Below are 112,654 nucleotides of genomic sequence, written 5' to 3'. Positions count from 1 at the left end.
CTCCTTGCGCAGCCAGCTGGCCTCGCTCTCGCCCTCGGGCACGGGGAAGCGCGGCGTCAGGTCCCGGTGGGCGAACACCTCGCCGTAGTCGCCGACCCGCTCGGCGATCAGCAGCGTGTTGTCGCAGGCGCCCGGCACCTCGGCGTCCCACAGCGCGCGCATCTCGCCGGCGGACTTGACGTAGTAGCCGCTGCCGCTGAACCGGAACCGGTCGGCGTCGGCCAGCCGCTTGCCGGTGCCCACGCACAGCAGCGCGTCGTGCGCCGGGGCCTGGTTCTCGGCGACGTAGTGCGAGTCGTTGGTGGCCAGGGGCGGCAGGCCGAGCTCCTTGCCGAGCTTGAGCAGCTCCTCGCGGACCCGGCGCTCGATGGCCAGGCCGTGGTCCATCAGCTCCAGGAAATAGTTGTCCCTGCCGAAGATGTCGCGGTAGCGGGCCGCGGCCTCGATCGCCTCGGCGTCCTGGCCGAGCCGCAGCCTGGTCTGCACCTCGCCGGACGGGCAGCCGGTGGTGGCGACGATGCCCTGGCCGTGCTCGGCGAGCAGTTCATCATCCATACGCGGATATTTCTGGACATGGCCTTCAAGCCAGGCCCGCGACTGCAGCCGGAACAGATTCCGCAGCCCCTGCGCATCGGCCGCCCACATCGTCATGTGCGTGTACAGGCCGCGCCCGGACACGTCGCCGCCCTCGCCGGTCTCGTCGTCGGAGCGGCGCAGCGCCAGATTGTCGCTGTAGTACACCGGCTGCCGGTGGTGCCGCGAGAGCGGGGCGACGTAGCTCTCGATGCCGATGATCGGTTTGATCCCCGCCTTGCCCGCCGCCTGGTAGAACTCGTACGCCCCGTGTACGTTGCCGTGGTCGCTCATCGCCACCGCGGGCATCCCCTGCCGGGAGACCTCATCCATCAACAGCCCCACCTTGGCCGCGCCGTCGAGCATGCTGTACTCCGTATGCACGTGGAGATGCACGAAAGATTCCACCGAGACCACGCCTCCTGGTTGTAGGCTCACCCGCGAACCCGAGCATTCGATCCGAGAGCAGGCCCGGTTGTCCAACAATCGACACACCGAAGAATCACAACCAACAGTGGTCGATGAGGCGGCAGCCGACCTGGACCTCGCCGCCGTCCGCGCCTTCGTGGCCATCACCGAGGACCGCTACTTCAGCGAGGCCGCCGCCAGGCTGGGCATCAGCCAGCAGGCCGTCTCCAAGCGGATCGCCAAGCTCGAGTCCGACCTCGGCGTACGGCTGTTCTCCCGCACCCGCACGGGGGCCGACCTCACCGAGGACGGCAAGGCGTTCCTGCAGCACGCCCGCGCCCTCGTCGGCATCGCCGACCAGGCGCGCGAGGTGCTGCGCGGCCGGCGCCGCTCGCTCCGGGTCGACGTCATGGACACCCGGATGCACTCCAGCGACCTGATCCGGAAGTTCCACGAGAGCGCCGAGGGCGTGGACATCGAGGTCGTCACCTCGAACGGGCTCCGATCGGCCCGCGGCGCGCTCGCCCGCGGGTCCGTCGACGCCGCCTTCGCCCGCGTCAGCGGGACGCTGGAGGATGACCTCCGGCACGTGCCGGCCTACCTCGACCCCGTGCATCTGCTGGTCGGCCGCGACCATCCGCTGGCCGGCCTGCGGGAGGTGGAGGCCGAACGCCTCTCCGGGTGGACCGTCTGGATGCCCGGCAACGTCCCGGGCAGCGAATGGGCCGAGTTCTACGGCATCCTGAGCGCCGCGTTCGACATCCCGCTCGACACCGCGGGGCCGGACTTCGGCTGGGAGTACTTCACGGAGCAGATCGCCTGCGGTGAACGCATCGGGTTCGTAGGGGGGCGGCTCCGCATGCCCTGGAACCCGCGCACCGTCCAGATCCCGGTCATCGCTCCCGCCCCGGTGTACCCGTGCTCACTGATCTTCCACCGGCACAGCCATCACCCGGTGCTGGCCCGGCTCGTCCGCTACGTCACGGACCACTACCAGCCGTTCGACCCGCGCCGCCAGTGGCTGCCGGACCCCGACCGCGCCGCCTTCACCATGGCCCCGTAGCGGGCAGCCGGACCGGCCCGGCTTCGGGCTCTCGTCATGGGTCACGGTCGGCCGGTGGCCGCAGGGGTTCCGAGATCCAGGTGGTCGAGTTGGGCTCGGGAGGTTACGCCGAGTTTGGGGTAGGCCTTGTAGAGATGCTGCGCCACCGTTTTGGGGCTGAGGAAGAGCTGCCCGGCGATGTCGCGGTTGCTGAGGCCGGCCGCTGCCAGCCGTACGACCTGGAGTTCCTGGGGCGTGAGCCGGTGCAGGCTCGCGGCGTCGGTCCGGTATCCCGGCCGGGCCTCGCCGGCGGCGTCCAGTTCGGCCCGCGCCCGGTCGGCCCACGGTCGCGCGCCGAGGTCCTCGAAGATCCGCAGGGCGGTCCTGAGCTGGATCCCCGCCCTGGCCCGGCTGCGTCGCCTGCGCAGCCACTCGCCGTAGGCCAGGCACGTCCGGGCATGCTGGTACGGCTGCGCGCATCGTTCGTGGAGTTCGATAGCGGCCTCGAAGTACTCCCCCGCGTCACCGCCCGAGGTCGTCATGGCTCGGCAGCGGAGCGCCATGGCCGAGACCCAAGGTCTCCGTGCCGTCCTGGTCCACTCCATGAGCGTCCGTAGCGACCGCTCGGCGACCTCGGTCCGGTTGGCGCGTACCCCCGCCTCGATCAGGTCGGCGGCGCACCACGCGGCGACGATGGGGTGCCGCGTGGCCTCCAGATGGCCGACAGCCTGCGCCGCGCGCCCCATGCCCAGCTCGAGCAGGCCGAGCGCCCATGTGCCGAGAGCCCCGGCAGGTAACACTCCGTGCTCGTCTCCATAGCGGATACCGGCCTCGGCGAGCATGCGGCACCGCTCGTGGTCACCGCTGATCGCGGCCAGCCAGGCCAGCAGGCCACCGAGATGGGCGAGGCGGTGGAGCTGGCCGATGTCGCGGCCGATGTCGTAGCCCTCGGTGGCGTTGGTGAGCGCGTTTAGATGCCGTCCGCCGAGCAGTTGCGCCTCGGCGATGATCTCGAGCGCATGTGGCAGGATCCCGACCATGCCGTGCGTCCTCGCGTGCTCCGCGACGGGCTCGGCCAGCTCGAGCGCGATCGTGTCCTGTGCCGTGATGAGGGCGAGTGAGGCCGCGAGGAGACGTTCGGCGGGCCGATGAGCCGGCTAGTGGTGCGCCGCCGCGATCAGCTCGTGAATGGGGGTTCCGACGCCTCCTCTGCCCGCCAGCAGGTCGGCCATCGCCCGCATTGCCCTGACCAGCGGCGTCAGGCCTGAGCCCGGTGGCACGTCGATGTGACTCAGCCGCTCCGCGGCATCGTGCGCCCGGCCGGCGTCACCGCTGAAGGAGAAGGTGCGGATGGAGTGGGCGAGCATCAGCGCGGCGCGCTCGGGATCGGTGCGCTCGATGGATTCGGCGCTCTTCACCAGGACCTCTCCCGCGTCCGACGGGAAGCCCAGCTCGAACTCCACGGCGGCGCGCACCCTCGCCAGACCGGCCAGCCGGGCGGGGTCGTGAGTGAGGGGCTCGGCGCGACGCGCGAGGTCACGCGCCTGCCCGAGCTGACCTGACTGGACCGCCGCCTCGGCCGCATAGGAGAACCGCAGGCCGCGCTGGCGGCGATCGGCGGTCAGGTGGGCGGCCCGCTCGTAGGCGGCGGCCGCGGTGGCGTACCCGGTCCGGCCGCCTGCACGGTGGGCAACCCCTTCGAGGGCGGCCCCAATGGCGTCATCGGACCGGGTGGCGGCCAGGGCCAGGTGCCAGACCCTGCGGTCGGCGCTCTCGCCGTAGGTGAGCAGGACGTCGGCGAGCGCGCGGTGCGCCGCGCAGCGGCGGGTGAAGGGCGCGCCCTGGTAGACGGCCGACCTGACCAGTGGGTGCCGGAACGCCAGCAGGCCACCGTCGATCCGTATCAGGCCGGCGGTCTCGGCCGATTCAAGGGCCTGCTCGGCTTCGGCCTGCCCGTCGGCCAGCTCCGCGGCTCGAAGGACCAGCTCCAGGTCACCCGTGTCGTCGGCGGCCGCGAGGAGCAACAGGCGTTGCACCGCCTCCGGCAACGCGTCGACCTGGCGGTGAAACGTCTCGTGCAATTTCCGGGTGACTGGCAGAGGGGCCTGCGGGGCGCCTGAACCCTGCCGGGCGCTCAACCCTTGCGAACCTCCCAGGCCGCGGGCGCCGAAACCCTGCGGATCGGCGACCCCGGCCGTCTTCGCGAACTCGATCAGCGCGAGCGGGTTGCCGAGCGCCTCACTCATGATCCGTTCGCGCAACTGCGGAGTGAGCCCGGGCGCCCGTTCACGCAGCAGCGCTTCGGCGGCGGCCGGGTCCAGCCCCGTCAGGGGGAGCTCGTCAAGCCCCGCGAGCGCGGGCCAGTCGTCCCTGGCGGCGAACAGCAGCACCACGCCCCGGACCGTCAGCCTGCGGGAGGCGAAGATCAGCGCGTCCGCGGAGGACCTGTCCAGCCATTGTGCGTCGTCGATCAGGCAGAGCACGGGACCGCTGCCGGCCAGCAGCGTCAGGACCGCGAGGCCGACGAGGAACCGGTCCCCGGTGGCGGGGCCGAGCCCCATCGCGCCGCGAAGGGCGGCCGCCTGAGTGCGCGGCAGCTCCTTCAGCCTGTGCATGACGGGCTGAAGGAGCTGGTGCAGTCCGGCGAAAGGGAGTTCGGCCTCGGATTCCACGCCGTTGGCCCACAGCAGGCGTACGTCTTGCGCGGTGTCGCGCGCGTGCTCAAGCAGCGCGGTCTTGCCGATGCCCGGCCCGCCCCTGATGATCAGCGCGCCGCTCCCGCCATCCGCCATGCCGGCCAGCAGCCCGTCGACGACCTGCCGTTCCCGCACCCTGCCCGTCAAGGACGACCCGCGCACAGTTGATCATTGTGCCGCCTTCTTCGCGCCCTGGCCAGAGTCAGGGCAGCACGCGGGGGAAGATACCGGGGAAGGCGTCGAGGGCGTCCCACACGTCGGTGAAGTACTCCCTGCAGTCGCCCGAGCCGTCCAGATTGCTGCCGCCCGAGTGGATGCCCTTCACCTGAACGCGGCCGTTCGACATGACGTAGTACGTCGGGCCTCCCGAGTCGCCGTGGCCCGTGCACGTGCCGGTCTTGGAGCCGGCCACGACATTGCGGACGGTCTCACCGCCGCTGTAGTTGATGTTGACGCCGTAGTTGTAGACCTTCCACCCGCAAAGCTCGCCCCTCTTGTAGCCGCTGTTGCAGTACGTGTCGCCCACCCCGGTGCGGCGCGGTGCGAGCTGGCCGATGATCGAGGTGTAGGGGTTGCTGACGGATCCGCGGTAAATGTAGTAGCCGCTGGTCCCGTTGGGGATCTCGATCAGCGCGAGGTCGCCTCTGAACTCACTCTGGCCGGGTAACAGCGTGGATCCCCGCCCGTCGTACCAGTTCTCCCTGGTGTTCTCGCTGACCCAGCCCATGTAGTCGGTGTCGTTCCCGTTGAAGAAGAAGCCGCCCTTGGGAGCGCAGTGGCCTGCGGTCAGCATCCCCGACTTGTCGCCCGGCAGCCACACGGGGATGCCGGAGGAGCATCCGACCACATTCCCGTCGGGGGACTGGCGGATCGTCATCTCCGCGGCTCCACCCCAGTTGTCGGGTCCGTCGTCGGAGCGGCTGGACTTCGTGGGGTTGAAGGCGGGATCGACCTCGACGGCGAACGCGTCGGCTCCGTACCTTGCCGTCAGCGCTTGGAGCATCGCGTCGGTGGTCTTGTTCACCGTGACGATCACCCGGTTGTGCTCGGCGTCGATGCGGGTCATCCGGATGGCCTCCGCATCGGGGACATCCGCCGCCGGCTCCCCGATCGCGCCATCCTTGATCTTCTCCAGTACGGCCTTGCTCCGGGTGACCGGCCGCTGGACAACGTCCTTCCCTTGACCGGCGGCCAGGCGGTTGCCGGTGCCGGTCACCGTTCCGAGGACCACCTGGCCCGTCTCCGGGTCCACCCACGGCTCGCCGAAGTCGTCGGGGTGCTGCTCGGCCAGCTTCCGTGCCCTGTCCAGAGCCAGTGCCGTGGGCTCGGGCAACGTCTTGACATCGGTCGACTGCGGCGACAGCAGCACGGGCCCGCGCGGGGGCGCCGCCGAGGCGAGCGCCGCTGCGGGCATGGTGGTCACCACGGTGAGAGCTAATGCTGTGGCCAGACCTATGGTTCTTCTGCGCACGCGTTCCTCCACGTTCCCGAGAGCCCGAATGGCGACCAATCTAGGGACGTGGCAGGCAAATCGAATCAGGAGCGTAGCCTCAAAAACCGTGCACGCCGGCCCGCTGGAATAGGTAACCGGCCGCGAGGTGGATCTTCGTGAGAGCACCCGCTGGGGCGGCTCCCGCCAGGCCTCAGCACGCGTCGCAGCTCGGCCGGTGTCGGTCCCCGGCCTTGCGGGTAGTGCAACTCAAGTGCCGGAGAGAAGAAACCGGCAGCAGCGGGGGCAAGGGCGGCTGCCGGGTGAGGCGGACGTCGATGGCGCCATGGCGGACGGCGACATCGTAAGCCGCGTCGTCGCGCGATCAGGCGGGTGCCGAGGTCATTACCCCTTCGGTTTGAAGTAGTGCGCGACCATGAAAGCGGTGACCTTCTTGCCGATCTTCGCGCCTTCGACGTCGGCCGTTCGGGTATGGATCCCGCCCCAGATGCGGGCTTCGACGACCTCGGCCAGAGCCTGCGAGAAACTGCGGAAATACCTGGTGGTACCCGAGGCGGCGCTGTAACCGCTGAAGGGGATGTCGTCGCGACCGAAGAAATACGCCAGCGCCGACATGCTCGCCGCTGTGAAGCAGGTATGTCCGGACGTGTAGTCGGGGTGCGGTGGTGTAACGAGCAATGGCGTCCAGTCGGGATCGGCCGCCGTTCTTGGATTGCCGTCGGTGCCGGCCAGGCGGATCGCGGTGACCGGCCGCCAGAGGTTCCACGCTGCCTTCTCGTTGTAGCAGGCGATCGTGGCGTCGGCTTCGGCCAGGTCGACCATCGCGAACATCCGCGCCGTCTGCAGCGTGTTCAGTTGCCGCTTCGTCGCCAGCTGGCGCTTGATCTCCCATTCGGCCAGATGCCGGTCGTGCCACCAGATCGCGGCTTGTGTCTGGTCGGACGTCCTGACCGTGCTGGTCGCCGAGCCGATGGACTTGACCTCGTTGAAGTCCCGGGCGTACCGGTGGCTGGTGAGCGATGGCGGGCCGGACGTGCGGAACATGGAGGCGCTGCGGATGAGGAACGGTTTGAGGTCACCGACCCAGGCCCCGTCGGAGGCGAAGGTGGGTGGCGCCGGCCGCCACTGACCGGGCTGGGTGCCCACGGTCCAGGTCTGGTCTCCGAACGCTCCGTCGTTCTGCCGTGCGGCGTTCATCGCAGCGGCCGCCTCAGTGCCCACGGTGATTCCGCGTTGCTTGGCGGTACCGTCGGGAATCACGGCCAGCGCCTCGTCGTACTGCGTCTTCAGCCTCGCTCGCTGTTCTGGGAACAGAGCGTTCAGCACAAGGAAGCCCGCGGTCGCGACGGCAGCGTCCGTCGACTCGGTCCCATCGGCAGGCGGCGCGATCAGGTATGGCTGATAGGGAGTGCCGGCGATCGCGTTCGCGGCGTCGTAAACGGCTCCGTGCACCATCGCGAAGCTGCGCGCCTGGACCTGTGGCTGCTGGCCGGCAATGTCCCATATCGCCGTCTGGGCGTTCTTGTCCCAGATGATGACGGCATTGGGAGGCGTGTTCGACGTCGACGCGTTCGCGAACGACGGGCCGAGTCCGATCGGAGACCCGCCAGCGATGACTCCGGCGACGGACAAGTGAACGGCCTTGTGCCGGAGGACGCCTGCCCATTCGGCGTAACGTAATTTGACCATGATGGGAAATTACTCCGACTGCCGCTGGTCTAGTGGCCCGTCACGCAACCTTGGCCGGGTAACTGGTCCAGCTACGGATGGTTGAGCTGGCGGCGAAGCAGGTTTTCGGTTGCGCGCGTTGCGCCAGCGGACGTAGCCGCCGAGTGGTGTATCAACAAAGCTGGAGGGTTACCGGGCGGTGGCCCTTCGCACCGACAAACGCCAGAGCGTCTACCATGACACACCACCGACGTGGCCTCGATCAGGATCTGGCTCCGCGACCCGATTATCAAGGCGGCACACCCTAGTGTGACGTGGTATGAATCTTGGTCAGTGGGGGGCATGGACGCGGCTGGTCCTGGTCCTGGTCGTGGTGGCGGGGGCTGTCGTCGCCTCTCCCGTCCGATCGACCCCATCCACCGCGACGGGGCACCTCGAAGAGGCCTTACAGCCGGACCCGTCGCTCACCGCCATGGCGCCGCATCCTGGCTGGCGGGTCATACCCCCCGGCGAGCTGGCCTGTCACGCCGGGCCGGGGGGTGGCCGCAGTTTCATCCACCTCCACGGCGTGGCCGCGACCGGCCCCGATGATGCCTGGGCCGTTGGGACGTGCCAGGCCGCCGACTATGACTGTTACTGGGCCGGTGCGGATTGCCGCGACCACCTGGGCATCGTCCGGCGCTGGGACGGGCGGCGTTGGAGCCAGATACGCATGCCGGTTACCGACGGCTTCGACTCGGTCGTCGCGTTCGCCAAGGACGATATCTGGGTGGGAAGCTTCGAGGGTCCCTTTCACTGGAACGGACGGCGTTGGTCGAAAAAGAGCCAAGGGCTGAAGGGGCGGTGGGGGAAGAATCTCGGCCTGTCGGGCGTGCACCCGGGCAACCTGTGGGGATTCGACAGGCACTCGCGGCTGTATCGGTGGGCAGGTCGACGCTGGCAGAAGGTGAGCCTGCCCGCAGGATGGCATATCACGGCGCACAGTTCGGAGATCACCGCCGGTTCGGGCGACGACGTGTGGGTGCGGGGTATGAGCACCGAGGTCGACGAGGATGCGGGTGCGGGGCGCTTTCGTGACGCGCATTACGACGGTCGGCGCTGGCGCTTCCTGCCCGATCCTCCCAGGGGCTACGAAGTGGACAAGATCGCCGTGGTCGGCCCGGACACGTGGGCGGCCCTGCACTCCGAGAGCCCTTCCGGTGCATACACCGTGATCCTGGCCCGCTGGGACGGCCACACGTGGGTGCGATGCTCCTCCCCGATTCGGATGGGGTTCGACAACGTGGCGATGGTCGCTGACGGACAGGGCGGAATATGGCTCCTGAACGAGAAGTTCGTGGGGCACTGGAACCGCCGCCACTGGAACGTTGCTGAGCTGCCGGACACGCTGCCCCGTACGGCGTCGGTTTCCGACCTGGCTCACGTGCCAGGCACGACCGCCATCTGGGGCGTTGGCGAATATGGCACCGACGGATATGGCGAGTTGCCGTTCATCGAGACAACCGGCTCGCTTTCACCGAGCAGGTGATCAGTGGTCAGCCGGATGCAGGCTCGTATCCGGCCGGCTGATGTCGGGAGCTAGTGGCTCGTCACGCAACCTTGGCCGGGTAACTGGTCCAGCTTCGTATGGGTGAGGTGGCGGCGAAGCTGGTCTTCGGTCGGGCACGGGCGTTGCGCCAGCGGACGTATCCGCTGATGGCCGCGTTCTGTTCATCATGGGTGAGGTGATCGGTGCCGTTCAGGGCGTAATAACGCAGCGCGGCGAATTCGGACTCGATCCAGTTCAACCACGAGCCATAGGTCGGTAGAAATACCAGCTCGACGTCGTTGTCGGCGGCCCAGGCGCGGACCTGGGGATGCTTGTGCGGCGAGTAGTTGTCCATGATCACATAAGGCCTCTCGCCGGGCCATCGCGAGCGCAGGGTCTTCAGAAAGGACAGAAACTCCCGCCACCGCTTACGCCGGCGGATGCGGTAGTACAGCCTGCCGGTGGCCGGATCCAGCGCGGCGATCATATGCATGACGCCGGAGTACCGGTTGTAGGTGGCCCGCAGCCGGGCCGGGCTTCCGGCCGGCGCGCCCGAACTCCAGGGCGGGGTGGGCGTGCAGGGCGTTCGACCAGTCGAGGAGGGCACGTACCCCGCCCTTGTGGCAGCGGACGTTGGCCCTGCGGACGTCCAGGTGGAGCAGGGCGCCGCGGCCGAGCGGCGCGGCGATCGGGAGCAGCCGTCCGGGGGAGGGCGGCGGCGGCCAGTCGTCCCTGAGACGGGCGATCTCCCGCCAGCGGCGCAGGATCCTGCCGACCACGAGCCGGGGCGGCGGCAGGTGTTCGGCGGCGATGGGTCGCGGCCCGGGGAGCGGGAGCGCGTGGAGGCGCGCCAGGAGCTCGCCGAGGCGGAAGCAGTCCAGCTCCGAGCCGTCGTCCTCCACGTAGCAGCTGATCAGGATGTCCGGCTCGTCCGGGGTCTCGGCGAGGACGAGGGCGACGGGCTCGGGTACGGGCAGCCCGTGATCGCTCAGCAGGCGGGTGAGCCGGTACTCCTGGCGCAGCAGGGCGCGGGTGTCGACCCGAGGGTCGTTGACGTTGGAGTCGAAGCGGCGTTCGCCGACGCGGACGGCGACCGGAGCCCCGCCGCCGTCCGGCCGGCCGCGGAAGACGGAGAACTCCAGGCCCCGCCCCAGCGGCTCGAGGCCGATGATCCCGAGGTCGGCCAGGCGCTCGTCCAGGCCGGGACTGCTGCTCGCCACGGGGCCGGACTCAGCCGTCCTCCTCCAGCCAGAACCCGGACCGCTCCAGCCACCGTTCGAGCAGCGCCGAATCCCCGGTGACCTCGACCCTCGGCGCGGGACGCCGGTAGACGAACAGGAGCAGCTCACTCACCGGCCCGCGAACCGTCACGGAGGCGTCCCCGTGCCCGCGCTTCCAGACGGGCGCGTCCCCGCCGAGGTCGACCAGCCACTCGCCGTTGAAGCTCAGCGCCCGTCCCGGGCCGAGCAGCCCGTGCCCCTCGTACGCCTCCGGCACGCAGCTGAACCCCAGCCACTCCTCCAGCCCCTCGACGGCGACCTCGTCGTCAACCTCGAAACCGGCCCTCAGGGCGAGCGCGGCATCGGCCCGGTGCAGCACGGTCTCGAACAGCGCCCGCCGCGCCCAGAACGCCGGAGTGGCCGGCCCCTGCGGCGTCCACACGGGCCCCTCGGCCCCGCGCAACGCCTCCACCAGCAGCTCCGCGCCCTCCCCGAGCCAGGGATCGAGTTCGCCCGCCACCTCGTCCGTGTACGCGTCGAGATCGTTGATCCGCTCGTCGGAGACCGGCTCCACGGACCGCGACGCCACGACCGTCCCCATCCAGCGATGGACCTCGCCGACGTGCCGCAGCAACTGCCCCAGAGACCATCCAGGACAGGTGGGCACGGGCGTCCTCATGTCCGCGTTCTTGATCAGCGATCGCAGCAGCTCGGTCTGCCCGGCGATCTCGGCCCGCATCCGGTCGTAGCTCAACAGGGACATGCCCGCCACCCTAGGGGCGATCAGACAGCCGCAGCAATCGCTTTCCGGCCCGCCAGGAATCGAGCAGGTGTGGCTCCCCGAGTCAGAAGCCGAGGCCGAGGAGCACCGTGTGCGTCCTCCGGGCTGTGCACGTGCTTCCTGCGCGACGGCTCGCTCCACCCGAACGTGGCCCGCCGCCAGTCCTCATAGGGTTCCATCGGACCAGTGGCCGGGATCCACCTCGCGCCACGGCCATTCCGCGATGCCGGCGGGTGGCGTCCTCCGTCATGGGCGCGAGTCAGGCCGTCCCCGTCTTCTCGGGGTGGCGCTGCCGTACGGGTGTGGCCAGCGCGATCAGCGCCAGCAGCAGGCAGGACGCCCCCGCGACGACGAACACCGTCGTCGCACCGTAGTGCGCGGCGCCCCAGCCGAGGGCGGCCGCGCCCACCGGCCCGAGCGAGAAGTGGATCGTCCAGAACGCCGACGTCACCCGGCCCAGCAGGTGAGCGGGTGTCACCTGCTGGCGCAGGGACATGGAGTTGATGCCGGCCAGGCTCACGCATGCCAGGTAGAGGGCCATGATGGCGGCCACGCCCCACACGGAGCCGGCGAGCCCGAGGCTGAGGATGGCCAGGCCCGACACGATCTGCGCCCCGATCCACAACGGTCCGAACCCGAGCATCCGCCGCATCCGGGCCACCAGCGCCGAACCGGCCATCGTGCCGACCGCCCCGACGCCCAGCACGACGCCCACCACGGAGTCCGGCTGGCCGAGGTCGTGCTTGAGCCGGTAGATGACGATATCCGTCAGCCCGAGCGTCATGAAGATGAAGAACGACAGCAGGATGGTCAGGGTGCGCAGCACCGGGTGCCGGAGCAGGAACTCCGCCCCGGCCAGCAGCTCCCGCCACGGCCGCCGGCCGGGCGCGGGCGCCACCGGCTCCACGGCCTCGACGGTGTACCGGGAGGCGCGGGTCAGCAGGACGCCGAGCGCGGACAGCCCGAAGCTGGCGGCGTTGATGGCGATCGCGGCGGTCGGACCCAGGTGACCGCTCACCACCCCGGCCAGGGTGGGGCCGAGGATGCCCGCGGCGGCGGCCGTGGCGTACAGCATGCTGTTGGCCTCGGTGACGAGCTTCTCGCCGGCCAGGCCGCGGACCGCCGACACGTACGTGACCTGGAAGAGCATGCCGACGGCGGCGGCCATCGGCAGCACCGCGTACAGGAGCCAGACATGCTGGCCGAAGATCCAGGCCACCGGGATCGCCACGTACAGCACGAGCCTGATGACGTCGCAGGCGATGAGCAGCCGGCGCCGGTCGAACCGGTCGGCGAGCACCCCCGCGAACACCCCGGCCGCCACCGACGCCGCCCCCGACACGCCGGTGAGCAGCCCCATCTGGGCGACGGAGCCGGTGACATCGAGGATGAGGAGGGGCACCGCGATGAGCGCGAACGAGTCACCCGCCACGGACAGCGTCTGGGCACACCAGAAGATCAGGAAGTCACGGTCGCGCCACAGCGACCGGCTCACCGGCCGCGCGTCAGCGCGCATCGGCCACGGGGCCTGCCTGGGAGGATCGGTACGCCGGGAGCCGGGAGAAAATCACGCGGGCCACACTATCCCTCCCGATCCGGGCCACGCCGCTCAATTTCCGGCCCCCGTGCCGGCGCGGCCGCCGAGATCCTCACCCCCTGAGACGCTCTTCCACGAGGTGGGTGACGCCCGCGAAGCGGGTCAGCTCGTCCGCAGGGACCCGGCCCGCCGAGCACCCCGATTTCCGGCTGACGGCACCGTGGTCGTCATGGCCGCGCCGCTGCCGGGTGAGGGGCGCCGCGAAGCCCGCGGCGCCCCCGGCGATCAGTTGCCGCGCAGCACCGTCGTGGCCTTGTTGCCGGCGTAGTCCTCCAGCACCGCGACCACCTTGCTGCCGGCGCCGGACATGGTCACCGTCTCGGCGGCCCGGGTGGTGCGGCCGCGGATGATGTACGGCTTGGCGCCCGACCCGTACGTCGTCGCGAACGACTTCGCCTGGCCGTCCTCGAGGACGGTCAGGGTGTGCCAGTCCGGAAGCGTCGGCCGGGAGAACGTGAACGTGTTCCCGCTGATCTTCACCGCCGACGCCGGGTAGGGCGCGATCTCGGTGTCGGCGAACTTCCCGCGTACGGCGGTGGCCGTGCCCGGGCCCGCCCGCAGGGTGAGCAGGTAGCCGTCGCCGTTGACGGGCACCCCGGTCAGCGTCGTGCCCGTGCTCGTCCCGGGCAGCTCGACCTCCTTGCTGTACGGGCGGGACATGTCGAGGCTCTGGACCTTCAGCGTGACGGGCCGGCCGTTCGCCGGGGGAGTCCAGGAGGCGGTCAGCGTGCCGTCCGACTTCGCCGACGCCTTCACCTTGCCCGGCGCCGTGCCCAGGTCGAACGAGGTGGTCGCGGCCGGGCTCTCGGACCCGTCCGGGCCGACCGCCACCAGCCTGATCGTCCCCGACGTGGCCGTGAAGCGCTTGACGTAGTAGACGTCGTCGTAGATCCCGCCGAGGTAGGTGTCGTCGAGGTAGATGTCGTAGCGGCGCACCTTGTCGTACCCGGCGCGCTTCCAGGACAGGAACAGCTCGCCGGTCTCGGGCAGCAGCTGGGTGATGCGCAGGTTTTGCGGCGCCGCGGGCGTGCGATCCTTGCCGTCGCGCAGGGCCAGCGCGCCGAGGTTGACCTGGTAGCCCTGGATCGGGCGGGCGCCGGCGGCGACGACCAGGCCGAGCGCGGCGACGCGCTGACCGGCGTACGCCGACAGGTCCACCGAGCGCGTGGTCCAGCCCGTGGTGCGCTGACCCGAGCCGGCCAGCGGCAGCTGGACCACCTTGCCGGGCTCGGAGGCGAGCACGAGGCCGAGCCGCAGCTCGGAGTCGTCACTGGCCGAGGGCTTGGTGTAGGTCAGGTCGAGGGTCGAGCCCTTGGCGAGCCGCAGGTCAGTCTTGTAGAGCCGTACGGTGTTGTCGCTGTCGAGCGTGCCGCTGAGCACGAGCGAGCTGCCGCCGTTGTAGGCGCCGATCTTCTGGTAGGAGAACCGGCTCGCCGGCGTGTACGCGGGACCGTAGTCGAAGTCGGCGGCGAGCGGCGTCCCGGCCGCGTCGATCCACCACTGCCAGGTCACCGGAAGGTCCTGGAGGTTGATGTTGCCCCACTCCTTCGGGCTGGACAGCCGGCCCTTGGTCCACGTGGACAGGCCGTGGCCGGTGTTGAAGGAGGTGGCGAACGTGGTGCCGCCGATGACGGAGCGCTCGGCGACGTACTTGGAGATCCCCTTCCAGCTGCCCTCGGGAGTGGTGGCGCCGGTCGAGGAGCCGGTCCACCAGCGGCGCTCCCGGTCGAAGACGTCCCGCTGCGCGGCGTCGTCGGTCTTGTTCGCGTAGTCGGAGGAGACGAAGTCGGCGCCGAGCGTGGCGATGGCGTTCATCGGCGCGCCGGCCGCGTCGAGGTTGTCCTCCAGGTTGTACGGCTGGTTGAACTGGTACTGCCCGGCCTCGACCCCGGCGAAGACGCTCTTGCGGGAGTCGAGCCCGAGCCCGGCGGCGTAGCTCTTGGAGTCGGTGAGCTTGGTCCGGTTCCACCAGTAGTTGAGGAAGATGGAGTCGGACACGTCGCCGAGCCGCGCGTCGCGCACGAACGGGCCGTTGACCGCGTTGAACTCGTTCTGGTACGAGATGGCGCCCGTGGCGTTGTCGATGGAGTCGTACCACTGCACGTAGACGCCGCCGTCGCGCAGCTGCTTCAGGAACTGCTTGTACGCCGGGATGTCCGCCGGGGCGACGCGCGACTCCTGGTTGATGAAGTAGCCGTCGAAGCCGTAGAACTTGGCGACCTGGATGAGCTTGGCGGCCACGGGGAAGCCGCCGGCGGCGTCGCGGACCAGCAGCTCTGAGTAGGCCTGGTCGCCGCGGTCGTTGTCGGAGAAGAAGATGCAGCCCAGCGAGCGCACCCCGTTGGCGTGGGCGGCGTTGGTGTATCCGGGGTTGGGCAGGTTGAGCATCCCGAACTCGAACCACTTCTCCCGCCAGTCGGCGGCCGGGTCGTAGTAGTTCACCGGGACTCCCTGGGTGGGCATGCCGTGCCAGGAGCCGTAGAAGTCGGCGTACTGCCAGTAGTTGAAGAGGTACTGGCTGAACTCGTTGGTGTAGGGGTGGCTCTCGAAGAAGGCGTTGCCGTAGTCGCCGGCCAGGGTCAGCAGCTGGGTGCCGGCGGGCAGCGCCGGGTTGCGCTGCGTGGCGGCGTTGGCGGCGTTGCGCTGCTGGAGCGGCACCTTGGCGCGCAGCAACTCGGCGCCGGCGTCGTCGGCGGGGTTCCAGCGCAGCAGGTCGGTGACGGAGTAGCCGTGCTGGTAGGGCTGGTTCGCGCCGACCGCGCTCTCGCCCGTCCAGGGCAGCGTGTCGCTGGCCGCGGCGCCGGTGGCGGTCAGCGCGACGGCGAGCATCGCGGCCAGCACGGCGGTGCCGGCGCGTGTCACCGCCTTTCCGCGGGTGCGATGTGATCGGGCCATCACGACTCCTCACTGTCGGGAAGGGGGTCGGCCGGTCCGGGGGAGTGGACGGCCGGGCGGATGGATTCGTGCAGGTCCGCGACGTACAGGTCGGTACGGGCCCGGTCCGCCGCGTCCTCGGCGAAGCAGCGCGCGGCGGGCAGGTCCCAGACGACGGCGGTACGGGCGCCCGCCGGGACGGTGACCCGGCGGAAGGCGAGCAGCTCGCGCAGGCGCGGCAGCACCCGGCCTCCGGTGCGGCGCCCGAACAGCGGCACGACGACCTCGGCCGGGGCGTCGCCGGGGTTGGCGACCTCGACGCTCACCCGGACCGTGCCGGCGCGGGCCTCGGCGGCGAGGCGGTCGAAGCGCACCGGCCGGTAACGCAGGCCGTGGCCGAAGGGGAAGAGCACCGGCTCGGGCGCGTCCTGGTAGACGCCCCCGGCGGGGTGCCGGTCGTTGTGGCGGACCGGCACGGCGCCCGGATGGCTCGGCGCGGTGAACGGCAGGCGGCCGACCGGCTCGTAGCCGCCGAGCAGCGCGTCGACGATCGCGTGGCTGCCGTGCGGGCCGGGGTAGCCGGCCCACAGCAGCGCGTCGGCGTGCGCCAGGACACCGGTGAGCACATGCGGCCGGCCGGCGATGACGACGGCCACCACCGGGCAGCCGGCCCGCGCGCGGACGGCGGCGACCAGGTCGTCCTGATCGCCGGGCAGGGCGAGGCCGGCCAGGTCGACGCCTTCCCCGGCGGTCGCCGTGGCCGCCTGGCCGGCGATCGCCCCGTTGGCGGCGAACTCCTCGGCGTACGTGCGGTGGCTCGTCCCGCCCAGCGCCAGGATCACGAGGTCGGCGCCGCTCAGGTCGGCCGCCGTGGGAATGCCCGATGGGCACACCACCTCGGCCTCCGGCAGGGCCTGCCGCAGGGCGAGGTCCAGGCCGGGGGCCGATCCCGGCGGCAGGGGCGGCACGTAGTCGCCCAGCAGGGCGGTGATGTCGCGGGCGTTCGGACCGGCGAGGACGACCTTGGTCAGCGACCGCGGTTCGAGAGGCAGGACGGTGTTGTGGAGGAGGACCAGGGACTGCCGGGCCAGGCGCCGGGACAGGCCGTCGGTGGTCCGCCCGGCCAGAGTGAGCGCCTCGCGGTGGGGACCTGGGGCGACCTCACCCCCGGTGTCCCCGAGCAGGCCGGCGCGGTGCTTGAGGGTGAGCACCCGGCGGCAGGCGGCGTCGACCAGCCCGGCCACCCGCGGGTCCGCCATGGCCGCCGCCTCCAGCAGGGCGAAGGACTCGTCCCAGAGCGACAGGTCCACCCCGGCCTCCAGCGCGGCCACGGCGGCGCCCGCAGGGTCGCCCGTCATCGCGGTCAGCCGGTCCACGGCCAGCCCGTCGGCCATGACGATGCCGTCGAACCCGCACTCGTCCCGCAGGAAGCCCGTCAGGAGGTCGCGGTTGGCGCAGCACGGCACGCCGTCGATGTCGTTGTAGGCCGCCATGAACCCCAGCGCCCCGGCCTCCACCGCGGCCCGGGCCGCCGGGAGATGCAGCTCGCGCAGGTCGCGGCGGCCGATGACGGCGGACTGGCCGTTGCGCCCGCCGACCGCCTCGCCCTGGGCGGCCAGGTGCTTGAGCACGATCGCGACCCCGCCCCGGCCCACCGCGCCGCGATCGGCGCCCTGCATGCCGATCACCAGCGCCCTGGTGAGCTCGGCGGCCAGCAGCGGATCCTCACCGAAGCACTCCTCCGCCCGGCCCCAGCGCGGGTCCCGCAGCAGGTCGAGCGCGGACACCAGGGCCAGGTGCACGCCGCTCGCGGCGAGCTCGGCGGCGACGGCGGCCGCGGCCTCGGTCAGCAGGTCCGGATCCCACCCGGCGGCCACCGCGAGGTTGGTGGGCAGCAGCCTCCCGCCGAGCGCCTGGTGCCCGTGCGGGGCCTCCTCCGACAGCAGCACTCCGATCCGGTGGTCGCCGGCCCGCGCCACCTCGTCCTGGACGAGGGCGGCGACCTCGGCGCGTTCCTCCGGCCGGATCCCGTCGGCCCAGGTGCGGCCCGACCAGGCGTCGGCGCGGAAGACCCCGTACAGCGCGCCGAGCCCGCCCCACCGGTCGAGCTCGGCGCGGGCCAGGCCGGTGAGCCGGAATCCGCCCCGAGGGTCCCGCTCCACGGCCTGCCAGCCGTAGAGGCGCTGGTTGAGCTGGCCGACCTTCTCGCGCAGCGACAGTTTGGCGAGCAGCCGCTCGACCGGCTCAGCGGTCGGCATGGGCGGCCATCCGGTCGAGGACCTCGTCGTCGGCGACCGAGCTGTAGAAGGTTCGGCCCGTCGGCTCGGCGTGGACGAGCCGTTCGATGCCACGTGCGCGCAGCGCGGCCGGGTCGCCCGCGGTCGCGGAGGTCACCAGCGCGGGACGGGCCCCGGCGCGGGCCCGGCCCATCCAGGTCTCGAAGACGCCGCCGCCGGGGGAGAGCTCCGCCCGGGACACGGGGACGTCGTCGGCGGCGACGGGGATCACGACGGCCTCGGTCCGCGGGGAGGGACGCGGCCGGTGCCGCAGCTCGGCGGCCAGTTCGGCGAAGCGCCGGCCGATCGGCTTGACCGCGCCGTCCGCCCCGATCAGGCCGAGGCTGTGTTCCAGGTCGGGGAAGTCGGCCAGCCGGCGCTCCACGTCGTGCGAGCACCACCACGTGACGCCCCACAGGGCGTCGCTGTCGGCCGCCGCCCGCACGGTCCCCTCGCAGAAGCCCGGCGCCTGGTCCTCGGTGAGGTGGTTGAGGGGCGCGCCGACCTCCTGCAGCCACACCGGCCGCGCCGGGTCGAGGGCGAAGGCGCGCGACAGCTCGATCAGGTACGCGGCGTGGGTGACGCTTTCGTGCGACATCGCCCCATAACCCTGAGCGGTGCCGTTGAAGATCCACGAGTGGATCACGCTCATCTGGCCGTGCCGGGAGGAGTGCGCGGGGGTGAAGGGGTGGTCGTCGGCGTACCAGACGGCGTCGTACTCGGCGTTGAGCCGGAAGTGGCGGCGGTCGCGCGGGCCTTCGCCGTGCAGCGCCCGCAGCCAGGCCGTCACCTGCTGGGGGGTGGCCGGCATCGGGCTCGGGTGCAGCGCGGAGGTGAACTGGTTGACCTCGTTGCCCAGGGTCAGGCCGAGGAAGTTGGGCAGGTCGTACAGGTGCCCGTCGAGCGCCTCCACCAGCTCGGCCTGCGCGGCGATCGCGTCGGGGTCGGTGAACATGCTGCGCCGGTGCCAGTCCGTCAGCCAGCTCGGCACGAAGTCGAAGCCGGACAGGTGCCCCTGCAGGACGTCGACGCTCGCGTCGAGGCCGGCTTCGCCGGCGATCTCCACGACTCGGCGGACGTCGTCGAGGGCGCGGCGGCGGATCAGCGTCCGGTTCGGCTGCAGGACGGGCCACAGCGGCATCACGCGTACGTGATCCAGGCCCAGCCCGGCCAGGGCCTGCAGGTCCCGCCGGGTGGCAGCCCGGTCCGGATCCAGCCAGGAGTAGAACCAGTCCTGGGAAGGCGTGTAGTTGACCCCGAATCTCAGCATTTCAACCTTTCAAGCCTCCCGCTTCGAGCCCGCGGAAGAAGTAGCGCTGCAAGATGGCGAAGAACGTGACGATGGGAACCAGGGCGATGATCGTGCCGGCCGCGATGAGGCGCGGATCGTCGTAGAAGGTGCCGCGCAGGCGGTTCAGCCCGACGGTGAGGGTGTAGTTGTCCTCGTCGGACAGCACGATGAGCGGCCACAGGAAGTCGTTCCACGAGCCGACGAAAGCGAAGATCGCGACGACCGTGATGACGCCCTTGACCTGGGGGACGGAGACGCGGATGAACCGCTGCCAGGCGTTGGCGCCGTCGACGATGGCCGCCTCCTCGAACTCGGCCGGCAGGTTGCGGAACGCGTTGCGCATGAGCAGGACGTTCAGGGCGGCCACGATCGTCGGCAGGACGACGCCCAGCAGGGTGTTGGCCAGCCCGGCCGACCTGACCAGCAGGAACTGGGAGATCAGCACGGTTTCGGCCGGGACGAGCAGGGCCGCGACGCAGATGCCGGCCGCCACCCCGCGGCCGCGGAAGCGCAGCTTGCCCAGCGCGTACCCGGCGCAGGTGGCGCCCACCACGTTGCCGGTGACGGCCATGGCGGCCACGATCAGGGAGTTGAGCAGGTAGTGCGGCACCGGGACACGGTCGAGCACCGTCGCGAAGTTCCCCAGCGTGGGATGGCCGGGGAGCAGCTCGGGCGGGCGCGTGTAGAGGGCGTCGCCGGCGCCCTTGAGCGACAGCGAGACCTGCCACAGCAGCGGGCCGGCCAGCAGCACGGCCATCAGCAGGAGGATCAGGTAGCGCACGACCATACCTGGCGCGATGCGGCGTCGCGCGGACGGACGGGACATCAGGCGGACCTCTGCTTGCGTTGCAGGACGAGCTGCGCGACCAGCAGCCCGCCGAGGATGACGAACATGACCAGGCTGATCGCGCCCGCGTATCCGGTGCGGGCCTGCAGGCCGGTGCCCTCGCGCTGGATGAGCATGGTCATCGTGAGATCGCCGCCGCCCACGCCGCCGGTTCCGTCCGTGAGCACGCAGATCTCGCCGAACACCCGGAAGGCCGCCACCGAGGACAGCACGCCGATGAGCCCCATCGTGGAGCGCACGCCCGGGACGGTGACGTTGAGGAAGCTGCGCACCGGGCCCGCGCCGTCCATCGCCGCCGCGTCGTACAGGCTCTGATCGATGTTCGCCAGCGCGGCCAGGTAGATGACCATGTAGTAGCCCAGGCCCATCCACACGGTGACGAACATCGCGCTGAACAGCAGCAGCCACCGGTCGGTCAGGAAGGGGACCGGCGCGGTGACCGCCTTGAGCGTGCCGAGCAGCTCGTTCACCAGGCCGCGCTTGTCGAGCATGTTCGTCCAGATCAGCCCGACGATGACCGGCGACATGATCACCGGCAGGTACATCGTGGTGCGGAAGAACCCCATCAGCCGCCCGGCGCCGCTCAGCAGCGAGGCGAGCACGAGCGGCAGCGCCACCATGAGCGGCACCACGCACACCGTGTAGAGCGTGGAGTTCAGCAGCGCGGTGCCGAAGCGCTCGTCGGCGAACATCCGCCGGAAGTTGTCCCACCCGGTGAACTCGCCGGTCCTGAGCAGGGTGGAGTCCGTGAACGCCAGCCGCAGCGTGTTCAGGAACGGCACGAGGACCAGGACCACGATGACGGCCAGCGCCGGCAGCAGGAACAGCCACGGGGTCAGGCGCCAGCGATGGGTCGCCGGCGCGCTGCCCTCGTCGTGCGTGGCGGAGCGGGTCATCCGTGCGAGGCCAGCCGCTCGTTGGAGTACTTGACCGACTCGTCCAGGGCCTGCTGCACCGTCTTCTTGCCCAGCAGCGCCTGGGCGATCTGCTCGCGCAGCGTGTCGGCGTCGGCCGAGCCGGAGAACGCCGGAGGCCACCACACGACCGCCTTCTTGACCTGGGCGGCGCTCTCCAGGCGCACCTTCGTGGCGGGGTCGCCGTCGTCCTTGGTGAAGTACTCGTCGTCCATCGACCCGGCCGACGAGGGGAACACCGAGGCCTTCTTGGCGAAGGCGAGCTGGTTGGCGGCGTTGGTGACGTACTTGGCGAAGGCCGTGGCCAGCGGCTGGTTCTTGCCGGCGGCGTTCACGACGAGCGACTCGATGTACATGTTGGGGGCGGCGTTGCTGATCCGCGGCCCGATCCCGAGCGTCTTGTAGATCTCGGGCGCGGTGTCCTTCAGGTCGTTGAGCGTGTAGGAGCTGCCCGACAGGTACGCCAGCCGCCCGGCCTTGAACTCCTCGACCTCCTTGGTCTGGAGGTTGTTCAGCGCCTCCTGGGTCAGGCCCTTGCTGGCGAACAGCTTCCGGAAGCGCTCGACGAACTCCGCGCCCTTGGCGTCGTTGTAGGTGAACTTCTTGCCGGTGGCGTCCATGAGGGGCACGCCGTACTCGCCGAACATCTCGATGGCGGGCATCCGGGCGATCATCGACACGTCGGAGCAGTTCTTGGCCATGGTCTCGGCCTGGTCGAACAGCTCGTCGTAGGTGGCGGGCAGCTTGGCCGGGTCGAGGCCGCACTTCTTGAACAGCGCGGTGTTGAAGAAGGCCGGCCCCGTGTTCAGGTACCACGGGTAGCCGTAGGTCCCGCCGCCGAGCCCGCCGAACGTCATCGCCTGCCAGGCCTTGTCCAGGTACTGGCCCTTCGCCTGGGGGTCGGCCTTGTCGAGGTCGAGCAGGACCCCCGCCTGGGCCAGCGTGTAGGCGGCCTCGGGGCCCATGTCCACGACGTCGGGCAGCGCCCCCGCCGCGGCGTCGGCCGACAGCTTGTCCTGGTAGCCCTCGGCGGGCTGGTCCACCCAGGCGATCTTGGTGCCCGGGTGCTCCTTCTCGAAGGCCGCGATCAGCTCGGTGAAGTAGGGCGTGAACTTCTCGTTCTTCAGGTTCCACGTCTGGAACTTGATCGACCCCGACAGCGCCCCGCCCGAGGCCTGCGGCGTCGCGCCGTCACCGCACCCGGACAGCAGCAGCGATCCCAGGGCGAGGGCCGCGACGCAAGTCCTTGTTCTCATTGGACGTCCTCCTTGAGTGATGCATGAGTGGCGATCCGCAGGGTCGCCACCTGGAAGGGGCCGAGATCCAGAAGGGCCTCGTGCACGGGGCGGCGTCCTTCGGCCAGGGCCAGGGGCAGGTCGTCGTCGCCGCCGAGCTCCCGTTCGAGCAGGTCGGCCTCCCACACGACGGCCCCGGCGGCGAGTTCCTCGTGGCAGCTCAGCCGTGCGCTCGCCCGTGCTCCCCGCGTCTCGTACACGCGTACGACCAGGTCGCCGGAGCCGTCGTCGGCCTGTTTCACCCAGTCGACGAGCGCATGGCCGGTCAGGAGCTCCAGCTGGACCAGCGGTGCGGGCGGCCCGGCGAGGTCGGGCGCGTTGAACGCGTACGCGGCCTCGACCGCGGCCGGCACGTCCGCGCCGGGCAGCACCGCCCAGCGGAAGGTGTGCGTGCCGAGGTCGGCGCGGGGGTCGGGGAAGCGCGCGCCCCGCAGCAGCGAGAGCCGGACGACGGTGGAGTCGCCGTCGGCGCGGGCGTCGGCCCCGTACATCGTGTCGTTGACGATCGCGAGGCCGAAGTCGCCGTCGTCCACGTGCACGTAGCGGTGCATCGCGGCCTCGAACATCGCCTCCTCGGTCGCGGTGTTGGCCGGCAGCGGGCGCTCGACGTAGCCGTACTGGGTCTCGAAGCGCGCGGTCCGCGCCAGGACCCGCACCGGGACGGCGACCTTGAGCAGGCGCTCGCGCTCCTGCCAGTCCACGGCGCACTCGGTCTCGAACCGCCCGGTGCCGGCCCGCAGCCACATGGTCAGCGTGATCGTGGACGCGCCGGTCCGCCGGACCACCTCCACGCCGGCGTCGGACCCGCTGCGGATCACCCTGCGGCCGGTGACGTCGTCGAGCGTCCGGGGGTGGCGCAGCACGTGGCGGTCCACGTCCCAGGCGTCCCAGCGCACCGGCTCGTCGCGGAAGAGCTGCAGCTCGTTGAGGCGCCGGCCGGGCGGGACGGCCTCCCGGCCGCTGCGCAGGTCGAGGAGCGAGACGACGTGGCCGCCGCCGTCCACCACCACCCGCAGCAGGCCGTCGTCCAGCACGGTGGCGCCGGCCTCGCCGTCGGCGACCTCGACGGCGGCCGCACCCGGCCGCGCCGGCGCGGTGAACGGGGGCAGCCCGCCCTCGGCCCGCTCGCCGCCCAGCGCCGCGCCGGCCTGCTTGATCAGGTCGTGCAGCCGCTCCTCGATCGCCCGGTAGGTGTCGCGGGCCTCGCGGTGCACCCAGCTGATCGACGTGCCCGGCAGGATGTCGTGGAACTGGTGCAGCAGCACGGTGCGCCAGATCTCGTCGAGCTCTTCACGCGGATACGGCGCACCGCGCAGCGCGCTGGCCGCCGTGCTGAGATATTCGGCCGCCCGCAGCAGCGACTCGCAGCGCCGGTTGTGCCGCTTCATGGCCGCCTGCGAGGTCAGGGTGCCCCGATGCAGCTCCAGGTAGAGCTCGCCCCGGTAGACCGGCTCCAGCGCGCCGGCCTCCCGCAGCTCGGACTCGGCCTCCTCGAAGAACTCCACCGGGGTCCTGGAGATCACCCGTGGCGCCCCCTCCAGGTCGGCGAAGCGGCGCAGCCGCTCGGCCATCTCCCGCGTGGGGCCGCCGCCTCCGTCGCCGTAGCCGTACGGGAGCAGCGAATGGGAGGCGATCGCCTTGTCCTTGAACGTGGCGACCGCGTGATGGAGCTCGCGGGCGGTCACCTCGGCGGCGTACGTCTCCGCGGGCGGGAAGTGGGTGAAGATGCGGGTGCCGTCGATGCCCTCCCACCAGAAGGAGTGGTGCGGGAAGACCGTGGTGTCGTTCCAGGAGATCTTCTGGGTCAGGAACCAGCGCGACCCGGCCCGGCGGGCCAGCTGCGGCAGGGCGCCCGAGTAGCCGAAGGAGTCGGGCAGCCACATCTCACGGGGTTCGCGGCCGAAGCGGCTGAGGAAGTATCTCTTGCCGTAGGTCAGCTGGCGCACCATCGACTCGCCGGTGGGGATGACGCCGTCCGCCTCCACCCACATGCCGCCGACGGGCACGAACCGGCCCTGCTCGACATGGTGCCGCACCCGCGCGAACAGCTCCGGATAGTGCTCTTCGAGCCAGCTGAAGTGCTGGGCCGCCGACATCGTGTACACCAGGCCGGGGTCGGCGTCGAGGAGGGCGAGCGCGTTGGAGACCGTACGGGCGAGCTTGCGGACCGTCTCGCGCAGCGGCCACAGCCACGCCGTGTCCATGTGCGCGTGCCCGACGGCGGTGATCCGGTGGGCGCTGGCGTGCGCGGGCGTGGCCAGGACGGGAGCGAGGACCGCCCGCGCCCGAACGGCGCCGGCCTCGGCGTCCGCCTCGTCGTAGACGTCCAGGGCCTCCTCGATCGCGCGCAGCAGCCGCCAGTGACGCGGCTCGTCCGCGCTCAGCTCGGCGGCCAGGCCGCCGGCCACGTCCAGGTCGCAGCACAGGGCGTGGATCTCGGGCGAGAACGCGGCGATCTCCGCGCGGCGCAGCCTGAACTGCTCGAACGGCTCCTCCGCGCCCTTCTCGCCGTGCTCGGTGACGACGAACGGCGGCAGGCCGAGCAGCAGCGGATTGGCCGCCGCCTCGACGTAGAGCACGAACGAGCCGTCGGCGTCGACCAGGTCGCTGCCGTGGCCGCGTAACCGGATGTCGTACTGGCGAGGGTGCAGGCCCTTGACGATCGTCCCGTCCGGGGTGAAGACCAGCCCCTCGCAGTGACCGCCCACGGAGTGGTCGAACCAGCCCAGGTCCAGCACCAGGTCGATCGGGCCGGCCTGCCCCGGGTCGACCGTGCCCCGGATCCGGAACCAGGTCGTGGACCAGGCCTCGCCCCAGGCGGCGCCCAGGGGGAAGGGGCGGTAGGCGGGGGCGGCCCGGCCGGCTTCGGCTTCGAGCCCGAGGGCATGGCGGGCGCGCACGGGCTCGCCGTCGTCCGGGACCGTCCAGGCTTCGACCTCGACACCTCCCAGGCGGGTGTGCAGCCGGGGCTGGATCCGTTCCCGCCGCACGCGGGCGAGCCTCTCCAGCGTGCGGCTGAGATGGTTGTGCATGTCGTACCTCTCCGTAGCGGAGGTATCGCAATGGGCCTAATACGTTTTAGTAGGTTATGATCAGCAAACGACCGCAGACTAATACGTTTTAGGTCCTGCGGTCACCCGGGGGGAACATCAAGTTTGCATAACGACGGTTGTCCGCCATGGAGGATCGATGCCGCCGAAGGACCAGGTTCCGCCTCAGGACTCAGAGGGTTCGTCCGAGCCTCCCGAGCCTCTGGCGGGCGCCGCGCCGGCCCGGCTGAGGAGCACCGACATCGCGCGGCTGGCGGGGGTATCGGTGTCGGCGGTGTCACTGGCGTTCAACGCCCGCCCCGGCATCAGCGACGCCACGCGCAAGCGCATCCTCGAGGTCGCCGAGGAGCTCAACTGGCGCCCGCACCGGGCCGCACGCGCCCTCAAGGGGGCCAACAACGACGTGGCCGGCATCGTCATCGCCCGTCCGGCCCGCACGCTGGGCGTCGAGCCGTTCTTCGCCCACTTCCTGTCCGGCCTGCAGTCGCGCCTGTCCAACGAGGGGATCGCCACCCAGCTCCTCATTGTCGAGGACACCGAGGCCGAGGTGGCGGTCTACCGCCGCTGGGCCGCCGAGAACCGGGTCGACGGGCTCGTGCTGCTCGACCTCACGGTCGACGACGTCCGGCCCCGGCTCGTCGCCGACCTGCGCGTCCCCGCCGTCATCCTGGGCGGCCACGGGGCCCCGCTGCCGCTGGCCAGCGTCTGGGTCGACGACCACGGGGCGATGACCCGCATCCTCGAATATCTCGCCGCGCTCGGCCACCGCTACATCGGCCACGTCAGCGGCATACCGTCCTACCAGCACACGCGCCGCCGCCTCCAGGCCATCGGCGACGCCCGCGAGAGCCTCGGCATCGACATCGCCAGCGTGGCCACCGACTACTCCGACACCCAGGGCGCCTCGGCCACCCGCCGCCTGCTGGAGGCGAGCCCGCGGTGCACGGCGATCATCTACGACAGCGACGTCATGGCCGCCGCTGGGCTCGGTGTGGCCACGGAGATGGGCGTGCCGGTCCCCGGCGAGGTGTCCATCGTGTCCTTCGACGACTCCATCCTCACCCATCTGCCGCATCCCCCGATCACCGCCCTGACCCGCGACACGTACGCGCTGGGCATGCTGACGGCGACCGAACTGCTCCACACGATGGCCGAGCGCCCGGAGCCCCGCGCGGTCCAGGCTCCTACGCCGGAGCTCGCCGTCCGCGGCAGCACCGCCCCGCCGCCCGGCACGTGATCGCCGGATGGTTCAGCCGGCGAGCCATCGGTCGAACCACGCCCGGGTTCGCCCGAGCAGATCGAGCTGGTGGCCGCGGTCCTGGATGGAGTGGCCTTCCCGCGGATAGACGACGAACTGGTGCTCGACGCCGAACCGCCGCAGGGCGCGGTGGAAGTACACGGACTGGCCGAGCGGCACGTTCGTGTACTTCCTCGCCGTGCAGGATCAGCACCGGGGCGCGGATCCGCGAGGCGTACGAGATGGGGCTGACCCGGTCATGCGGGTGCGGGCCGGCGCCCTCCCAGCCGCAGCTGCCGCCGAGCCCCGCCTCGAGGGTCCCGCCCTCGCCGGTCGCGACGAGCATGCCCCAGTCGCTGATGCCGGCGCCCATCACCGCGGCCTTGAACCGGTCGCTCTGCCCCACGGCCCACGCGGCCATGAACCCGCCGTGGCTCCATCCGCCGATCCCGAGCCGGTCCGGGTCCGCGACGCCGCCGGAGATCAGCAGGTCGATGCCCCCGACCCGAAGAAGAGCGAGGCCGAGTCCGGGGCCCAGCGCGGGAGGAAGTCCTTCGCCGTGCCGGCGGTCAGCTTCCTGGGCGCCGAGCTCCCGTCGGTGGCGGCGACCCAGATCGCCCCGCTCGGATGCTCGTCCTTCCGCCCGATCGTGGTGACCGTGTAGGCCACCCACCGGCCGTCGGGGGAGATCGCCGGCTGCAGCGGCACGGCACCGTCCACCACCAGCTGGGGGGTGACTTCCCTCATCAATCGTGCCCTTCGTCGAAGCGGAGGCCCTCGGCGATCTCAACCCCTTAATATCCATCTTTATGATCATTCGTCTATTAGCCGGGACGGCCGCCGGCCTGGCGCTCGTCTCCGGCGCGGCGCTCGCCGCGCCGGTCAAGGGCGCTCCCGAGCTCACCAGCAACGATCTCTACAGGCGGCCGCGCTGCCCAGGGCCGCCTGCAAGCTGGACAAGGGCACGAGCGCCGCGTCGACCAGGAAGTACGTCACCAAGCTCGTCGCCTGCCTGAACACGGCCTGGAAGCCGGCCATCAAGGACTTCACCCCGGTGAAGGTGGAGTTCAAGGACGCGGACGACAAGGAGTCCTGCTCCACCGGCTTGGACGTCTCCGGCTCGTTCTCGGAGATCTGCGCCACGACCATCCGCGTCCGGCTGGCCGCCGACTGGATCAAGGCCAAGAACGACCTCGCGGTGTTCACGTCCATCACCAGGACGTGGGGCGGGGTCGTGACCGGGCAGACCGGCATCGGGAAGGCCTGGTGGGGGCTCCAGAACGATGCGGACGAAGCCATCATGAACGAGCAGAACCGCCGCTACTACCTGCAGATCGACTGCTTCGTGGGCGTGTCGGCGAAGGCCGTGGGGCGGCAGGTCAAGGACTGGAAGCCCGTCGCCAAGGTTCCGGAGTTCTGGAAGAACCGGTACCAGGGCAAGACCGCCAACCGGCTCTCCTGGCTCGAGAAGGGCTACAGGTCCGGCAAGCCGGGCGCCTGCAACACCTGGACGGCGAGCTCTTCCAAGGTCGCCTGAACCGGATCGCCGGTCACCGCCCCGGATCGCCGGTCACCGGCCCGGGGTGGTGACCCTCAGCCGTCGAGCGGTTCCGGGAGACACCCGCCGGCCTCGGCGCGCTCGAACGCCGCGAGGCCGGCCCGGTGCATGCGGCCCTCGCGCCGCAGCCGCTCGACCCGCGCGATGTTCCGCCGGGACCAGGGGCTGCGCCTCCGGCGCGGGCTGAAGCGCTGGCAGTAGGTGGACTCGTCGCGGCGGCGGGCCAGGCCGTCGATCCACCCGTAGCACAGCGCTTCCTGCAGGGCCTGCTCGTAGGTGAGGCTGGTGGGGTCGTCCGTGCCCTTCTTGGCCAGCACGAGCCAGGCCTCGGTCATGGAGTCGTGGTGGCCGTCCAGCCAGCTCCGCCATGCGGCGGCGTCCGCGAGGATCATCATGGAATCCATGTTGCCGGTCAAAGTGCTCACCAATTGAGCACTTATCAGCCGTGCCGGCCGAGGATCTCGCGCACGAGGCCGCGCAGCCACACGTGCGCGGGGTCCACGTCGTAGCGGGGATGCCACGCCTGCGAGAGCGTCATCTCCGGCAGCGCGAACGGGATCGGGAACGTCGCCAGCCCCAGAGCCTCCACCAGCGGCCGGGTCAGCCGCTCCGGGGTCATCCCCACCAGGTCGGACCGCCGCACCACCAGCAGTGAGGCCTCGAACGTCGGCACCGAGCCCGCGATCCGGCGCGTCAGCCCCATGCCGGCCAGGATCTCGTCCACCGGGCCCTCGTCGCGGCCCCGCCGGGTGGCGATCACATGCTCGGCCGCCGCCAGCCGCTCCGCCGTGACCGGCCCGTCGAGCAGCGGGTGCCCGGGACGGACCACGCCCACCGCCCGGTCCGCCATGATCGGCTCGACCCGCGTCTCCGGCGCCGGGTCCGAGATCACGGTCACCTCCAGGTCCGCGCTCCCGTCACGCAGCGCCTGCGCGTCGCCGTACCCCTCGGGGATGAAGTGGAAGCGCACCCCGGGAGCCGACGCGGCCGCCTCCGTCAGCAGCGCCACGCTCATGGCCGTGATCACCGCGTCCGAGGCCAGGATCGTGAAGCGCCGTACCAGCGTGGCCGGGTCCAGCCGGCCCGGCGGCGTGAACACCTTCCTGGCCGCCTCGACCAGCGCCCGTACCTCGCCCTGCACGGCCAGCGCCCGCGGCGTGGGCACCATCTGCCGCCCCGAGCGCACCAGCACGGGATCGCCCATCGCCTTGCGGATGCGGCCGAGCGTACGGCTCATGGCCGGCTCCGACAGGTGCAGCCGGTGCGCGGCGGCCGAGACGCTGCCCTCCTCCAGCAGGACGTCCAGCGCGATCAGCAGGTCCAGGCTGGGTTGCGTCTGACGCATATATCACCTGAAAAAGATGCATTTGAGGTTAAGTCAGGATCGAGTTTACGGTGAATTCCGCGGGAGGCCTCCGCTCGACTCATCACCCATCTCCACAACCGGGGGTTTCGCATGCCCGCAATGACGTTAGAAACCGGCCATCCCGCCCGGACGCGGATCATGGCCCTGATGGCCGCCTCGGTGATCCTCGCGGTCGCCCTGGTCGCCGCCGTCAACCTCGCCATCCCCACGCTCGCCGCGAGCGAGCTGCGACCGTCCGCGTCCCAGATCCTCTGGATCGTGGACGCGTACGTCATCGTCTTCGCCTGCCTGCTCATCCCGGCCGGAGCGGCCGGCGACCGGTTCGGCCGCAAGGGGGTGCTGCTGGCGGGCCTCGGCGTGTTCGCGGCGGGCTGCCTGCTGGCCGCGCTCGCACCGGACGTCGGCACGCTGATCGCCGCCCGGGCGGTCAGCGGCGCGGGCGCGGCCCTGGTGATGCCCGCCTCCCTGGCGCTGACGGTCGGCGTCTACCCGGCCGCCGAACGCGGGCACGCCGTGGCCGCGTGGACCGCCGCCACCGGCGCCGCCGGGGTGGTCGGCAACGTGGGCGGCGGCGCGGTCATGGAGTACCTGCCGTGGCGGGCCCTGTTCTGCGTGCCGGTGCTGCTGGCGGGCGTGCTGGCCGTGCTGGTCGCCGTGCTGGTGCCGCGGGCGCCCCGCCTGGCGTCGACCCCGCTGGACCTGCCGGGGACGGTGCTGCTCACGACCGCGTCCGTGGCGCTGCTGGCGGGGGTCATCGAGGGGCCCGAGGCGGGATGGGGGAGCGGGTTCGTGCTGTCGGCGATCGGCGTGGCGGCCGTGCTGTTCTGCGTCTTCGTCGGGCACCAGCTCCGCGCGGCGCGGCCGCTGCTCGACCCCCGGTTGTTCGCGCTGCCGCGGCTGCGGGCGGGGACGCTGGGCGTGGCGGTGACGTTCTTCGGGCTGTTCGCGATGTTCTTCGTCAACGCCCGCTTCCTGCAGGAGGTCAAGGGTTTCTCGCCGCTGGTCACCGGGGTGGCCATCGTGCCGCTCGTCGTCCCCATGATCGTCCTGTCGCGGCTGTCGGGCCGCCTGCCCGCGCGGCCCGCCGTCCCGGCCGGGCTGGCGGGGATCGTGGCGGGGCTGGTGCTGCTGTCGTTCGCGGACGCGGCCATGCCGTACCAGGTGTACGCCGTCGGCCTGGTCGTCATGGGGGCGGCCATGGGGGTGTGCCTGCCGCTGCTCTCGCACGAGATCATGGCGGCGCTGCCGCGCGAGCGGGCCGGGCTCGGCTCCGGGCTCAACAGCGCCACCCGCGAGCTCGGCAGCGCGGTCGGGGTCGCCGTCATGGGAACGGTGACGGCCACGCACGGGATGAGCGCCGGCTACCGCGTCGTGGCGGCCGTGGTCCTGGCCGGCGGCGTCCTGGTCTGCTGGTGGCGCGGCAGGGACTGAGGCGGGCCGCCGCGTTGATCCGCCGGTCGGCGCGGTCGAGCAGGCCGCGCCTGAGAATACGCGCGGCCCGCCGGAGGCGGCGGATCGCGGGCCGGAAGGGTCATCGTCGTGGATCGATGTGGATCTTCGGGCCGGGTCCGGCGTCGGCGGGGCGGTGACCGGCCAGGACGCCGGCGGTTTCGGCCAGGCCGACCGTGGCGGCCACGAGCGGGCGGGCGTCGACCGAGCCGTCGGCGTAGGCGGCGATGGTCCCGGCCAGGCCCGCCGAGCCGCCCAGGATGCCGACGGCGGTGACGTCCTTGAGGAGCAGCGAGCGGGTGTCGAGCGTGCTCGGGGTGCCGGCCAGGCCGATGTAGACCACGCGCCCGGCCGGTTCGACGAGGTCGAGCGCGAGCGCGGGCAGCTCGGGCGCGTTGGAGGCGTCGATGACGGCGTCCCACCGCAGCTCCGGCAGCGACGGCCGGGTCCACGTGCCCGTGAAGCCCAGGGATCGGGCCAGGCGCAGCCCTTCGAGGTCGCGGCCCAGCAGGTGGACCTCGATCCCCCGGGAGCGGGCGAACAGCGCTGCCAGCAGGCCGATCGTACCCGTGCCGAGGATCAGCAGCCGATCGCCGGGCCGCAGGCCGGCGCCGTGGACGGCGCGCAGCGCGTTGCCGCCGGGCTCGACCAGCGCGCCCAGCGTGAGGTCCATGGTGTCCGGCAGCGCGTGCAGCGCCGTCGCCGGTACGGCGAGCCGCTCGGCCAGCGCTCCGGAGCGGCCGAGGCTGATGCCGATCTCCGACAGCTCGGCGCAGACGTGGTGGCGGCCGGCGCGGCAGCGCTCGCAGTGGCCGCAGCCGAGCATGGTGTCACCGGTGACGAGGCGGCCCAGCCAGCCGGTGTCCACGCCTTCGCCCACGTCGGTGACGCGGCCGCACCACTCGTGGCCGGGGCGCAGCGGGTACCACGACCGTCCGGTGTGCAGGTAGCTCATCTCGCCGGTGAACAGCTCCATGTCGGTGCCGCACACCCCGGCCCGCTCGACGTCCACGATGACCTGCCCGGGCGCGGCGACGGGTGGCTCGACCTCCTGGACCTCGGCCTTGCCCGGGCCGGTCAGGACCAGCGCGCGCACTACCGGGCCCCCACGACCGGCGGGCGCCGGTCGCTGACGTCGGCGTGGTGGACGGGGCGCGCGGCGCCGCGCGCGGATCTCAGCTCGGACATGTTCCGAAGGCTAGACCACTGTTCCGAAAAGTGGAAGTTCTGCGCAATGAGAGCTTCCTCCGGGAAGTGGGTATCGGCTAATCTCACAATAACTTCCAGAAAATAAATCCTCTTTCCAATTATTGGAAGATTGGGTGCTTATGGCGACGACCCGCACCGCCCTCATCACCGGAGGCGTCAGCGGCCTGGGCAAGGCCGCCGCCCTCCGTCTGGAGAAGGAAGGTGTCTCGATCATCACCGCCGACATCGCCGACGGCGCCGACCTCGTCCTCGACGTCACCGACGCCGCCGCCGTGCAGGCCGCCGCCGACGAGGTGGGACCGGTCGACATCCTGGTCAACTCCGCCGGGATCGTCGGCCCCAACGCCCCCTTGTGGGAGATCCCGCTGGACGGCTGGCGGCGCACCTTCGAGGTGAACGTGCACGGCACCTTCAACACCTGCCGCGCCTTCGTCCCGGGCATGCGCGAGCGCGGCTGGGGGCGCATCGTCAACATCGCCAGCATGGCCGGCAAGGACGGCAACCCGAACATGGCGCCGTACTCCGCCTCCAAGGCCGCCGTCATCGCGCTGACCAAGTCACTCGGCAAGGAGCTGGCCACCAGCGGCGTGCTGGCCAACGTCATCACCCCGGCCGTCATCGCCACTCCGATGAACGCCTCCACCGGCCCCGAGGCCCTGGCCCACATCACCAGCCTCATCCCGATGGGCCGCATCGGCCGGCCCGAGGAGGTCGCCGAACTGATCGCCTGGCTCGCCTCCGACAAGGTCAGCTTCTCCACCGGCGCCGTCTACGACATCAGCGGGGGCCGCGCCACCTACTGATCGCCTCTTACCGGTGGTCGCTCAGCCACGCCTCGAGGGTCAGCAGCCCCGGGTGCCGCTCGCGGAGCGCGGCGATGTCGGCCTGGTACCCCTTCTCGTCGAACCAGCCGAACATGTTCGCCACCTCCTCGGCCGCGGCCCGCAGCTCCTCGATCGGCTGGCGCTCGAACCGGGTCGGTACGCCGCCGACCCTGCTGAACACCTCGGCGATCTGCCGCACGGTCAGCTCGTCGCCGGCGATCTCGATCGTCCTGCCGATGTACTCGGCCGGCTTGCCGAACGCGTCCGCGGCGATCCGGCCGATGTCGGCCAGCGCGATCATCTGCAGCGAGGTGTCCGCGTCCAGCGCGATCGAGGCGACCCGTTCACCTTTGTCCGCCTGCGGCATCAGGTACGTCCAGTTCTCCATGAAGAACACCGGCCGCAGCACCGTCGCGGGCACGCCGACGGCATCGATGTACGCCTCGATCTCCGCCTTGGTCTCGAAGTGCGCGACGCCCGACCCGCGCCCGACGGCGCCGACCGAACTGTAGACCAGGTGCGCCACGCCCGCGGCCAGGGCCGCGTCCGCGACGTTCCTGCCCTGCCGGACCTCGGTTTCCGGGCGCGGGTCGGCCAGGTCGGCGGGCTGCACGCTGAAGACGCCGTACGCGCCCCGCGCCGCCACGCGCAGCGACCCGGGGTCGTCGAGGTCGCCGGCGACCAGTTCCGCGCCGAGCGCCGCGAGGTCCTTGGCCCCCTGCCTGCCCGGGTCGCGGACGAGGGCGCGCACCGCCCAGCCGTCGTGGAGCAGCCTGCGGGCAACGGCGCCACCCTGGCCGCCGGTCGCGCCGGTGACCAGGACGATCTTGTCGTTCGACACTGCAAGGTCCTTCCCATGTGTGATCATCACGCGCCGGCCCTCGTCCGGCGTTCCAGCACCCACAGCACGAACATCCCGCAGCCCAGCAGGCCGCCCAGGACGCTGACCGCCGTCCAGCCGCCGCGCACCCACGCCACCGCGGCCAGCGCGGAGCCCGCGGCGCCGCCGGCGAAGAAGGCCGTCATCAACGCGGAGTTGAGCCGGTTGCGGATCTCCGGGCGCAGCGCGTAGATGACGTTCTGGTTGCTGTTGAGCACCGCCTGGTGCGCCACGTTGAGGACGACCACCCCGGCCAGGAGCCACCAGAGCGAGCTCCCGCCCCCGCCGATCAGCAACCAGGACGCGGCCAGCGCGGCGCTGCCGATCGCGGTGACCCGCTGCACGTGGCCGCGGTCGGCCAGCCGCCCGGCCACCGTCGTCGCCACCGTGCCCACCGCGCCCACCAGCCCGAGCAGCCCGATGGCCGCCTCGGACCAGCCGTACCGCGGGCCGGCGAGCAGGAAGGTCACCGCCGTCCACAGCACGTTGAACGAGGCGAGCGACAGGGCGGCGATGCCGGCCCGCCACCGCAGCACGGGCTCGTGGCGGAACAGCGCGATCGTCGAGCGCAGCAGCGCCGGGTACGACAGCCCGATCGGGGTGTGCAGGGGCGGCAGGAAGCGCCACAGCAGCACGGTCACCCCGGCGACGAGGACCGCGCTCACCCAGTAGACCGTCCGCCAGCCACCGAGCTCGGCGAGCCCTCCCGAGACCGTACGCGACAGCAACGCGCCCAGCATCAGCCCGCTCGTCACCGTGCCGATCACCCGGCCGCGCTGCCCCGGCGCCGCGAGCGTGGCGGCGTACGGCACCACGACCTGCGCCGCCACCGAGGCGAACGCGGTGAGCACGGTGCCGGCCAGCAGCAGGGCGCCGTTGGGCGCGGTCGCCGAGACCAGCAGGGACGCCGCGGTGGCCGCGTACAGCACGACGGCGAGCCTGCGGCGCTCCATCAGGTCGCCGAGCGGCACGAGCAGGATCAGCCCCAGCCCGTAGCCGACCTGCGCGGCCGTCACGATCAGCCCGGCCATCGTGGTGCTCAGCCGCAGCTCCCGGCCGAGCAGGTCCAGCAGCGGCTGGGCGAAGTAGTTGTTCGCAACCGAGAGCCCCGTGGCCGTGGCCATCAGGAGCAGCAGTCCGCGGCTCAGCGGCGGGCCGCCGTCGGCCGCCCCGGTGGCCTGGGGATGCGCCGTAGGGCGCGGAGTCGTGTTCGTCATGCCCTCTAGCCTGGGGCTGGGACGATCAATGAGTCCAACGCATATTTGTCACGCCAGCGATCGTGATTCACGATTGATCCGTGGAACTCCAACAGATGCGCTACGTGGTCGCGGTGGCGGAGACGGCGAACTTCACCCGTGCCGCCGAGCGCTGCCAGGTCGTCCAGTCCGCGCTGAGCCACCAGATCGCCCGGCTGGAACGGGAGCTGGGCGCCCGGCTCTTCGAGCGCACCAGCCGCCGGGTCACGCTGACCCCCGCGGGCGAGGCGTTCCTGCCCGCCGCCCGGCAGGCCCTCGACGCCGCCGAACGGGCTCGCGCCGAGGTGGCGGCGGCCTCCGGGGAGCTTCGCGGCCGGCTCGCCATCGGCGCCATCCCCACCGTCACGGCGGTCGACCTGCCGAGCGCGCTGAAGAGCTTTCACGTGCGCCATCCGCAGGTGCGGATCACGCTGCGCGTGGGGGCCAGCGACGAGCTGGCCGAACAGGTCCGGCAGGGCGCCCTGGACATCGCGTTCCTCGGGCTGCCGCCGAGCGTGCGGCCGAAGGGCGTGCGGGGGCTCGTCCTGGCGCGGGGCGAGCTGGTCGCGGTGGTGTCGCCCGGCCACCCCCTGGCCGACCCCCTGGCCGACCCCCTGGCCGACCCGGTGGCCGGATCCCTCGCCGACGCCGGCGGCGTGGATCTGCGCCGGCTGGCGGACGAGGTGTTCGTCGACTTCCCCGCCGGCACGGCCGCGCGCGCTCAGTCGGACGAGGCGTTCGCCGCCGCCGGTGTCAGCCGCGAGGTCGCCTTCGAGATCACGAACGCCGACCTCATGGCGCGGCTGGTCCGCCTGGGCCTGGGCATCGCCCTGATGCCCGCCGCCTTCGTGCCCGAACTCCCCGGCGTGCGCGTCGTCGAGCTCCGTGACCCGCCCACGCGGGTGGAGCACCTGATCTGGAGCCGCCTGCGCCCCTCACCGGCCGCCGCCGCGTTCCTCGACGTCCTGAACGTACGCCGGGATCAGGGGGCGGTCAGCGGTTCGGACCGGTAGGCGCGGTGCAGCAGCCGTACGAAGGGCTCCGCCTCCGGCAGGGACGCGGAGCCGATCCGGTGGACGGGCACGCCCGGCGTCCACGAGTTCATGACCACGGCCCCGGCAAGGGCGGGCAGGTCGGCGAGGGTGATCTCCTGGGCGCGCTGCGGGACGCCGAGGCGGTCGAGTCGCCGGCGGACGACGGCCATCGTGGTCCCGGTCAGCATGTCGGCCACCGGCCACACCACGGCGGTGCCGTCCCAGAAGGCCAGGTTCCAGATCGAGCCCTCGCTGAGCCGGCCGCGGCGGTCGACGAAGGCGGCGTCGTCGAAGCCCTGGCCGGCGGCCTGGCGCAGGAAGTAGGTCTTGGCCACCTCGCCGACGTGCTTCAGGGCGGGCAGGACGCGTTCGTGCTCGACCGCCGCCAGGCTCAGCGGGCCCGCCGGGCCGGAGGCGGCGGGCCCCGTGCGGACCAGTACCTCGGGCTCCACCTCGGCCCCGGCCACGGTGAACTCGCCCGCCGGTGAATACACCGTGGCCGTCAGCGAGACGTCGGCCGGCCCGGCCCGCAGCGCCGCCCTCAGGTAGGAGCGCACCTGGTCGTCGGGCAGCGCCCGGCCGAACAACTCCACCGAGGCGTGCCGCAACCGTTCGAGATGAAGGTCGAGCCCGCGGACCCGGCCTCCGCGCACCTGCATGGCGGTGAAATGCGCATAGCCCGCGAAGGCGAGCGGCACCAACTCCTCGGCGGTCACCGGCCGGCCGTTGCGCTGGGCGACAAACATGGAAATATCCCCCTTCAAGTGGTGGTCAGGGGAATCGAGCCTGCCGCAGCTGGGCCAAATCACCCAGAACCCTGCTCGGCATACGACCGCTGTTCCTACTACTGGCAGGGTCAGCCTTGTTTGTCGTCGTGTGCGTACTATCAGGGGTTATGAGCGAGATTGGCGAGTTCCTACGCAGCCGGCGGGCTCGGTTGAGGCCGGAGGACGTCGGGCTGCCCGTCTTCAACCGGCACCGGCGCGTGCCGGGGCTGCGCCGCGAGGAGCTGGCCCAGCTCGCCGGCGTGTCCGTCGCCTACCTCACCCGGCTGGAGCAGGGCAAGGGCAACAACGTGTCGCCCGAGGTGATCGGGGCGATCACCCGCGCGCTGCGGCTGAGCGACACCGAGCACGACCACCTCACGCGCCTGGTCAAGTGCCAGGACCGCAGGAAGTACGCGCCGCCGCCGCAGTTGCAGCAGGTGCGCACCGCGCTCGGGCAGATGCTGAGCTCCCTGGAGGGAGTGCCGGCGTACGTGACGGGGCCGCGCTCGGACCTCCTGGGCTGGAACCCGATGGCGGCCGCCCTGTTCGGCGGCTGGGACCGGCTGCCTCCCCAGGAGCGCAACTGGGCGCGGCTGGTCTTCCTGGATCCCGGTTATCGGCGGCTGTTCGCGGACTGGGAGGCGAAGGCCGCCGACGTCGTCGGCGATCTGCGCCTGTACGCCGGCTGCTATCCCGACGATCCGCGGCTGCTGAAGCTCGTGGGCGAGCTGTCGGTGAAGAGCGAGACGTTCCGCCACCTGTGGGCCGGGCACGACGTGAAGGAGAGCAACCACGGCACCCGGCGCCTGCGCCACCCGCTGGTGGGCGAGCTCACGCTCTCCTTCGAGTCGTTCCGGCTGCCCGACGACCCCGAGCAGTCCCTGACCGTCTACCACGCCCCGCCCGGCTCCGCCGCGGCGCAGAGCCTGCGCCTGCTGGCGAGCTGGGACGCGCCCGTCAGCACTCGATGACGTTGACGGCCAGGCCGCCGCGCGAGGTCTCCTTGTACTTGTCGAGCATGTCGCGGCCGGTGTCGCGCATGGTCTTGATGGCCTTGTCCAGCGAGACGAAGTGGCGGCCGTCGCCGCGCAGGGCGATGCGGGCAGCGGTGATCGCCTTGATGGAGGCCACCGCGTTGCGCTCGATGCACGGGATCTGGACCAGGCCGCCGATCGGGTCGCAGGTCAGGCCCAGGTTGTGCTCGATGCCGATCTCGGCGGAGTTCTCCACCTGCTCCGGCGTGCCGCCCAGCACCTCGGTCAGCCCGGCCGAGGCCATCGAGCAGGCCGAACCCACCTCGCCCTGGCAGCCAACCTCCGCGCCGGAGATCGAGGCGTTCTCCTTGAACAGCACGCCGATCGCCGCCGCCGTCAGCAGGAAGCGCACCACGCCGTCGTCGTCGGCGCCGGGCACGAACCGCGTGTAGTAGGTGAGCACCGCCGGGATGATGCCCGCGGCGCCGTTGGTGGGCGCGGTGACGATGCGGCCCCCGGCGGCGTTCTCCTCGTTGACCGCCAGCGCGAACAGCGACACCCAGTCCATCGCGTGCAGCGGGTCCTTCTGCGGCGCCTCCGCCAGCAGGCGCCGGTGCAGCCCGTGGGCGCGGCGGCGCACCCGGAGCCCGCCGGGCAGCACGCCCTCGGAGGCGATGCCGCGGCGGACGCACTCGGTCATCACCCGCCACAGCTCCAGGATGCCCGCGCGGATCTCCTGCTCGGTGCGGCCGAAGGCCTTCTCGTTCTCCAGCATCAGCCCGGAGATCGACAGCCCGGTGTTGGCGCAGTGCTTGAGCAGCTCCTCCGCGGTCGTGAACGGGTACGGCAGGACCGTGTCGTCCGCCTTGATGCGGTCCGCGCCGGCGGCCGTCTCGTCGACGACGAAGCCGCCGCCGACCGAGAAGTACACCTTCTCCCGCAGGACCCCGCCGCCGGCCCCGAAGGCGGTGAAGCGCATGCCGTTGGGGTGCCCGGGCAGCGAGATCTTGCGTTCGAAGACCAGGTCCTCGCCGACCACGAACGGCACCGGGTGCCTGCCGGCGAGCGAGACGGTGCCCGACTCCCGCATGGCGAGCAGCCGGGCGTCGACGGAGTCCACGTCGACCAGCTCCGGCTTCTCGCCGGACAGGCCGAGCAGCACCGCCTTGTCGCTGCCGTGGCCCTTGCCGGTCAGCCCGAGCGAGCCGTACAGGATCACCTCGACCCGGGCGACGGACTCCAGCAGCCCGTCCTCGCGCAGGCCCCGGACGAACCGGTGCGCGGCCGCCATCGGCCCGCCCGTGTGCGAACTGGACGGCCCGATGCCGATCTTGAACAGGTCGAAGACCCCGATGCTCACGACACGTACTCCGCCGCCGCGTCCAGCAGCCACTCCGCCAGGTAGGCGGCGAACGACGAGCGCACCAGCACCAGGAACCCGTCCTCGTGCGGCACGAGCACGACCTGCGCCCGCGCCAGCATGGTCTGCGCGCACCGCCCCGGCCCGAACACGCGCGGATGCAGGTCGAGCGCGCAGCCGTGGGCGAGCAGGTCGCGCGCCCTGGGCCCGCCCACGAACAGGGTCGTGCGCTGGGCCGAGACGTCCACGATCGAGCCGTGCCGCTCGCCGAGCTCCTTGCGCAGCAGCTCGGGCCGGTATCCGGGCGGGGCGATCACCAGCCACTCGTCCGGCCCCAGCCAGGCCACGGTGACCTCGCCGGAGGTCACCGCGGTGTTCGGCTCGACCGGCAGCGGGACGCCGAGATCGGTCCCGGCCTCCACCCGCACGTTGACGTGGGTGAGGAAGGGGATCTCCCGCAGCGTCAACGCCCCGCCGCGCGAGGCCGCCTCGAAACGGCCGGCGAACGCCGCGGCCGGACTCCTGCGCTCAACCATCGCGACGCGCTCCTTCCGGGTCGTACAGGACGTGGGACGTGACGGTCACCGGCACCATGGCCTCGCCCACGGGCGCGTAGAGCCGCTCGCCGTGGCGCGACTGCCCGCCCTTGAGCAGGGCCAGCGCGAACGTACGGCCGAGCGCCGCGCTGCGGTAGCTGGAGGTGACATGGCCCAGCATGGGCACCGGCGGCTCGGGCAGCTCGGCGGAGGCGACCAGGTGGGCGCCCTCCGGCAGCAGGAAGCCGTGGTCGTCCGGCAGCAGCCCGACGAGCTGCTTGCGGTCGGGACGCGAGGTGTCGGCCCTGGCGTAGGAGCGCTTGCCGACGAAGTCGGGCTTCTTCTTCGACACGACCCACGACATACCCAGATCCTGCGGCGTGACGGTGCCGTCGGTGTCCTGGCCGACGATCGGGTAGCCCTTCTCGGCCCGCAGCACGTGCATGGTCTCCGTGCCGTACGGCGTGACCAGGCCCGTGTCCATGATCGCGGTCCACAGGCGGAGCCCGTCCCAGGAGGTCACGTTGATCTCGTAGGCCAGCTCGCCGGAGAAGCTGATGCGGCACACCCGGGCGGGGATCCCCGCCACCTCGCTCTCGCGCCAGGTCATGAACGGGAAGTCGGCCGCCGAGACCGCCAGCTCGGGCGCCAGCGACGCGAGCACCTCGCGCGAGCGCGGCCCGACCAGCGCGACCGTCGCCCACTGCTCGGTCACCGAGGTGAGGTGCACCCGCAACGACGGCCACTCGGTCTGCAGCCACTCCTCCATCCAGTCCAGCACCGCGGCGGCGTTGCCGGTCGTGGTGGTGACCAGGAAGTGGTCGGCGGCCAGGCGGATGACGGTGCCGTCGTCGAAGACCATGCCGTCGGGCCGGCACATCACGCCGTACCGGATCGAGCCGACGGCCAGCGAGCTCATCAGGTTGGTGTAGAGCCGGTCGAGGAACTCGCCCGCGTCCGGCCCGATCACGTCGATCTTGCCGAGCGTGGAGGCGTCCATCGCCGCCACGCCCTCGCGCGCGGCCCGGCACTCGCGCAGCACGGCCGCCTCCATGTCCTCCAGGCCGTCCTCGCCCGCGCGCGGGTAGTACCAGGGCCGTTTCCACTGCCCGACGTTCTCGAACAGCGCCCCGTGCTCGACGTGCCACTCGTGCAGCGCCGTCACCCTGACGGGGTCGTGCAGGGACCCGCGGTCGCGCCCGGCCAGCGCCGCGAAGCTCACCGGCGTGTACGGCGCGCGGTAGGAGGTGATCCCGACCTCGCCCACCGGCACGCCCAGCGCGTGGGCCACCACGGCCGAGGTCAGCAGCCCCGACGTCTTGCCCTGGTCGTGCGCGGTCCCGGCGGTGGTATAGCGCTTGACGTGCTCGACCGAGCGCAGCCCCGCGCCGGTGGCGCGCAGCACGTCGGCCGCGGTCACGTCCCGCTGCAGGTCCACGAAGTGCCCGCCGAGGTCGTCCGCCGGCACCAGCCAGTACGGCGTCCCCGCGGGCCCCGTGGGCACCGGCTCGCCGTCCCCGGCGCCGTCGATCAGGCAGCCCTCCAGCGTGAACACGCCCCTGGCGGCCCCGGCCACGCGGACCGTCTGCCGCGAGACCCCGGGCACCAGCGCGGCCAGATCCTCGTCGTAGCGCAGCGTCCCGCCCGCCTGGCTGAACAGGTGCACCACCGGGTTCCAGCCGCCGGACACCAGCAGCAGGTCGGCCTCGATCTCGGTCCCGCCGGTCAGGACGGAGGAGACCTCGCCCTCGCCCCGGGCCGCCTCGACCGCCTGCCCGGCCAGCACCTCGATGCCGCGCCGCCGGGCTTCGGCCAGCGGCGCGGGGGAGGGGCGCACGTCCACGATCGCGGCCACCTCCAGGCCCGCGTCCGCCAGGTCGAAGGCGGCCTCGTAGGCGCTGTCGTTGGTGGTGAAGACCACGGCCCGGCGCCCGGGCAGCACGCCGTACCTGACGGCGTAGGTGCGCGCGGCCCCGGCCAGCATCACGCCGGGCAGGTCGTTGCCCGCGAACGCGATGGGCCGCTCGTGCGCGCCGGTGGCCAGCACGACCCGGCCCGCCCGGATGCGCCAGACCCGCTGCCTGGCCACGTGGGCGGGGCCGGCCGCGCCGAGGTGGTCGGTGCGGCGCTCGACGGCCATGAGGTAGTTGTCGTCGTAGTAGCCGAAGACCGTGGTGCGGCGCAGCACGGTGACGTCCGGCAGGCGCTCGAGGTCCGCCGCCACCGCCGCCGCCCACTCGTGGCCGCTGACCGGGCCCTGCCCGGCGGGCAACCGCTCGGTGGTGCCCAGCAGGCTGCCGCCCGGCCGGGACTGCTCGTCGGCCAGGATCACCCGGGCGCCGTCCCTGGCCGCGGCCCTGGCGGCGGCCAGCCCCGCCGGACCTGCGCCGACCACCAGCACGTCGCAGTGGGCGTGCACGGCGTCGTAACGGGCCGGGTCGGGTTCGGCCGCCAGGCGGCCCCGGCCGGGCAGGCTGCTCGCCACGAGCCCGTCGTACAGCTCGACCACGGTGGCCGGCCGCATCGGCTCCGGGAAGGGCTGCTCGATCTGGACGACCGCGTTGGGCTCCTCGCTGCCCGCGGCGAAGATGCCGCGCGGGCGGCCCAGCTTGACGCTGGTCGCGGCCTGGCGCACGCCGTTGGCCAGCAGCGCGGAGGCCAGGGTGTCGCCGGGGTGACCGGTCAGCTCGCGGCCGTCGAAGCGGAAGCGCAGCGTGCCGCCGCGGTCGATCAGCCCGCCGGTGGACAGCCTCATCGGGCCTCCAGGATCTCGTTGGTGGCGGTGTCGCGGACCAGGTTGAACCAGCGGCGGCAGCCCGCCGAATGGCTCCACCGCTCGGCGAAGGGGCCCTTGGGGTTGTCGCGGAAGAACAGGTAACGCGCCCACTCCTCGTCCGACAGCGCGGCCGGGTCGGCGGGGTAGGCGACGTGGGCCTGCCCGCCGTAGTGGAACTCGGCCTCGTCGCGAGGGCCGCACCAGGGGCATGGGATCTGCAGCATCGGCGCTTCCTCAGTGCGCGACCGCGGCGGCGCCGTGCTCGTCCACGAGCGCCCCGGTGGTGAATCGGTCAAGGGAGAAGGGGGCGTTGAGCGGGTGCGGCTCGTCGTTGGCCACCGTGTGCGCGAAGCACCAGCCCACGCCGGGCGTCGCCTTGAAGCCGCCGGTGCCCCAGCCGCAGTTGAGGTAGAGGTTCTCGACCGGGCTCAGGCCGACGATCGGGGAGGCGTCGGGCGAGACGTCCACCACGCCGCCCCAGGTACGCAGCACGTGCGCGCGGGCGAAGATCGGGAACAGCTCCAGCGCGGCGGCCATCTGCCGCTCGATGATGTGGAAGGCGCCGCGCTGCCGGTAGGAGTTGGCCGCGTCGATGCCGGCGCCCATGACCAGCTCGCCCTTGTGCGCCTGGCTGACGTAGACGTGCACGGCGTTGGACATGACGACCGTCGGGTGCACGGGTTCGAGCAGCTCGGACACCAGCGCCTGGAGCGGGTGGCTCTGCAGCGGCAGGTCGATGCCCGCGGTCCTGGCCACGACCGAGGTGTGGCCCGCCGCGCACAGCGCGACCCGGCCGGCCGCGATCGTGCCCCGGGTGGTCTCCACGCCGGTGACCCGGCCGTCGCTCACCCGCAGGCCGGTGACCTCGCAGTGCTCGATGAAGTCCACGCCGAGTGCCGCCGCGGCGCGGGCGTACCCCCAGGCCACGTGGTCGTGCTTGGCGATGCCGGCGCGGGGCTGGAAGGTGGCGCCGAGCACCGGGTAGCGCACGTCGGGCGAGATGTTCACTATCGGGCACACCTCGCGGACCTGCTCGGGGTCCAGCCACTCGGCGTCTACGCCGTTGAGCCGGTTGGCCTCGACGCGGCGCACGCTGTCGCGTACGTCCTGCAGGCCATGCGCGAGGTTGAGCACGCCGCGCTGGCTGAACAGCAGGTCGTAGCCGAGCTCCTCCTCCAGCCCCTCCCACAGCTTGAGCGCGTGCTCGTAGATGCCGGCGCTCTCGTCCCACAGGTAGTTGGAGCGGATGATCGTGGTGTTGCGCGCCATGTTCCCGCCGGCCAGCCACCCCCGCTCCAGGACCGCGATGTCGGTGATGCCGTGGTTCTTGGCCAGGTAGTAGGCGGTGGCCAGGCCGTGCCCGCCGGCTCCGACGATGACCACGTCGTAGGAGCGCCTGGGCTCGGCGGCGCCCCACAGCCACTCGGGGTGCTCGGGCAGGTTCATCGCGCCTCTCCGTACAGCGGGTGCTTGGCGGCCAGGACCTCGACCCTGTCGCGCAGGAACGACAGGTCGGCCTGCGGTGTCAGCGCGGTGGCGATGATGTCGGAGACCTCCGCGAAGTCGGCCGCCTCGAAGCCGCGCGTGGCCAGCGCCGGGGTGCCGATCCGCAGGCCCGAGGTGACCATGGGCGGTCGCGGGTCGAACGGCACGGCGTTGCGGTTGACCGTGATCCCGGCCGCGTGCAGGCGGTCCTCGGCCTGCTTGCCGTCCAGCTCGGACTCGCGCAGGTCGACCAGGACCAGGTGCACGTCGGTGCCGCCGGTCAGCACCTTCACGCCCGCGGCCGCCGCGTCGGGCGCCAGCAGCCGGTCGGCCAGGATGCGGGCGCCCTCCAGCGTGCGGCGCTGCCGCTCCCTGAACGCCTCCTCGGCAGCGATCTTGAAGGAGACCGCCTTGGCCGCGATCACGTGCTCCAGCGGGCCGCCCTGCTGGCCGGGGAAGACCGAGGAGTTGATCTTCTTGGCGAGCTCCCCGGTCGACAGGATCACCCCGCCGCGCGGGCCGCCGAGCGTCTTGTGCGTGGTCGTGGTGGTGATGTGCGCGTGCGGCACGGGGGAGGGGTGCAGCCCGGCGGCCACCAGTCCGGCGAAGTGCGCCATGTCCACCATCAGGTACGCGCCCACCTCGTCGGCGATCCGGCGGAAGGCCGCGAAGTCCAGGTGGCGCGGATAGGCCGACCAGCCGGCGATGATGAGCCGGGGGCGGTGCTCGCGGGCCAGGCGCTCGACCTCGTCCATGTCCACCAGGTTGTCGCTCTCGCGCACGTGGTAGGCGACCACGTTGTACAGGCGGCCGGAGAAGTTGATGCGCATCCCGTGCGTCAGGTGGCCGCCGTGGGCCAGGTCGAGACCGAGGATGGTGTCGCCGGGCTCCAGCAGCGCCGCCATCGCCGCGGCGTTGGCCTGGGCGCCGGAGTGCGGCTGCACGTTGGCCGCCTCGGCGCCGAACAGCGCCTTGATCCGGTCGATGGCGATCTGCTCGATCACGTCCACGTGCTCGCAGCCGCCGTAGTAGCGGCGGCCGGGGTAGCCCTCGGCGTACTTGTTGGTGAGCACCGAGCCCTGCGCCGCCATCACGGCGGCGGGCGCGAAGTTCTCGGAGGCGATCATCTCCAGCGTCGAGCGCTGCCTGGCCAGCTCGGCGCCGATCAGGGCGTGGACCTCGGGGTCCACCACGTGCAGCGGGGTGTCGATCATGTGAGGTCCTTTCCCTAACCGCGCAGCCGGGTCATCGCCGGGTCGAAGAGCGGCTCCTCGGCCACGACGGCCGGGACGCGCTGGTCGAAGTAGCCGATCTGCAGGGCCTGGCCGGGGCTCGCGAGCGAGGCGGGCAGCCAGGCGTAGGCGATGCCGCGGCCGACGGTGTAGCCGTAGGCGGCGCTGGTGACGTAGCCGACGGCCCGGTCGCCGTCGTAGACCGGCTCCTTGCCCATGACCACCTCGTCGGTCAGCAGGCAGGTGAGCTTCCTGCGGACCGACTCCTTGCGCTCCAGCAGCGCCCTGCGGCCGACGAAGTCGCCCTTGTCCAGCTTGACGGCGAAGCCGAGGCCCGCCTCGTACGGGTCGTGCTCGAAGGTCATGTCGGTGCCGAAGGAGCGGTAGCCCTTCTCCAGGCGCAGGCTGGTGAAGGCGCCGCGGCCGCCGGCCAGCACGCCGTGCTCCTGGCCCGCGGACCAGAGCGTGTCCCAGAGCTTGAGCCCCATGTCGGCGGTGGTGTAGACCTCCCAGCCGAGCTCGCCGACGTAGGACAGGCGCAGCATGGTGACGGGCACGTTGCCGATGAAGCCGCGGGCGCCGCGGAAGTACTTCAGCGCGGTCAGGTCGATGCCGGTCAGCGGCTGGACCAGGTCGCGGGCCCTGGGGCCCCACACGCCCAGGCAGCAGGTGCCGGCGGTGATGTCGCGGATGAACACGTCGGCCGGGCGCTGCCGCTCCAGCCAGTCCAGGTCCAGGTTGCCGTTGGCGCCGAGCTGGAAGCGGTCGGGGCCGAGCCGGGCCACGGTGACGTCGCTGCGGATGCCGCCGTCGGCGTCGAGCAGCAGGCAGTACGTGACCGAGCCGACCGACTTGTACACGTCGCCGGTGGTGATCCGCTGCAGGAACGCCGGCGCGCCGGGGCCGCTGACCTCCAGCCGCTTGAGCGCGCTCATGTCGTACAGCGCGACCGCCTCCCGGGTGGCCTGCGCCTCGGCGCCGACGATCGGCGACCAGTACTGCGCGGCCCACGGGCCGGGCGTGGGGATGTCTCGCCCGTTCAGCAGCGGCGCGTTGGCGCCGTACCACTGCGGGCGCTCCCAGCCCGAGGCCTCCAGGAAGACGGCGCCCAGGTCCTGCTGGCGCGGGTGGAAGGGGCTCACCCGCAGCGGGCGCGGGTGCTCCATCGGCTGCAGCGGGTGGATGATGTCGTAGACCTCGACGTAGTTCTGGCAGCCGCGCTCGCGCACGTAGTCGGGCGCCAGCTGGTGCGGCTCGAACCGGTTGACGTCGCACTCGTGCAGGTCGAACGACGAGCAGTGGCCGTCGACCAGCCACTCGGCCATCGCCCGGCCGACACCTGCGGAGTGGGTGACCCAGACCGCCTCGGCCACCCAGAACCCCTCGACGTCCCGGGACTGCCCCATCAGCGGCAGGTGGTCGGTGGTGAAGGAGAACAGCCCGTTGATGCCGGACTCGATCTCCGCCTTCTGCGTGTCGGGCAGCAGCGCCTGGGTCTCCTCCCAGGCCACGGCGAAGTCGTCGGGGGTGAAGGTGAGCACTGACGGCATCACCTCCGCCTCGTCCACCGAGAGGATCTCGTCGGCGGTGATCGGCATCGGCCGGTGGCCGTAGTAGCCGATGCCGAGCGTGTCGAAGCGCTCGCGGTAGTAGAGGTCGGCGTCCTGGTGGCGCAGGATCGGCCGGGTGGCCTCCTCGGTCTGGCCGGCCAGCCCCGGCACCTGCCCGGTCCAGGCGAGCTGGTGGGCCAGCGGGGTGAGCGGCAGCTCCATGCCGGCCATGCGGGCCACCTTCGGGCCCCAGATCCCGGCGCAGCACACGACCACCTGGGCGGGCAGGTCGCCGTGGTCGGTCACCACCGCGCACACCTTGCCGTCCTGGGTTCTGATGTCGAGCACCTCGTGCCTGGGCAGCACCCGCACGCCGCGCTCCTTGGCCCTGGCCAGCTGGGCGTCGACCGCCTTGACCGCCTTGGCCAGCCCGTCCGTCGGGATGAAGAGCCCGCCGAGCACCTTGGCCTCGTCCAGCAGCGAGTGCTTGGCGACGCACTCCCGCGGCGTGAGCAGGTGCGCCTCGAGCCCCCACGCGACCGCCCAGCCGTGCCTGCGGTGCAGCTCGGCCAGCCGCTCCGGGCTGGTGGCCACCTCGAGCCCGCCGACCTGCAGGAAGCTGTCGAGCTCGACGAACTTCTCCGCGGTGTAGCGGGCCATCTCGGTCATCGTCTTCGACCCGTTGACCTGGAAGACCAGGCCGGGGGCGTGCGAGGAGGAGCCGCCGGTGGCGGGCACGTCTCCCTGGTCGACGACGGTGACGTCGGTCCAGCCTCGGGCGGACAGCTCGTCGGCCAAGGCCGCGCCGACCACGCCCGCGCCGATGATGACCACGCTCGGGCTCGTCATAGCCACCTCCGTTGTTGCGGTATATGCAACCAAACGCGCTTTCCGCAACAAGCGTCGCTCGCCGCATTCCGGGTGTCAAGGGGTGTTCTGTCTTATTCCGTACGGCTTTTAGGCCGCTGAGCGCACACGTACGCCCGGCCCGATCGCGGCAGGACGATCGGGCCGGGCGTGTGCGGAGGATGGTCAGGTCGCGGGGAGCCAGGCCTTGACCTTGTCGGGGTTGGCGGCGACCCACTTGGCGGCCGCCTCCTCGGGCGTCATCTTGTCCTCGGCGATGTACTTGGCCACCAGGTTCTGGTCGTCATTCGTCCAGGTGAAGTTCTTGACCAGGGTGTAGGCGGGGCTGCCCGAGTCCGCGAACTTCTTGCTCACGATCTTGTCCAGGTCGTACGGCGGATAGTCGCAGGCCACCTTGGCCGCGTCGGCGTCGCACCCCTTGGTGTAGGCGGGCAGGTTGACCTTGACCAGCTGCACCTCGGACAGGAACCACTGCGGATCGTAGAAGTAGCCGATGAGCGGCGTCTGCTGCTTCTCCGCCTGCCGGAAGGCCTGGATGAGCGCGGTCTCGCTGCCCGCGTAGACGACCTTGTAGTCCAGGTCGAGGTTCTTGACCAGCGCCGCGTCGTTGGTGACGAAGGACGGGTCGCCGTCGAGCAGCTGGCCCTTGCCCTCGGACTCGGAGGTCTTGAACAGCGAGGCGTACTTGTTGAGGTTCTTCCAGTCGGTGATGTCGGGATATTTCTTGGCCATCCACGGCGGCACGAACCAGCCGATGACGCCCTTGTTGCCGGTCGGCCCCGCCGAGACGGCGACCTTCTGCTCGTCGATGTACTTCTTCTTCAGATCGTCGTGGGCCCAGTTCTCCACGACCGCGTCGACCTCTCCGGTGGCGAAGCCCTGCCAGGACACCTCCTCCTTCAGGTCCTTCTTCACCACCTTGCAGCCGAGGTTCTTCTCCGCGACGAGCGCGATCACCGCGGCGTTGGCCTCGTAGCCCACCCATGGGTTGACCGCGAGGTTGAACGTGCCGCACGTCGTGCCGCCTCCCGCGGCGGCCTGCTGGGTTTCGCCGACCTTCGCTCCGCTGCACGCGCTGAGCAGGAGGCCGCCGCCGGTCACGAGCGCGAGCGCCCTGATCCTGCCGCTTCTCGACATCGCCACCTGGTCCTCCTGTGTTTCCTGTTACTTACCTGTGTGCGGAAGCCCTCCGCGGACGGCGGCGTCGGCGCGCTGCGTGGCGGCGCGCATGACCCGGTCGAGCACGATGCCGAGCACGACGATCGCGATCCCGGCGGCCAGCCCCTTCCCGCGGAGCTCGTGCTGGGAGAACCCGGCCACCACGTCGTAGCCGAGCGCCCCCGCGCCCACCAGGCCGCCCACGACGACCATCGAGAGCACGTAGATGAGTCCCTGGCTCGCGGCCAGCGTCACGCCGCTGCGCGCCATCGGCAGTTGCACCTTGGAGATCAGCTGCCAGGTGCCCGCCCCCGCCGAGGTCGCCGCCTCCACCGTGGTGGGCGAGACCCGCCTGATGCCCTCGGCCACCAGCTTGATCGCCACCGGCGCGGCGAAGACCACGGCGGCGATGATCGCGGTGAACCGCGTCGGGCCGAAGAGTCCGAGGATGGGCACGAGGTAGACGAAGGCGGGCATGGTCTGTCCGGCATCGAGCACGGGCCGCAGCAGGGTGTCGGCCCGGTCGCTGCGGCCCATCCACACGCCGGCGACCACTCCGAGCACCATCACCAGGATGGTCGCGACCAGCGTGGAGGCCAGCGTCACCATGCTGTCCTGCCAGAGCCCGAGTGCCAGCACCATCAGCAGCCCGATGGCGGTGACCAGCGCGGCGCGCGCGCTGCCCACCAGCAGGGCCACGGCGACGGCCACCAGGCCGACCAGCCACCAGGGCGAGCCGGTCAGCAGGGCCTCGAACGGGTTGAGCAGCCCGTTGGTGAGCGCGTTCTTCAGCGCGTTGGTGTAGGTCACCAGGCTGTCCTGCACCCAGGCGCTGGCGGTGTCCGCGGCGGTGCGCACGTACGAGCCGATGTTGGCCTCGATGGGGAAGTCCGCTGCCCAGAGGTAGGTGTAGGACTGGTACGCGAGCACGGCCGCGATCCCGAGCACGCCCGTCACCTCGATCCGGCGCCACCGCGCGGAACGCAGCCGGCCCGCGCGGCGCTCGTCCTCCACCCGCCGGCTGGCGGCCGAGGTCACCCGGTCGAGCACCACGGCCATGATCACGATCGCCAGGCCGGCGTTGAAGGCGGTCCCGACGTCCAGCGTCTGCAGCGCCTTGAGCACGGTCTTGCCCAGGCCGGGCGCGTCGATCAGGGCCGCGATGGTGGCCATGGACAGCGCGGCCATGATGGTCTGGTTGACCCCCACGATGATCGTCTGCTTGGCCATCGGCAGCCGCACGTGCCTGAGCGCCTGCATGGGCGTGGCGCCGAGCGACGTGCCCGCCTCCATCGTCTCCGGCGAGACCTGCCGGATGCCGTGCGCGGTGATGCGGATGGCCGGCGGGACCGCGTAGATCATCGTGGCCACGGTCGCGCTGGCCGGGCCGATGAGGAAGAACAGCGTCAGCGGCGCCAGGTAGACGAACGTCGGCATCGTCTGCATGAAGTCGAGCACCGGCGTGACCACCCGCAGGAACCGGTCGCTCAGCCCCGCCCAGATCCCGAGCGGGATGCCCACGGCCAGCGACAGCGCGACCGCCGTCAGCGTGAGGGCGAGGGTGTCCATGCTCTCCTGCCACAGGCCCAGCAGGCCGAAGGACAGGAAGCCCGCGGCCGTCAGCACCGCCACCTTCCTGTTGCCGTACAGCAGGGCGACGGCCGTGGCGATCGCCACCACGCCGAGCCAGCCGAGCACGGGCACGGGGCGGCCGAAGGACGGCTGGCTGATCAGCGCCTGGACGAAGGTCACCGCGTCGTCCAGGAAGAGCCGGATGTAGTTGATGAAGTAGAGGAAGAACGGGTTGCTGTTGCGGCTGTCGTCGATGACGTCCATGGCCTGGCTGAGATCGCGGTGCAGCGGCGTCAGCTCGGCGCCGCCCAGCTGCTGGGTGTCGCGGCCGCCGAGCACCGCCCAGCCCACCACCCAGGCCGCGATGACCAGGGCCAGCAGCAGCCTGCGGTCGGGCAGCCGGTGCAGCTTGGCGGCGACCGCCGTGACGGCCGCCATCAGTGCTGCCCTCCGGCGATCACTTCGAGGATCTCCGCGCTGGTGACCACGCCGAGCAGGCCGCCGTCCCCGATCACGCGCACCGGGCGGTCGGCCGACAGCACGGTGTGCACGGCGTCGCGGATGACCACGTCGGGTCCCAGCTCCGGGCCGTCGAGCGGCTCGCCGTCCAGCGGCGGGCGCATGATCCACGACAGCGTCAGCACGTGCGAGCGCGGGACGTCGCTGACGAAGTTGGCCACGTACTCGTCGGCGGGCGCGCCCACGACCTCGTCGGGGGTGCCGACCTGGACCAGCTCTCCGTCGCGCATGATGAGGATGCGGTCGCCCAGCTTGAGCGCCTCGCTCAGGTCGTGGGTGATGAAGATCATCGTCTTGCCCACCTCGTGGTGCAGGCGGATGACCTCGTTCTGCATCTCGCGCCTGATCAGCGGGTCGAGCGCGGAGAACGGCTCGTCGAACAGCAGCACCTCGGGGTCGGCCGCGAGCGCGCGGGCCAGGCCGACGCGCTGCTGCATGCCGCCGGACAGCTGGTCGGGGTAGGAGTTCTCGAAGCCGGTCAGCCCGACCAGCCCGAGCACCTCGCGGGCCCGCTCGTAGCGCTCCTTCTTGGGGGTGCCCCGGATCTCCAGCCCGAAGGCCACGTTCTCCAGCACGCACCGGTGCGGCAGCAGCCCGAAGTGCTGGAAGACCATCGCCATCCGGTGCCTGCGCAGCTCGCGCAGCTTGCGGGCGTCGGCCGTGCGGATGTCCTCGCCGTCGAGCACGATCTCGCCCGCCGTGGGCTCGATCAGCCGGGTCAGGCAGCGCACCAGGGTGGACTTGCCCGAGCCCGACAGGCCCATGACGACGAAAACCTCGCCCCGCCGGACCGAGAAGGAGACGTCGCGGACCGCGGCGACGCAGCCGGTCTGCTCCTTGAGCTCCGTGCGGCTCAGGGTGCTGCCGACCACGCGGCCGGCCTTGGGGCCGAACACCTTCCACAGGCCTCGGACGTCGAGAATGGGGGGTGCCTCGGTGTTGAGCGGTGTGCTTTCGGTCAGTGACGGGACGGTCATGACCACCTCTTCGTCGTCGGAGCGTCAGTTCTCTGGGAACCACCGCTGTGGGCGCGGTCGGATGTTCTGCCAGACGTGCTTGATCTCGCGGTACTCGTCCAGGCCGGTCGGGCCGAGCTCGCGGCCGTTGCCGGACTGCTTGAAGCCACCCCACTCGGCCTGCGGCACGTAGGGGTGGTAGTCGTTGATCCACACCGTGCCGTGCCGCAGCCGGCCCGCGACCCGCTGCGCCCTGCCGGCGTCCTGGGTCCAGACCGCGCCGGCCAGGCCGTACTCGGTGTCGTTGGCGAGGCGGACCGCCTCGTCCTCGGTCGTGAAGCGCTCGACGGTCAGGACGGGGCCGAAGGACTCCTCGCGCACCACGCGCATGTCCTGCTTGCACTCGTCCAGGACGGTCGGCCGGTAGAAGTATCCGGGCCCGTCGAGGCGGCGGCCGCCGCAGCGCAGCACTGCCCCCTCGGCCAGGCCCGCCGCCACGTACTCCTCGACCTTGGCCAGGTGCGCGGCGGAGATGAGCGGGCCGGTGTCGGCGTGCGGGTCGAAGGGGCCGCCCAGGCGGATCAGCTCGGCCCGCCGTACGACCTCGTCCACGAACGCGTCGTGCAGGGAGTCCTCCACCAGCAGGCGCGCGCCGGCCGAGCAGACCTGGCCGGAGTGCAGGAACACCGCGGTGAGCGCGAAGTCGACGGCCGTGTCGAAGTCGGCGTCGGCGAAGACGATGTTGGGGTTCTTGCCGCCCAGCTCCAGCGCCACCCGCTTCACGGTGGCCGCGGCGGCGGCCATGACGCGCCGCCCGGTGGCCAGGCCGCCGGTGAAGGAGACCATGTCCACGTCCGGGTGCTCGGCCAGCGGCGCGCCGACCTCGGGGCCGGCGCCGAGCACGAGGTTGGCCACCCCGTCCGGCAGCCCGGCCTCGGCCAGCGCGCGCATCAGCAGGATGGCCGTGCTGGGGGTCAGCTCGCTCGGCTTGAGCACGAACGTGTTTCCCGCGGCGAGCGCCGGGGCGACCTTCCACGTGGTCTGGAGCAGGGGGTAGTTCCACGGCGTGATGAGGCCGCAGACGCCGATCGGCTCGTGCACGATGCGGCTGATCGCGTCGTCGCGGCCGGTGTCGACGACCCGGCCCGCGTCGGTGCCCGCGACGCCGGCGAAGTAGCGCAGGCTGGCCACGCAGTCGTCGATGTCGTACTCGCTCTCCACCAGGCGCTTGCCGGTGTCGCCCGACTCGGCCCGGGCGAAGGTGTGGCGGTCGCGTTCCAGCAGGTCGGCTACCTTGTACAGCAGCGCGCCGCGCTCGCGGGCCGGCGTCGTGGTCCAGGGGCCGCTGTCGAAGGCGCGCCTGGCGGCGGCGATCGCGGCCTCGGTGTCCGCGGCGGTCCCCTCGGCCACGGTGGCCACGAGGCTTCCGTCGGCGGGCGAGTGGATGCGCCGCTGACCACCGGCGAGTGGCCTGGTCCACTCGCCCGCGATGTAGAGCTCGGTCATCGGCACACCTTCGATAGTTGCGTATCGCGCAAGGCGCTGCTTAATGAGGAACAGGATTGACTTGTCTTCGAGCGTTCGTCAAGGGTTTGCCGGAATCACTGGCCAAATACATACGTTGTGATGAGGTTTGACCTTCTTGCCCCTTGACGTGGTAGGCCCGTGCCCCCAGTCTGTTGCGTATAAATCTCTTCTTTGCGTCATACGCAACACCGGGAGGGTGTGATGTCTCCACGTCCCGACCCTGGCCGCGAGTTCATCCTCACGGTGTCCTGCTCCGACAAGCCGGGCATCGTGTACGCGGTCAGCAGCTTCCTCGTCCAGCACGGTGGGAACATGCTGCAGAGCAAGCAGTTCAACGACCGCAAGGGTGGCGGCTTCTTCATGCGCGTGCACTTCGCCGCGCATGACGAGATCGAGCGGTTGCGCGAGGGGTTCACCTATGTCGCCGAGTCCTTCCAGATGAACTGGCAGCTGAAGGACGCGGCCACGCCCACCCGCACGCTGGTCATGGCGTCGAAGTTCGGCCACTGCGTGAACGACCTGCTCTATCGCCGCCAGGTGGGCGCGCTCAACATCGAGATCCCCGCGATCGTCTCCAACCATCCCGACCTGGAGCCGCTCGCCGCCTCGTACGGCGTGCCGTACCACCACGTGCCCGTCACGGCCGCCACCAAGGGCGAGGCCGAGGCGCGGATCCTGGAGCTGGTCGAGGAGTACGACGCCGAGCTGGTGGTGCTGGCGCGCTACATGCAGATCCTCTCCGACGACCTGTGCAAGCAGCTGGAGGGGAGGGCCATCAACATCCACCACTCCTTCCTGCCGGGCTTCAAGGGCGCCAAGCCGTACCACCAGGCGCACGAGCGCGGTGTGAAGCTCATCGGGGCGACCGCGCACTACGTCACGGCGGACCTGGACGAGGGCCCCATCATCGAGCAGGACGTGGCCAGGGTGGACCACGAGCTCGACTCCGAGGACCTGGTCGCGGCCGGCCGGGACGTGGAGGCGCAGGTGCTGGCCAGGGCCGTGAAGTGGCACAGCGAGCAGCGCGTCCTGCTCAACGGCAACCGCACCGTGGTCTTCCGCTGACGGAGCGCCGCAAGGGCGGTGGGGGAGCGCCCCCACCGCCCTTCTGTCATGCCCGGTGACGGTAGAACTCGGTCGTCTGCGGCGCCAGCGGCGTGTTGCCCAGGATGAGGTCGGCCGCCTTCTCCGCCAGCATCATGACCGGCGCGTAGATGTTGCCGTTCGTCACGTACGGCATGGCCGAGGCGTCCACCACGCGCAGCCCGTCGACGCCGTGCACCCGCATCGTGTCCGGGTCGAGCACCGACATCGCGTCCACGCCCATCCTGGCCGTGCACGAGGGATGCAGGGCGGTCTCGCCGTCCTTGGCCACCCAGTCCAGGATCTCCTCGTCGCTCTCCACGGACGGCCCGGGCGACACCTCGCCCGTGCTGAGCGCGGCCAGCGCCGGCGCCCCGAGGATCCTGCGGGCCACCCGGACGGCCTCTACCCACTCGCGCCTGTCCTGCTCGGTGGACAGGTAGTTGAAGCGCAGCGCGGGATGCTGCCGCGGATCCGCGCTCTTGATCTTCACCGAGCCGCGGGCGTCGGAGTACATGGGCCCGACGTGGACCTGGTAGCCGTGCCCGCCCGCCGGCGCCGAGCCGTCGTAGCGCACGGCCAGCGGCAGGAAGTGGAACATCAGGTTGGGGTAGTCGACCTCGTCGTTGCTGCGGACGAAGCCGCCCGCCTCGAAGTGGTTGGTCGCCCCCGGCCCGCCACGCAGGAACAGCCACTGCGCGCCGATCCAGGGATGGCGCCACTTCTGCAGGTTCGGCTGCATCGAGACCGGCTCGCGGCAGCCGTGCTGGATGTAGACCTCCAGGTGGTCCTGCAGGTTCTCGCCCACGCCCGGCAGGTCGTGCACGACGTCGATGCCGAGCTTGCCCAGCTCGCCGGCGTTGCCGATCCCGGACAGCTGCAGCAGCTGCGGGGAGTTGATCGCGCCGCCGCACAGGATGACCTCGCCCGCGCGGACCCTGCCGCCGTCGAACTCGACGCCGACGGCCCTGGTCCCCTCGAAGATGACCTTCGTCACCAGCGCGCGCGTCTTGACGGTCAGATTGGGCCGCTTCATGACCGGGTGCAGGTACGCCCTGGCGGCGCTGAGCCGGCGCCCGCGCCGGATGTTGCGGTCGAAGCGGGCGAAGCCCTCCTGCCGGTAGCCGTTCACGTCGTCGGTGAGGGGATAGCCGGCCTGCTGCACCGCCTCGAAGAACGCGTCGTACAGCGGCGTGCCGGCCGCCCCGCGCTCCAGCACCAGCGGCCCCCCGTGGCCGCGCCACGGCGTGTCGGGGTCGGCCAGGCAGTTCTCCATCCGCTTGAAGTACGGCAGGCAGTGGGCGTAGTCCCAGCTCTTCATCCCGGGATCGGCGCCCCACCGCTCGTAGTCCAGGGGGTTGCCGCGCTGGAATATCATGCCGTTGATGCTGCTGGAGCCGCCGAGCACCTTGCCGCGAGCGTGATAGATCCGCCGGCCGTGCATGTGGGGCTCGGGCTCCGACTCGTAGCGCCAGTCGTAGAAGCGGTTGCCGATGGGGAACGGCAGGGCCGCGGGCATGTGGATGAACACGTCCCACGGGTAGTCCGATCGGCCCGCCTCCAGGACGAGCACCCGCGTGGCAGGGTCCGCGGAGAGCCGGTTCGCCAGCGCGCTGCCGGCCGAGCCGCCTCCGACGATGACGAAGTCGTATTGATGTGACGTCATGGTGCCTCGTCTCGCTCGCGCGTTTCGCCAAATCGTAGCGCTATACGCATTGCGTTTCACTACTCGCAACAGGAGATCTTTTGGGTTGTGCGTTAGACGGAGTTCCCTCTAGCACTTAGAGTTTCGCTATGGGCAACGATTCGGGCAGTGGAGGCGTGCAGTCCGTCGATCGGGCGATCAGCGTGCTGGAGATCCTCTCCCGGCGGGGCGAGGCAGGGGTCAGCGAGGTCGCCGCGGAGATCGACGTGCACAAGTCGACCGCGTTCCGGCTGCTCGGCGCGCTCGAGGCGCGCGGCCTGGTCGAGCAGGCCGAGGAGCGCGGCAAATACCGGCTCGGCTTCGGCATCATCCGCCTGGCCGGCGGGGTCAACACCCAGCTCGACGTCACCCAGCGGGGGCGCCCGATCTGCCAGCGCCTGGCGGAGGAGATCGGCGAGACGGTCAACATCGCCGTGCTCCGCTCCAGCTACGCGGTCAACCTCGACCAGGTGCGCGGCGCCTCGGCGGTCACCGCCTACAACTGGGTCGGCCAGATCACGCCGTTGCACGCCACCTCCAGCGGGAAAGTGCTGATGGCCCATCTGGACGAGCGCCAGCGCGAGCGGGTGCTGTCCGACGGGGCCCTGGAGTCCTTCACGCCCCGCACCGTCACCGACCTCGACCGGCTCAAGGAGCAGCTGACCGAGATCAAGCAGGCGGGCTACGGCTACTGCCTGGAGGAGCTGGAGGAGGGGCTGAACGCCATGGCGGCGCCCATCCGCTCCTACCACGGCGACGTCGTCGCCGCGGTGAGCGCCTCCGGCCCCGCCTACCGCTTCACGGCCGAGCGCATGCACGAGCTCGCTCCCGTCCTGATCGGCGGGGCCGACGAGATCAGCCGCCGCCTCGGGTACGCCGGCTGAGCCGGACCACGATGCTCTTGGAGGTCGGGGTGTTGGAGGTCTCGGCCACCGAGTCGAGCGGTACCAGCACGTTGGTCTCCGGGAAGTAGGCGGCGCAGCAGCCGCGGGCGGTCGGATAGGCGATGACTCTGAAGCCCTCGGCGGTGCGCTCGCCGTCGGGCCACTCGCTGACCAGGTCGACCACGTCGCCGTCGGCCAGGTCGCGCTCGGCGAGGTCGTCGGGGTGCACGAAGACCACCTTGCGGCCGTTCTTGACGCCGCGGTAGCGGTCGTCGAGGCCGTAGACGGTCGTGTTGTACTGGTCGTGGCTGCGTACGGTCTGCAGCAGCAGCCGCCCCGGTGGCACCCGCAGGACCTCCAGCCGGTTGACGGTGAAGCCCGCCCTGCCGGTGGCGGTGGGGAAGCGGCGCTCGTCCCTGGGCGCGTTGGGCAGCGCGAAGCCGGCCTCGGCGCGGCCGTTGAAGTCCTCGAACCCGGGGATCACCCGCGCGATGCGGTCGCGGATCGCGGCGTAGTCCCCCTCGAAGTCCGCCCACGGGTCCTCGCCGAACAGCTCGCGGCCCAGCCGGGCGACGATCGCCACCTCCGACAGCAGGTCGGGGGAGGCGGGCGCGAGCCGGCCGCGCGAGGCGTGCACCAGCCCCATCGAGTCCTCGACGGTGACGAACCCGGCCGGGTCGCGCTCGGTGCGGCCCAGCGTGGGCAGGATGAGCGCCCGCTCGCCGCACACCGCGTGCGAGCGGTTGAGCTTGGTGGAGACCTGCACGGTCAGCCTGGTACGGCGCAGCGCCGCCTCGGTGACGCGGCTGTCGGGGGTGGCGCGGACGAAGTTGCCGCCCATGCCGACGAAGACCTTCGCCTCGCCGTCGCGCATGGCCCGGATGGCCTCCACCGTGTCCAGCCCGTGGTGACGGGGCGGCTCGAAGCCGAACTCCCGGGCCAGCGCGTCCAGGAAGTCCTTCGACGGCTTCTCGTAGATGCCCATGGTCCGGTCGCCCTGGACGTTGGAGTGGCCGCGCACCGGGCACAGGCCCACGTTGCCGCGCAGCAGCTGGAAGTTGACCACCTCGCGGATGGTGGCCACGGAGTTGCGGTGCTGGGTGAGCCCCATGGCCCAGCAGACGACGACCGACTCGGCGTTCCTGACGTCGCGGGCCGTCTCCTCCAGCTCCTGCCGGGTCAGGCCGGTCGCCTCCAGCACCTCCGCCCAGTCCAGGCCGGTCAGGTGGGCCTTCCACTCGTCGAACCCGCTGGTGTGCTCGGCGATGAACGCCTCGTCGGCGGTGTCGAGCAGCAGCAGCGACAGCGCCTGGAACAGCGCCATGTCGCCGTTGAGCCGGATCTGCAGGAACCGGTCGGCCAGCGCGGTCCCCGCGGCCAGCCCGGACGGCCGCTGCGGGTTCTTGAAGCGCAGCAGCCCGGCCTCGGGCAGCGGATTGACCGCGACGATCCGGGCGCCGCCGCGCTTGGCCTTCTCCAAAGCGGTGAGCATGCGGGGGTGGTTGGTGCCCGGGTTCTGGCCCACCACGAAGATCAGGTCGGCCCGATGCAGGTCGTCGAGCGACACGGTGCCCTTGCCGATGCCGATCGTCTCGGTGAGCGCGGCGCCGCTGGACTCGTGGCACATGTTGGAGCAGTCGGGCAGGTTGTTGGTGCCGAACCGGCGCACCAGCAGCTGGTAGGCGAAGGCCGCCTCGTTGGAGGTGCGGCCCGAGGTGTAGAAGACCGCCTGGTCGGGGCTGTCCAGCGCGCGCAGCTCGGCCGCGATCATGCCGAACGCCTCCGCCCAGCCGACGGGCTCGTAGTGCTCGGCGCCCGCGGGCTTGTACATCGGCTCGGTCAGCCTGCCCTGCTGCCCCAGCCAGTAGTCGCTCATCCCGGCCAGCTCGCTCACCGGATGGGCGGCGAAGAACTCGCTGGTGACGCGCCGTGTGGTGGCCTCCTCGGCCACCGCCTTGGCGCCGTTCTCGCAGAACTCGGCCGGGCTGCGGTGCTCGCCCTCCGGCCAGGCGCAGCCGGGGCAGTCGAAGCCGCTCTTCTGGTTGACGCGCAGCAGCGTCAGCGCGGTGCGGCCGGCCCCCATCTGCCGGTGGGCGATGCGCAGGGCGTGGCCCACCGCGGGCAGGCCGCCCGCCCAGTCCTTGGGCGGGCCGACCGTCAGCCCCTCGTCGTCGTGCTCGTTCACCCGATGCGGTCCTGGACCCAGTCGTGGAAGGCGCCGATGTGGTGCTCGCTGGGCACCAGCACGCCGCCCTTGGCGTACGTACGCGAGCTCATCTGCGGCTGGCACCGCTCGCACGCCTCGAAGTCCTGCTCGTTGACCCGGTGGAACAGCTCCACCGACTTGTCCAGGTCCTTGCCGCTCGCCACGACGCCGGGCAGGTAGAGCCAGTCGCACTCCACCACCGTGCGGTCCACCGCCAGCGGGAACATCCGGTGCACGATCACGTGGTCGGGCACCAGGTTGACGAACACCTGCGGCTTGATGGTGATCGCGTAGTAGCGGCGGTCCTGCTCCTCGCTGACGCCCGGGATGCGGTCGAGCCCCTCGGACCCGTCAACGGTGAAGCCCTGGATCTCCTCGCCGAACTCGGCGCCGTGGCCCACGAAGTACTGAGCCGCGTAGCCGTCGGCGAACTCCGGCAGCACCTCGGTCAGCTCGGGATGGATCGTGGCGCAGTGGTAGCACTCCATGAAGTTCTCGATGATGAGCTTCCAGTTCGCCTGCACGTCGTAGACGATCCTGCGGCCCACTTCCAGGTTGTCCACGTCGTAGTTGTCGATCAGCTCCAGCGAGCCGAGCCGCTCGGTCACCGCGCCCAGCACGTCCTCCTCGAAGGAGGGCGGCTCGTCGGCCAGGCACACCCACACGTAGCCGAGCCACTCGCGCACGTGCACCTTCACCAGGCCGTACTCCACCCGGTCCAGGTCGGCCATCTTGGTCAGGTTGGGCGCGGCGATCAGCTTGCCGTCCAGGTCGTAGGTCCAGGCGTGGTACGGGCACTGGAAGGCCCGCTTCACCTCGCCCGACTCCTCCGTGCGCAGCGTCGCGCCGCGGTGGCGGCAGACGTTGAAGAACGCGCGCACCGACATGTCGCGCGCCCTGGTGACGAGGATGCTCTCGGAGCCGACCTGAACGGTCTTGAACGCGCCCGGCTTGGGCAGGTCGGCCGAGCGCACCACGCAGAACCACATCGCCTCGAAGATGTTCCGCTGCTCCGCGGCGAAGATCTCGGGGTCCACGTAGTAGCGACCGGGGAGGGTGGGGATCACGCTTGACGTGGTGGTGGTCACGGGCAGTACTCCTCTGAAACGGGCCCAATGTAACGGCAGGGTCAGTGCCCTCGTCGGATCCAGTCCTCGAGCTGCGGAGCCTCGGCTCCGATGCTGGTGTCCGCACCGTGTCCGGTGTGCACCACGGTCTCGCCGGGCAGCGTCAGCAGCGTCCGGCTGATCGACGAGATGATCGTCGGGAAGTCGCTGTACGACCTGCCCGTCGCGCCGGGCCCGCCCTGGAACAGGGTGTCCCCGGAGAACAGCACGCCGAGCTCCGGCACGTACAGGCATACCGCGCCCGGCGCGTGCCCCGGCGTGTGCAGCACGTGCACGGCGGAGCCGGCCACCCGCAGGAGCTGGCCGTTGGCCAGCGGCCCGCCGGGTGCGGCCGACTGGTGGGCCAGCTTCCACAGCACCTCGTCGTCGGGATGCAGCAGCACGGGCGCGCCGGTCAGCGCGGCCAGCTCGGGCGCGGCGTTGACGTGGTCGTCGTGCGCGTGCGTGCACACGATCGCGCTCACCCGGCGCTCGCCCACGGCCTCGGCGATGGCGGAGGCGTCGTGGGCGGCGTCGATGACCAGGACCTCCTGGTCGTCGCCCACCAGCCACACGTTGTTGTCGACCTCCCACGTCCCGCCGTCCAGGCTGAACGTGCCCGAGGTGACCACCCGCTCGATGCGCATCAGAGCACCACCACCGAGCGCAGCACCTCGCCGCGGTGCATCTTGGCGAAGGCGTCCTCGACGTCGTCCAGGGCGATGGTCTCGCTGACGAACGCGTCGAGGTCGAGCCGTCCCTGCAGGTAGAGGGAGATCAGCATGGGGAAGTCGCGGCTCGGCAGGCAGTCGCCGTACCAGCTGGACTTCAGCGCGCCGCCGCGGCCGAACACGTCGAGCAGCGGCAGCTCGAGCGTCATCTCCGGCGTGGGCACGCCGACGAGGACCACGGTCCCCGCCAGGTCGCGGGCGTAGAAGGCCTGCTGGTAGGTCTCCGGCCGGCCGACCGCGTCGATCACGACGTCCGCGCCGAACCCGCCGGTCAGCTCCCTGATCGCCTCGACCGGGTCGCCGTCCTTGGCGTTGACCGTGTGCGTCGCGCCGAGGCCGCGGGCCCACTCCAGCTTCCGCTCGTCCACGTCGACCGCGACGATCGTGGTCGCGCCGACCAGCCGCGCGCCCGCGATGGCAGCGTTGCCGACGCCGCCGCAGCCGATGACCGCGACCGAGTCGCCCCTGCTGACCCCGCCGGTGTTCACGGCGGCGCCGAGCCCGGCCATCACGCCGCAGCCGAGCAGCCCCGCCGCGGCGGGGGAGGCGGCCGGGTCGACCCTGGTGCACTGGCCCGCGGCCACGAGCGTCTTCTCGGCGAACGCGCCGATGCCCAGCGCGGGGCTGAGCGGCGTGCCGTCGGCCAGGGTCATCTTCTGGGTGGCGTTGTGGGTGGCGAAGCAGTACTGCGGGCGGCCGCGCAGGCAGGCCCGGCACGAGCCGCACACGGCCCGCCAGTTGAGGATCACGAAGTCGCCGGGCGCGACGTCGGTGACGCCGTCGCCGACGGACTCCACCACGCCGGCGGCCTCGTGGCCGAGCAGGAACGGGAAGTCGTCGCTGATGCCGCCCTCGCGATAGTGCAGGTCCGTGTGGCAGACCCCGCAGGCCTGCACCCGGACCAGCGCCTCGCCGGGTCCCGGGTCCGGCACCAGGACGGTCTCCAGGCTGACCGGCTTGCCCTTGCCGGTCGCGACGACCCCGCGTACTTCATGAGCCATGATTCACTCCTGTCTCAGCCGACCTGAACCGGCGCCGTTTCGAGCTGCCGCCGCCATCGGGTGAACAGCCGTACCTGGTTGACCCCGAGGACCGCGACCGGGCGGTCGCCCTGCCGGTAGACCGCGAGGAAGCTGTGCCCGGCCGGGTCGCCCTCCTCCACGCTGACCGTGTCCGCGTCCGCGGCGTGCCCGATGAACTGGATCTTCACATCGAACTGGTCGGACCAGATGTAGGTGGGTCGCCGCGCCTCGGTGCGGGCGGTGCCGCCGGACAGCAGCGTGGCCGCCGCGACCGAGGCCCGCTGCCGGGCTCCCGTCCAGTGCTCGACCCGGTGGTGCCTGCCCTGGACGGGGTCGAACCAGGCGGCGCAGTCGCCCACGGCCACGATGCCGGGGACGGAGGTGCCGCCCGCCTCGTCACACAGTACGCCGTCGCCCAGGTCGAGGCCGCTGCCCCGGAGCCAGTCGATCGCCGGCACGGCGCCGATCCCGACGACCACGACGTCCGCGGGCAGGTGGGTGCCGTCCGCCAGCCGTACCCCGTCCACCCGGTCCTCGCCGGTGAGGGCGGACACGACCGTGCCGGACAGCAGCCGCACCCCGCGCCGCTCGTGCAGCGCGGCCAGCGCCTCGGCCATCGGCACGCCGACGACGCGGGCCAGCGGCGCGGGGCCGGACTCGACCAGCGTCACGTCCAGGCCGAGGTCGCGGGCGGTGGCGGCGACCTCGGCGCCGACGAAGCCGCCGCCGATCACCACCAGCCGCCGGCCCGCCTCCAGGTCGGCGCGCAGGGAGCGGGCGTCGTCCAGGGTGCGGAGGGTGTGCACGCCGGCCAGGTGGCCGGCGCCGGGAAGCCTGCGGGCGGTGGCGCCGGTGGCGATGACGATGCCGTCGGCCCGCACCGAGGTGCCGTCGCTCAGCTCGACGCGGCGCTCGCCGGGGTCCAGGGCCACGGCGGCCACGCCGAGCCGCCACTGCGCGTCCAGGTCCTCGCCCTCGCCCTCCAGGGCCAGGTCGGCCTCGCTCAGGTCGCCGCGCAGGAAGTCCTTCGACAGCGGCGGGCGGTCATAGGGGCGGTGGCGCTCGTCCCCCACCAGCACCAGCCTGCCCCGGTAGCCCTGGGCGCGCAGCGCCCTGGCGGTCAGCAGCCCGGCCAGCGAGGCGCCGACGACGCAGATCGTGTTCACGCCTGCCCCTTGACGGTGACGCCCGGCGGCAGGTTGGGTGGCGCCTCGGACTGCTTGACATAGATGACGCCGTCGTCGACCACCACCTCGTGCGTGCGCACGGGGAGCTTGGCCGGCGGCGCGTCCACCTGGCCGGTGCGCAGGTCGAAACGCGAGGCGTGCAGCGGGCACTCGATCTCGCACCCCTCCAGCCAGCCGTCGGCGAGCGAGGCGTCCTGGTGGGTACAGGTGTCATCGATGGCGAAGATCTCGCCGTCCTCGGTGTGGAACACCGCAATCGGCGGGTCGGCCTCGACGCGAAGGGCCTCGCCTCGAGGGAGTGACGCCAGTGGGCACGCTGGGATCATCCTGTCACCCCGGTTTCGTAAAGAGAAACGTCTAGCGCTATACGCAACAGAGTGAGGGCGCGACGGGTAGATGTCAAGGCTGATTTGTCGCACTTAGGCCCCAGTGTCCGGCCACCTCAATAGCCGGACACCAGCGGCGAAGGCGAGGAATGCCAGACCCCCGGCGACTACGGCCGTCCCGCACCAGGACGGCGCCGGCAACTGCTCGCCCACGGCCACGACCCCCGGCACCGCCACGACCCCCGGCACCGCCGCGACCCCCGGCACCGCCACGACCCCCGGCACCGCCGCGCCCCCCGGCACCGCCGCGACGCCCGGCACCGCCGCGACGGCGGGCTCGGCCGGCGTCAGCGTGGTGCCGCCCGCGCGGAGGCTGAGCGGCCGGTGCGTGCCGCTGCCCAGCGGCACGGGCAGGACCACGAGCGCCGCCGCGCCGGACGGCGCCCCCATGACCGCGCCGGAGGGAGGTCCCCGTCCGGCGGGCACCGTTACGGGGTTATCGCTCGACTGCCAGCCGCACCCCGAGCCCGATGAAGATACCTCCGGTCGCGACGTCGACCCGGCGGCGAGCGGCGCGCCTGCGGCGCAACCATCCGCCGATCCGCCCCGCGAGCACGCCGACGGTGCCGTCCACCAGGAACTCCAGCACGATCAGGATCGCGCCGAGGATCGCGAACTGCAGCCAGACGTGGCCCAGTTGCGGGTTGATGAACTGGGGGAGGAAGGCGATGGTGAAGGTGACCATCTTCGGGTTGAGCAGGTTGGTCAGCAGGCCGCTGGTGAACGCCCGGCGCCCGGACATCGCACCCTGGCCGTCCATGGGGATCTCGCTCTCGATTCCCTTGCGGTTGCGGATCATCTGCACGCCGAGATAGATCAAATAGGCGGCTCCGACGATCCGCACCACCGCGAAGGCCACCGGCACCGCCTGGAAGAGGGCGGCCAGTCCGGCGGCCGCCACGGCGACATGGATGGCCTCGCTGGTGGCCACCCCCACCGTGGCCAGCAACCCGGCGCGCGGACCGCCGCGCATCCCGCAACCCAGGACGAACAGCATGTCCGGCCCTGGAGTGATCATGGCGACGATCGTGGTCATGGTGAAGAGAATCAGCAGGTGCTGGTCGATGGGCATGACGAAATGATGACATGTGCCCCTGATGCGAGGAATGCGCCCGGTAGGCCGAGGGAGCGCTGGGCGGCGAGGGGCTGAAGCCCTACGGCGTGCGGGCGCCCCGGCAAATCAGGATGCAACCGGCGAGCGACCTTCGGGATAGAGGTCATAGTCAAGCACCTTGGACACGGAGGAATTGCTCATGAAGGGACGCACCGCACCATGGCTACGGCGAGAGCGGTGAGTCGGCCCACGGAGAAGCTCGACGATTCGCAGATCGTCGCCGCCTCTTTGGAAGACCCCGAGACGTTCGGCGAGCTGTTCCGCCGCCACTCACCACGACTGCACGCCTATATCAAGCGTCGCCTGGGGCTCACCCTGGCCGATGACGTGGTGGCGGAGGCGTTCGCCACCGCGTTCCGCCAGCGGGGGCGCTTCGACGGGCAGGCGGAGTTCTCGGCGTGGCTCTGGGGGATCGCCAGCAATCTGATCGCCAAGCACCATCGTCAGGAGACCCGGATGTACCGGGCCTTCGCCCGAACGGGCGTGGACCCCGCGGAGGACGGCGTCGCCGAGCTGGTCAGCGATCGGGTCGCCGCCGCGGCGCACGCCCCTCGGCTGGCCAAGGCCCTGGCCTCGCTCAGCTCCCAGGACCGCAACGCCGTGCTGCTGCTGGCGTGGGGCGAACTGTCGTACGCCGAGATCGCGGCGATCCTGGAGCTGCCCCTCGGCACCGTCAAGGCCAAGATTCACCGGGCTCGGATGAAGCTCCGCAAAGCCCTTCCCGGGGAGAAGAACGATGGATGAACTCGACGCGCTGCGGCAGATGCGGACGACACTGGCGCGTGAGGAGAGCCCGGAGCGGCTCGCCCTGCGTACCGACTGGCGCCGGTCCGCCGCCCGGCCACGCGCCCGTCGCACCCTCAGGGTGCCGCTGGTGAGCATCGTGGCGACGGCCGCCCTGGTTGCGGGGACCCTGGTCGCCGTCTCACTGACCTCGGACGGGGAGCAGGTCACCCCCGGGGGCGTAAGCCCTCGGATGCCGGGCAACGCCCTGCTGGTGGCCGCCGCCAACGTGCGGAAGGGGCCGACCGGCACGTACTGGCACACCACGCGCATCGCCGGAAAGATCTACGCGGTCGGTGAGAGCGCGGCCGGACACTACAAGTTCGAGTCGAGGATGCAGTACGACGACTGGACCGACCGCAACGGCAAGGCGTGCTTCGCCCACCAGGACCTGCCCGCCCGCCCGTGGACGGAGCGCGACAGGCGGAAGTGGGTGGCGGCGGGTGCCCCCAAGAGGGTGCGGGTCGCGACCGAGGACGGGCCGGGCTATCTGTTCACGGAAGCCGTGAAGAGGAAGCAGACGTGCCGCAGCGTCGACGATCGGCGCTTCTTCGGCATGACACCCCGGCAGCTGGCCGAGCTGCCGGCCCAGCCCGAGCAGTTGAAGGACGCCCTGCTGGACATCGAGGGCAATTGGGAGGCCTATGCGCCGAAGGCCACGAGGCAGCCGATACGGGCGCTGCAGGGTGACAAGCGCGTCCGGGCGCTGAGCGATGTGGCCGGCACTCTGCTGGCTGAGGCGATCGTGCCTCCTGAGGTCCGGGCGGCCGCGTTCCGGATGCTCGCCACGCTGCCCGGCGTCAAGGCCGAGGGCGAGGCGACCGATCCGCTGGGCCGCAGCGGCGTCGTGATCTCCCTGCCCTTGGAGGCCACGATCCCCCTCGGTCTCTCCACCGCTCCCCGGCAGCTCGGCACGTACCGGCGCCAGTGGATCATCGATCCCGGCAAGGGGACGCTGCTGGCCGTGCGCGACCTCGTGGCGACGCCTCCGCGCGGCTCGCGGGAGCTTCCCCCCGGCGACGACGGCAAGCCTCGCCGGCTGACGGTCGGTGATCAGCCTGATCGGTTCCACAAGCCAGGGGAGGTGGCCGGGTACGAGACGTACGAGGTCGCCGAGTGGACCGACACGGCGCCGGACTTCTGACCGTCATCCGCCTGCTCCACCCGACCATGCGTGCCGGCGGACGGGGGGCACGGCCTCGTCCAGGTCGCCCTCCCCGGCCGCGGGCCGCCGAGCGGGATCGCGGACACCGCGGAAGCGCGGCCTGCGCGCGGCCAGGACCGGGGCGGAGGCCAGGAGTTCCGTCACCGGGACGCTACGCGTTCCCGGCAGGCACGAGCAGGCCGAAGATGCGCACCGCGACCCTTCCGTCGGGCAGCGGCGCCCGGCTGTCCGCGACCACCGCCTCGCCGGCAGGCCACTGCTCGCTGTCCAGCAGCACCTCGTTGGTCCGCAACCGGCCGTCGTGGTGGGCGGTGAGCAGGCGCAGTCCGTGCACCTTCCGCGTGAGCGGTTCGGCGCGCAGCACCTCCAGCAGCCGGTCGAGCAGGGGCCCGACAGATGGCACCGGCCGGTCGGTGAGGAGATTGAGCTGGGCGCCCAGCACCAGCTCGAATGGGCCACTCGGGTGCTCGTAACGCTCCCGCTCGACCTGGCCGGGGGCGGCGCCGGGGCGCAGGAGGCCGTCGACGATCGGGTGCAGCGCGCCGAGCCTGAACTTGCTCACCGCGCCGCCGATCGCCTCCCGCCAGGTGGTGCCGTACCCGGCGAAGCTCTCCACCAGCCACGGCCTGGCCAGCGCCGGGTGCGACACGGCGAAGTCGACCTGGGCCATCACCACGCCGGCCGGGGCGGGGCGGACGAACACCTCCGCGCTGATCTTCGTCGCGCCGTCGAGCGGTACGCCGTGCCCGCGAAGGAAGTCCTCGAACGCGGCTCGCGGCGAGGGCACGCCGCCGTCGCCCTGCTCGACCGGTTCCAGGTCCTTGACCAGCGTGGCCTCGCTGAGCATCAGGTCCGACAGCTGCGAACCGGAGTACAGCGCGTTGTTGATCAGGTTGAACTCGTTGCTGCGCATCGCGATCCGCCCGACCTCGTCGCGGCCGGCCCGCTGCGCGCGGCCCAACGCTGCCACGAACACCGGTTCTGCCGAGAGGGTCACCCGCCCGCCGGGCGTCAGCAGCCCGTCCGGGAAGGAGACCTCCGGCAGCAACCGCCGCGTGTACGCCATCGGCAGGAAGATCAGCAGCCGCTCGGCCAGCCACGGCTCGACGCCGGCCCCGGTCAGCCGTTCCCAGACCTCCTCATCACGCGGCGGCTCCTCGCCCGCGCAGAACGCGGCGATGCCCGCCTCGACAGCGGCATCAAACCCCATTGATTCGATCATGGCGCAACCCTACGTCCGGACCGAGCGCGACCCTCACCTCCTGCGTCGATGCCGAGACCGGTTCACCGGCCATTCACCCAGGCGGACCGGGGCGCTCATGCGGGTGCGGCCCGCATGCCGCAGGGGAGGGCGAGCTCCCGAGCCGGAGGGCCACGGGGTCAGGGGACTCGGGGAAACGAGTGCCGGGGTCCTCGAACAGGCGGGTCGGCCTGCCCCACAGGTGCAGATCGAAGGAGGCTCCGACGCAGGCACGCCGGGCCGCCACCGAACGGCCGGGATCGGATCGTGCCCACGTAGTCCGCGAGCCCCAAGGCGCCGAGCCGCGCGGTCACCGACCGCTGTCCCAGCGCCTCCACCCGCGAGGCCAGGGTCCTCGACCAGGGTGGTGCCGAGCGTACGCGGCCCGCCGCAACACGGACCGGCGCTGGTGCCGCCTCTGCGATCGGCGTGGTTCGCCGTTCTCCCACTGGGGGACCGGACGCCGTCGGCACGGTGGCCGGTGGGAAGATGTGAAGGTCGTCGCCCCTCAACGGAAGAGAACCCCGGCATGGCCGTAATCCACCACACTGACCTCAAACCGACCAAGCTGGAACTGCTCACCGCCTGGCTACCCTCCCGGCCGTGGTATCAGCGCGGTGCGGGCGAACCGGAGCTGGCCAAGGCCGGCGGCTTCCGGCTGGACGACCCCCAGGGTGAGGTCGGGATCGAGTTCATGGTGGTCACGGACACCTCGGGCACTCAGCCGATCAGCTATCTGGTGCCGCTCACCTATCGCGGTGCCCCGCTCGAAGGGGCGGAGCACGCCCTGGTCGGCACCATGGAGCACGGGGTGCTGGGACGGCGCTGGGCCTACGACGGCTGCCACGACCCGGTGCTGGTCGCCCTGCTGCCGGCCCTGATCGAGGGCCAAGTCCAGGCGCAGGACCAGAACACCAGCGACACCCCCGACCGGGAGGTCGCCCGCTCCTACATCGGTGACGGCCCCGCCCCCACCGGCTTCTCCGCCACCGCCGTCGACGACCACGAGGGCACCGAGCTGCCTGCACCGGATGGTGCGGCCCTGCGTTTGCACCGGGTCCTCCGTCCCTCCCCGGACGCGCCTGTGCTCCCGCCGGGAGCGACCGGCCACGTCACCGGCTCCTGGCAGATGCCGGACGGCACCCGCGCGCGTGGCCTGTTCGTCGTCCTGCGCACCGGCGCTCGTGCCTGAGGAACGCCGCGCTCGCACGTGCACGCCCACGACTGCCCGATGACCGCCTGCGCCGCTCCGGTCGGCTCGCCGCGCCGGACCGGCAAGGGACACTGCGGCTCAGCCGAGGCCGACGGTCTGCCGCTCGGGTTCGATGACGGCGACGACGCGTTCCTCGTCTCGGGTATAGGGATTGCCGGTGTACTTCGTCGAGATCTGGTCGATGATTTCCCAGGCCGTGTCGCCTTCGAGCCATTCGATGACCCGGCCGCGGACGATGGCGGGCTCGAACGGGTTGTCGGCGGACGTCATGGAGAGCGCCACCCGCGGATCGCGGCGCAGGTTGCGGGCCTTGCGTGAGTGCGGGCCGGTGAGGAAGACGATGTGGTCGCCGTGGGTGCCGACCCAGAGCGGGACGGTGTGGGGCGAGCCGTCCGGCAGGACGGTGGCGAGGTGGGCCAGCGAAGTGCCGTCGAGGATGCGGCGTACGTCGGGGTTGAGCATCTTCTTCTCCCTGCGGGGTTGTCGGTGATCGCAAGCGCGCTTCCGGGGTTCCTTTAAGAGACTCTATGACCGTAACACATGGAGTTCCGTAAGGGAACCTCAATTGCCGCGCGAACATCGAGCGGGATGTCGCTGGTACACCCTTGGGCGGCCGTCTCCAACCGGGGGAACCGTCGCCGGCCTCGGCTCTCTGTGGCGGACGTTTTGTCGGGTCATTTGTCGTAGTCGGGGCGTACCGTGCCCACCATGAAGGACACGCACGTACCGCTCGACGGCGAGCGATGGCAGCCTGGGGACCTTGTCGTGGATGCCGAGGGTGGTCTGTTCACGCGCGCGAGCGTGCAGGACCAGGACAGTGGCCGGCCGTGGGGGCATCCGTCCGATGTGACACGCCGTCGGGATGGCAGTACTCATGTGCCGGAGGGCGAGGTGGGGGAGACGGTTCCCGTCCGACCGCTCACGCTTTTGCTTCGCGACGGCCAGCCGGTATTGCCTGCCGCGCCCGCGAACGCTTCCGCGGTTCTCGGCACTCAAGCCCGGCAGGTCGCCACCTTGGCGGGTGTGGGCGGCTTGTTCCTGGCCGCCACCGCCTTCGACCCTGACGGCGCCGGGGACCCGAGAGCGGCGCGGCTGCGCGCGGACCTGCTCGACACCGTCGTCGTGGTGGACAGCGAACATGCGCTCGCGGCGATGTTCGGCGGGGTCGCCGATGGGCTGCTGGTGGAGCTGGCGGAGTGGCATCAGCGAAATGTGGAGGAAAGCGCCTGAGCGGCCATCACCGATCTCCGGGCCCTTGCTCGGGTGACGCGCAGGGAGCCCGCAGAACGTCTCACAGCCTGAACGCGAGGAAAGCGGGAAGGCTAGATGACTTTTCCAAAAGTGAGAAGGAAGCCCTCCCATGGCCTCGCGATCTCCACGCTATCAGGCGGGGATCGGCTCGCGCAGCTTCGAAGACGTACCCGACTGCGCCGCTGGAAGCGCTGAAAGCCAGCACTCCAGCCCGCCGTGGAGCAACCCTCACCTAAGCGGGACAGACCTCCCGGTAACCCACGTCGGCTCCCACGTGCTCGCGCCACTCCGCCTCAGTGAGGCGGCGCCCCGCCCGCTCGCACACGGCCCGTACGGCCGGCGCGGGGTCCACCGGCAGCTCCTGGAACGCGCCGTCGAGCCCCACCACGCGCAGGGCCGAGCCGTCGGCCGTGAAGGCGAGCGCCGGCATGGGGTCGCCCGGGGCGTAGGGATCGAAGGACCCGGTGGTCACGGTCCAGGCGGCGCCGAGCCGGCGGCCCTCGACCGTGTCGAACAGCGTCACCCTGGTGTCGTGGGCCACCGCCAGGATCCGCCCGTCGGGGGAGAACCTGGCCCCCACGACGTCTCCCAGCACCCTGAACACCTGACCCGTCGTACGCCAGGTGCGGGTGTCCCACAGGACCACCGCCCTGCTCCCGTACGGCGAGACGCCGAGCGGGCCCTTCGGCGCGAGCACCATCCACCCCTCCGCCAGCGTCCCGGGGCCTTCCCCGCGGGGAAGCACCTTGCGCGAGACCAGGTCCATGACGTCGGCGCCCCCGGGGTCAGCCGTGACCAGGAACCTGCCGTCGGAGCTGAAGGACAGCGGTCCGCCCGCGACCGGGCTGAACCGCATGACCTGCTCGCGCCGGGCGATGTCGATGACGACGACGTCGCCCGCGCCGTAATTGTCGTTGGCGATGGCCGAACTGAGGGCGAGCAGTCGGCCGTCGGGGCTGATCTGCATGTCCGCCCGGCTGTCCGCCGCCGACTCCAGGGTCAGGTGGCCCAGCTTCCGCCCGGATGCCGCGTCCCAGAACGTGGGTCCCGTGGTGAGATCCTCCGAGGAGATCGTGACGACCGTACGCCCGTCGGGGCTGACCCGCATGATCGGTTCGCCCTCCCTGGGGACGTCGAGCCGCCCGGTCTCGGTGAAGCCGGGCACCGACCAGCCGCGCACGGTGTCGCCCGTCCGGGCGAGCAGGAGGCTCCCCGAGGCGGTGAAGCGCGTGTGCAGGGCGTCGGCGGGAACGACGCGCCGGGGGCCGGTCTGCCGGCTGATGTCGTAGACGGTCGCCTGTCCGGCGTCGTCCAGGATGCTCAGCGTACGGTTCCCGGGGCCGAACCGAGGGGATCCGATGATCTTGGAGGCGACGGTGAGCCGCAGGAGCGGGGCCGCGTCGCTCAGCCGCCACAGGGTGATGCGACCCCCCGCCCAGTTGTCGAAGGTGATCAGGAAGCGGCCGTCGTCGCTGAAGACGGCTTCCGTGAGGTGGCCGGGGAAGCTGCGCCGGTCCCGCGTGCCGGTGGCCAGGCTCCACAGCGTCGTGCCCTTCCGCCCGGCCACCGCGGCCAGCGCGCCGTCGGGGCTGATGGCCGTGACCCGCCCCGGCAGGCCGCGGCCGGGGAGCCGCTTGCCCGCCGGCGTTCCCCCTCCTGGCAACGCCCGCAGCGCCGTCACGGTGCTGTCCTCGGTGATCTCGAGGGCGGCGAAGCGATCGCCGGGACCGACGCGTGCGCTGCTCACGAAGCCGTCCGGCTTCTCCAGCGCCCGGCGCGCCACGTTCCACAGCCCGACGTACGGCCCGCCCAGGTTGGCACGGACGACGATGTAGCCCCCGCCGGGGCTGAACTCCACGCTCTCCGGGGGGCCTCCGTAGCTCGTCGGATCCTCGGGCGCCCAGCGGCCCTCGCCCAGCCGCCGGCCGGTCCGCAGGCTCCACAGCGCCAGCCGGCCGCCCCCCGCGAGCGCCAGCGTGTCGCCGTCCGGAGCCACCGCGGCGGTGACGGGCGCCTCGCCGATCCCGCCGAAGGTCCTGACCGGCCGACCTGTCGCCACGTCGTAGGCGGTCACCCGGCCGGCGCCCGCGCTGACCAGCGTCCGCCCGTCGGGGCTCAGCGCCCGCCCTTCGTTGGCCGGCGCGGGATCCGTGAAGACCGACTGCTCCTGCTGGGCGAGCGAGCTCAGCACCGCCGAGCGCGCCTCGGGCACCTGCGCGATGCGGTACGCCGCCACGCTGAGCAGCATCGCCTTCACCGGGTCGGTCCCGCGCAGCGCGTCCGCCTGCAGCGCCACCCGCCGCGCCGCGGCCTGCGACCGCTCCTCGGCCAGGCGCCTGCCGGCCTCGTCGCTCCTGAGCGACTGCTGTCAGGCGAGGGTGCCGGCGGTGAGCGAGGCGACGAGCAGGACCGCCACGCCGGTGGTGACCAGGCGCCGCACTCTGCTCTGCCGCGCCGACCCGGTCCTGCTCGCCTCGACGAACTCGCGTTCGGTGGTGTTCAGGGTCAGGTGCGTGACGGCGGTCCAGTCCAGCGCGTGGCGCAGGGCGGTGCCGCGGAGGAGGTCCTCGGGGCGGCGGCCGTTACGGGCCCAGCGGCGGGCGGCCTCGCCCAGCTCGCGATGGCGGCCGAGCGCGTCGCGGTCGCCGGTCACCCACTCGTGCAGCCGGGGCCAGGCGTACAGCAGGGCGGCGCTGCCGATGACCACGTCGTCTCCCTGGCGGCGGACCAGCGTGGCCCGTTCGAGCGCGGCGAGCACGCGTTCGGCGGCCTCGTGCCGTACCTCGATCAGCTCGTCCATGGTGGCGGTACGCGGCACCTCGTCGCCGTCGCGGACGTCCACCAGCCGCAGCAGCAGATCGCGCGCGACCTCGCGCTCGGACACCGGCAGCCCGGCGTAGAAGCGCTCGGCCACCGCGCCGAGCGCCGGGTCGGCGGCCGGCCCGCCGGGAGGCCGCACCCCCGCGGCGGCCTGGGCGCCCTCGGCCAGCGTCGCGTGCTCGCCGGCGCCGAGCAGCGTCAGCAGCAGGTGCTGCGCGGAGGGACGCGCGGCCGGGTCCTTCGACAGCGCGGCGCGGACCAGCTCGCGCAGCCCCTCCGGCAGGACATCGACGTCAGGGTCGTGATTGAGCAGCCGGTTGATGACCGCGATCGTCGTCGGCGCGGTGAACGCGTCGCGTCCCGTCGCGGCGAACAGCACCACCGAGCCCCAGGCGAACACGTCGGCCGCCGGCTCGGCACGGCCCCCGGAGAACAACTCCGGCGCCATGTACATCGGGGTCCCGGCCAGCTCGCCCGTCGAGGTCATCGACAGGCCCGCGGCCCGGGCGATGCCGAAGTCGATCACCCGCGGCCCGTCGGGCCCCATCAGGACGTTCTCCGGCTTCAGGTCGCGGTGCACCACGCCCGCCTGGTGGATGGCGGCCAGCGCGGTGGCCACGCCCACGGCCAGCCGGTGCAGCGGGTCGCCCGAGAACGGCGCCCCGTCCGCCACCGCCGCGCGCAGGTTCGGGCCGGGGACGAACTCGCTGACGATGTGAGGGCGCTCGCCCTCGAGGTCGTGATCCAGGATGCGCGCCGTGCAGAACGAGGCCACCTGCCGCGCGGCGGTCACCTCCCGGGTGAAGCGTCGGCGCAGGGGAGAGTCGCCGGACAGGTACGCGTGCAGGACCTTGACCGCCACGCGGTTGGCCGCCTCGTCGTAGCCCTCGTAGACGACGCCCTGGCCGCCCGAGCCGAGCCGGCTCGCCAGCCGGTAGCGGCCCAGCCTCGACGGATCCCCCGGGCGCAGCGGGTCTGCAGTCATGGTTCGTTAGATGACCGATCACCGTGGCAGGTTCGGGCGGCAGGCCTCCCGAGCCAGGTGGCGGGCGTACGGGTCGGGCTTGCCGGCCTTCTATGCTCCACCACATCAGCAGAGGAGGCCGGCCATGCTCACCACCGAGGAACAAGCCGTCGTCGACACGGTCCGCGACTTCGTCGAGCGCGAGGTCCGGCCCGTCGCCCGCGACCTGGAACACGCCGACGCCTACCCGGACAAGCTCATCGAGCAGATGAAGCGGCTGGGCGTCTTCGGCCTGGCCATCCCCGCGCCCTGGGGAGAGGCTCCGGTGTCCATGCCGTGCTACGCCCTGGTCACCGCCGAGCTCGCCCGCGGCTGGATGAGCCTGGCCGGCGCCATGGGCGGGCACACCGTGGTGTCCAAGCTCATCCTCGCCTTCGGCACGCAGGAGCAGAAGGACCACTACCTGCCCAGGATGGCGATCGGCGAGATCCGCGCGACCATGGCCCTGACCGAACCGGGAGGCGGCTCGGACCTGCAGGCCATGACCACCACCGCCCGCCGGGACGGCGACGGATACGTGGTCAACGGCGCCAAGACGTGGATCACCAACGCCCGCCGCTCCCAGCTGATCGCCCTGATGTGCAAGACCGACCCCTCCGCGCGGCCCCGCCACAAGGGCGTCTCCATCCTGCTCGTCGAACACGGGCCGGGCCTGACGGTCTCGCGCGACCTGCCCAAGCTCGGCTACAAGGGCGTCGAGAGCTGCGAGCTCGTCTTCCAGGACCACCGGGCACCGCGCACCGCCCTGCTCGGCGCGGCCGAAGGGCGCGGCTTCGCGCAGATGATGAAGGGCCTGGAGGTCGGCCGCATCCAGGTCGCCGCCCGCGCGCTGGGGGTGGGCCGCGCGGCATTCGACGACGCCCTGCGCTACGCGCAGGAGCGGGAGAGCTTCGGCAAGCCCATCTGGAAGCACCAGGCCGTCGGCAACCACCTCGCCGACATGGCCACCGAGCTCACCGCCGCCCGCCAGCTCATCCTGCACGCCGCCGAACGCTACGAGAGCGGCGCGCGCTGCGACATGGAGGCCGGCATGGCCAAGCTGTTCGCCTCCGAGGCCGCCATGAAAGCCGCGCTCAACGCCGTACGCATCCACGGCGGTTACGGCTACTCCACCGAGTTCGACGTGGAACGCTACTTCCGCGACGCGCCGCTGATGATCGTCGGCGAGGGCACCAACGAGATCCAGCGCAACGTCATCGCCGCCCAGCTGGTCAAACGCGGCGGGCTGGACTGACCCGGGCTCCCGCGGCCGGCGGCACCGCGAGCCCCTACCGTGTTCCCATGCACACGGTGGCGGTCCTGGCTCTGGATCACGTGGTGGCGGCCGACCTGGCGACGCCGATCGAGGTGTTCGGGCGGGCCCGGCTGGCGGACGGGCGGAGCCCGTACCGGATCCTGGTCTGCGCCGCGACGCCGCAGGTGGCCGGCGGCGCCTTCACGCTCATCGCCCCGCACGGACTGGAGGCGCTGCGGGAGGCGGACACGATCGTCGTGCCGGGCTGCTCCGAGCAGGCCGGCCCGCCCGCGCCGGAGGCGCTCGACGCCCTGCGCGCGGCGGCCGCCGCGGGCACCCGGATCGCTTCCATCTGCGCGGGGGCGTTCACCCTCGCCGCGGCCGGGCTGCTGGACGGGCTGAGCGCGACCACCCACTGGGCGGCGGCGCGCCGGCTGGCCGAACAGTTCCCGCGGGTGGAGGTGCGGCCGGACGTCCTGTACGTAGACAACGGCCAGATCCTGACCTCGGCCGGGGCCGCCGCCGGCCTGGACCTGTGCCTGCACGTCATCCGGCGGGACTTCGGCTCGGCGGTCGCCGCGGACTGCGCCCGGCTGTCGGTGATGCCCCTGGAACGGGAGGGCGGGCAGGCGCAGTTCATCGTCCACGCCCGGCCGCCGGTGCCCCAGGGGTCGCTGCTGGAGCCGGTGCTGTCGTGGATCGAGGACAACCTCGCCCAGGAGGTGACCCTGGCGGAGATGGCCCAGCGCAGCGGGATGAGCGAGCGGACCTTCAGCCGCCGCTTCCGCGAGCAGACCGGAACCACGCCGCTGCAGTGGCTGCTGCGCGCCCGCGTACGACGTGCGCAGTTCCTGCTGGAGAACACCGACCACGGCGTGGAACGCGTCGCCGCGCAGGCCGGGTTCGGCTCGGCCACCGCGTTCCGGGAGCGGTTCAAGCGCGTCGTCGGCGTCACGCCGCAGTCCTACCGCTCCTCCTTCCGCTCGTCTTTTCGGACGAACGCCTGCTGACCTCCGCGGAGTTCAGCAGGGATCGGCGCAGCCGGACGCCCGGCAGCTCGCGATGATCTCGGCCATCGTGTCGCCGAAGCGCTCGCGGACACCCCCGCGGGAACCCGAGGGGCACGCCAACCGGCCGGCCGGGCGTTCCGGTGGCTGAACTCGCTGATGGCCAGGCGGCTGCGGCGCAAGGGCGGCGGGACGTTCATGGGCTTCAACGCCCTGATCCTGACGACCGTCGGCCGCAAGAGCGGGCTGGAGCGTACGACGCCGGTCGGCTGGTTCCCCGGAAAGGACGGCAGCCGGCTGATCGTGGCCTCGGCGGCCGGGGCGGCGGGGAACCCGGCGTGGTACTACAACCTCGCCGCCCACCCCGACCAGGTGCGGATCGAGGTCGACGGCCGCACGGTGGCGGTGGTCGCCGAGCAGCTCCACGGTGCGGAACGCGAGCAGGCCTGGCAGCAGATCGTCGCCGCGGCGCCCCGCTTCGCCCAGTATCAGGTGAAGACCGACCGGGAGCTGCCGATCATCCGGCTGCTGCCCCGGTCCGGCGGAGCATGAGCGAGGCCGCTCAGGTGCTCTGCGTGGCGGCGCGAGCGAGGCCGGCCTCGATCTGTTCGAGCACTGGAGCGCGTCGGCCTGCTGGTCGGGAGTCAGGCCGCCGTCGAGGCTGCTTTCGAGCTCGGCCCAGATGCTTTCGACCTCGCGGCGCAGGGCCTGGCCGGCGGGGGTGGGCTCGATGATGGTGGCGCGTTTGTCGGTGGAGCTGGGGTGGAGGCCGACGCGGCGCAGGAGCTGCACGGCGCCAACGGCTACCTGATCCAGCAGTTCCTCGCCCCCGACAGCAACCGCCGCACCGACGCCTGGGGCGGCCCGTACAACAGCCCCGACCCCGCGGCCTTCTTCGGCGGCGACCACCGCGGCTACACCGACTACCCCGCCCTCACCTGACCCGCCCGCGGTCAGTCGTACGGGTTGTGGTCCCGGCGCTCGTATCCGCGCTGCTCGTATCCGCGCTGCTCATAATCGCGCGGCCGCTCGTACCGGGGCTGCTCATACCGCTGCTGCTCGTATCCCCGCTGCTGTTCGTACCCCCGGGGCTGCTCGTACGGGTACGGGCCCGCATCCGGCACCTCTTCGATGGCCGTACGCCCGATCGACGCCAGCAGCGAGACGATCGCGATGCCGATGATCAGGTTGATGACGGCCGTGGCGATCTGCGCGATGAGGTCCGCGGAGTTCATGAACGGCAGGAGCGTGATGATGACGGCGCCGAGCCCCGCGATCCAGCCGAAGAACCTGTTCGGCTCCGGGGTCGACAGCATGAGGATGTAGAGCAGCAGCGTGGCGACGAGCGCCAGGGCCGCGGCCGAGATCGCGTATCCCGTGGTCGCCGCGCTGCCGTAGGCGGGCGCGCCGTCAGGGGTGAGGACGCGGATGCCGAGCAGCCTCTTGCTGATCATGACTCCGACCACCACGATCAGTGCGGCCACCACGGCGGCCGCCACGCCGCCTCCCCACACTCGCGCGGGATTCACCTTCGGCCGAGCCGGAGCCGGGCGGCGATCGTAGCCGTCGTGGGAGGGGTATGACATGCGAATCACCCTTGTCGCGGATGCTGATCAGGCACTTCGAGCACCTTACACGCGCAGTCAAGAGGGTAAAGCCGCTTTCCGTTCCAGTCCGATCGCCGTGAGTCACCCGGCGACGCGGACCTGCTCCGCTTCAGCGCCGCCCGCGGCGGGCGGTGCCGAAGATGGATCTGGTGATCTCCCGGCCGAGGGCGGAGGCCGCCGACCGCGCCATCGAGCGGAACTCCTTCGACTCCAGCACGCTCTCCAGCACGGACCGCCTCGGCTCCGGCTCCCTGGGCCTTTCCGGCTCGCGTGGCACCTCGGCGGCGGGCTCATCGGCTTGCTGCTGTTCGGCCAGCTTCGCCGAGAGGAGCTCGTAGGCGGACTGGCGGTCGACCGCCGTGCCGTACTTCTGCTGCAGCGGCGAGGCGGCGATGATGCCCTGGATCACCTCCGGGCTCGACGGCGCCATGAGCGTCCGCGGAGCGCGCAGGCGCGTCCAGGCCACGGGGGTCGGCGCGCCGGTCTCCGACAGAACGGTGACGACGGCCTCGCCGATGCCGAGTTCGGTGAGCAGCCGCTCCAGGTCGTAGGAGGACGTGGGGAAGGTCGAGACGGTGGCCTTGAGCGCCTTGGCGTCCTGAGGGGTGAAGGCGCGCAGGGCGTGCTGCACGCGCGCGCCGAGCTGGGCGAGCACGTCGGAGGGCACGTCGTTCGGCGTCTGGGTGACGAAGAAGACGCCGACGCCCTTCGAGCGGATCAGCCGCACGGTCTGGGTGATCGACTGCAGGAACGCCTTGGACGCGTCGTCGAACAGCAGATGCGCCTCGTCGAAGAAGAACACCAGCTTCGGCTTGTCGACGTCGCCCACTTCGGGAAGCACGTGGAAGAGGTCGGCGAGCAGCCACATCAGGAAGGTGGAGAACAGCTGCGGCCGGTCCTGCACGGCGGGCAGCTCGAGAACGGAGACCATCCCTGTGCCGTCGGCGGTCACCCGGAGCAGGTCGCGCACGTCGAACTCCGGCTCGCCGAAGAACGCCTCCGCCCCCTGCGCCTCGAAGTTGGTCAGCGCCCGCAGGATGACGCCCGCGGTCGCCGCCGACAGCCCGCCGATCCCGCTCAGCGCCTCCGGGGTGTCGCTCAGATACCGGATGACCGCGATCAGGTCCTTGAGGTCGAGCAGGGGCAGGCCGTGCCGGTCGGCGAAATAGAAGATCAGGCCGAGCGACGACTCCTGCGTCTCGTTGAGTCCGAGGACCTTGGCGAGCAGGGTCGGCCCGAAGGCGGTCATGGTGGCGCGGATCGGGATCCCGGTCCCCAGACCGCCCAGGGAGAAGAACTCCGCCGGACAGGCCATGGGCTGCCACGTCTGCCCCACCTCGGCGGCCCGCCGGGTGACGCGCTCGGACGTCGTGCCCGGCGAGGCGAGCCCCGACAGGTCGCCCTTGATGTCGGCGAGGAAGACCGGGACTCCCTGGGCCGCGAGCTGCTCCGCCATGAGCTGGAGGGTCTTGGTCTTCCCCGTTCCGGTGGCGCCCGCGACCAGTCCGTGCCGGTTCAGCATGCTGAGGGAGATGCGGATCTGCTCCGAGGGGTCGGCGGTGCCGTCCGCACGCACCAGGGCCCCGAGTCCCAGCGCCGGTCCCTCGACGTCGTACCCCTTCATCGGCTCTCCCCGTGTGGCCCACCGCACGACCGGCAGGCATCCCCGCGGGGTTGTTTACCCATCGTGATGCATATGTCACGGAAATGAGCGGCAGGCGTCAGCCGATCCGCCGGCAGCTGCTCACCCGACGGTGAAATCGCCTTCGGGGCGAGCGGTCGGTGAGATCGATGCATGCGACGCCAGTCCGTCCCCATCCATGAGAAGATCAACACGATGATGATTGGTCTGACTGCCGGCTGCGGCGGTTATGTCTTCGCGACGGCCGCGGCAGCGATCGCCATGGCCGCGTCCCCGACGCGCGGCCATGCGGCTCTGCCGTGCGCCACCGGTGGGGGACGACCCCGCACCGCCATATTCTCACCGGCGCGCGCGTGGTGAGCATGTCGTACGCGACCGCTGGAGGAGCAGACGCGCCGGCCGGCGAGGATCCGGCAGGGACCCGGGCCGCGCGCCGTCGCGGGGCCGGGACGCCGCCTCTTCGCGCGGAGCCCGTGCCCGGCATCGGGCAGATCGCCGGACTGCGGCCCCGCGCCGACGTCGAGCTCCTCGACGCCCTCGACCATCACACCCGGCGAACCGTGGCCGCCTGGCTGCAGGACCGGCCCAGCGCGGCCACGCGGCAGGCGTGCCTGCAGACCCTGGCCGCGTTCCTGCGCTGGCTGCAGGCCGCGGAGCCGGGCCTCGGGCTGCTCGCCGCTACCGGAGCACACCTGGACGCCTACTGCGAGCAGGCTCGGATCGGCGCGCTGACCGTCGGCGTACGCAACCCCGGCCGGGCCCTCTCCGGCGCGACCGTGGCGAGGAAACACCGCGCCCTGTCCTCTTTCTACGGGTTCGCCTGGTCGATCGGCGCGATCCGGCAGGGTGACGGCGTCGCCAAACCTGCCCACGAGCCCCAGTCGCTCGCGATCACTCGCGAGGAGCGGCGGTCGCTGCGTCACGGTGCCTGCCTGCTGGCCGCGGACGGCCGCGTGGCCGAAGCGGTGGCCGTCGCCCTGATCGAGGCCACCGGCGCCGGCGTGGCCACGCTGGCGGGCCTGACCAGCGAGGACCTGCACGCCGTGGGTCACGGGTCGAACGACCCGCTGGTGCTCGTCACCATGCGCGACGACCGAGGGGATGTCGTCACCTTCCCGGTCCCCACGTGGGTCCATCCCTGGCTGAGGGTGTTGAGCTCCACCCGGGCCGCCGGCGATCCGCTGATCAAGCAGGGCGACGGCCAGCCGGTGAGCGTCGGGTGGCTCACGACCGCTCTCCGGGATGCGGGATCCGCCGGCGGCATCCCGGCGCCGCGGGCCGAGCTGCTGCACCCGCGCAAGCTGCGGGCCGTCACGGCCGCCGCCCCGGCCTGAGCACGCGGGACCCGGCTCGGCGCGCCTCGTAGAAGGCGTCCGCGCTCGAAGCCGCGCCCTGGGCGTTCGCGGTGTCGGCCAGGATGAGCAGGTTGGTGACGGCGTGCGCGCCGACGCACAGCGGCAGGTTGCGGCGCAGCCAGTAGAGGCCGACGAAGAGCACCGACCCCGCGGCGACCATGGTCAGCGTGGTGGCCCAGCCTGAGCCGGGCACGTGGGAGCCGACGGTGCGTGCCCCGCGCCCGGGGACGGCCAGGACGAAGCCCAGCAGGAGTGCGGCGGCGAGCCGGCGTGACAGCAGGACGACGTCGAAGTTCACCGCGTCTCCCCGGCCGGGGCGGCGGCCACGACCTTGGTCTCGACCAGCCGATCGAGCACCCGCCGCCGGTCGCCCCACACGACGGGAGCCCAGTCCAGCCACGCGAACGGCCCCAGCAGCAGGCTGAGCCTGCGCGCGACGCCGGCGACCGGATGGATGCGCAGCCCGGACTCGGTCACCACCCGTAATCTCATGGCGCGCTTGCCCGGCGTCGTGCCGGTCCACGCCTCCAGCAGCCCCAGCCCGACGATCGACCAGGTCAGGGCGAGCGGAACGCCCAGGGTGTAGATCAGCCCGGCGGCGTCGTAGGCGCCGATGCCGCACCCCTGGGGTGACAGGGACACGCAGACGTCGCCGACCTTGACGTAGAGGAAGGGCGGGAACGCCAGGCTGAACCCGGCTCCCTGCCCGGCCGTCCGGGCGATCCCCTGGACGAGCAGCGCGATCGTGACGCCGACGAGCGGCAGGTTGTCGATCAGCACGGCGACGAACCGCACGTCCACGCGGGCGGGCGGCGCGGGGCTGAGCTCGGCGAAGGCGGCCGCCGCCTCCTCCGGGGTGCCGAGCCGGCTCAGGGCCTCGGCCAGCTCGCCCGCCTCCGCCGCGTCGGACAGGTGCTCGCCGAGCTCCTCCTTCGCCCTCTCCCGGGCCGGGCCGGTCAGGTGTCGTGCGGCCCTTTCCACGTAGTCGTCGATGATCTGCTGCTCGTCGCTCATTCCTGCACCTCGCCAAGGGTGTCGAGTAGCTGTCGCATGGCGTCCACCAGGCCGCTCCACTCGGTCCTCAGCATGGCGAGGTAGGCGCGACCGTCCGGGGTGATGACGTAGTACTTGCGCGGCCTGGCCCGCCCTTCCGCCTCCCAGGTCGAGAGGATGTGGCCGGCGTCCTCCAGCCGGTGCAGCAGCGGGTAGAGCGTGCCCTCCTTGACCTCCAGGACCCCTTCACCCGCCTGACGCAGCAGTTTCAGCAGCTCGTAGCCGTACCGGCGGCGGACGTCGAGGACGGACAGCACGGCCAGCTCGGTCGTGCCCCGCGCGAGCTCCCGGCGGAGGCGGGCGACGGTGGCCGAGCCCGGTGCCGCCTCGGTGTCCTCAGGCATATCACCAAAGTACGACCCGATACCTTATGTGGCAAGGTATCAGGGCATACGAGGACTGACGCCTCTCGGCCCTTCACGGACCGGTCGAGGGTGAGTCAGCATTTGTCCCGCCATTGCCGAGCCGTCTTCTACGCCGCCTCGCCCCATGTCTAAAAGGGAGCGTTGATGATCCGCGTCGCGAAGGCCGGGGGACACGTTGACCACCGAAGTTGGACGAATAGCCGCCGGTGCGGCCCTGATCGTCGCCATGTTCGTACCGGGCCAGGCGGTCGCCACCCCCGACCGCCCGCCCATGGCGGTGGCGCCTCCGCGTCCGCTGGGCCTGGTGCTGGACGGAAGCTCCTTCTCCTTGCGGGACGCCTTCGCGGTCCTGTCGGGCCGCCCCGTCACCGCGCAGCTCGCGGCGACCGTGCCGGCCACCATGAACCAGACGCGCCAGGGGGCGCTCGCCGCCCTGGCCAACCAGCGCGTGTACGGCTGGAACCAGGCGCTCGGGCCGCTGAAGGACCGCCCGCTCTCGCCCGAACAGGCCGAGCAGTTCCAGCGCAACGTCCTGCGCTCCCACGCCGCGGGCGTCGGCGAGCCGCTGCCCGACAACGTGGCCAAGCTGGCCCTGATCCTCAAGGCGAACCAGATGGCCAGGGGAACGTACGGCGTGCGGCCCGAGGTGCCGCAGCGCCTGCTGTCCATGGTCAACGCCGGAGTCATACCACGCATGCCGCAGATCGGGTCGCTGGGCACCGGGGACCTCCAGCCGCAGGCCGCCGCCGGACTCGCGGCGGCCGGCGAGAACGCGCCCGTACGGTACCTGGGCCGGGAGGGGCCCGCGTCCGAGATCCTGCCGCAGGCCGGGCTGCCCAGGGACTTCGCCTTCCAGGCGGGGGAGGCGCTGCCCATCATCAGCGGCAGCACCGTCGTCGCCGCCATGCTGATGAACGCCGTGTACCGGGCCACCCTGCTCGCCGACCAGGCGGAGGGCGCCTTCGCCCTGTTCATGGAGGCGACCAGGGCCGAGCAGGGCTCGCTCGACGCGCGTACCCACAAGGAACGCCACATCCCCGAGCAGGACGCGGTGGCCACGCGGCTGCGCACGATGGTCGCGGGCTCGGGCTGGATGACGGAGGAGGGCCGCAAGCGCCTCGACCCGGCGAACTACGAGCCCCGCATCCAGGACGCGGTGTCGGTGCGGGCGGCGCCGCACATCCTGGCCGGGCTCCGGCACGCGCTAGCCGAGGCGCGCCGCGCCCTGGTGCGGGAGGCCAACTCCTCGACCTCCAACCCGCTGGTCTTCCTGCGCGCGGATGGGCAGGCGTACGAGTTCGTGATGGGCGGCAACTGGGACGCCTCCATCATGGGACATCTGGCCGACACCCTGAACGCCGAGATCGCCGACGTCGGGGTGCTGTCACAGGAGCTGTCCGGTCGGCTGCTGTCGCCCAAGTGGAGCTACGGCCTGCCCGCCAACCTCGCGGGCGGGGCGGTCGGCCTCAACTCCGGCATGGTGCAGGTGCAGACGGTGGCCGCCGCGCTGATCCCGGAGATGCAGGCCAGGGCCACGCCGGCGGGTACGCTGTCCCGGCCGGTCAAGGACGGGCAGGAGGACCACAACACGATGGCGATGGCCTCGGTCAGGCACCTGCAGGAGAACCTGGACCGGCTCGAGGTCGTCCTGGCCGTCCAGTACATGATGGCGGCCCAGGGCATCGACCTCATCGCGCCGAAGATGGCGGGCCTGCCGCTCGGCGCCGTCACGCGGTCCCTGCACGCCGAGATCCGCCGGCACATCACGCCGCTGACCGACGACCGCTACATGACGCCCGACCTGGAGCGCGCCATCTGGCTCGTACGCAACCGCCGCCTCATCCCGTCGGCCGCGGCCTGACCTGGCGCCGCAGGTCAGCCGAGATCGGCGCCCCTGACGGCCCTGGCCAGCGCGTTCTCGGCTTGCGCGGCCAGGCCGGCGACGAGATCGGCAGCGCGCGGCAGGTCGGTGATGAGATCGACGGCCTCACTGGCCCACACCGGCAACGGGGGCACATCCCCGCGTGCCACGGCATCCTGATACTCCTGCCTGGCCTGGGAGTCCCCGGCCAGGTCCGCTTCCCGGCCCAGCCACTGATCGAGGAACGGGTGGCCGAGAGTGCGTGCGGTGTACTTCGACGGCCACTTGGAGCCGCGGACGATGTCCAGCACGCGGCTGCGGCTGGTGTCCTGCCCGCGGCCCTCGACGATCGCCTTGGCGATGGAAGGGTCGACCAGGGCCTCGGCGGTGGCCTGGAAGCGGGTGCCGATGAGCGCCCCGGCGGCGCCCAGAGCCAGGGCGGCGGCCACGCCGCGACCGTCGGCGATCCCTCCGGCGGCCAGCACGGGCACCGGAGCCACCAGGTCCGCCACGACCGGTACGAACGGCAGCGTCGACCGTCCGTGCCGGGCCCCGTGCCCGCCGCTCTCGGTGCCCTGCGCCACGATGACGTCGGCGCCCACGTCCACCGCCTGCCGGGCCTCCTCCAGATCGGTGACCTGGAGGATCAGCGCCGCGCCGGAGGCCCGCACGCGCTCGGCGAACGGACGCGGATCGCCGAAGGACAACATCACTGCTCGGGGGCCGTGCTCCAGCACCCGCTCGACCGCGCCGACCTCGATCGCCCAGGCCTGGAAGCCGACACCCCACGGCTTGTCGGTGCTCTGCACGACGATCGGCAGCTCACGGGACAGCCAGTCCGGGTCTCCGTTTCCCGATCCCAGCAGCCCCAGCCCGCCGCCGTTGGAGACGGCCGCGGCCAGCGCTCCGCCGGCCGATCCACCCATCGGCGCCAGCGCGATCGGATGCCGCACTCCGAACAACTCCGTGAACTCCGTCACCAAGGTCATGAATCTACATTGTAAAGGCGTCGGGTCTGGTGAGCCATTGCCGGATCGTGCCCAGGCTACGGATGATGTCCGCATGGCTCCCACAGTGAACGGTGTGCGGCACCTCAAGGTCTGGGTCTCTGACCTGGGCAGAAGCCGTGAATGGTACGAGCGGGTTTTCGGCGCCGAACGCGTGCTCTCCTTCGAGGACGCCGACGGCGTGGTGCGCGGCATGGCGTTCAAGCTGCCGGGTGAGCCGTTCGAGCTGGCCCTGCGCGAGAACCCGGAACTGGCCAAGGCGCTGTACGACGCCGACCCCTTCGCCCTCGCGACGAGCAGGCAGGACCTCGACGCCTGGATCGCCCACCTGGAGGGGCTCGGCATCTGGCACAGCCCCGTCATCCAGGCCAGCCGTGGCTGGGCGATGGGTTTCCGGGATCCGGACGGCATGCAGATCAGGCTCTACGCCGACGACGAGTCCGTCGCCGCCGGCACGGGCGACCGCGTGGTCACCAGGGAGACGCCTGCCGCCTGGCAGGCGCCCCCGCGCTCCGACGCCGCCGAAACAGCCGGCCAGTGAGGGTCGCCCGCGTGCTCACCACCGTTCCCAGTGCAGGACCTCCTCTCGCGGTACGCGGGGCGCGGGCTTGAAGTCGGTGCCGATGGTGAAGGCCAGCGGGACGAACGCCGCCAGCATGACCTTCTCGTACGGCACGCCGAGCACCCGGGCCAGTTCGCGTTCGAGCGGCCCCTGAGCGGTGGTCCACACCGTGCCCAGGCCGCGTGCCCGCGCGGCCAGCATGGAGCTCCACACCGCGGAACGATGGCGACGACGACCAGGGCGACGGACCGCGGAGCGGCGTACTTCCCGCAACTCAGCGCCGAGCGGCTGGACATCGCGCCGCTCAGCGAAGAGCTGCGGATCGACCGCAGCGTCATGGTCGGCGTCTGCGACGACCTGGAGCGGGAGGGGCATGTCCGCAGGGAGCGCAACCCCCGTGACCGCCGTTCCTACGCCGTCACCATCACCGACTCGGGGCGACGGCGGCTCGCTGCGGCCCAGGCCTCGATCCCTGCCTTTCTCGACGACACCTTCCACGCCCTCACCGGCGACGAGCGCCGCCGGCTGAGCGCGATCCTCGCCAAGCTGCTGGGGCGCTGACAGGGAAAGCCGCGAGCCCGCTTGCGCAGAGCGGGCTCGCGGACCCGGCGGCCTTCTCGCCACGACCCGCCGGGGAGGAGGGGTTCGGTCGGCAGCGGTGCGAACTCCTTCATGGTCGCGTGGGACGGCGCCCTGGGCATTCCCCAGTGTTGGGGATGGTGTTCATGGTGAATGCCCCCATGGGCTCGTCGGCTCCATCTTGAGCGGGGCAAGTGCCGGGCTTGATCGGCTGTTGGGCTCGCGGCCCGTATGGTCCGGACATGCTTGGAGACACCACTGGGGCGGACGCGGCCGGACCGTGGGGCGCTGCGGGGATATCGTTGCTCGGCATCGTGGTGCTGGGGGCCTGCGCGGCTGTGTTCCGGTGGAGGGCCCGGCGACGCACCGCCCGCCGCGAGCGAGCTCGCCAGGCCGCCCTGGAGCTGGCCGTGGCGGTCGAGGACGTCCGCACGGGCATGCGCGACGCCACGACGCGGCAGGAGCGTGGCGTCGCCCTGGCGCGGTGGCGGTCCCGATGGATGTACGCCGCCGCGATGATCGCTCTCGTCGATCCAGCCGGCGCCAAGGACGTACGGGCTCAGGGACGGCGCCTGTACGCGGACCTCATGGCCGTCGAGGTGCTCGGCACGGCGTGGCCGGTCGGCGGCATGCGGCGCGAGTCCGGCCAGCTCCTGCACACCAGTGCCCGTGACCTCTACGAGCGCTGTTGCAGTCAAGGCCGGTGACCACGAGAACCTCACTTTTAACTACAAACCCGATGATCGGCTTGCAACGCACAAACAACACAACGCCGGATGAACGGCAACAAAGCGCATCCAGACTCACCTCCAGCAAAATCTTGGAGGTAAGTGTTGGGGTACAGCAGACGCGATTTCCTGTCCGCCGTCGGTGTCTCCGGTGGGGCAGGCGCGCTCTTCGCGACCATGGGCGCGCTCGGGCTCGCGCCGTCCGCCGAGGCGTCCGCGAAGGGAACCTTCGACCCGCCGCAGCAGTCCGACTTCTCCCTCACCGGGCGATCCGCGAAGAAGGTCGTGATCCTCGGCGCGGGGATCGCCGGCCTCGCCACGGCGTACGAGCTGGGCAAGGCGGGCTACGACTGCACGATCCTGGAGGCGCTCGACCGGGTGGGCGGCCGGAACTGGACCATCCGCGGCGGCGACCGCGTGACCGAGCTGGACGGCTCCACGCAGGTCGCGAAGTTCGGTGACGGCGTCTACCTCAACGCGGGGCCGGCCCGGCTGGCGCAGTGGATGGTCACCATGGACTACTGCCGCGAGCTCGGCGTGGACCTCGAGGTCTTCACCAACTCCAACGCCCAGGCCTACATCTATCACCAGAACATGCGGGCCCCCGTCCGCTGGCGCACCGCCAAGGCCGACGTGTACGGGTACGTCTCGGAGCTGCTGTCGCGGGCGACCGACGCGGGGGCGCTGGACGCCGCGCTCACCGCGCAGGACAAAGAGCGGCTGATCGCCTTCCTGTCGGGTTTCGGGGCGGTGGGGGACAAGGCGAGCGGATTCAAGTACTCCGGAGGCGCCCGTCGCGGCCACAGCGTCAACCCGGGCGCGGGCGAGCAGCCGGGCACGGCCCTCGGACCGGTGCCGTCACTGTCGGAGGTGCTGGCGAGCGGCGTCGGGCAGCGGTTCTCGTTCGAGTTCGGCTACGACCAGGCGATGCTGATGTTCCAGCCGGTGGGCGGCATGGACGCGATCCCGCGGGCCTTCGCCGGCAAGATCGGGCGGCAGCGGATCCGGCTGCGCGCCAAGGTCACCAGGATCACCGACCTGCCGGACGGCGTGGAGGTGGAGTACGAGGACCGGCACGGCCGTACGCAGAAGATCAGAGCGGACCTGTGCGTCGCGGCGATGCCCCCGCACCTCCTGGCCAGGACCGCCCACAACCTCGGCGCGGAGGTCCAGGCCGCCCTCGCCACCCCGACTGTCACGAACGCGGGCAAGATCGGTCTGGAGTACCGCCGCCGCTGGTGGGAGGTCGACGAGGACATCTACGGCGGCATCACCGCCACCGACCTCGACCTGGCCACGATCTGGTACCCCTCCTACGGGTACGGCGCCGCGCGCGGCATGGTCGTCGGCTACTACAACTTCGGCGCCCAGGCCGACGCGTACGCCGCGCTGAAACCCGCCGAGCGCGAGCGCCGGGCGATCGAGCAGGGCATGAAAATCCATGGTGCGAAATATCGCGACGAACTGGCCTCGTCGGTGTCCATCGCCTGGAAACTGCAGCCGCACATCGAGGGCGCGTGGGTGGGCTGGCCGTCCCGGCAGGGCGCGTACCAGCTCCTCGGCAAGCCCGCCGGGCACGTGTACTTCGCCGGCGACTGGTTGAGCTACATGATCGCCTGGCAGGCGGGAGCCCTGGAGTCCGCCCGCAAGGTCGTCACCGAGCTGCACCAGCGCGTCCTGAGCACCTCCTGAGAGGACACCTCCGCATGAAGCTCCGCACCATCGCCCTCCCCGCGGCCGTCGTCCTCGTCCTCGGCACGGGTACGGCCGCCGCCACCCCCACCTGGTCGCCCCGGCCGCAGGAGGTCAAACCGTTCCTCCCCGAGGGCACCACCAACCCCGCGATCGCCGACGGAGTGGCACTCGGGAAGCAGGTGGCCACGTACACCGCCAGCGGCCTGGGACCGGCGGCGGCCAACCCCGCGGCCCCGGCCGACTCTCCCGAACGCTACGTCGACTTCCCCGGCGCGGCCCTGCCCCCGGGCGTCACCGTCACCGAGGCCCAGGCCCTCAACGTGCTCAAACGCATCAAGGCCAACCTCACCGCGGCCGGGCTGGGCCTGGCCGACGTCGTCTCCATGCGCGCCTACCTGGAGAGGCCGCCCGGAGCCGAGTCGGCCGACTTCGCCGGCTGGAACCGCGCCTACCGCCAGTTCTTCGCCAACACGGACCTGGCCACCGGCCGGCCCGTACCCGTCCCGCTCGGCACCGCGCCGCCCGCCCCGCCCATGGAGGCCAACCCGGCCCGCCCGGCCCGCGTCACGATCGAGATCGCCAACCTCCCGGTCGCGGGCTGGCTCGTCGAGGTGGAGGTCGTCGCCGCGTACCGGCACTGACCGCCGCAGGGGGCCTGGACCTCGGGGGAGAGGCCAGGCGCCGGGCGGCTGCTCAGCAGCCGTCGGTCACGTAGCAGCCCTTCACGTACCACTTGCCGCTGTGGTAGGCGCCGCTGGTGGTCTTGCTCGTGCTGCCCATGTAGACCAGGCTGCCCGGCACGTAGGAGCGGGACGAGGTGGAGCAGAAGTAGCCGTAGACCCGGAAGCAGGTCTCAAGCCCGCTGTGGCACCTGACGCTCACGGAGTGGTCGGTGCTCGCGGTCTTGGAGCAGCTGCCCACGGCGGCCGCGGGGGAGGCGGTGAGGCGGGGCTGGTGTGGGCTGTGTTGTCCAAGGGAAGGAACATGAAGGCGCCGCCTCTGCTCACGCACTGAAAAGAGGCGGCGCCTGACCGTTTCCGGCGTTCTCCATCGCACCGGCCCAGGCCGGACGAGCGGCACCCCGAGGCGTCGCCGGAGTCTCGCCCGGCCTGGTGCGGCCGCCGCGCCCTGGTGCCCTCCTCATCCGGTCCGCTCAGGCGTCCCTCGCGCCCTGGCCGGCCCTGGCGGTCGCGGCGGCGTGCTCGTCGGCGGTCATGCCGAGGTTGGGGTAGCTCTGGTGGAGGTCGTACTGGTCGTCGGCCCACCGCTGGTAGTCCCGCCGGACGGTGAGCTCGTCGGAGTCGATGATCCGGGCGATGTCGGCCCAGGTGGCCCCGGCCAGCAGCGCGTGATGGACGTGGGCGGGATGGCGTACGGTCCGCGCGATGCACTCCGCCAGCGCCAGCAGCTCGAGGTGCTCGGCCACGGTGAGCGCGGGCCGGTCGTCCGCGCCGTGCCGGGCGGGGTCATAGATCCCCCGGGTCACCAGCTCGACCCGGGCGCGAGCCGCCGCGTCCTTGGCGGCCAACGCGTCGTAGCGCTCCAGCTGCTGACTGACGGGCATGTCGAAGCGAGCGTCGCGCCAGGTCGTGATGGGCTCGGGCGTGGTCATGACGACTTCTCCAGGGATCTCGATAGATGTCGGGCTCCCAAGTACACACCCACTCCGGGCCGGCCGTGGCGGCGAGAATTGTCGGTGGCGTCCGGCATGGTGGTCCACGACCGAGACGGTCCTGCCGGCAGGAGTCTCGGGTTCACCGTTCGCGCGAGGACCTTCGGAAGGGCTTTCATGACAGCCGACCAGCCGCTCATCTGCGCCACCTGCCACGGCGTGATCGTCGCTGTGCCTGACAGCGCCTATACGCCCGCTCGCGGACGGCTGATCGTCACCAACGGCTACTGCCGCGGACAGTGCTCCGAGGTTGAGCCGGTGCGCGACGAACCTGCCGAGAGCGACCAGCCGGCGCCCGCGTCGCGATGATCGCCCGGCAGGTAACTTGCATTTCTAAGTTAGCATGTTAAGTTAGGGGTGTGGATCGAAATCTGAGCTTCGACCTGCACGTGCTCACCGCGCGTCTGGACCGGGCGGCCGACCGCATCCTGCGGGCCGAGCACCAGGTGTCCTACCGCCGTTTCCTGGCGCTGACCCTGGTCGGCAGGCTGGGGGCCTCGACGCAGCGGACGCTGGCCGAGTATCTCGGCGTGACCGAGCCCTCGGTCAGCCGCATGACCGCCGTCCTGGCCGCCGAAGGGCTCCTCGACGTGCGGCCCGACCCGGACGGCGGGCGTAAGCGACGGCTGAGCCTCACCGACAAGGGCAAGGAGCTCGTAGCCTCGGTCCAGCGGGGGTTCGAGGACCGCCTGGCCGCCCTCGTGGCTCACAGCGGCGTGCCGTACGAGGAGTACGCCGAGCACACCGCGCGACTGCTGCAGGCATTCGAGCGCTGGGAACAGGAGAAGTCCACATGACGACCGCAGCCTTACAGGCCGTCACTTCGGCCGACGGCACGCCGATCACCTACCGGACGACGGGCGCCGGGCCCGGCCTCATCGTGCTCGGTGGTGCGCTCCGCAGCGGCACGGACTACCTGCCGCTGGCCGGCGAGCTGGCCACCGCCTTCACCGTCCACCTCGTCGACCGGCGAGGACGCGGCGCCAGCGGCCCCCTCGGGCCGGGCTACAGCCTGGCGAAGGAAGTGGACGACCTGCGCGCCGTGCAGGCGGAGACCGGCGCCCGGCTGGCGTTCGGGCACAGCTACGGCGGGCTCGTCGTCCTGGAGACCGCGCGGGCGCATCCGGTCTTCGACCGCGTCGTGACCTATGAGCCGGGAGTGCCGTGCGCCCCCGTCCCCACCGCCTGGATGGCCCCCTACCGGGAACGGCTGGCCGCGGGGGATCCTCACGGCGCGTTCGTGCACTTCATCCGGGGCTCAGGCGGCGCGCCCGCCTTCATGGCCAGGATGCCCCACTGGTATCTGCGCATGGCTCTGCGCATCGGGTTCCGCGGCGCGGCCTGGCGGCGGATGCTCCCCCTGCTGGAGGCCAATGTGATGGAGCACGAGCAGATTGCGGCGCAGCAGGGCAGGCTCGCCGGGTTCGCCGCCGTGCGCGCCGAGGTGCTGGTCCTGTGCGGCGGCCGCACCGCGCCCGCGATGAGGGACGAGTTCGCGATCCTGCGTGACACCCTTCCGCACGCCACGCTGGAGACCCTGGACGGGCTCAACCATTTCGGCCCGGAGGGGAAGTCGGCCCACGTCGTGGCCCGGCGGGCGCTGGCGTTCCTGCAGTGAACGCTGCCCCGCCGGGAGTGTCCGGGTTTGGGCATACAGTGGGCGCTTGTGCTGTTCGGAAGATCGGCGGAGATCGCCGCCATCGATGATCTGATCTCCCGGGCCCGCGAGGGCGCGGGTGATGCCCTGGTGCTGCGTGGCGAGGCGGGGGTCGGCAAGACGGCCCTGCTCGACCTGGCGGCCTCCCGGGGCGGATCCATGCGGGTGCTCAGGACGACCGGCGTCGAGCCCGAGTCGGACCTGGCCTTCGCCGCTCTGCACCAGTTGCTGCGGCCGGTCGCCGGGCTGCTGGACGCGCTGCCGGGGCCGCAGCGCGAGGCGGTGCGCGGGGCGCTCGGGCTGGGCGGGGGCGCGTCCGGGGACCGGTTCCTGCTGTCGGCCGGGGTGCTGTCGCTGCTGGCCGAGGCCGCCGCGCCGGACGGGCTGGTCTGCGTGGTCGACGACTTCCAGTGGGTGGATCGGGCCTCGGCGGACGCGCTGCTGTTCGCCGCCAGGCGGCTGGCCACGGAGCGGATCGCGATGCTGCTGGCCGTGCGCGGGGACGCGCCGGTGAAGGGCGTGCCGCCGCTGCGGCTCGGCGGCCTGCCGGAGCCGGCGGCGGCCGAGCTGCTCGACGCCGCGATGCCGCCCGCCGTCAAGCGGGAGCTCGTGGCGGCGACCGGCGGCAACCCGCTGGCCCTGCGCGAGATCGTACGGCGGTTGAGCCCCGGACAGCTCGCGGGCCGTGAGCCGCTGCCCGACCCGCTGCCCGGTGGCGCGCAGTTGTTCGGTGAGCAGGTGGCCGCGCTGCCGGCGGACGCCCGGCTGGTGGCGCTGCTCGCGGCCGTGGAAAGCGACCTCGACCTGGTGCTGCGCGCCGCCGGGCGGATGGGCGCGGGCAGGGCGGCGCCGGCCGGGCCGGAGGCCCCCGGACGGGCGGCGGCGCACGAGTCGGCGGCTCCCGGAGGGGCGGCGGCGGGGCGGGCGGCGTTGCATGAGCTGGAGGTCGCCGGGCTGGTGCGGGTCGAGGGCGCGTCCGTACGTTTCCGCCATCCTCTCATCCGCTCGGCCGTGCACGAGGCCGCGGCGCCGGCGTCCCGCCGGGCGGCGCACGAGGCACTGGCCGGGCTGTCGCAAGGGGACCACCGCGCCTGGCACCTGGCGGCGGCCGCGCTCGGCCAGGACGAAAGCGTCGCCGCCGCGCTCACCGAGGCCGCCGTCCGGGCACGCGACCGCGGCGGGTACGGCGCCGCCGCCACCGCCCTGGCCAGGGCCGCCGAGCTGACCCCGGCGGCGCACACCCGGGCGGTCAGGCTCAAGGACGCCGCCGTGGCCGCCTGGCTCGGCGGCCGCCCGGGGCAGGCGGAGTCCCTGCTGGCCGAGGCCCGCGACCACGCGGGCGGGGACCACGCGCTGGAGATGGAGATCGCCCAGCTGCGTGGCAGGTTCGAGCTGAACTCCGGAAGCGCCGCCGAGGCGGTGCGGATCCTGACCACGGGCGACAACCTGGAGATGCTGGCCGACGCCGCCGAGGCGGCCTCGTACGTGGGCGACACCGCCTCCATCGTCGAGATCGGGCGGCGGGCGGCGGCCTTCCCCGAGGGGTTCCTGCGCGACGTGCTGGCCGGCATCGGCCTGATGCTCTCGGACGGCACCGGGCACGAGCTGCTCAGGCGGGCGCTGGGCAGGACCGGGGAGCTGACGGAGGCGGCCGGGTTCCTGTGGGCGACGGCGGCGGCCAGTTACCTGGGCGAGGCCGATCTGGCGGCCGACCTGGCCGCCCGGGCGGGCCGGGCGGCCAGGGTGTCGGGGATGGTGGGGCAGCTGCCCGTGGTGCTGGAGTTCGTGGCCACCGGCGAGCGGATCGCCGGGCGGCTGGCGGAGAGCCAGGCCCTGTCCGAGGAGGGGCTGGAGCTGGCCCGCGAGGCCGGGTACGCCAACACGGTGGCCGCGCATCTGGCCAACCTCGCGGTGCTGGCGGCGCTGCGGGGCGAGGAGGAGACGTGCCGCGGGCACGCCCAGGAGGCGCTGGCCATCGCGATCCCGCACCGGGTGGGCCTGCGCGCGGGCGTGGCCGCGTACGCGCTGGCCATGCTGGACCTGGGGATGGGCCGCTTCGCCGCGGCGCACGACCGGTTCACCGCGATCGCGGCCGCGGGCCCGGGGGCCGGGCACCCGACGGTGGTGTGGCGCTCGACGCCGGATCGCATCGAGGCCGCCGTGGGCGCGGGCGACCTGGAGGCGGCGCGGGCGGCGCTGGAGGCGTACGAGCGCTGGTCGGCGCAGGCAGCCACCCCGGAGTCACGCGCCCTGCTGACCCGCTGCCGCGCCCTGGCCGGCGCCGGCCAGGAGAAGGAGCTGGAGGAGGCGCTGCGGCTGCACGCGAACCCGTACGAGGCGGCCAGGACCGCGCTGCTCCTGGGCGAACGGCTGCGCCGCGCGCACCGGCCCGGCGAGGCGCGGCCGCATCTGCGGGCGGCGCTGGAGACGTTCCGTCGGGCGGGCGCGCAGCCGTGGGCGCGGCGCGCGCACGGCGAGCTGCGGGCGGCGGGCGAGAGCGCCGAGCCCGCCCGCGGCCCGGCGCTGGACGTGCTGACCCCCCAGGAGCTGCGCATCGCGGGCCTGGTCGCCGACGGCCTGTCCAGCAAGGAGATCGCCGCGCAGCTGTTCCTGAGCCCGCGGACGGTCGAGTATCACCTGTACAAGATCTATCCGAAGCTGGGCATCGGCTCCCGTACGGATCTGGCGCGGCTGGTAGTGCTGCAGAAGGCGCCCGTGGCCGAAGGCGACATGCTCTGAGTCCTGCCGGGTGATCCGGCGGGCGGGCTGCTCGGGCAGCTGATCGCGCTGGAGCGGCCGGAGCGCACGCGCGCGGTCAGGACGTGAGCCGCTCGCTCGGCACGACCAGGTACTGCCGCAGGTACAGGTCCCGGAAGCTCACCGGGCCGCGCGGGCCGGGCACCCGGTCGATGTTGATGCCAGTCTCCGGCAGGCGCAGCAGCTTGAAGCCGTCCAGGAGCCGGGTGGTGGAGTTCCAGAACACCCCGGAGCCGGCGTAGGCGTCGATGAACTGCGCGGCGGCGGCCGGATCCTCGGTCGCCACGGCAGCGGCCAGCCCGGAGGTCTCCTCGTTGGCGATCCGGGCCGCGTGCGGCGGGCCGTCGACGGCGTCGACGGTGACGGTGGCCGCGCGCTCCGGGTCCAGCGACCACTCGTATCCGCGCGGGTGGGCGTGCGGGGGAAGGGAAGCGCCGACGCCGAGGCGGTCCAGGACCGCGAGGACGCCCGGCAGCCGCTCGTCGTAGCAGGACCGGTCGATGAGCAGCAGGTTGAGCCGGTTGCACACGCCCAGCCGGTCGAGGCTGTCGGCGATGAGCCGGTGGACGGTGTCGTCGTCGGCGGCCGAGTGGATGTACAGGACGCCGCCCCCGTCGGCGTGCGCGAGGGTGCGCACGCCGTGCCGGGCGGCCTCGCGGCCGAGGTCGCGGGTGCTGTCGCCGCTGCCGCGCAGGATGACCAGCGGGATGAGCTCGGGCAGGGACACCAGCGCGTACGCCGCCGAGCGGTCCTCGCTGGGCACCAGCTGGACGGCGTCCGGGTCGAGACCGGCGTCGGCGAGGGCGGGTGCGATCACGTGCTCCACGATGGCCCGGGACGAGCGCAGCGCGGCCGAGCCGGTGCGCAGGACGCCCGCGTTGCGCGATTTGAGGAACTGGGAGGCGATGTCGAGGGTGACGTTGGGGCGTGCCTCGAAGTTCGCGCCGATGACGCCGACGGGCCGGCGGCGTTCCAGCAGGGTGAGGTGGTCGGGGCGCTCTTCGAGGACCTGGTCCCGAGGCTCGTGCGGCACGTCCGCCAGGATGTGGAGCTCCGCGGCCATGCCGTCCAGCCGTGCGCCGGTGAGGCGCAGGCGGTCCTGGAGGGCGGGTGACATCCCGGCGGAGACGGCTGCGGCGAGATCCTCCTCGTTGGCGGAGACGAGGGTGTCCCGTGCGGTGCGCAGCCGCTCGGCCATGCCGCGCAGCGCGGTGTCGATGCTCGCGTCCGTGGCGCGTTCGAGGGCCGGGCAGCTCTGCTTGGCCCGGATCGCGCAGGCGCGCACCGCGGTCTCGGTGGAGGGTGTCTGGCTGGTCAAGGGCGTCCTTTCGCCGGTGGGGCGCGGGAGCGAGGTGGAGACGATCGTAGCATTGTTCAACAATCCCCTTATTGAACGCCTACGAGGACCGGCCATCCGCCCTGCCGGGTGAAGGTCGCGGCGGTGGGCATGCGGAGTTCGAGCCGTTCTCCCCGGGATCTGGCCGGCAGGCGGAAGTCGCCGAGAAGGCGATCGCCGGGTTCTTGGGGATGACCATGGCTGAGCTGCCATCTCCCCCCACCAGCGGCGAGGGGGACACATGACCACGATCAGCTTCGATCACGCGACCACCGGTTACACCCTGACGCACGCGCGCTGCCCTACGCCGCCGAGCTGGCCTACAAGGACGGGACACGCTGGAGAACTGGCGCGCCGACGGGCAGTCGCTCTGGTTCACCGGGCACAGTCTCGGCGGCGCCCTGGCCATGCTGGCGGCGGCGCGCACGTACTTCGAGGACCCGAGCCTGCTCGCCGACGGCGTCTACACCTTCGGCCAGCCCCGCACCTGCTGCCCGACGCTGGCCGCCGCCTACGACGAGGCGTTCCGGGGCCGGATGTTCCGCTTCGTCAACAACAACGACGTCGTCGCCCAGCTCCCGCCCCCGCCGCTGTTCCAGCACGTGGCCGAGGAGCGCTACTTCGACGTCAAGGGCAGGCTACGGGGGAAGATGCCGGTGGCGGCGGGGCTGGCCGACCGGGCGAAGGGCCGCACCGCCGACCTGTTGGCGCCCGGCGGTGACGGGTTCCGCGACCACTTCATCAACGCCTACCTGGCGAACTTCGACGCCAACCTTCGCCGAGCCTCAGCCAGGGGATTGCGCATCGCGCAGCAGCAGGGCCGCCTGCACCCGGTTGGCGCAGTTCAGCTTGGCGAGGATGCGGCTGACGTAGGTCTTGACGCTCGCCTCGGTCATGTGGACGTGCCGGGCGACCTCGGCGTTGGACAGGCCCTGCGCCACCAGGGCGAGAATGTCGGCCTCGCGTGCCGTGAGCGCGGCCAGCCGGTCGGCGGCGTCGCGTTCGCGCTCGCCGGCGGCCGGTGCCGCCATGTCGAGCACCTGGCGCGCCACGGCCGGCGACAGGTACGCGTGCCCGGCGTGAGCGGCACGGACCGCCCCGATCAGCTCGTCCGGGGTGCACGTCTTCAGGACAAAGCCGGACACGCCCTGCCGTACCGCTCGCCGTACGTTGTCCTCGTCGCCGAAGGCAGTGAGGAGCACCACGCGCGGCCCCGTCAGCTCGGCCGCCGCGGCCAGGCCGTTCATCACCGGCATCGCGATGTCGAGGAGCGCGACGTCGATGCGGTGTCGTTGGGCGGCCCGCACCGCCTCGCGCCCGTCGCCTGCGACGGCCACCACCTCGATGTCCCCGGCCGATTCCAGGACGGTACGGATGCCGGCGGTGATGAGGGGTTCGTCGTCGGCGATCAACGTCCTGATCATGCGGCGGCCCCCGCGAGGGCCGGCACGAGCGGGAGCATCGCGACGATCCGGAACTCGCGCGCCTCCGCATGGACGCGCAGCAGGCCCCCGGCCGCGGCGACGCGTTCGGTCAGCCCGCGCAGGCCGCTCCCGCCGCCGGCAGAGGGCCGACGGTGGGGCGCCGGGTTCGCCACCGAGATCAGGAGGGCGTCGGGCTGCCAATCGAGCGACACGGTGATCGGCATGCCGGACGCGTGCTTGACCGCGTTGGTCAGCCCTTCCTGGACGACTCGGTACGCGGCGTGGGCGGCCCTCGGGTCGGTGAGCGGGACGGCCTCGCCGGACATTTCGAACACCACCGAGGCGCCCGCCGCCCGGGACCGGGTGACGAGGCCCTCGATCTCCTCCAGGCCGAGGACGTCATGGCCGCGCAGCGCGTTGACCACCTCGTGCAGCTCGGCAGCGGCGGCACGTGCGGTGTCGGCCAGGCCGCGCATCGCCCGCCGCTGCTCCGTGGGCAACTGGCCCACCTCCAGCGCGGCGGCCTGCACGGACACCAGGCTGAGCAGGTGACCGAGCGAGTCGTGCATGTCATGGGCGATGCGCAGCCGTTCGCGCAGCCGTTCCTGCTCGGCGACGAGGGCCCTCTCCCGGCGCAGGTGCTCGCGCTCCTGGGCCACGTACCGGCCGGCCAGCAGCGGCAGCGCGGTCAGCAGGGCGACGCGGGCCAAGGTGATCCAAGGGCCCTGCTCGCCGGGGGAGCGCTCCTCGGCCAGCAGGAGAACGCACACGTACGCGGTGAAGGCGCCTGCCGTCACGACGACGTCCCGGCGGGTGGAGATGCGCTGCCCGGCCTGGAAACCGGTGCAGGCGAGCAGGGCCAGCGAAGCGCCCGTGAGCACCGCCAGCGCCAGCGCCGCGAGGAAGGACGCGAACGGCCGGCGCTCCGCCGCCGTCATGGTGAGCGCGTACGCCGCCGCGTACGCGGCCAGCGCCGGCCCCTGCGTCCCGTCCATCCACAACAGCGCCGTGTCCGCGGCCACGACCGCGGCGACAAGCGCATACCTCGACATGAGTCCTCACCTTACTCATTGCCCACACTGTCAACTTCGCTCAGCGGCCGGCCGTCTTTCGATCCGGCACAATGTGGACCCACCACTTGAGGTTCCAGTGGGTGGAAGGTGCAGATTCGAGCCATGAGCAACGCAACGGACCTCTACACGATCGGGCAGCTGGCCCAGCGCACCGGGCTGCACCCGCGTACGATCCGGTTCTGGTCCGACAGCGGTATCGTCCCCCCGGCCCGGCGGTCGGACGGGGGATATCGGCTCTATGACGCCGAGGCCGTCGCACGGCTGGACCTCGTCCGGACGCTCCGCGAGCTCGGGCTCGGTCTTGACGCCGTCCAGCAGATCGTGGAGAGGCGGGCCACGCTGAGGGACCTGGCGGAGACACACGTCAAAGCGCTCGACGTGGAGATCCGCACCTTGAAGGTACGGCGTGCCGTCCTGCGTGTGCTCGCCCGACGTGACAACAGCGCCGAGGAGATCGCCTTGATGCACGCACTGGCCCGACTGTCGGCACGCGAACGCCGGCAGATCATCGACGAATTCGTCGCCACCGCCTTCGCCGACGTCGTCGACGAGGACGCCGCCCTCGTCGCGGGATGGATGGGCGACCTCCCGCCCGAGCTCCCCGAAGACCCGACGTCCGAGCAGGTGGATGCCTGGGTGGAACTGGCCGGGCTGGTCACCGACGAGAACTTCCGGCGAACGGTCCGGGAGATGGTCCTGAGCGGCAAGGAGGACAACCGGCTCGAGTACGGCCTCAACCTCCGGCCCCTGGTCCTCGAGCACGCGGCCGGTGCCCTCGCAAGAGGAATCGCGCCGGAGTCACCCCTGGCTAGCGCGACTCTGGACCGGATCATCCCCGCCGACCTTCCCACCGGGGAAACCGTCCTCCTGATCAACTGGCTGGACCTGGTCGCCGAGCCCAGGGTGGAGCGGTACTGGCAGCTGCTGGACCTCCTCAAGGGCCTGCCTCCGGCCCCCACCGGCGGTGCCGGCCTTCCAATGGCTGCTCGCCGCGCTGCGCGCCCACCGCCAGTGACCTTTCCGGTGTTGCGGCGGTCAGAGCTCCGGCCTCGTGCGCGCCACGTCATCGCTCAGCCCGCTGAAGACCGTCAGGAGGGAAGCGACGATCTCGATCTCCATCGGGCCGATCAGTCGGATCCAGGCGAGTTCGGGCAGGCCGGGATGGCGGCGGACGCGCTCGAACCCGTCAGGCCAAGCGGCCGGCGGGGCCGGGAGGTACAGATGGTCATGCAAGCGAGATGCGACACCAGGCCGTGGTCAGGCACGCTCCACCCGCAAGGACGTGCGGGTGGAGCCTGCTGACTCGGGCGCCGGCGCTTGTATCTTGGGGCGATGTATCCCCCGATCGAGCCCTACGACCACGGGCACCTCGACACCGGTGACGGCCACCTCATCTACTGGGAGGTCTGCGGCAACCCCGAGGGCAAGCCCGCGCTCGTCGTCCATGGCGGTCCTGGCGGGGGCTGCACGCCTGGTCAACGCCGCGGCTTTGACCCCGAGCGCTACCGCATCATCTTGTTCGATCAGCGCAACTGCGGTCGGAGCCTGCCGCACGCCAGCGACCCGGCCGTCGATCTGAGCACCAACACCACCCAGCACCTGGTCGCTGACATGGAACGGTTGCGCGAGCATCTCGGTGTCGACCGGTGGCTGCTCTATGGCGGGTCGTGGGGATCCACGCTGATGCTTGCTTACGCCGAGGCCCACCCGGCGCGGGTGTCGGAGATGGTCATCTGCGGCGTCACCATGACCCGCCGCTCTGAGATCGACTGGCTCTACCGCGGTGTGGGTCGCTTCTTTCCCGAGCCGTGGCAGCGCTTCCGCGAGGGCGTCCCCGAGGCCGAACGCGACGGTGACCTGCTGGCCGCCTACGCGCGGCTCATGTCCGACCCCGACCCCGCCGTACGCGCCAAGGCCACTCACGACTGGGCGGCCTGGGAGGACGCGGTGATCTCCCTGGAGGTCAACGGCAAACCGAACGCCTACAGCGACCGGCCAGGGGCCGATTTGCTGGCCTTCACCCGCATCTGCGCCCACTATTTCTCCAACGCCGCCTGGCTGGAGGAAGGCATCTTGCTGCGCAATGCACACAAGCTGGCCGGCATCCCCGGCGTGCTCATCCACGGCCGCTTCGACCTGGGCTGTCCGTTGGAGAACGCCTGGCAATTGGCCCAGGCCTGGCCCGGCGCACGGCTCGTCGTGGTGGACGACTCGGGGCATACCGGCAGCAGCACGATGGCGAAGGCCGTTCCCGCCGCCTTGGATGCTTTCGCGAGCTGAGTCAGGCCTGGCTCGCTGGTCAGCAAGAACAACCCGCACACAACGTTACGCCAGAACCCGCCGGCCGCTGACGTGGACGCAGTGGCGCGCCGAGCGCGGTCAGCAGCGCGGTGTAGAAGCGGGCCACTCGGCGGCGGGCAGCCGGGCTACCGGCCGGACACTGTCATGCAGGTGGGACAGATCCTCTTCCGGCCCCGGCTCCAGTTCCACCTCCCGGCCGTCCTCGGCAGCCCAGTCCAGGATCTGCCGCACCTCTTCGCGGATGCTTTGCGCCACTCTGATGCCCTTCGGAGGAGAGCCCGCGGTCTGCAGATGCCTGGAGCGTTCAGCGTCCTCGGCGCGTGTAGGCGCGGAGTGACAGCGGGACGAAGATCACCAGCAGCGCGGCCGACCAGAGCAGGACGGCGGTCACCGGATGCGCGAGTGGCCAGGCCACGTTTCCGGACGGGGCGCCCGGGTTGCCGAACAGCTCTCGTGAGGCGGCGGTGAGCGCGCTCACCGGGTTCCAGTCGGCCAGGAAGCGCAGCCAGCCCGGCATGCCGCCGGTCGGGACGAACGCGTTCGACAGCATCGTGAACGGCAGGCCCAGCGGCACCATCGCGTCGGCGACCTGGTCGTTCTTCACCGCCAGGCCCACATAGACGCCCACCCAGCTCAGCGCGTACCGCAGCACGATCATCAGCAGGAACGCCTGGGCCGTGGGAATCAGGCCGCGGTGCGGCTGCCAGCCCACCAGCAGGCCCGTGCCCACCATGATGGCCAGCATCAGCAGGCCGGTCAGCAGGTCGGCGCCGGTCTGCCCGAACGGCACCGCCAAGCGCGCCATCGGCATGGAGCGGAACCGGTCCATCACACCGCGGGAGGCGTCGGTGGCCATCCGCGTCATGACCCCCAACCACGCGGAGAAGGTCACCATCGCGAACAGGCCGGGCATGAGGTACTCGCGGTAGTCGCCGCCGTCCGGCACCTGGATCGCGCTGCCGAAGACGTACCCGAACAGCACCACCATGACGGCCGGGAAGATCAGCGCCGCGACGAGTTCGCCCGGAGCGTGTCGCAGTCGTCCCAGCTCGCGGCCGACCAGGGTCAGCCCGTCGGTGAACGTCCAGCGCAGGCGGCCACTCATGAGCTCGGTCATCGGACACGCTCCTTCTGGTCGGTGAGGCGCAGGAACACCTCGTCGAGGGTGGGGCGGCGCAGCCGCACGTCGGCCGCGGCGACCCCGGCGCGGTCGAGCTCGCGCACGATGTCGGCGAGCCGGAAGCCGCCCCCCGGCAGGGCGACGCTGAGCCGGTCGGCGCCGGTCATCGTGGGATCGGTCCTGGCCAGGGCTTTCAGCACGGTCGCCGCCGGACGCAGCGCGGCGGGGTCTTCCAGGACGACGTCGAGGCGGTCGCCGATCATGGCCTTCAGCTCGTCGGGTGTGCCCGTGGCGATCACCTGTCCGTGGTCGACGACGGCGATGTCGTCGGCCAGCTGGTCGGCCTCGTCCAGGTACTGCGTGGTGAGCAGCACCGTGGTGCCGTCCGCCACCAGCTCGCGGACGTTGTCCCAGATCTCGCCGCGGCTGCGCGGATCCAGGCCGGTGGTCGGCTCGTCCAGGAAGAGCACCTCGGGGCGCAGGATGAGGCTGGTGATCAGGTCGAGGCGGCGCCGCATGCCGCCGGAGTAGCCGGTGACCTGCCGATCTGCGGCGTCCATCAGGCCGAAGCGTTCGAGCAGCTCGTCGGCCCGCCGGTGCGCCTCGCGCCGGGACAGGTGGGACAGGCGCCCGAACATGCGCAGGTTGCCACGGCCGGTGAGCTTCTCGTCCACGGCGGCGTACTGGCCCGCGAGCCCGATCCTGGCGCGCACCTTGCCGGCCTCGCGGACGACGTCGTATCCGGCGATGCGGGCGTGCCCGGCATCGGGATCGGACAAGGTCGCCAGGACGCGCACCGCGGTCGTCTTCCCGGCGCCGTTGGGCCCCAGCACGCCGCAGACGGTTCCTCTCGGCACGCTCAGGTCCAGCCCCCGCAGCGCATGGGTGTCGCCGAAGGACTTGTGCAGCCCTTCGGCGACCACGATCGGATCAGGCATGACCCCTCCACTGGGTACGTTGTACGCGGTTACGGCGGTCACGCTAAACCACTGGGTACTATGTACGCAACAAGGAGGTGGAACGGTGACGGACGCCGAGTACGTGAACATCTGGATGCGGCCCGAGCGCCCCGCCCGCGGGCCGAAGCCGGCCTACAGCCGCGCGCAGATCACCGAGGCGGCCGTCCGGATCGCCGACGCCGAGGGGCTGGAGGCCGCCACCATGCGGCGGATCGCCGCCGAGATCGGCGCCGGCGCGATGTCCCTCTACCGGTACGTCCCGAGCCGCGACAACCTGGTCGAGCTCATGACCGACCAGCTGATGGGCGAGATCGACGTCACGGGCATGCCCTCGGGCGACTGGCGCGCCGACCTGACCCGCTATGCCGACGGGCTGCGGGCCATGTGGCTGAGGCACCCGTGGATCGCCACCGTGCAACGGTCACTCCCCAGCTTCGGCCCCAACCAGCTGCTCTTGATCGAACGGCTGATGGGAGTGCTCGACGCCTTCGTGCCCATCGACGAGAACCTCGGCTTCGTGGCCATGCTGAACAGCTACATCGAGGGCACCGTCCGCGAGCAGATCGGCTCGGCCGGGGAAGTCCGCCGCAGCGGGCTCAGCGAGTCGGAGTGGATGGCGCGGAGCGGCCCGTACGTCGACCAGCTGGTGAAGAGCGGGGAATATCCGATCTTCACCAAGATCGTGATGGAGGCGCGCCAGCCGCACCTGAGCCGCGACGACCAGTTCCGGCACGGGCTCCAGCGCGTCCTCGACTGCATCGCCACGGCCCTCCCGTCAACGGCCGAGTCTCGACCCTCCGAGAGGGCACCAAGGGCGAAATAGACCTACAAACATGCCCAAATTCCCACCGAAAAGGCACGGCGGCGGCCGGGGTGGCCGCCTGCCCTGCTCGCGCCGGCCCCGACCGCCGCCTGCTGCGTGTCTGCGACCCGTTCCGGCCGCACCGAGCCGGACATGCGGGCCTTGAGCGTCGGCCGGATGGCGGCATGAGCACAGCAACCAAGATCGAGTGAACCGAGACCACCTGGAATCCGACGACCGGGTGTGACCGGATCCCGCCGGGCTGCGACCACTGTTAGGCGTTGACGCTCGCCAAGCGGCTGGGAGGCGATGGGGCACCTCAAGTACCAGCGTGACGGAGCCCCGCGGACCAGCGGCCCCGGGTTCGGGGTCAGCGTGGTATGAGGACGCTCTGGTCGAGCCGTTGCGGAGGGGGAGTTCAAAGGGCCTCCGTCGGCGTGCCGCTGGGCGTAGCCTGGTGCCGCCTGATCCGGTTCGTGGTCACATGCGGGCGCGTGTTCGGCCCAACGGCGCTTTAGGTCGCCACCCGCACGGCGGCCGGTGTCGGCTGGTTGGGGCGGTGCGGGTCCTGGACTAGGACTGGCGGGCGAGGGCAGGGCGCCGATCTGGACCGTCGAGGAGGACACGGACAGGGTGCCTGTGCCCGATGCGGACCGGCGAGACGGGCGAGAGCGTGGTGCCTATGGTCGATGTGGACCGGCGAGGCGTTCGGACAGGAACTCGCGCTCGGCGTCGTTTGCGGTCAACTCCAGCGCCTGTCGGTAGGCGATCGAGGCCTCCTCCCAGCGGCCCAGCCGATGCAGCAGATCCGCCTTGATCGCCGGCAGGTACTGGTATCTTTCGAGCCGGCCGTCCTTCTCCAACCTCGCGACCTCTTCCAGCGCCCGCGCCGGCCCGGAGACCATCGACAGCGCCACCGTACGGTTCAACGCCACCACCGGTGACGGCCACACCGACAGCAGTTCGTCGTACAGGGTCACGATCTGCGGCCAGTCGGTCTGGTCGTAGGACGGTGCCTCGGCGTAGAGGGAGGCGATCGCGGCCTGCAGGACATAGCGGCCCGGTCGCCCGCCGCGCAGCCCGTCCACGATCAGGTCGTGCGCCTCGGACATCGCCGAACGGTCCCAGAGCGATCGATCCTGGTCCTCCAGCCGCAGCAAGCGACCGTCGGCATCGACCCGGGTGGCGCGCCGGGCATCGGTGACCAGCAGCAGAGCGAGCAGCCCCCGCACCTCCCGCTCGTCGGGCATCAGCTCCCGCAGCATCCGGGCCAGCCGCAACGACTGGTCCACCAGGTCCGTACGCACCAGCGACGCGCCGGACGGCGCGGTATGCCCGGCGGTGAACAGCAGATGGATCACGCCGAGCACCGCGCGCAGCCGATCAGGCAGCTCAGCCTGTTCCGGCAGCCGGAAGGGGATCCGCGTGGCCGAGATCTTCTTCTTCGCCCGGGTCATCCGGGCAGCCATCGTCGGCTCCGACACCAGAAGCGCCCGGGCGACATCGGCGGTCGTCACCCCGCACACCAGCCGCAGCGTGAGTGCCAGCTGCGCCTCCTGCGCCAACGCCGGGTGGCAGCACATGAAGATCAGTCTCAGCCGCTCGTCCGGCACCACGTCCCCCGGCTCGACGGCGGCCGGTTCGTCGATGGCCACCTCGTCCTCCGTCTCCCCGGGCTCCACCAGCAGCGGGAGTTTCGAGCGGAACCTCTGCTCGCGCCGCACCGAGTCCATCGCGCGGCGCCTGGCCGCGGTGATGAGCCACGCCTCCGGGTGGTTCGGGATCCCATCGCGGAACCAGCTCGCCAGGGCCGCGGCATACGCCTCCTGTACGCACTCCTCGGCCAGGTCCAGGTCGCGCGCGACGCGCGCCGTCGCGGCGAGCACCAGGGCCCACCCGCGACGGTGCGCGTCCGCGACCGCCGATTGGACGTCTGCCGGAGACGTCATGCCGTAGCGGGCCGATCCGCGACGAAGCCGCCTTCGACGGGCCGCACCTCGACCCCGCCGCCCTGCTGGGTGGCGGGATTGGTGCGAGCGATCTTCAGAGCGGCGTCCAGGTCGGGCGCCTCGATGATGGCGAATCCCGCGATGACCTCCTTGGCATCGACGAACGGGCCGTCCGTCACCACGTCGCCGCGGATCGAGGTCGCCGTGTCGGCGGCGGGCTGCAGCGCGAATGCCGCGACCAGCGCGCCGGACTTCACCATGTCCTCGAAGTTCCGGTCATGGGCCTCCCGTGCTCCGGGAACGACCTCGGCCTCGTCGACGTGGGACTTCGCGTAGATGAGGATCGCGTACTGAGCCATGGTGACCGTCCTTCCGGGTGCATGTTCTGGCTTACACCCTTATGTCGAACGATCGGCCCGGATTCGACAGCCCTCTGCGAAATCTTGTCGGCCGCTTCACCGTACGGGCGAGTCCGTCTTGCTCGTGGGGAACTCTTCGACGCCGAGCACCCTCAGCAGCTCCAGCCGCTCGCGGGTCTCGGCGTCCGCCGGAGTGAGCACCAGCAGCTGCTGCCCCTGGTCGGGGGTGACCAGGGTCTCGCAGTCCATCGTCAGCCTGCCCACTCGCGGGTGGAGCATGGTCTTGCGGTCGGCGCGCCGGACCGCCACCTCGTGCTCGGCCCAGAACCGCCGGAAGTCGGCGCTCGCGGCCTGCAACCGGTCGACGAGCCCGGCGACCGTGGGGTCGCCGGACCGGCGGCCGGCGACCGCGCGCAGGTCGGCCACATGCTGACGGGCCCGATGCTCCTGATCCTCGGGCGGGCAAACGGCGCGGGCGGCGGGGTCGGTGAACCAGCGGTACACGATGTAGCGCCGGTCGCCGGAGAAGCCGGTGTGCTCGCCCGACAGCAGGACGGACGCCCGGTTCTGGGCGAGGACCTCGCCGAGGTCCGACAGCACCAGGGCCGGGGTGTCGCCGAGCAGGTCGAGCATGCGCATCAGACCGGCGCGGGCCAGGCGGGCCACCCCGTCGGCGGGCGGGGGCCGGTGGCCGGCCAGGTGGAACAGGTGGTCGCGCTCGTCGTCGGACAAGCGCAACGCCCGGGCCAGCGCGCCGAGCAGCTGGGCCGAGGGCTGACTGCTGCGGCCCTGCTCAAGGCGTACGACATAGTCCACCGACATGCCGGCGAGCATCGCCACCTCTTCCCGGCGCAGGCCGACGGTGCGGCGGCGAGGGCCGTCGGCGAGGCCCACCTCGGCCGGACGGATCGCCTCGCGGCGGCGGCGCAGGAAGTCGGCGAGCTGGTCACGTTGCATGGCTTCATACTGCCTGGCGGCCGGAGAGCCGAGCCAGGGAGCGGCTCTCCCATGATGAGTCGTTCACAGTCGTGCCGAATTTGCAGAGCTGTCAGAACCCCTCGTTCTACCTGGGGTAACGCCAGTCCGCCGGGGCTCGACGTATGCCACTGCGTGCCAGTCGTGGTCTGCGAGTGCCGCCGTGTGCGCAACGTTCTTGCCCTCCGGATCCGCCTCTCAGGCAAGCATCGCGCGGTGACGGCGGCGGCCCACGTGGGCCGCCCACGACAGCCCCGGCGCGGCACACCGGACGGTGCCGCGCCTGTGGGGGCGGGCCCGCACGCACAGTTGTACGCTGCACGTCCCTCAGGCGGCACTCCGCGCATCACCCGGCGGCGGGACCACCGTTGTGTCGGACCTGCCTGACCTCGTCAGCCAGCCGTCGCGGGCCGCTCATCGCCGCCGCGGTGCCGCGAGACGTGCGCCGGGCCGGCTCGCAGCAGGAGTGGCTGCGAACCCTGAAGGAAGCCCCCAAAACTCCGCTGCGATGGCTACGCCAACCTGACGCCGATCGCGAAGCTGATCGCGTGGGCGGCGGACTGGTCCACAATGTGCTCCCGGCCGACGATCACGCGGCTGGTCGAGGTAACCGGCCTGTCGCAGGCGACCGTGCCGCAGTGGGTGCGCTGGCTGCGCGTCCAGGGCTGGCTTGGTCCGGTCGAGGAGGGCTCGACCTGCCGGTTCCGGCAGGGGACGGTGCTGCCGGACTTTCCGGGGTTGTCGATTGGCGCGCGTATGACAAGCTGGGCTGCAACCGTCCCCCAGGTGCCTGAGCAGGATGGCGTTGTATGCGGCCCATAGTCCCAGGCAGACGCTGACACCGGCCGGGCGCGCGACCTGAGCGGCCGCCGGGGCGGCGCCCGTGGTGGCCGAGGCCGGTGAGATGGTGGTCGCCATAGCCGCCGCTAGCACGGTCGCCGTCGCCAGGGCTCGCGTCGAAAACTTCCGGGACTTTCGTGCTGTCTGCATCGAGTCTCCCTATGAGTTCGCCAGAGCGATTGCAGTCAGACTCACAAAGCGCAGTCGCCGTCACCAGGACATGCGCCGGTCATTTCCCGGCCTTTCATGCTGTCTGCGTCCCTTGCTGTCGCTTCCCCTTGGGCAGCGGGCACGGCGAATCAGCGCTGATCGTCCCTCGCAGGCAGGCAGACAGGCAGGCATGACGTCGGGCGGGCGTCTGCGAGGTCGGTCAGGGCCTGCTGTTCGGCGGAGTCAATGGATAGCTCCCAGCGGATCTTGAGCGTGGTCCACTCGGCGGCATACCGGCGGCGCGCTGGCTCGTACGGCGGCTGCCGGGTGGAGAAAACCTGATCGGCCTCGCAGACGAGGGCCCGACAGGCACCTCACCATGGTGGAGCGTTCTTCCCGATCGGTGCAAGCGGTGGGTGACCCTTCAATCGAGCGGCAGGGCGTGCCGTCCGGCAACCTGGCGGATCTCCTCCAGCGGGTACGGCGTCTTCCTGCTCTCACTCTGCAGCCCGTGGTAGAAGTCGTTCAGCACGGTGGCCAGCGGGCTGTGCCGCGACAGCAGGGCCGCGACCCCGCCGGGCACGCCGGCCGGCTGCTCTCCCGCCGCCCATCCCCGCACCAGTTCGCGACGCCGCGGCCAGTCAGCGCCGTGGAAGGCGCCGGCCAGCCAGTTAACCAGGAACGTCAGCGTGTAGGTGCGGTCGAAGGTGAGGTGCCGGCGATAGAAGGCCTGTTCCTCCTCCGACAGGTCGAACCGGGTCGACACGGCCAGCCCGAAGTCGGTCAGGTAGAAGCGGTGCCCGTCGGTGAGGATGTTCTCGAAATGCGCGTCGAAGTGCAGCAGGCCGCCCGCGTTCATGAAGGCCACGGCCTCGCGCAGCCCCTGGTCCACCAGGGCGCAGGCGCGGTCGGCGTCGCCCGCGCGCACCCGCTCGTCCAGCCACTGGCGCAGGTTGCAGGGAAAGTACTCCAGGAAGAGCGTCAGGCTCGCCGGAGCCCCTGCCAGTGCCTCGATGCGGCGGCGCACGCCGGGCGCGCCCTCCCAGAAGGTGACCGCCCGATCGATGTCGGCCAGCCCTGCGTACAGCGGGGCGGGCTCGGCGTCGGGCAGCACTCGCCAGTGATAGAGCACCGGGAAGCCGGGAAATCGGCCGGTCAGCACCCACTCGGTGGTCATCGTGTGCGCGGCCAGCTCGCGCCAGGCGCCGAAGCCGGGCGAACCGATGCCGTAATGGCAGAAGGGCGGCAACCCGAACAGGTCGGCCGTCGAGTGCGGATGGCGCAGTTCGGGCTCGGTGAGGGGCACGCGTTTGACGAAGACCGAGGTGCCGCCGACCTCGAGCCGCGCGGACGCTCCGCCGATGCCGGTGCCGAGGGGCACGGCCGCGCGCTCCAGCAGCTCGGCCAGTTGCCGGTCGTCGTAGCGGGCCAGGGCCGTGGAAACGTCACGGTGGGTGGTCAGCCGCGTGTCCGTCATCGTGATCACTTTACCGGCCGATGACGGCCGCTCTTACCTGGCGGCCACCCGGCCGCACTGCTTGCCGAGCTCGGCGAGCTGGTCGTCGACCTCTTGGCGGTCCTTCGCCCCGAGGCGTTGACCCTCCTGACCGCTGCGCGCCGGGCCCTGGAAGGCCACATCGTGTGGCCATGCTGCTGACGATCTACGCCAAGTGCATCGACGGCGGGCCCGACGTCGCCGGCCGACGCATTGCAGGTCACAGCACCCTCCGGATGCCAGGGAGCGGCTCTCCCATGATGAACGCTCCGCTTCCGCCCGTCCCGGCTCGGGCGCAAGGTTGGGGACGACATCGAGAACGAGGGAGAACGTGATGCAGAGTCGAACCCTGGGCCGCACCGGACCGGCCGTTTCCGCGCTGGGCCTGGGCGCGATGGGCATGTCGGGTGCTTACGGCGCGGCCGACCGCGCGGAGAGCATCGCCACCGTGCGCGCCGCGCTGGAGAGCGGTGTCACGCTGATCGACACCGGCGACTTCTACGCCATGGGCCACAACGAGCTGCTGCTCGCCGAGGCGCTGCGCGACAGGGATCGCGACAGCTACAGGCTGAGCGTCAAGTTCGGCATGCTGCGGGGGCCGGGCCACGAGTTCGGCGGGCATGACAGCCGTCCCGAGGCGGTGAAGAACTTCCTGGCCTACTCGCTGACCCGGTTGGGCACCGACCACATCGACATCTACCGTCCCGCCCGGCTGGACCCGGCGGTGCCGATCGAGGAGACGGTGGGCGCGATCAAGGAGATGATCGACGCCGGATACGTACGGCACATCGGCCTGTCGGAGGTCGACGCGGCGACGATCCGGCGGGCGCACGCCGTGCACCCGATCGCCGACCTGCAGATCGAGTACTCGCTGATCTCCCGCGCGGTGGAGGCGGACGTTCTGCCCACGCTGCGGGAGCTCGGCATCGGCCTGACCGCGTACGGCGTCCTCGGCCGCGGCCTCATCTCCGGGCACTGGACCGCCGGTCACACCGCCGGCCCCGGCGACAACCGCGGCTTCAGCCCGCGCTTCTCCAGCGGGAACGTGGAACACAACCTCGCCCTGGTGGACGCTCTCCGCCGGGTCGCCGAGGCGAAGGGGTGCACGGTCGCCCAGTTGGCCATCGCCTGGGTGGCCGCGCAGGGAGAGGACATCGTGCCGCTGGCCGGCGCTCGCACGCGCGAGCGGCTGGCCGAGGCGCTGCCCGCGATGGAGCTGGACCTCACCGCGGACGACCTCGCCGAAATCGAGAAGGCGGTGCCGCCGGGCGCGGCCCGCGGCGACCGGTACCCGCCCGTGTTCATGTCCGACCTCGGCGTGGGCAACTGAGTCACGAGCAGCTGGGCGGCTCCAACCGGGCGGCCGTTCGCTCGGCCTTCGGCTGCGCCGCCGTCTCCTGGGAGCCGAGGAGCGCGCGGGTGAGTGCCTGGCCGTCGCCCGCCATCGCCTGCAGCGCCGTGTCGAAATGATCATCGGTGAGCGCCCGCTCATCGGAGCGCAACGCGACCAGGATGACCCGGCGCAGCAGTTCTTTGATGAACGACGCCGTGACGCCCTCAGTGGCGGCGACCACCTTGGTGGTGTCGGCGACGATGGGCCGGTTGCGGGCGTACAGGCGGACAAGGCGCTCACGGGCCGCGGCGTCAGGCGGCGGCACCTCCACCGCGAGGTCCACCCGGCCGGGCCTCTGCACCAGGGCCTTTTCCAGGGTCTCCACCCGGTTGGTGGTCAGGACGAACGTCACGTCCACGTCGCCGTTGATCCCGTCCATGGCGTCCAGCAGGGAGAACAGCAGCGGGCTGGTCTCGTGGTGGCTGCGGTCCTCGGCGATCAGGTCGACGTCCTCGACGACCACGATGGACGGTTGCAGCTTGCGCGCCACCGCCACCGCGTAGTCGATCTTGCGCATGGCGGGCCCGGTCATCAGCACCGCCGTGTGCTCGCGCAGCCGTCCGATGAGGTAGCGCGTGGTGTGGGTCTTGCCGGTGCCCGGCGGTCCGTACAGCAGCAGGCCCCGGCGCAGGTGCTGGCCGGCCTCGGTGAGGAGGTCGGCGTGCTCGGCGATGCCCACGACGTGCTCCTCGATGGCCTCCAGCCGCCCTTTCGGCAGGACCACCTCCTCGGGATCCAGCTCGGGGCGGGGCAGGAAGGTGAGCAACTCGTTCTCCCTGTGCTCGCTGAACCCGAAGCTGAGCACCTGGCCGCGGAACGGGTCGTTGTCCTGCTTGAGCCGGTTCACCTCGTCGCGTACGGTGGTCGCCGCGTCCCGCCGGGGCGCCAGGACGGTCAGCAGGCTGTGGCCGTCGAAGTCGTCCTTGCTGCTCAGCCCGATGATCACCGGGGTGCCGTCGGGCGCGGCCGTGGCGACCAGGCCGAGCTGCACGACCTCGATCGTGGTGTCGGGCCCGATCGGGGCCGTGCCGTAGTCGGGGCGGCCGAGCATGCGGCTGCCCTCACGCATCGCCGCGAGCAGCATGTTGATGATGCTCTCCCAGCGCCGCTCGCCGCCCACGATGCCGAACCACTGCGCGCCGTGGGAATGCGCGTCCAGGTAGAGGTCGGCGGCGGTCTGCAGCGCGGCGTGCTCGTAGAGCCGGTACTTCTCCTCC

Annotated in this window: 102 protein-coding genes and 3 pseudogenes (2 of these 105 only partly in view); 34 read left to right on the top strand and 71 right to left on the bottom strand. The window is 71.6% G+C overall.

Translation table 11 applies throughout. The features are described 5' to 3' along the window. A protein-coding gene (gene dnaE, locus ACFKCF_RS25295) for a DNA polymerase III subunit alpha (protein WP_394497256.1) crosses the window boundary here: on the bottom strand, positions 1-990 show its beginning. It extends 2,559 nt beyond the left edge of the window; only the first 990 of its 3,549 coding nucleotides appear in the window; the start codon lies at positions 988-990; its stop codon lies off the left edge, out of view. 97 nt (positions 991-1,087) lie between these two features. On the opposite strand from dnaE, the gene ACFKCF_RS25290 reads away from it, so the two are divergent. Next, positions 1,088-2,044, top strand: a complete 957-nt coding sequence (locus ACFKCF_RS25290; RefSeq protein ID WP_394497254.1) for a LysR family transcriptional regulator — start codon at positions 1,088-1,090, stop codon at positions 2,042-2,044. A gap of 41 nt (positions 2,045-2,085) precedes the next feature. On the opposite strand, the gene ACFKCF_RS25285 is transcribed toward ACFKCF_RS25290, so the two are convergent. The 4 genes from ACFKCF_RS25285 to ACFKCF_RS25270 all read right to left on the bottom strand — a co-directional run bounded on the left by ACFKCF_RS25285 (position 2,086) and on the right by ACFKCF_RS25270 (position 7,858). Then, positions 2,086-3,063, bottom strand: a complete 978-nt coding sequence (locus ACFKCF_RS25285; protein WP_394497252.1) for a LuxR C-terminal-related transcriptional regulator — start codon at positions 3,061-3,063, stop codon at positions 2,086-2,088. 117 nt (positions 3,064-3,180) lie between these two features. Then, positions 3,181-4,881 carry an AAA family ATPase gene (locus tag ACFKCF_RS25280; RefSeq protein ID WP_394497250.1) on the bottom strand — a complete coding sequence of 567 codons (1,701 nt, stop codon included), beginning with the start codon at positions 4,879-4,881 and terminating at the stop codon, positions 3,181-3,183. Between the two features lie 40 nt (positions 4,882-4,921). Further along, on the bottom strand, positions 4,922-6,190 hold the full coding sequence (locus ACFKCF_RS25275) for a S1 family peptidase (RefSeq protein ID WP_394497248.1): 1,269 nt from the start codon (positions 6,188-6,190) through the stop codon (positions 4,922-4,924). A gap of 363 nt (positions 6,191-6,553) precedes the next feature. Then, positions 6,554-7,858, bottom strand: a complete 1,305-nt coding sequence (locus ACFKCF_RS25270) for a vanadium-dependent haloperoxidase (protein WP_394497247.1) — start codon at positions 7,856-7,858, stop codon at positions 6,554-6,556. A 298-nt stretch (positions 7,859-8,156) separates the two neighbouring features. On the opposite strand from ACFKCF_RS25270, the gene ACFKCF_RS25265 reads away from it, so the two are divergent. Then, the gene (locus ACFKCF_RS25265) at positions 8,157-9,365 is read left to right on the top strand and encodes a hypothetical protein (RefSeq protein ID WP_394497246.1); all 1,209 of its coding nucleotides are present in this window, start codon (positions 8,157-8,159) and stop codon (positions 9,363-9,365) included. Between the two features lie 61 nt (positions 9,366-9,426). Here ACFKCF_RS25265 and ACFKCF_RS25260 read toward each other — a convergent pair whose 3' ends face one another. The 11 genes from ACFKCF_RS25260 to ACFKCF_RS25210 all read right to left on the bottom strand — a co-directional run bounded on the left by ACFKCF_RS25260 (position 9,427) and on the right by ACFKCF_RS25210 (position 25,492). Beyond that, on the bottom strand, positions 9,427-9,858 hold the full coding sequence (locus tag ACFKCF_RS25260) for a transposase (RefSeq protein ID WP_394497244.1): 432 nt from the start codon (positions 9,856-9,858) through the stop codon (positions 9,427-9,429). Continuing rightward, positions 9,794-10,585, bottom strand: coding sequence for a phosphotransferase family protein (locus ACFKCF_RS25255; RefSeq protein WP_394497243.1), 792 nt, complete (start codon positions 10,583-10,585; stop codon positions 9,794-9,796). The genes ACFKCF_RS25260 and ACFKCF_RS25255 overlap by 65 nt, the downstream gene beginning before the upstream one ends. A gap of 10 nt (positions 10,586-10,595) precedes the next feature. Then, on the bottom strand, positions 10,596-11,348 hold the full coding sequence (locus ACFKCF_RS25250; protein WP_394497241.1) for a maleylpyruvate isomerase family mycothiol-dependent enzyme: 753 nt from the start codon (positions 11,346-11,348) through the stop codon (positions 10,596-10,598). 277 nt (positions 11,349-11,625) lie between these two features. Continuing rightward, positions 11,626-12,882: an MFS transporter gene (locus tag ACFKCF_RS25245; protein ID WP_394497239.1), complete on the bottom strand. Its 1,257-nt coding sequence runs from the start codon at positions 12,880-12,882 to the stop codon at positions 11,626-11,628. A gap of 306 nt (positions 12,883-13,188) precedes the next feature. After that, positions 13,189-15,858, bottom strand: a complete 2,670-nt coding sequence (locus tag ACFKCF_RS25240; RefSeq protein ID WP_394497237.1) for a hypothetical protein — start codon at positions 15,856-15,858, stop codon at positions 13,189-13,191. Further along, the gene (locus ACFKCF_RS25235) at positions 15,858-18,095 is read right to left on the bottom strand and encodes a glycoside hydrolase family 3 N-terminal domain-containing protein (RefSeq protein ID WP_394497235.1); all 2,238 of its coding nucleotides are present in this window, start codon (positions 18,093-18,095) and stop codon (positions 15,858-15,860) included. The genes ACFKCF_RS25240 and ACFKCF_RS25235 overlap by 1 nt, the downstream gene beginning before the upstream one ends. Next, a complete protein-coding gene (locus ACFKCF_RS25230) occupies positions 18,082-19,383 on the bottom strand; it encodes a glycosyl hydrolase (RefSeq protein WP_394497233.1) in 1,302 nt (433 codons plus the stop codon). The genes ACFKCF_RS25235 and ACFKCF_RS25230 overlap by 14 nt, the downstream gene beginning before the upstream one ends. A 1-nt stretch (position 19,384) precedes the next feature. Beyond that, positions 19,385-20,230, bottom strand: a complete 846-nt coding sequence (locus tag ACFKCF_RS25225; RefSeq protein WP_394497231.1) for a carbohydrate ABC transporter permease — start codon at positions 20,228-20,230, stop codon at positions 19,385-19,387. Beyond that, positions 20,230-21,147, bottom strand: coding sequence for a carbohydrate ABC transporter permease (locus tag ACFKCF_RS25220; protein WP_394497229.1), 918 nt, complete (start codon positions 21,145-21,147; stop codon positions 20,230-20,232). Before ACFKCF_RS25220 ends, ACFKCF_RS25225 begins: the two co-directional genes overlap by 1 nt. Beyond that, on the bottom strand, positions 21,144-22,421 hold the full coding sequence (locus ACFKCF_RS25215; protein ID WP_394497228.1) for an extracellular solute-binding protein: 1,278 nt from the start codon (positions 22,419-22,421) through the stop codon (positions 21,144-21,146). Before ACFKCF_RS25215 ends, ACFKCF_RS25220 begins: the two co-directional genes overlap by 4 nt. Continuing rightward, positions 22,418-25,492 (bottom strand): alpha-mannosidase, encoded by a 3,075-nt coding sequence (locus ACFKCF_RS25210; protein WP_394497226.1) that lies wholly within the window; start codon positions 25,490-25,492, stop codon positions 22,418-22,420. The genes ACFKCF_RS25215 and ACFKCF_RS25210 overlap by 4 nt, the downstream gene beginning before the upstream one ends. A 157-nt stretch (positions 25,493-25,649) precedes the next feature. Here ACFKCF_RS25210 and ACFKCF_RS25205 point away from each other — a divergent pair, with 157 nt between their 5' ends. Continuing rightward, a complete protein-coding gene (locus ACFKCF_RS25205) occupies positions 25,650-26,747 on the top strand; it encodes a LacI family DNA-binding transcriptional regulator (RefSeq protein WP_394497224.1) in 1,098 nt (365 codons plus the stop codon). A 12-nt stretch (positions 26,748-26,759) separates the two neighbouring features. On the opposite strand, the gene ACFKCF_RS25200 is transcribed toward ACFKCF_RS25205, so the two are convergent. The 4 genes and pseudogenes from ACFKCF_RS25200 to ACFKCF_RS25185 form a co-directional block, all read right to left on the bottom strand. Further along, positions 26,760-26,927 carry an alpha/beta hydrolase family protein gene (locus tag ACFKCF_RS25200; RefSeq protein ID WP_394497222.1) on the bottom strand — a complete coding sequence of 56 codons (168 nt, stop codon included), beginning with the start codon at positions 26,925-26,927 and terminating at the stop codon, positions 26,760-26,762. Between the two features lie 73 nt (positions 26,928-27,000). After that, a pseudogene (locus ACFKCF_RS25195) lies at positions 27,001-27,195 on the bottom strand (prolyl oligopeptidase family serine peptidase); the annotation flags it as partial. Between the two features lie 35 nt (positions 27,196-27,230). Beyond that, positions 27,231-27,494: a TolB family protein gene (locus tag ACFKCF_RS25190; protein ID WP_394497220.1), complete on the bottom strand. Its 264-nt coding sequence runs from the start codon at positions 27,492-27,494 to the stop codon at positions 27,231-27,233. A gap of 153 nt (positions 27,495-27,647) precedes the next feature. Then, positions 27,648-27,797, bottom strand: coding sequence for a hypothetical protein (locus ACFKCF_RS25185; protein ID WP_394497218.1), 150 nt, complete (start codon positions 27,795-27,797; stop codon positions 27,648-27,650). Between the two features lie 4 nt (positions 27,798-27,801). Between ACFKCF_RS25185 and ACFKCF_RS25180 the strand changes: the two genes are divergently transcribed. Then, entirely contained in the window at positions 27,802-28,284 is a 483-nt protein-coding gene (locus ACFKCF_RS25180) for a hypothetical protein (protein WP_394497216.1), read from the top strand. 56 nt (positions 28,285-28,340) lie between these two features. On the opposite strand, the gene ACFKCF_RS25175 is transcribed toward ACFKCF_RS25180, so the two are convergent. Then, positions 28,341-28,700: a YdeI family protein gene (locus ACFKCF_RS25175; RefSeq protein ID WP_394497214.1), complete on the bottom strand. Its 360-nt coding sequence runs from the start codon at positions 28,698-28,700 to the stop codon at positions 28,341-28,343. A 44-nt stretch (positions 28,701-28,744) separates the two neighbouring features. Beyond that, positions 28,745-29,650, bottom strand: a complete 906-nt coding sequence (locus ACFKCF_RS25170; protein ID WP_394497213.1) for a LysR family transcriptional regulator — start codon at positions 29,648-29,650, stop codon at positions 28,745-28,747. Positions 29,651-29,770: 120 nt separating this feature from the next. Here ACFKCF_RS25170 and ACFKCF_RS25165 point away from each other — a divergent pair, with 120 nt between their 5' ends. After that, positions 29,771-31,102 carry an MFS transporter gene (locus tag ACFKCF_RS25165; protein ID WP_394497212.1) on the top strand — a complete coding sequence of 444 codons (1,332 nt, stop codon included), beginning with the start codon at positions 29,771-29,773 and terminating at the stop codon, positions 31,100-31,102. A 100-nt stretch (positions 31,103-31,202) separates the two neighbouring features. On the opposite strand, the gene ACFKCF_RS25160 is transcribed toward ACFKCF_RS25165, so the two are convergent. Next, a complete protein-coding gene (locus ACFKCF_RS25160) occupies positions 31,203-32,216 on the bottom strand; it encodes a zinc-binding dehydrogenase (RefSeq protein ID WP_394497211.1) in 1,014 nt (337 codons plus the stop codon). Positions 32,217-32,448: 232 nt separating this feature from the next. Here ACFKCF_RS25160 and ACFKCF_RS25155 point away from each other — a divergent pair, with 232 nt between their 5' ends. Then, entirely contained in the window at positions 32,449-33,132 is a 684-nt protein-coding gene (locus tag ACFKCF_RS25155; protein WP_394497209.1) for an SDR family NAD(P)-dependent oxidoreductase, read from the top strand. 7 nt (positions 33,133-33,139) lie between these two features. On the opposite strand, the gene ACFKCF_RS25150 is transcribed toward ACFKCF_RS25155, so the two are convergent. Both ACFKCF_RS25150 and ACFKCF_RS25145 read right to left on the bottom strand, forming a co-directional pair. Then, complete coding sequence (locus ACFKCF_RS25150; RefSeq protein WP_394497207.1) at positions 33,140-33,994, bottom strand: NmrA/HSCARG family protein; 855 nt, start codon at positions 33,992-33,994, stop codon at positions 33,140-33,142. A gap of 26 nt (positions 33,995-34,020) precedes the next feature. Next, positions 34,021-35,250, bottom strand: a complete 1,230-nt coding sequence (locus ACFKCF_RS25145; protein ID WP_394497205.1) for an MFS transporter — start codon at positions 35,248-35,250, stop codon at positions 34,021-34,023. An 80-nt stretch (positions 35,251-35,330) separates the two neighbouring features. Here ACFKCF_RS25145 and ACFKCF_RS25140 point away from each other — a divergent pair, with 80 nt between their 5' ends. Next, positions 35,331-36,281 carry a LysR substrate-binding domain-containing protein gene (locus tag ACFKCF_RS25140; protein WP_394497204.1) on the top strand — a complete coding sequence of 317 codons (951 nt, stop codon included), beginning with the start codon at positions 35,331-35,333 and terminating at the stop codon, positions 36,279-36,281. Here ACFKCF_RS25140 and ACFKCF_RS25135 read toward each other — a convergent pair. Further along, a complete protein-coding gene (locus tag ACFKCF_RS25135; protein ID WP_394497202.1) occupies positions 36,251-37,048 on the bottom strand; it encodes an aminotransferase class IV family protein in 798 nt (265 codons plus the stop codon). The two genes, ACFKCF_RS25140 and ACFKCF_RS25135, sit on opposite strands and share 31 nt — an antisense overlap. Positions 37,049-37,197: 149 nt before the next feature. Here ACFKCF_RS25135 and ACFKCF_RS25130 point away from each other — a divergent pair, with 149 nt between their 5' ends. Continuing rightward, positions 37,198-38,040, top strand: coding sequence for a helix-turn-helix transcriptional regulator (locus tag ACFKCF_RS25130; RefSeq protein ID WP_394497200.1), 843 nt, complete (start codon positions 37,198-37,200; stop codon positions 38,038-38,040). Here the strand turns inward: ACFKCF_RS25130 and ACFKCF_RS25125 are convergent. From ACFKCF_RS25125 to ACFKCF_RS25075, 11 genes are all read right to left on the bottom strand, one after another. Then, positions 38,027-39,403: an L-serine ammonia-lyase gene (locus tag ACFKCF_RS25125; RefSeq protein ID WP_394497198.1), complete on the bottom strand. Its 1,377-nt coding sequence runs from the start codon at positions 39,401-39,403 to the stop codon at positions 38,027-38,029. The genes ACFKCF_RS25130 and ACFKCF_RS25125 overlap by 14 nt on opposite strands. Beyond that, complete coding sequence (locus ACFKCF_RS25120; protein ID WP_394497196.1) at positions 39,400-39,939, bottom strand: sarcosine oxidase subunit gamma; 540 nt, start codon at positions 39,937-39,939, stop codon at positions 39,400-39,402. Before ACFKCF_RS25120 ends, ACFKCF_RS25125 begins: the two co-directional genes overlap by 4 nt. Beyond that, positions 39,932-42,694 (bottom strand): 2Fe-2S iron-sulfur cluster-binding protein, encoded by a 2,763-nt coding sequence (locus ACFKCF_RS25115; RefSeq protein WP_394497194.1) that lies wholly within the window; start codon positions 42,692-42,694, stop codon positions 39,932-39,934. Before ACFKCF_RS25115 ends, ACFKCF_RS25120 begins: the two co-directional genes overlap by 8 nt. Next, positions 42,691-42,939, bottom strand: coding sequence for a sarcosine oxidase subunit delta (locus tag ACFKCF_RS25110; protein WP_355372286.1), 249 nt, complete (start codon positions 42,937-42,939; stop codon positions 42,691-42,693). The genes ACFKCF_RS25115 and ACFKCF_RS25110 overlap by 4 nt, the downstream gene beginning before the upstream one ends. A gap of 10 nt (positions 42,940-42,949) precedes the next feature. After that, positions 42,950-44,161, bottom strand: a complete 1,212-nt coding sequence (locus ACFKCF_RS25105; RefSeq protein WP_394497192.1) for a sarcosine oxidase subunit beta family protein — start codon at positions 44,159-44,161, stop codon at positions 42,950-42,952. Next, positions 44,158-45,414 carry a serine hydroxymethyltransferase gene (gene glyA, locus ACFKCF_RS25100; protein ID WP_394497191.1) on the bottom strand — a complete coding sequence of 419 codons (1,257 nt, stop codon included), beginning with the start codon at positions 45,412-45,414 and terminating at the stop codon, positions 44,158-44,160. The genes ACFKCF_RS25105 and glyA overlap by 4 nt, the downstream gene beginning before the upstream one ends. A 14-nt stretch (positions 45,415-45,428) precedes the next feature. Further along, entirely contained in the window at positions 45,429-47,831 is a 2,403-nt protein-coding gene (locus ACFKCF_RS25095; RefSeq protein WP_394497190.1) for an FAD-dependent oxidoreductase, read from the bottom strand. A gap of 183 nt (positions 47,832-48,014) precedes the next feature. Beyond that, positions 48,015-48,986, bottom strand: a complete 972-nt coding sequence (locus tag ACFKCF_RS25090) for an ABC transporter substrate-binding protein (protein ID WP_394497317.1) — start codon at positions 48,984-48,986, stop codon at positions 48,015-48,017. Between the two features lie 27 nt (positions 48,987-49,013). Beyond that, entirely contained in the window at positions 49,014-51,017 is a 2,004-nt protein-coding gene (locus tag ACFKCF_RS25085; protein ID WP_394497189.1) for an ABC transporter permease, read from the bottom strand. Next, positions 51,017-52,075, bottom strand: a complete 1,059-nt coding sequence (locus ACFKCF_RS25080) for a glycine betaine/L-proline ABC transporter ATP-binding protein (protein WP_394497187.1) — start codon at positions 52,073-52,075, stop codon at positions 51,017-51,019. The genes ACFKCF_RS25085 and ACFKCF_RS25080 overlap by 1 nt, the downstream gene beginning before the upstream one ends. A gap of 24 nt (positions 52,076-52,099) precedes the next feature. Further along, positions 52,100-53,560, bottom strand: coding sequence for an aldehyde dehydrogenase family protein (locus ACFKCF_RS25075; RefSeq protein WP_394497185.1), 1,461 nt, complete (start codon positions 53,558-53,560; stop codon positions 52,100-52,102). 222 nt (positions 53,561-53,782) lie between these two features. Here ACFKCF_RS25075 and purU point away from each other — a divergent pair, with 222 nt between their 5' ends. Continuing rightward, on the top strand, positions 53,783-54,646 hold the full coding sequence (gene purU, locus ACFKCF_RS25070) for a formyltetrahydrofolate deformylase (RefSeq protein WP_394497184.1): 864 nt from the start codon (positions 53,783-53,785) through the stop codon (positions 54,644-54,646). Positions 54,647-54,692: 46 nt separating this feature from the next. Here the strand turns inward: purU and betA are convergent, their stop codons facing one another. Continuing rightward, a complete protein-coding gene (gene betA / locus ACFKCF_RS25065) occupies positions 54,693-56,330 on the bottom strand; it encodes a choline dehydrogenase (protein ID WP_394497182.1) in 1,638 nt (545 codons plus the stop codon). 128 nt (positions 56,331-56,458) lie between these two features. Here betA and ACFKCF_RS25060 point away from each other — a divergent pair, with 128 nt between their 5' ends. Beyond that, positions 56,459-57,232, top strand: a complete 774-nt coding sequence (locus ACFKCF_RS25060; RefSeq protein WP_394497181.1) for an IclR family transcriptional regulator — start codon at positions 56,459-56,461, stop codon at positions 57,230-57,232. Here the strand turns inward: ACFKCF_RS25060 and ACFKCF_RS25055 are convergent. From ACFKCF_RS25055 to ACFKCF_RS25020, 8 genes are all read right to left on the bottom strand, one after another. After that, positions 57,204-59,417 (bottom strand): FdhF/YdeP family oxidoreductase, encoded by a 2,214-nt coding sequence (locus tag ACFKCF_RS25055; RefSeq protein WP_394497179.1) that lies wholly within the window; start codon positions 59,415-59,417, stop codon positions 57,204-57,206. The two genes, ACFKCF_RS25060 and ACFKCF_RS25055, sit on opposite strands and share 29 nt — an antisense overlap. After that, on the bottom strand, positions 59,414-60,526 hold the full coding sequence (locus ACFKCF_RS25050; RefSeq protein ID WP_394497177.1) for an aromatic ring-hydroxylating dioxygenase subunit alpha: 1,113 nt from the start codon (positions 60,524-60,526) through the stop codon (positions 59,414-59,416). Before ACFKCF_RS25050 ends, ACFKCF_RS25055 begins: the two co-directional genes overlap by 4 nt. A 41-nt stretch (positions 60,527-60,567) precedes the next feature. Beyond that, positions 60,568-61,191: an MBL fold metallo-hydrolase gene (locus tag ACFKCF_RS25045; protein ID WP_394497175.1), complete on the bottom strand. Its 624-nt coding sequence runs from the start codon at positions 61,189-61,191 to the stop codon at positions 60,568-60,570. Then, complete coding sequence (locus ACFKCF_RS25040; RefSeq protein WP_394497173.1) at positions 61,191-62,276, bottom strand: S-(hydroxymethyl)mycothiol dehydrogenase; 1,086 nt, start codon at positions 62,274-62,276, stop codon at positions 61,191-61,193. Before ACFKCF_RS25040 ends, ACFKCF_RS25045 begins: the two co-directional genes overlap by 1 nt. 14 nt (positions 62,277-62,290) lie before the next feature. Next, positions 62,291-63,463 carry an NAD(P)/FAD-dependent oxidoreductase gene (locus ACFKCF_RS25035; RefSeq protein WP_394497171.1) on the bottom strand — a complete coding sequence of 391 codons (1,173 nt, stop codon included), beginning with the start codon at positions 63,461-63,463 and terminating at the stop codon, positions 62,291-62,293. After that, entirely contained in the window at positions 63,460-63,810 is a 351-nt protein-coding gene (locus ACFKCF_RS25030; protein WP_364845760.1) for a bifunctional 3-phenylpropionate/cinnamic acid dioxygenase ferredoxin subunit, read from the bottom strand. The genes ACFKCF_RS25035 and ACFKCF_RS25030 overlap by 4 nt, the downstream gene beginning before the upstream one ends. Before the next feature lie 93 nt (positions 63,811-63,903). Further along, positions 63,904-64,296, bottom strand: coding sequence for a hypothetical protein (locus ACFKCF_RS25025; RefSeq protein ID WP_394497169.1), 393 nt, complete (start codon positions 64,294-64,296; stop codon positions 63,904-63,906). A 10-nt stretch (positions 64,297-64,306) separates the two neighbouring features. Further along, positions 64,307-64,942, bottom strand: a complete 636-nt coding sequence (locus tag ACFKCF_RS25020) for a LysE family translocator (protein ID WP_394497168.1) — start codon at positions 64,940-64,942, stop codon at positions 64,307-64,309. 219 nt (positions 64,943-65,161) lie between these two features. Between ACFKCF_RS25020 and ACFKCF_RS25015 the strand changes: the two genes are divergently transcribed. Together ACFKCF_RS25015 and ACFKCF_RS25010 are read left to right on the top strand one after the other, a co-directional pair. Further along, positions 65,162-65,728: an RNA polymerase sigma factor gene (locus ACFKCF_RS25015; RefSeq protein ID WP_394497167.1), complete on the top strand. Its 567-nt coding sequence runs from the start codon at positions 65,162-65,164 to the stop codon at positions 65,726-65,728. Continuing rightward, positions 65,721-66,911 carry a CU044_5270 family protein gene (locus tag ACFKCF_RS25010; protein WP_394497165.1) on the top strand — a complete coding sequence of 397 codons (1,191 nt, stop codon included), beginning with the start codon at positions 65,721-65,723 and terminating at the stop codon, positions 66,909-66,911. Before ACFKCF_RS25015 ends, ACFKCF_RS25010 begins: the two co-directional genes overlap by 8 nt. 172 nt (positions 66,912-67,083) lie before the next feature. On the opposite strand, the gene ACFKCF_RS25005 is transcribed toward ACFKCF_RS25010, so the two are convergent. Continuing rightward, positions 67,084-68,154, bottom strand: a complete 1,071-nt coding sequence (locus tag ACFKCF_RS25005; protein WP_394497164.1) for a DUF6348 family protein — start codon at positions 68,152-68,154, stop codon at positions 67,084-67,086. 547 nt (positions 68,155-68,701) lie between these two features. Here ACFKCF_RS25005 and ACFKCF_RS25000 point away from each other — a divergent pair. Next, complete coding sequence (locus ACFKCF_RS25000) at positions 68,702-69,364, top strand: 1,4-alpha-glucan branching protein (RefSeq protein WP_394497162.1); 663 nt, start codon at positions 68,702-68,704, stop codon at positions 69,362-69,364. A 99-nt stretch (positions 69,365-69,463) separates the two neighbouring features. Here ACFKCF_RS25000 and ACFKCF_RS24995 read toward each other — a convergent pair whose 3' ends face one another. Then, the gene (locus ACFKCF_RS24995; RefSeq protein ID WP_394497160.1) at positions 69,464-69,847 is read right to left on the bottom strand and encodes a PPOX class F420-dependent oxidoreductase; all 384 of its coding nucleotides are present in this window, start codon (positions 69,845-69,847) and stop codon (positions 69,464-69,466) included. A 246-nt stretch (positions 69,848-70,093) separates the two neighbouring features. Between ACFKCF_RS24995 and ACFKCF_RS24990 the strand changes: the two genes are divergently transcribed. Then, the gene (locus ACFKCF_RS24990) at positions 70,094-70,615 is read left to right on the top strand and encodes a hypothetical protein (RefSeq protein WP_394497158.1); all 522 of its coding nucleotides are present in this window, start codon (positions 70,094-70,096) and stop codon (positions 70,613-70,615) included. A gap of 253 nt (positions 70,616-70,868) precedes the next feature. Here ACFKCF_RS24990 and ACFKCF_RS24985 read toward each other — a convergent pair whose 3' ends face one another. Further along, on the bottom strand, positions 70,869-72,932 hold the full coding sequence (locus tag ACFKCF_RS24985; protein WP_394497156.1) for a WD40 repeat domain-containing protein: 2,064 nt from the start codon (positions 72,930-72,932) through the stop codon (positions 70,869-70,871). 72 nt (positions 72,933-73,004) lie between these two features. Continuing rightward, positions 73,005-74,441 (bottom strand): serine/threonine-protein kinase, encoded by a 1,437-nt coding sequence (locus tag ACFKCF_RS24980; protein ID WP_394497154.1) that lies wholly within the window; start codon positions 74,439-74,441, stop codon positions 73,005-73,007. 124 nt (positions 74,442-74,565) lie between these two features. Here ACFKCF_RS24980 and ACFKCF_RS24975 point away from each other — a divergent pair, with 124 nt between their 5' ends. The 4 genes and pseudogenes from ACFKCF_RS24975 to ACFKCF_RS24960 form a co-directional block, all read left to right on the top strand. Then, positions 74,566-75,714, top strand: a complete 1,149-nt coding sequence (locus tag ACFKCF_RS24975) for an acyl-CoA dehydrogenase family protein (RefSeq protein WP_394497152.1) — start codon at positions 74,566-74,568, stop codon at positions 75,712-75,714. Between the two features lie 47 nt (positions 75,715-75,761). Further along, the gene (locus ACFKCF_RS24970) at positions 75,762-76,724 is read left to right on the top strand and encodes a GlxA family transcriptional regulator (RefSeq protein ID WP_394497150.1); all 963 of its coding nucleotides are present in this window, start codon (positions 75,762-75,764) and stop codon (positions 76,722-76,724) included. A gap of 156 nt (positions 76,725-76,880) precedes the next feature. Next, positions 76,881-77,273, top strand: a complete 393-nt coding sequence (locus ACFKCF_RS24965) for a nitroreductase/quinone reductase family protein (RefSeq protein WP_394497148.1) — start codon at positions 76,881-76,883, stop codon at positions 77,271-77,273. 231 nt (positions 77,274-77,504) lie between these two features. After that, positions 77,505-77,663 (top strand): annotated as a pseudogene (locus tag ACFKCF_RS24960) (hypothetical protein); the annotation flags it as partial. An 11-nt stretch (positions 77,664-77,674) separates the two neighbouring features. On the opposite strand, the gene ACFKCF_RS24955 reads toward ACFKCF_RS24960, so the two are convergent. Both ACFKCF_RS24955 and ACFKCF_RS24950 read right to left on the bottom strand, forming a co-directional pair. Continuing rightward, positions 77,675-78,307 carry a DUF6069 family protein gene (locus ACFKCF_RS24955; RefSeq protein ID WP_394497146.1) on the bottom strand — a complete coding sequence of 211 codons (633 nt, stop codon included), beginning with the start codon at positions 78,305-78,307 and terminating at the stop codon, positions 77,675-77,677. 130 nt (positions 78,308-78,437) lie between these two features. Then, on the bottom strand, positions 78,438-79,952 hold the full coding sequence (locus ACFKCF_RS24950; RefSeq protein ID WP_394497144.1) for a helicase HerA-like domain-containing protein: 1,515 nt from the start codon (positions 79,950-79,952) through the stop codon (positions 78,438-78,440). A gap of 491 nt (positions 79,953-80,443) precedes the next feature. Between ACFKCF_RS24950 and ACFKCF_RS24945 the strand changes: the two genes are divergently transcribed. Continuing rightward, positions 80,444-81,304 carry a hypothetical protein gene (locus ACFKCF_RS24945; RefSeq protein WP_394497143.1) on the top strand — a complete coding sequence of 287 codons (861 nt, stop codon included), beginning with the start codon at positions 80,444-80,446 and terminating at the stop codon, positions 81,302-81,304. On the opposite strand, the gene ACFKCF_RS24940 is transcribed toward ACFKCF_RS24945, so the two are convergent. From ACFKCF_RS24940 to ACFKCF_RS24930, 3 genes are read right to left on the bottom strand one after another with little or no spacing between them, the layout of a single operon-like run. Further along, complete coding sequence (locus tag ACFKCF_RS24940; protein ID WP_394497142.1) at positions 81,282-81,623, bottom strand: hypothetical protein; 342 nt, start codon at positions 81,621-81,623, stop codon at positions 81,282-81,284. The two genes, ACFKCF_RS24945 and ACFKCF_RS24940, sit on opposite strands and share 23 nt — an antisense overlap. Further along, positions 81,620-82,339, bottom strand: coding sequence for an RDD family protein (locus tag ACFKCF_RS24935; protein WP_394497140.1), 720 nt, complete (start codon positions 82,337-82,339; stop codon positions 81,620-81,622). Before ACFKCF_RS24935 ends, ACFKCF_RS24940 begins: the two co-directional genes overlap by 4 nt. After that, positions 82,336-82,722 (bottom strand): PadR family transcriptional regulator, encoded by a 387-nt coding sequence (locus tag ACFKCF_RS24930; protein ID WP_394497138.1) that lies wholly within the window; start codon positions 82,720-82,722, stop codon positions 82,336-82,338. Before ACFKCF_RS24930 ends, ACFKCF_RS24935 begins: the two co-directional genes overlap by 4 nt. Before the next feature lie 196 nt (positions 82,723-82,918). On the opposite strand from ACFKCF_RS24930, the gene hutH reads away from it, so the two are divergent. Further along, complete coding sequence (gene hutH / locus ACFKCF_RS24925) at positions 82,919-84,604, top strand: histidine ammonia-lyase (protein ID WP_394497136.1); 1,686 nt, start codon at positions 82,919-82,921, stop codon at positions 84,602-84,604. A 14-nt stretch (positions 84,605-84,618) separates the two neighbouring features. On the opposite strand, the gene ACFKCF_RS24920 is transcribed toward hutH, so the two are convergent. Beyond that, entirely contained in the window at positions 84,619-85,593 is a 975-nt protein-coding gene (locus ACFKCF_RS24920; protein ID WP_394497134.1) for an NAD(P)H-dependent flavin oxidoreductase, read from the bottom strand. 73 nt (positions 85,594-85,666) lie between these two features. Between ACFKCF_RS24920 and ACFKCF_RS24915 the strand changes: the two genes are divergently transcribed. Continuing rightward, positions 85,667-86,152, top strand: coding sequence for a VOC family protein (locus tag ACFKCF_RS24915; RefSeq protein WP_394497132.1), 486 nt, complete (start codon positions 85,667-85,669; stop codon positions 86,150-86,152). Between the two features lie 15 nt (positions 86,153-86,167). On the opposite strand, the gene ACFKCF_RS24910 is transcribed toward ACFKCF_RS24915, so the two are convergent. Continuing rightward, entirely contained in the window at positions 86,168-86,386 is a 219-nt protein-coding gene (locus ACFKCF_RS24910) for a hypothetical protein (protein WP_394497130.1), read from the bottom strand. Positions 86,387-86,395: 9 nt separating this feature from the next. On the opposite strand from ACFKCF_RS24910, the gene ACFKCF_RS24905 reads away from it, so the two are divergent. The 4 genes from ACFKCF_RS24905 to ACFKCF_RS24890 all read left to right on the top strand — a co-directional run bounded on the left by ACFKCF_RS24905 (position 86,396) and on the right by ACFKCF_RS24890 (position 89,816). Further along, on the top strand, positions 86,396-86,734 hold the full coding sequence (locus tag ACFKCF_RS24905) for a MarR family transcriptional regulator (protein WP_394497128.1): 339 nt from the start codon (positions 86,396-86,398) through the stop codon (positions 86,732-86,734). 260 nt (positions 86,735-86,994) lie between these two features. Then, a complete protein-coding gene (locus ACFKCF_RS24900; RefSeq protein ID WP_394497126.1) occupies positions 86,995-87,459 on the top strand; it encodes a hypothetical protein in 465 nt (154 codons plus the stop codon). A gap of 126 nt (positions 87,460-87,585) precedes the next feature. Beyond that, positions 87,586-89,172: a flavin monoamine oxidase family protein gene (locus ACFKCF_RS24895; protein WP_394497125.1), complete on the top strand. Its 1,587-nt coding sequence runs from the start codon at positions 87,586-87,588 to the stop codon at positions 89,170-89,172. Positions 89,173-89,186: 14 nt separating this feature from the next. Continuing rightward, entirely contained in the window at positions 89,187-89,816 is a 630-nt protein-coding gene (locus ACFKCF_RS24890; protein ID WP_394497123.1) for a Rid family hydrolase, read from the top strand. 52 nt (positions 89,817-89,868) lie between these two features. Here the strand turns inward: ACFKCF_RS24890 and ACFKCF_RS24885 are convergent, their stop codons facing one another. After that, complete coding sequence (locus ACFKCF_RS24885; protein ID WP_394497121.1) at positions 89,869-90,057, bottom strand: hypothetical protein; 189 nt, start codon at positions 90,055-90,057, stop codon at positions 89,869-89,871. Between the two features lie 271 nt (positions 90,058-90,328). After that, entirely contained in the window at positions 90,329-90,787 is a 459-nt protein-coding gene (locus tag ACFKCF_RS24880; RefSeq protein WP_394497120.1) for a hypothetical protein, read from the bottom strand. Between the two features lie 177 nt (positions 90,788-90,964). Here ACFKCF_RS24880 and ACFKCF_RS24875 point away from each other — a divergent pair, with 177 nt between their 5' ends. The 4 genes from ACFKCF_RS24875 to ACFKCF_RS24860 are packed head-to-tail and all read left to right on the top strand — an operon-like array spanning position 90,965 to position 95,243. Further along, the gene (locus ACFKCF_RS24875) at positions 90,965-91,156 is read left to right on the top strand and encodes a hypothetical protein (protein WP_394497118.1); all 192 of its coding nucleotides are present in this window, start codon (positions 90,965-90,967) and stop codon (positions 91,154-91,156) included. A 50-nt stretch (positions 91,157-91,206) separates the two neighbouring features. Next, positions 91,207-91,644 (top strand): MarR family winged helix-turn-helix transcriptional regulator, encoded by a 438-nt coding sequence (locus ACFKCF_RS24870; protein WP_394497116.1) that lies wholly within the window; start codon positions 91,207-91,209, stop codon positions 91,642-91,644. Next, entirely contained in the window at positions 91,641-92,465 is an 825-nt protein-coding gene (locus ACFKCF_RS24865; RefSeq protein ID WP_394497114.1) for an alpha/beta fold hydrolase, read from the top strand. The genes ACFKCF_RS24870 and ACFKCF_RS24865 overlap by 4 nt, the downstream gene beginning before the upstream one ends. Before the next feature lie 48 nt (positions 92,466-92,513). Then, positions 92,514-95,243 carry a LuxR C-terminal-related transcriptional regulator gene (locus ACFKCF_RS24860; protein ID WP_394497112.1) on the top strand — a complete coding sequence of 910 codons (2,730 nt, stop codon included), beginning with the start codon at positions 92,514-92,516 and terminating at the stop codon, positions 95,241-95,243. A 76-nt stretch (positions 95,244-95,319) separates the two neighbouring features. Here ACFKCF_RS24860 and ACFKCF_RS24855 read toward each other — a convergent pair whose 3' ends face one another. Continuing rightward, the gene (locus ACFKCF_RS24855) at positions 95,320-96,579 is read right to left on the bottom strand and encodes an aldehyde dehydrogenase family protein (RefSeq protein WP_394497111.1); all 1,260 of its coding nucleotides are present in this window, start codon (positions 96,577-96,579) and stop codon (positions 95,320-95,322) included. A gap of 356 nt (positions 96,580-96,935) precedes the next feature. On the opposite strand from ACFKCF_RS24855, the pseudogene ACFKCF_RS24850 reads away from it, so the two are divergent. Continuing rightward, positions 96,936-97,169, top strand: a pseudogene (locus ACFKCF_RS24850) (lipase family protein); the annotation flags it as partial. Positions 97,170-97,382: 213 nt separating this feature from the next. Here ACFKCF_RS24850 and ACFKCF_RS24845 read toward each other — a convergent pair. Both ACFKCF_RS24845 and ACFKCF_RS24840 read right to left on the bottom strand, forming a co-directional pair. Next, a complete protein-coding gene (locus tag ACFKCF_RS24845) occupies positions 97,383-98,021 on the bottom strand; it encodes a response regulator (RefSeq protein ID WP_394497109.1) in 639 nt (212 codons plus the stop codon). Further along, positions 98,018-99,073 carry a sensor histidine kinase gene (locus ACFKCF_RS24840; RefSeq protein ID WP_394497107.1) on the bottom strand — a complete coding sequence of 352 codons (1,056 nt, stop codon included), beginning with the start codon at positions 99,071-99,073 and terminating at the stop codon, positions 98,018-98,020. The genes ACFKCF_RS24845 and ACFKCF_RS24840 overlap by 4 nt, the downstream gene beginning before the upstream one ends. Positions 99,074-99,196: 123 nt before the next feature. On the opposite strand from ACFKCF_RS24840, the gene ACFKCF_RS24835 reads away from it, so the two are divergent. Both ACFKCF_RS24835 and pip read left to right on the top strand, forming a co-directional pair. Further along, a complete protein-coding gene (locus ACFKCF_RS24835) occupies positions 99,197-100,396 on the top strand; it encodes a MerR family transcriptional regulator (RefSeq protein ID WP_394497105.1) in 1,200 nt (399 codons plus the stop codon). 30 nt (positions 100,397-100,426) lie between these two features. Beyond that, positions 100,427-101,374 (top strand): prolyl aminopeptidase, encoded by a 948-nt coding sequence (gene pip / locus ACFKCF_RS24830; RefSeq protein WP_394497103.1) that lies wholly within the window; start codon positions 100,427-100,429, stop codon positions 101,372-101,374. A gap of 99 nt (positions 101,375-101,473) precedes the next feature. On the opposite strand, the gene ACFKCF_RS24825 is transcribed toward pip, so the two are convergent. The 3 genes from ACFKCF_RS24825 to ACFKCF_RS24815 are packed head-to-tail and all read right to left on the bottom strand — an operon-like array spanning position 101,474 to position 103,453. After that, positions 101,474-101,650 carry a hypothetical protein gene (locus ACFKCF_RS24825; protein WP_394497102.1) on the bottom strand — a complete coding sequence of 59 codons (177 nt, stop codon included), beginning with the start codon at positions 101,648-101,650 and terminating at the stop codon, positions 101,474-101,476. 49 nt (positions 101,651-101,699) lie between these two features. Next, positions 101,700-102,512, bottom strand: coding sequence for an ABC transporter permease (locus ACFKCF_RS24820; RefSeq protein WP_394497101.1), 813 nt, complete (start codon positions 102,510-102,512; stop codon positions 101,700-101,702). Then, entirely contained in the window at positions 102,509-103,453 is a 945-nt protein-coding gene (locus tag ACFKCF_RS24815; RefSeq protein WP_394497100.1) for an ATP-binding cassette domain-containing protein, read from the bottom strand. The genes ACFKCF_RS24820 and ACFKCF_RS24815 overlap by 4 nt, the downstream gene beginning before the upstream one ends. Positions 103,454-103,538: 85 nt before the next feature. Between ACFKCF_RS24815 and ACFKCF_RS24810 the strand changes: the two genes are divergently transcribed. Further along, complete coding sequence (locus ACFKCF_RS24810) at positions 103,539-104,297, top strand: TetR/AcrR family transcriptional regulator (protein WP_394497098.1); 759 nt, start codon at positions 103,539-103,541, stop codon at positions 104,295-104,297. A gap of 659 nt (positions 104,298-104,956) precedes the next feature. On the opposite strand, the gene ACFKCF_RS24805 is transcribed toward ACFKCF_RS24810, so the two are convergent. From ACFKCF_RS24805 to ACFKCF_RS24785, 5 genes are all read right to left on the bottom strand, one after another. Then, positions 104,957-106,225: an RNA polymerase sigma factor gene (locus ACFKCF_RS24805; protein ID WP_394497097.1), complete on the bottom strand. Its 1,269-nt coding sequence runs from the start codon at positions 106,223-106,225 to the stop codon at positions 104,957-104,959. Beyond that, on the bottom strand, positions 106,222-106,584 hold the full coding sequence (locus tag ACFKCF_RS24800; protein WP_394497095.1) for a YciI family protein: 363 nt from the start codon (positions 106,582-106,584) through the stop codon (positions 106,222-106,224). Before ACFKCF_RS24800 ends, ACFKCF_RS24805 begins: the two co-directional genes overlap by 4 nt. 96 nt (positions 106,585-106,680) lie before the next feature. Beyond that, entirely contained in the window at positions 106,681-107,541 is an 861-nt protein-coding gene (locus ACFKCF_RS24795) for a helix-turn-helix transcriptional regulator (RefSeq protein WP_394497093.1), read from the bottom strand. A gap of 1,432 nt (positions 107,542-108,973) precedes the next feature. Then, entirely contained in the window at positions 108,974-110,026 is a 1,053-nt protein-coding gene (locus ACFKCF_RS24790) for a protein kinase family protein (RefSeq protein WP_394497092.1), read from the bottom strand. Between the two features lie 33 nt (positions 110,027-110,059). Then, a complete protein-coding gene (locus tag ACFKCF_RS24785; protein WP_394497090.1) occupies positions 110,060-110,185 on the bottom strand; it encodes a hypothetical protein in 126 nt (41 codons plus the stop codon). Positions 110,186-110,378: 193 nt separating this feature from the next. Between ACFKCF_RS24785 and ACFKCF_RS24780 the strand changes: the two genes are divergently transcribed. Continuing rightward, positions 110,379-111,374 (top strand): aldo/keto reductase, encoded by a 996-nt coding sequence (locus ACFKCF_RS24780; RefSeq protein ID WP_394497088.1) that lies wholly within the window; start codon positions 110,379-110,381, stop codon positions 111,372-111,374. 1 nt (position 111,375) lies between these two features. On the opposite strand, the gene ACFKCF_RS24775 is transcribed toward ACFKCF_RS24780, so the two are convergent. Then, positions 111,376-112,654, bottom strand: partial view of an AAA family ATPase gene (locus tag ACFKCF_RS24775; protein ID WP_394497086.1) — the 3' portion only. The gene runs 161 nt beyond the window's last position; 1,279 of the gene's 1,440 nt are visible here — the last part of the coding sequence; its start codon lies beyond the right edge, outside the window — the gene reads right to left on this strand; it ends in the stop codon at positions 111,376-111,378.

Origin of the sequence: Nonomuraea sp. JJY05 (genome assembly GCF_043496855.1) — a bacterium.
Taxonomy (GTDB): domain Bacteria; phylum Actinomycetota; class Actinomycetes; order Streptosporangiales; family Streptosporangiaceae; genus Nonomuraea.
This window is presented reverse-complemented; position numbering and strand designations above follow the sequence as displayed.

Coding starts and splice junctions, on each gene's coding strand:
- ACFKCF_RS24865 (WP_394497114.1), top strand. CDS start 91,641: ATGACGACCGCAGCCTTACAGGCCGTCACTTCGGCCGACGGCACGCCG.
- ACFKCF_RS24815 (WP_394497100.1), bottom strand. CDS start 103,453: ATGCCTGATCCGATCGTGGTCGCCGAAGGGCTGCACAAGTCCTTCGGC.
- ACFKCF_RS24795 (WP_394497093.1), bottom strand. CDS start 107,541: ATGCAACGTGACCAGCTCGCCGACTTCCTGCGCCGCCGCCGCGAGGCG.
- ACFKCF_RS25285 (WP_394497252.1), bottom strand. CDS start 3,063: ATGGTCGGGATCCTGCCACATGCGCTCGAGATCATCGCCGAGGCGCAA.
- ACFKCF_RS24905 (WP_394497128.1), top strand. CDS start 86,396: ATGGCGACGACGACCAGGGCGACGGACCGCGGAGCGGCGTACTTCCCG.
- ACFKCF_RS24800 (WP_394497095.1), bottom strand. CDS start 106,584: ATGGCTCAGTACGCGATCCTCATCTACGCGAAGTCCCACGTCGACGAG.
- ACFKCF_RS24950 (WP_394497144.1), bottom strand. CDS start 79,952: ATGAAGGGGTACGACGTCGAGGGACCGGCGCTGGGACTCGGGGCCCTG.
- ACFKCF_RS25120 (WP_394497196.1), bottom strand. CDS start 39,939: ATGGTTGAGCGCAGGAGTCCGGCCGCGGCGTTCGCCGGCCGTTTCGAG.
- ACFKCF_RS25010 (WP_394497165.1), top strand. CDS start 65,721: ATGGATGAACTCGACGCGCTGCGGCAGATGCGGACGACACTGGCGCGT.
- ACFKCF_RS25130 (WP_394497200.1), top strand. CDS start 37,198: ATGAGCGAGATTGGCGAGTTCCTACGCAGCCGGCGGGCTCGGTTGAGG.
- ACFKCF_RS25000 (WP_394497162.1), top strand. CDS start 68,702: ATGGCCGTAATCCACCACACTGACCTCAAACCGACCAAGCTGGAACTG.
- ACFKCF_RS24840 (WP_394497107.1), bottom strand. CDS start 99,073: ATGTCGAGGTATGCGCTTGTCGCCGCGGTCGTGGCCGCGGACACGGCG.
- ACFKCF_RS25135 (WP_394497202.1), bottom strand. CDS start 37,048: ATGTTTGTCGCCCAGCGCAACGGCCGGCCGGTGACCGCCGAGGAGTTG.
- ACFKCF_RS25105 (WP_394497192.1), bottom strand. CDS start 44,161: ATGAACCTGCCCGAGCACCCCGAGTGGCTGTGGGGCGCCGCCGAGCCC.
- ACFKCF_RS25245 (WP_394497239.1), bottom strand. CDS start 12,882: ATGCGCGCTGACGCGCGGCCGGTGAGCCGGTCGCTGTGGCGCGACCGT.
- purU (WP_394497184.1), top strand. CDS start 53,783: ATGTCTCCACGTCCCGACCCTGGCCGCGAGTTCATCCTCACGGTGTCC.
- ACFKCF_RS24805 (WP_394497097.1), bottom strand. CDS start 106,225: ATGACGTCTCCGGCAGACGTCCAATCGGCGGTCGCGGACGCGCACCGT.
- ACFKCF_RS24980 (WP_394497154.1), bottom strand. CDS start 74,441: ATGACTGCAGACCCGCTGCGCCCGGGGGATCCGTCGAGGCTGGGCCGC.
- ACFKCF_RS25205 (WP_394497224.1), top strand. CDS start 25,650: ATGCCGCCGAAGGACCAGGTTCCGCCTCAGGACTCAGAGGGTTCGTCC.
- ACFKCF_RS25250 (WP_394497241.1), bottom strand. CDS start 11,348: ATGTCCCTGTTGAGCTACGACCGGATGCGGGCCGAGATCGCCGGGCAG.
- ACFKCF_RS25165 (WP_394497212.1), top strand. CDS start 29,771: ATGACGTTAGAAACCGGCCATCCCGCCCGGACGCGGATCATGGCCCTG.
- ACFKCF_RS24835 (WP_394497105.1), top strand. CDS start 99,197: ATGAGCAACGCAACGGACCTCTACACGATCGGGCAGCTGGCCCAGCGC.
- ACFKCF_RS25225 (WP_394497231.1), bottom strand. CDS start 20,230: ATGTCCCGTCCGTCCGCGCGACGCCGCATCGCGCCAGGTATGGTCGTG.
- ACFKCF_RS24915 (WP_394497132.1), top strand. CDS start 85,667: ATGGCTCCCACAGTGAACGGTGTGCGGCACCTCAAGGTCTGGGTCTCT.
- ACFKCF_RS25145 (WP_394497205.1), bottom strand. CDS start 35,250: ATGACGAACACGACTCCGCGCCCTACGGCGCATCCCCAGGCCACCGGG.
- ACFKCF_RS25210 (WP_394497226.1), bottom strand. CDS start 25,492: ATGCACAACCATCTCAGCCGCACGCTGGAGAGGCTCGCCCGCGTGCGG.
- ACFKCF_RS24975 (WP_394497152.1), top strand. CDS start 74,566: ATGCTCACCACCGAGGAACAAGCCGTCGTCGACACGGTCCGCGACTTC.
- ACFKCF_RS24920 (WP_394497134.1), bottom strand. CDS start 85,593: ATGACCTTGGTGACGGAGTTCACGGAGTTGTTCGGAGTGCGGCATCCG.
- ACFKCF_RS25215 (WP_394497228.1), bottom strand. CDS start 22,421: ATGAGAACAAGGACTTGCGTCGCGGCCCTCGCCCTGGGATCGCTGCTG.
- ACFKCF_RS24780 (WP_394497088.1), top strand. CDS start 110,379: ATGCAGAGTCGAACCCTGGGCCGCACCGGACCGGCCGTTTCCGCGCTG.
- ACFKCF_RS25040 (WP_394497173.1), bottom strand. CDS start 62,276: ATGGCTCATGAAGTACGCGGGGTCGTCGCGACCGGCAAGGGCAAGCCG.
- ACFKCF_RS25080 (WP_394497187.1), bottom strand. CDS start 52,075: ATGACCGTCCCGTCACTGACCGAAAGCACACCGCTCAACACCGAGGCA.
- ACFKCF_RS25265 (WP_394497246.1), top strand. CDS start 8,157: ATGAATCTTGGTCAGTGGGGGGCATGGACGCGGCTGGTCCTGGTCCTG.
- ACFKCF_RS24890 (WP_394497123.1), top strand. CDS start 89,187: ATGAAGCTCCGCACCATCGCCCTCCCCGCGGCCGTCGTCCTCGTCCTC.
- ACFKCF_RS25240 (WP_394497237.1), bottom strand. CDS start 15,858: ATGGCCCGATCACATCGCACCCGCGGAAAGGCGGTGACACGCGCCGGC.
- ACFKCF_RS24970 (WP_394497150.1), top strand. CDS start 75,762: ATGCACACGGTGGCGGTCCTGGCTCTGGATCACGTGGTGGCGGCCGAC.
- ACFKCF_RS25095 (WP_394497190.1), bottom strand. CDS start 47,831: ATGACGAGCCCGAGCGTGGTCATCATCGGCGCGGGCGTGGTCGGCGCG.
- ACFKCF_RS25090 (WP_394497317.1), bottom strand. CDS start 48,986: ATGTCGAGAAGCGGCAGGATCAGGGCGCTCGCGCTCGTGACCGGCGGC.
- ACFKCF_RS25085 (WP_394497189.1), bottom strand. CDS start 51,017: ATGGCGGCCGTCACGGCGGTCGCCGCCAAGCTGCACCGGCTGCCCGAC.
- ACFKCF_RS25045 (WP_394497175.1), bottom strand. CDS start 61,191: ATGCGCATCGAGCGGGTGGTCACCTCGGGCACGTTCAGCCTGGACGGC.
- ACFKCF_RS25020 (WP_394497168.1), bottom strand. CDS start 64,942: ATGCCCATCGACCAGCACCTGCTGATTCTCTTCACCATGACCACGATC.
- ACFKCF_RS24935 (WP_394497140.1), bottom strand. CDS start 82,339: ATGAGCGACGAGCAGCAGATCATCGACGACTACGTGGAAAGGGCCGCA.
- ACFKCF_RS25110 (WP_355372286.1), bottom strand. CDS start 42,939: ATGCTGCAGATCCCATGCCCCTGGTGCGGCCCTCGCGACGAGGCCGAG.
- ACFKCF_RS24880 (WP_394497120.1), bottom strand. CDS start 90,787: ATGACCACGCCCGAGCCCATCACGACCTGGCGCGACGCTCGCTTCGAC.
- glyA (WP_394497191.1), bottom strand. CDS start 45,414: ATGATCGACACCCCGCTGCACGTGGTGGACCCCGAGGTCCACGCCCTG.
- ACFKCF_RS24900 (WP_394497126.1), top strand. CDS start 86,995: ATGCTTGGAGACACCACTGGGGCGGACGCGGCCGGACCGTGGGGCGCT.
- ACFKCF_RS24955 (WP_394497146.1), bottom strand. CDS start 78,307: ATGTCATACCCCTCCCACGACGGCTACGATCGCCGCCCGGCTCCGGCT.
- ACFKCF_RS25190 (WP_394497220.1), bottom strand. CDS start 27,494: ATGAGGGAAGTCACCCCCCAGCTGGTGGTGGACGGTGCCGTGCCGCTG.
- ACFKCF_RS25005 (WP_394497164.1), bottom strand. CDS start 68,154: ATGATCGAATCAATGGGGTTTGATGCCGCTGTCGAGGCGGGCATCGCC.
- ACFKCF_RS24790 (WP_394497092.1), bottom strand. CDS start 110,026: ATGACGGACACGCGGCTGACCACCCACCGTGACGTTTCCACGGCCCTG.
- ACFKCF_RS24965 (WP_394497148.1), top strand. CDS start 76,881: ATGGCCAGGCGGCTGCGGCGCAAGGGCGGCGGGACGTTCATGGGCTTC.
- ACFKCF_RS25175 (WP_394497214.1), bottom strand. CDS start 28,700: ATGATGATCCTCGCGGACGCCGCCGCATGGCGGAGCTGGCTGGACGGC.
- ACFKCF_RS24875 (WP_394497118.1), top strand. CDS start 90,965: ATGACAGCCGACCAGCCGCTCATCTGCGCCACCTGCCACGGCGTGATC.
- ACFKCF_RS24820 (WP_394497101.1), bottom strand. CDS start 102,512: ATGACCGAGCTCATGAGTGGCCGCCTGCGCTGGACGTTCACCGACGGG.
- ACFKCF_RS25220 (WP_394497229.1), bottom strand. CDS start 21,147: ATGACCCGCTCCGCCACGCACGACGAGGGCAGCGCGCCGGCGACCCAT.
- betA (WP_394497182.1), bottom strand. CDS start 56,330: ATGACGTCACATCAATACGACTTCGTCATCGTCGGAGGCGGCTCGGCC.
- ACFKCF_RS24995 (WP_394497160.1), bottom strand. CDS start 69,847: ATGCTCAACCCCGACGTACGCCGCATCCTCGACGGCACTTCGCTGGCC.
- ACFKCF_RS25155 (WP_394497209.1), top strand. CDS start 32,449: ATGGCGACGACCCGCACCGCCCTCATCACCGGAGGCGTCAGCGGCCTG.
- ACFKCF_RS24930 (WP_394497138.1), bottom strand. CDS start 82,722: ATGCCTGAGGACACCGAGGCGGCACCGGGCTCGGCCACCGTCGCCCGC.
- pip (WP_394497103.1), top strand. CDS start 100,427: ATGTATCCCCCGATCGAGCCCTACGACCACGGGCACCTCGACACCGGT.
- ACFKCF_RS25060 (WP_394497181.1), top strand. CDS start 56,459: ATGGGCAACGATTCGGGCAGTGGAGGCGTGCAGTCCGTCGATCGGGCG.
- ACFKCF_RS24990 (WP_394497158.1), top strand. CDS start 70,094: ATGAAGGACACGCACGTACCGCTCGACGGCGAGCGATGGCAGCCTGGG.
- ACFKCF_RS25170 (WP_394497213.1), bottom strand. CDS start 29,650: ATGCGTCAGACGCAACCCAGCCTGGACCTGCTGATCGCGCTGGACGTC.
- ACFKCF_RS24845 (WP_394497109.1), bottom strand. CDS start 98,021: ATGATCAGGACGTTGATCGCCGACGACGAACCCCTCATCACCGCCGGC.
- ACFKCF_RS25260 (WP_394497244.1), bottom strand. CDS start 9,858: ATGCATATGATCGCCGCGCTGGATCCGGCCACCGGCAGGCTGTACTAC.
- ACFKCF_RS25270 (WP_394497247.1), bottom strand. CDS start 7,858: ATGGTCAAATTACGTTACGCCGAATGGGCAGGCGTCCTCCGGCACAAG.
- ACFKCF_RS25115 (WP_394497194.1), bottom strand. CDS start 42,694: ATGAGGCTGTCCACCGGCGGGCTGATCGACCGCGGCGGCACGCTGCGC.
- ACFKCF_RS25235 (WP_394497235.1), bottom strand. CDS start 18,095: ATGCCGACCGCTGAGCCGGTCGAGCGGCTGCTCGCCAAACTGTCGCTG.
- ACFKCF_RS25230 (WP_394497233.1), bottom strand. CDS start 19,383: ATGCTGAGATTCGGGGTCAACTACACGCCTTCCCAGGACTGGTTCTAC.
- ACFKCF_RS25075 (WP_394497185.1), bottom strand. CDS start 53,560: ATGACCGAGCTCTACATCGCGGGCGAGTGGACCAGGCCACTCGCCGGT.
- ACFKCF_RS25030 (WP_364845760.1), bottom strand. CDS start 63,810: ATGATCCCAGCGTGCCCACTGGCGTCACTCCCTCGAGGCGAGGCCCTT.